71 protein-coding genes and 2 pseudogenes are annotated in these 101,585 nt (G+C 40.7%); 25 read left to right on the top strand and 48 right to left on the bottom strand.

Annotated features, from left to right (window positions below; translation table 11 throughout):
* Positions 1-747 precede the first annotated feature (747 nt).
* The 8 genes from BCU68_RS05150 to BCU68_RS05115 all read right to left on the bottom strand — a co-directional run bounded on the left by BCU68_RS05150 (position 748) and on the right by BCU68_RS05115 (position 12,670).
* Positions 748-1,551, bottom strand: coding sequence for a hypothetical protein (locus BCU68_RS05150; protein ID WP_102563721.1), 804 nt, complete (start codon positions 1,549-1,551; stop codon positions 748-750).
* Between the two features lie 129 nt (positions 1,552-1,680).
* On the bottom strand, positions 1,681-2,157 hold the full coding sequence (locus BCU68_RS05145) for a hypothetical protein (RefSeq protein WP_102563720.1): 477 nt from the start codon (positions 2,155-2,157) through the stop codon (positions 1,681-1,683).
* Between the two features lie 57 nt (positions 2,158-2,214).
* Positions 2,215-3,330, bottom strand: coding sequence for a hypothetical protein (locus BCU68_RS05140; RefSeq protein WP_102563719.1), 1,116 nt, complete (start codon positions 3,328-3,330; stop codon positions 2,215-2,217).
* Between the two features lie 143 nt (positions 3,331-3,473).
* The gene (locus BCU68_RS05135) at positions 3,474-8,165 is read right to left on the bottom strand and encodes a UvrD-helicase domain-containing protein (RefSeq protein ID WP_102563718.1); all 4,692 of its coding nucleotides are present in this window, start codon (positions 8,163-8,165) and stop codon (positions 3,474-3,476) included.
* A complete protein-coding gene (locus BCU68_RS05130) occupies positions 8,155-10,971 on the bottom strand; it encodes a PD-(D/E)XK nuclease family protein (RefSeq protein WP_102563717.1) in 2,817 nt (938 codons plus the stop codon). Before BCU68_RS05130 ends, BCU68_RS05135 begins: the two co-directional genes overlap by 11 nt.
* 286 nt (positions 10,972-11,257) lie before the next feature.
* A complete protein-coding gene (gene lepB / locus BCU68_RS05125) occupies positions 11,258-11,911 on the bottom strand; it encodes a signal peptidase I (RefSeq protein ID WP_241901275.1) in 654 nt (217 codons plus the stop codon).
* A gap of 1 nt (position 11,912) precedes the next feature.
* A complete protein-coding gene (locus BCU68_RS05120; protein ID WP_102563715.1) occupies positions 11,913-12,161 on the bottom strand; it encodes a hypothetical protein in 249 nt (82 codons plus the stop codon).
* 224 nt (positions 12,162-12,385) lie between these two features.
* Entirely contained in the window at positions 12,386-12,670 is a 285-nt protein-coding gene (locus BCU68_RS05115; protein ID WP_102563714.1) for a hypothetical protein, read from the bottom strand.
* A 294-nt stretch (positions 12,671-12,964) separates the two neighbouring features.
* Between BCU68_RS05115 and BCU68_RS05110 the strand changes: the two genes are divergently transcribed.
* Positions 12,965-14,398 carry a hypothetical protein gene (locus tag BCU68_RS05110; RefSeq protein WP_102563713.1) on the top strand — a complete coding sequence of 478 codons (1,434 nt, stop codon included), beginning with the start codon at positions 12,965-12,967 and terminating at the stop codon, positions 14,396-14,398.
* Positions 14,399-14,487: 89 nt separating this feature from the next.
* On the opposite strand, the gene BCU68_RS05105 is transcribed toward BCU68_RS05110, so the two are convergent.
* Positions 14,488-15,567 (bottom strand): WYL domain-containing protein, encoded by a 1,080-nt coding sequence (locus BCU68_RS05105; protein WP_102563712.1) that lies wholly within the window; start codon positions 15,565-15,567, stop codon positions 14,488-14,490.
* A gap of 317 nt (positions 15,568-15,884) precedes the next feature.
* Here BCU68_RS05105 and BCU68_RS05100 point away from each other — a divergent pair, with 317 nt between their 5' ends.
* Positions 15,885-16,148 (top strand): hypothetical protein, encoded by a 264-nt coding sequence (locus tag BCU68_RS05100; protein WP_102563711.1) that lies wholly within the window; start codon positions 15,885-15,887, stop codon positions 16,146-16,148.
* 377 nt (positions 16,149-16,525) lie between these two features.
* On the opposite strand, the gene BCU68_RS05095 is transcribed toward BCU68_RS05100, so the two are convergent.
* The 4 genes from BCU68_RS05095 to BCU68_RS05080 all read right to left on the bottom strand — a co-directional run bounded on the left by BCU68_RS05095 (position 16,526) and on the right by BCU68_RS05080 (position 22,298).
* On the bottom strand, positions 16,526-16,921 hold the full coding sequence (locus BCU68_RS05095; protein WP_102563710.1) for a nuclear transport factor 2 family protein: 396 nt from the start codon (positions 16,919-16,921) through the stop codon (positions 16,526-16,528).
* The gene (locus tag BCU68_RS05090) at positions 16,921-17,766 is read right to left on the bottom strand and encodes an enoyl-CoA hydratase/isomerase family protein (RefSeq protein ID WP_102563709.1); all 846 of its coding nucleotides are present in this window, start codon (positions 17,764-17,766) and stop codon (positions 16,921-16,923) included. The genes BCU68_RS05095 and BCU68_RS05090 overlap by 1 nt, the downstream gene beginning before the upstream one ends.
* A 522-nt stretch (positions 17,767-18,288) precedes the next feature.
* Positions 18,289-20,058: a solute:sodium symporter family transporter gene (locus BCU68_RS05085; protein WP_102563708.1), complete on the bottom strand. Its 1,770-nt coding sequence runs from the start codon at positions 20,056-20,058 to the stop codon at positions 18,289-18,291.
* 122 nt (positions 20,059-20,180) lie between these two features.
* A complete protein-coding gene (locus BCU68_RS05080) occupies positions 20,181-22,298 on the bottom strand; it encodes an alpha-galactosidase (RefSeq protein WP_102563707.1) in 2,118 nt (705 codons plus the stop codon).
* Between the two features lie 265 nt (positions 22,299-22,563).
* On the opposite strand from BCU68_RS05080, the gene BCU68_RS05075 reads away from it, so the two are divergent.
* A complete protein-coding gene (locus BCU68_RS05075; protein WP_102563706.1) occupies positions 22,564-23,640 on the top strand; it encodes a LacI family DNA-binding transcriptional regulator in 1,077 nt (358 codons plus the stop codon).
* Positions 23,641-23,689: 49 nt separating this feature from the next.
* On the opposite strand, the gene BCU68_RS05070 is transcribed toward BCU68_RS05075, so the two are convergent.
* From BCU68_RS05070 to BCU68_RS05060, 3 genes are all read right to left on the bottom strand, one after another.
* Positions 23,690-24,373 carry an NAD(P)H-binding protein gene (locus BCU68_RS05070; RefSeq protein ID WP_102563705.1) on the bottom strand — a complete coding sequence of 228 codons (684 nt, stop codon included), beginning with the start codon at positions 24,371-24,373 and terminating at the stop codon, positions 23,690-23,692.
* A gap of 179 nt (positions 24,374-24,552) precedes the next feature.
* On the bottom strand, positions 24,553-27,276 hold the full coding sequence (locus BCU68_RS05065; RefSeq protein WP_198591684.1) for a heavy metal translocating P-type ATPase: 2,724 nt from the start codon (positions 27,274-27,276) through the stop codon (positions 24,553-24,555).
* 1 nt (position 27,277) lies between these two features.
* The gene (locus BCU68_RS05060) at positions 27,278-27,466 is read right to left on the bottom strand and encodes a hypothetical protein (protein ID WP_198591683.1); all 189 of its coding nucleotides are present in this window, start codon (positions 27,464-27,466) and stop codon (positions 27,278-27,280) included.
* Positions 27,467-28,058: 592 nt separating this feature from the next.
* Between BCU68_RS05060 and BCU68_RS05055 the strand changes: the two are divergent.
* Positions 28,059-28,618: pseudogene (locus BCU68_RS05055) on the top strand (chromosome partitioning protein ParA).
* Positions 28,619-28,649: 31 nt separating this feature from the next.
* Positions 28,650-29,137, top strand: a pseudogene (locus BCU68_RS05050) (hypothetical protein); the annotation flags it as partial.
* Between the two features lie 245 nt (positions 29,138-29,382).
* Here BCU68_RS05050 and BCU68_RS05045 read toward each other — a convergent pair.
* Both BCU68_RS05045 and BCU68_RS05040 read right to left on the bottom strand, forming a co-directional pair.
* Positions 29,383-30,918 carry a hypothetical protein gene (locus BCU68_RS05045; protein WP_102563704.1) on the bottom strand — a complete coding sequence of 512 codons (1,536 nt, stop codon included), beginning with the start codon at positions 30,916-30,918 and terminating at the stop codon, positions 29,383-29,385.
* A 285-nt stretch (positions 30,919-31,203) separates the two neighbouring features.
* On the bottom strand, positions 31,204-32,202 hold the full coding sequence (locus tag BCU68_RS05040) for a hypothetical protein (protein WP_133126127.1): 999 nt from the start codon (positions 32,200-32,202) through the stop codon (positions 31,204-31,206).
* A 760-nt stretch (positions 32,203-32,962) separates the two neighbouring features.
* On the opposite strand from BCU68_RS05040, the gene BCU68_RS05030 reads away from it, so the two are divergent.
* Positions 32,963-33,232: a DUF1640 domain-containing protein gene (locus tag BCU68_RS05030; RefSeq protein WP_070965044.1), complete on the top strand. Its 270-nt coding sequence runs from the start codon at positions 32,963-32,965 to the stop codon at positions 33,230-33,232.
* 272 nt (positions 33,233-33,504) lie between these two features.
* On the opposite strand, the gene BCU68_RS05025 is transcribed toward BCU68_RS05030, so the two are convergent.
* The 7 genes from BCU68_RS05025 to BCU68_RS04995 form a co-directional block, all read right to left on the bottom strand.
* Entirely contained in the window at positions 33,505-34,215 is a 711-nt protein-coding gene (locus BCU68_RS05025) for a response regulator (RefSeq protein ID WP_102563701.1), read from the bottom strand.
* Positions 34,216-34,238: 23 nt separating this feature from the next.
* Positions 34,239-35,672, bottom strand: coding sequence for an ATP-binding protein (locus BCU68_RS05020; protein WP_102563726.1), 1,434 nt, complete (start codon positions 35,670-35,672; stop codon positions 34,239-34,241).
* 11 nt (positions 35,673-35,683) lie between these two features.
* On the bottom strand, positions 35,684-37,720 hold the full coding sequence (locus tag BCU68_RS05015; protein ID WP_102563700.1) for a MacB family efflux pump subunit: 2,037 nt from the start codon (positions 37,718-37,720) through the stop codon (positions 35,684-35,686).
* A gap of 2 nt (positions 37,721-37,722) precedes the next feature.
* Positions 37,723-38,964: an efflux RND transporter periplasmic adaptor subunit gene (locus BCU68_RS05010; protein WP_102563699.1), complete on the bottom strand. Its 1,242-nt coding sequence runs from the start codon at positions 38,962-38,964 to the stop codon at positions 37,723-37,725.
* Positions 38,965-39,210: 246 nt separating this feature from the next.
* The gene (gene yjeH, locus BCU68_RS05005) at positions 39,211-40,482 is read right to left on the bottom strand and encodes an L-methionine/branched-chain amino acid transporter (RefSeq protein ID WP_102563698.1); all 1,272 of its coding nucleotides are present in this window, start codon (positions 40,480-40,482) and stop codon (positions 39,211-39,213) included.
* Positions 40,483-40,794: 312 nt separating this feature from the next.
* Positions 40,795-42,357 carry a polysaccharide lyase family 7 protein gene (locus BCU68_RS05000; protein ID WP_102563697.1) on the bottom strand — a complete coding sequence of 521 codons (1,563 nt, stop codon included), beginning with the start codon at positions 42,355-42,357 and terminating at the stop codon, positions 40,795-40,797.
* A gap of 372 nt (positions 42,358-42,729) precedes the next feature.
* Positions 42,730-43,449 (bottom strand): SDR family oxidoreductase, encoded by a 720-nt coding sequence (locus BCU68_RS04995; RefSeq protein WP_102563696.1) that lies wholly within the window; start codon positions 43,447-43,449, stop codon positions 42,730-42,732.
* Positions 43,450-43,667: 218 nt separating this feature from the next.
* Here BCU68_RS04995 and BCU68_RS04990 point away from each other — a divergent pair, with 218 nt between their 5' ends.
* The 3 genes from BCU68_RS04990 to BCU68_RS04980 all read left to right on the top strand — a co-directional run bounded on the left by BCU68_RS04990 (position 43,668) and on the right by BCU68_RS04980 (position 46,074).
* The gene (locus BCU68_RS04990; RefSeq protein ID WP_102563695.1) at positions 43,668-44,564 is read left to right on the top strand and encodes a LysR family transcriptional regulator; all 897 of its coding nucleotides are present in this window, start codon (positions 43,668-43,670) and stop codon (positions 44,562-44,564) included.
* A 221-nt stretch (positions 44,565-44,785) separates the two neighbouring features.
* Positions 44,786-45,172 carry a hypothetical protein gene (locus BCU68_RS04985; RefSeq protein WP_102563694.1) on the top strand — a complete coding sequence of 129 codons (387 nt, stop codon included), beginning with the start codon at positions 44,786-44,788 and terminating at the stop codon, positions 45,170-45,172.
* 347 nt (positions 45,173-45,519) lie between these two features.
* Positions 45,520-46,074 carry a nitrogen fixation protein NifQ gene (locus tag BCU68_RS04980; RefSeq protein ID WP_102563693.1) on the top strand — a complete coding sequence of 185 codons (555 nt, stop codon included), beginning with the start codon at positions 45,520-45,522 and terminating at the stop codon, positions 46,072-46,074.
* Between the two features lie 94 nt (positions 46,075-46,168).
* Here BCU68_RS04980 and modC read toward each other — a convergent pair whose 3' ends face one another.
* The 3 genes from modC to modA are packed head-to-tail and all read right to left on the bottom strand — an operon-like array spanning position 46,169 to position 48,880.
* Positions 46,169-47,419 (bottom strand): molybdenum ABC transporter ATP-binding protein, encoded by a 1,251-nt coding sequence (gene modC / locus BCU68_RS04975; RefSeq protein WP_198591682.1) that lies wholly within the window; start codon positions 47,417-47,419, stop codon positions 46,169-46,171.
* Positions 47,416-48,093, bottom strand: a complete 678-nt coding sequence (gene modB / locus BCU68_RS04970; RefSeq protein WP_102563692.1) for a molybdate ABC transporter permease subunit — start codon at positions 48,091-48,093, stop codon at positions 47,416-47,418. Before modB ends, modC begins: the two co-directional genes overlap by 4 nt.
* A gap of 55 nt (positions 48,094-48,148) precedes the next feature.
* Positions 48,149-48,880 carry a molybdate ABC transporter substrate-binding protein gene (gene modA / locus BCU68_RS04965; protein WP_102563691.1) on the bottom strand — a complete coding sequence of 244 codons (732 nt, stop codon included), beginning with the start codon at positions 48,878-48,880 and terminating at the stop codon, positions 48,149-48,151.
* A gap of 503 nt (positions 48,881-49,383) precedes the next feature.
* On the opposite strand from modA, the gene BCU68_RS04960 reads away from it, so the two are divergent.
* On the top strand, positions 49,384-49,968 hold the full coding sequence (locus tag BCU68_RS04960) for a methylated-DNA--[protein]-cysteine S-methyltransferase (RefSeq protein WP_102563690.1): 585 nt from the start codon (positions 49,384-49,386) through the stop codon (positions 49,966-49,968).
* Between the two features lie 330 nt (positions 49,969-50,298).
* Here the strand turns inward: BCU68_RS04960 and BCU68_RS04955 are convergent, their stop codons facing one another.
* The 3 genes from BCU68_RS04955 to BCU68_RS04945 all read right to left on the bottom strand — a co-directional run bounded on the left by BCU68_RS04955 (position 50,299) and on the right by BCU68_RS04945 (position 53,336).
* Positions 50,299-50,700 (bottom strand): hypothetical protein, encoded by a 402-nt coding sequence (locus BCU68_RS04955; protein WP_102563689.1) that lies wholly within the window; start codon positions 50,698-50,700, stop codon positions 50,299-50,301.
* Between the two features lie 23 nt (positions 50,701-50,723).
* Positions 50,724-51,995: an oligosaccharide MFS transporter gene (locus BCU68_RS04950; RefSeq protein WP_102563688.1), complete on the bottom strand. Its 1,272-nt coding sequence runs from the start codon at positions 51,993-51,995 to the stop codon at positions 50,724-50,726.
* A gap of 333 nt (positions 51,996-52,328) precedes the next feature.
* Positions 52,329-53,336 carry an Ldh family oxidoreductase gene (locus BCU68_RS04945; protein ID WP_102563687.1) on the bottom strand — a complete coding sequence of 336 codons (1,008 nt, stop codon included), beginning with the start codon at positions 53,334-53,336 and terminating at the stop codon, positions 52,329-52,331.
* Positions 53,337-53,687: 351 nt separating this feature from the next.
* On the opposite strand from BCU68_RS04945, the gene BCU68_RS04940 reads away from it, so the two are divergent.
* Entirely contained in the window at positions 53,688-54,875 is a 1,188-nt protein-coding gene (locus BCU68_RS04940; RefSeq protein WP_241901274.1) for a family 43 glycosylhydrolase, read from the top strand.
* A gap of 177 nt (positions 54,876-55,052) precedes the next feature.
* Positions 55,053-57,479: a glycoside hydrolase family 2 TIM barrel-domain containing protein gene (locus tag BCU68_RS04935; RefSeq protein ID WP_102563686.1), complete on the top strand. Its 2,427-nt coding sequence runs from the start codon at positions 55,053-55,055 to the stop codon at positions 57,477-57,479.
* Positions 57,480-57,648: 169 nt separating this feature from the next.
* Here BCU68_RS04935 and BCU68_RS04930 read toward each other — a convergent pair whose 3' ends face one another.
* From BCU68_RS04930 to BCU68_RS04920, 3 genes are read right to left on the bottom strand one after another with little or no spacing between them, the layout of a single operon-like run.
* Positions 57,649-58,656 carry an Ldh family oxidoreductase gene (locus tag BCU68_RS04930; protein WP_102563685.1) on the bottom strand — a complete coding sequence of 336 codons (1,008 nt, stop codon included), beginning with the start codon at positions 58,654-58,656 and terminating at the stop codon, positions 57,649-57,651.
* A gap of 11 nt (positions 58,657-58,667) precedes the next feature.
* A complete protein-coding gene (locus BCU68_RS04925; RefSeq protein WP_102563684.1) occupies positions 58,668-59,684 on the bottom strand; it encodes a zinc-binding alcohol dehydrogenase family protein in 1,017 nt (338 codons plus the stop codon).
* 11 nt (positions 59,685-59,695) lie between these two features.
* Positions 59,696-61,162: a mannitol dehydrogenase family protein gene (locus tag BCU68_RS04920; RefSeq protein WP_102563683.1), complete on the bottom strand. Its 1,467-nt coding sequence runs from the start codon at positions 61,160-61,162 to the stop codon at positions 59,696-59,698.
* Between the two features lie 368 nt (positions 61,163-61,530).
* Here BCU68_RS04920 and BCU68_RS04915 point away from each other — a divergent pair, with 368 nt between their 5' ends.
* From BCU68_RS04915 to BCU68_RS04905, 3 genes are read left to right on the top strand one after another with little or no spacing between them, the layout of a single operon-like run.
* Positions 61,531-62,478 carry a sugar kinase gene (locus tag BCU68_RS04915; protein ID WP_198591681.1) on the top strand — a complete coding sequence of 316 codons (948 nt, stop codon included), beginning with the start codon at positions 61,531-61,533 and terminating at the stop codon, positions 62,476-62,478.
* A gap of 16 nt (positions 62,479-62,494) precedes the next feature.
* Complete coding sequence (locus tag BCU68_RS04910) at positions 62,495-63,121, top strand: bifunctional 4-hydroxy-2-oxoglutarate aldolase/2-dehydro-3-deoxy-phosphogluconate aldolase (RefSeq protein ID WP_102563682.1); 627 nt, start codon at positions 62,495-62,497, stop codon at positions 63,119-63,121.
* A gap of 25 nt (positions 63,122-63,146) precedes the next feature.
* A complete protein-coding gene (locus tag BCU68_RS04905; protein WP_102563681.1) occupies positions 63,147-64,235 on the top strand; it encodes a 3,6-anhydro-alpha-L-galactonate cycloisomerase in 1,089 nt (362 codons plus the stop codon).
* 246 nt (positions 64,236-64,481) lie between these two features.
* On the opposite strand, the gene BCU68_RS04900 is transcribed toward BCU68_RS04905, so the two are convergent.
* The 5 genes from BCU68_RS04900 to BCU68_RS04880 all read right to left on the bottom strand — a co-directional run bounded on the left by BCU68_RS04900 (position 64,482) and on the right by BCU68_RS04880 (position 72,590).
* Positions 64,482-65,960 carry a methyl-accepting chemotaxis protein gene (locus tag BCU68_RS04900; protein ID WP_102563680.1) on the bottom strand — a complete coding sequence of 493 codons (1,479 nt, stop codon included), beginning with the start codon at positions 65,958-65,960 and terminating at the stop codon, positions 64,482-64,484.
* 15 nt (positions 65,961-65,975) lie between these two features.
* Positions 65,976-66,827 carry a transporter substrate-binding domain-containing protein gene (locus BCU68_RS04895; RefSeq protein WP_102563679.1) on the bottom strand — a complete coding sequence of 284 codons (852 nt, stop codon included), beginning with the start codon at positions 66,825-66,827 and terminating at the stop codon, positions 65,976-65,978.
* A 145-nt stretch (positions 66,828-66,972) separates the two neighbouring features.
* Entirely contained in the window at positions 66,973-68,148 is a 1,176-nt protein-coding gene (locus BCU68_RS04890; protein WP_102563678.1) for a hypothetical protein, read from the bottom strand.
* Between the two features lie 62 nt (positions 68,149-68,210).
* A complete protein-coding gene (locus BCU68_RS04885; RefSeq protein ID WP_102563677.1) occupies positions 68,211-71,075 on the bottom strand; it encodes a beta-galactosidase in 2,865 nt (954 codons plus the stop codon).
* Between the two features lie 60 nt (positions 71,076-71,135).
* Positions 71,136-72,590: a carbohydrate porin gene (locus BCU68_RS04880; RefSeq protein WP_102563676.1), complete on the bottom strand. Its 1,455-nt coding sequence runs from the start codon at positions 72,588-72,590 to the stop codon at positions 71,136-71,138.
* A 966-nt stretch (positions 72,591-73,556) separates the two neighbouring features.
* On the opposite strand from BCU68_RS04880, the gene BCU68_RS04875 reads away from it, so the two are divergent.
* The gene (locus tag BCU68_RS04875; protein ID WP_102563675.1) at positions 73,557-76,826 is read left to right on the top strand and encodes an FG-GAP-like repeat-containing protein; all 3,270 of its coding nucleotides are present in this window, start codon (positions 73,557-73,559) and stop codon (positions 76,824-76,826) included.
* A 628-nt stretch (positions 76,827-77,454) separates the two neighbouring features.
* Here the strand turns inward: BCU68_RS04875 and BCU68_RS04870 are convergent.
* Positions 77,455-78,228: an FCD domain-containing protein gene (locus BCU68_RS04870; protein WP_102563674.1), complete on the bottom strand. Its 774-nt coding sequence runs from the start codon at positions 78,226-78,228 to the stop codon at positions 77,455-77,457.
* Positions 78,229-78,519: 291 nt separating this feature from the next.
* Between BCU68_RS04870 and aldA the strand changes: the two genes are divergently transcribed.
* From aldA to BCU68_RS04850, 4 genes are all read left to right on the top strand, one after another.
* The gene (gene aldA, locus BCU68_RS04865) at positions 78,520-79,968 is read left to right on the top strand and encodes an aldehyde dehydrogenase (RefSeq protein ID WP_102563673.1); all 1,449 of its coding nucleotides are present in this window, start codon (positions 78,520-78,522) and stop codon (positions 79,966-79,968) included.
* Between the two features lie 496 nt (positions 79,969-80,464).
* Positions 80,465-82,054: a sugar porter family MFS transporter gene (locus BCU68_RS04860; RefSeq protein ID WP_102563672.1), complete on the top strand. Its 1,590-nt coding sequence runs from the start codon at positions 80,465-80,467 to the stop codon at positions 82,052-82,054.
* A 194-nt stretch (positions 82,055-82,248) separates the two neighbouring features.
* Complete coding sequence (locus tag BCU68_RS04855) at positions 82,249-83,505, top strand: beta-agarase (RefSeq protein WP_102563671.1); 1,257 nt, start codon at positions 82,249-82,251, stop codon at positions 83,503-83,505.
* An 89-nt stretch (positions 83,506-83,594) separates the two neighbouring features.
* Positions 83,595-84,839: a beta-agarase gene (locus tag BCU68_RS04850; RefSeq protein ID WP_102563670.1), complete on the top strand. Its 1,245-nt coding sequence runs from the start codon at positions 83,595-83,597 to the stop codon at positions 84,837-84,839.
* Positions 84,840-84,842: 3 nt separating this feature from the next.
* Here the strand turns inward: BCU68_RS04850 and BCU68_RS04845 are convergent, their stop codons facing one another.
* The gene (locus tag BCU68_RS04845; RefSeq protein ID WP_198591680.1) at positions 84,843-85,718 is read right to left on the bottom strand and encodes an AraC family transcriptional regulator; all 876 of its coding nucleotides are present in this window, start codon (positions 85,716-85,718) and stop codon (positions 84,843-84,845) included.
* A 169-nt stretch (positions 85,719-85,887) separates the two neighbouring features.
* Between BCU68_RS04845 and BCU68_RS04840 the strand changes: the two genes are divergently transcribed.
* The 4 genes from BCU68_RS04840 (at position 85,888) to BCU68_RS04825 (ending at position 90,450) form a co-directional block, all read left to right on the top strand.
* Positions 85,888-86,793, top strand: coding sequence for a PfkB family carbohydrate kinase (locus tag BCU68_RS04840; RefSeq protein WP_102563668.1), 906 nt, complete (start codon positions 85,888-85,890; stop codon positions 86,791-86,793).
* 12 nt (positions 86,794-86,805) lie between these two features.
* The gene (locus BCU68_RS04835; protein WP_102563667.1) at positions 86,806-88,320 is read left to right on the top strand and encodes a hypothetical protein; all 1,515 of its coding nucleotides are present in this window, start codon (positions 86,806-86,808) and stop codon (positions 88,318-88,320) included.
* A 27-nt stretch (positions 88,321-88,347) separates the two neighbouring features.
* Positions 88,348-89,187 carry a class II fructose-bisphosphate aldolase gene (locus BCU68_RS04830; RefSeq protein ID WP_102563666.1) on the top strand — a complete coding sequence of 280 codons (840 nt, stop codon included), beginning with the start codon at positions 88,348-88,350 and terminating at the stop codon, positions 89,185-89,187.
* Positions 89,188-89,337: 150 nt separating this feature from the next.
* A complete protein-coding gene (locus tag BCU68_RS04825; RefSeq protein ID WP_198591679.1) occupies positions 89,338-90,450 on the top strand; it encodes a zinc-binding dehydrogenase in 1,113 nt (370 codons plus the stop codon).
* Between the two features lie 140 nt (positions 90,451-90,590).
* Here BCU68_RS04825 and BCU68_RS04820 read toward each other — a convergent pair whose 3' ends face one another.
* The 3 genes from BCU68_RS04820 to BCU68_RS04810 all read right to left on the bottom strand — a co-directional run bounded on the left by BCU68_RS04820 (position 90,591) and on the right by BCU68_RS04810 (position 96,821).
* Positions 90,591-93,695, bottom strand: a complete 3,105-nt coding sequence (locus BCU68_RS04820; RefSeq protein ID WP_157935163.1) for an FG-GAP-like repeat-containing protein — start codon at positions 93,693-93,695, stop codon at positions 90,591-90,593.
* 312 nt (positions 93,696-94,007) lie between these two features.
* A complete protein-coding gene (locus BCU68_RS04815) occupies positions 94,008-94,496 on the bottom strand; it encodes a hypothetical protein (protein ID WP_102563665.1) in 489 nt (162 codons plus the stop codon).
* Positions 94,497-94,559: 63 nt separating this feature from the next.
* Positions 94,560-96,821: a beta-galactosidase gene (locus BCU68_RS04810; RefSeq protein WP_102563664.1), complete on the bottom strand. Its 2,262-nt coding sequence runs from the start codon at positions 96,819-96,821 to the stop codon at positions 94,560-94,562.
* A gap of 358 nt (positions 96,822-97,179) precedes the next feature.
* Here BCU68_RS04810 and BCU68_RS04805 point away from each other — a divergent pair, with 358 nt between their 5' ends.
* On the top strand, positions 97,180-100,074 hold the full coding sequence (locus BCU68_RS04805; RefSeq protein ID WP_102563663.1) for a beta-galactosidase: 2,895 nt from the start codon (positions 97,180-97,182) through the stop codon (positions 100,072-100,074).
* Between the two features lie 229 nt (positions 100,075-100,303).
* Here BCU68_RS04805 and BCU68_RS17145 read toward each other — a convergent pair whose 3' ends face one another.
* The 4 genes from BCU68_RS17145 to BCU68_RS17130 all read right to left on the bottom strand — a co-directional run.
* The gene (locus tag BCU68_RS17145; protein ID WP_241901273.1) at positions 100,304-100,624 is read right to left on the bottom strand and encodes a hypothetical protein; all 321 of its coding nucleotides are present in this window, start codon (positions 100,622-100,624) and stop codon (positions 100,304-100,306) included.
* The gene (locus tag BCU68_RS17140) at positions 100,599-101,120 is read right to left on the bottom strand and encodes a metallophosphoesterase (RefSeq protein ID WP_241901272.1); all 522 of its coding nucleotides are present in this window, start codon (positions 101,118-101,120) and stop codon (positions 100,599-100,601) included. The genes BCU68_RS17145 and BCU68_RS17140 overlap by 26 nt, the downstream gene beginning before the upstream one ends.
* 4 nt (positions 101,121-101,124) lie before the next feature.
* Complete coding sequence (locus tag BCU68_RS17135) at positions 101,125-101,355, bottom strand: TOBE domain-containing protein (protein WP_241901271.1); 231 nt, start codon at positions 101,353-101,355, stop codon at positions 101,125-101,127.
* A 4-nt stretch (positions 101,356-101,359) separates the two neighbouring features.
* Positions 101,360-101,585, bottom strand: a 226-nt coding sequence (locus BCU68_RS17130; protein WP_241901270.1) for an ATP-binding cassette domain-containing protein, incomplete at its 5' end; no start/stop codon positions are given.

The following is a 101,585-nucleotide window of genomic DNA, read 5'->3' as shown; positions in this document are numbered from 1 at the left end:
TCGCAATCACCGAAATACGCAACTGAGAATATATTTCTATTATAATGGGTAATAGGACCCTAAAATGACACGTAAAATCTTCACTCATAGTTCAGGTATCATTTTAATTTTTTTTGATAATCACTGATATAATATTCATACATAGAAAATAAAATACACCCATAGATTGATATTGTTATTCCTATAGCTGGCACGTAGAAATAAAACCCAAATCCCATTCGCACTAAATGCCCTTCGCTAAAGAACCCGAGCAAGTATGTAAAAAAGTGATAGGTAAGAATCAGTGGTGAAACTAAATAAAATGATGCATACCTTAGTAGAGTATTAAGTAAACCACTTAAAATACCACATAATAGGTGGCAAACCATACAAAATGGCAAGAAATACAGAAGCAGACTCACGAATTCAGTTGAATAATAGAATATATAATAGACGTAAAGGTAAAAACCACCCAACACTGTGTTAAAGAGAAAGTTATAAAGCATGTTACTATCTCCATAATAATACAGAGATAAATAAATAATACTCAAGACTGTAATTATGGCGCTAAAAACTTTATACAACCACTCTAATATTTCTTCCATATTAAAAACCTTTCATTAATTAACACTCAGTTCTTCCTCTGCTATTCACCTGACGCTCCTTACTGTAAACCTTTAAAGAAGATATGAGGTTAATCGATTGGGTATCTCACCTTTCTCGCAAAAGCCGAATATTAAGGATGAAATCGGCTCTCACTTGAACTTGTTAAGCTAAAAACCCTTCACTCTTATACCATTTTTTATGTTCTTGAGTGATTGAGATCACTAATTCATCTAATGTATCTAATAGTGACTCATTCTCAATTGACTTAATGTCACGCAAAAAATGCTTTGGGCTAACGGAACGTAAACTCATATTATTTGCGAGAATAAATGTAACTTTAGGTAAAAAGTGACACAATTCAGAGTGATTAATGATGATAGACATTGGACCCAATAGTTCTAATTCACGCATCACATATTCATTTCGAGTTTGGTAATGTTCATGCCAAGACATATTTACTTTACGTTGCTTATTCTTAGGGAAAGATTTAGCCCACTGAGAAATAAGCAAAGTCGCTTCTCTGTCAACATAATTAATCGCACTTGTGATTTCACCGTTATGCAAGTCTCCCTGATAGAATAATTTTATTTCTTCATGATGAAATTGACTAGAATAACCTTCAGGAACATTTTCAATAAACTTTGGTTCTATATTTCTATTATCAAGCTCTTCCGCATACTTATCATAAGGGTTTTGATGTAGGTAGCTATTTACTTCCCAGTGAGGTATATCCATACTGAGTAAATCAGGCCACTGAATCCATGAGCAATTGTACTGCCGAGAAACTTCGTCCATCGTTATACAATCATCCCCCTCACCTTTAAATAGCTGTAATGCAGTTAAAAGTGGCACGATGACGGTTCTAGGTGCGCTCCACCACATTTCGTCACGAGTTTCGTCATTTTGCTCATGAAAGTAACCAGGCAAAAAGTGCTCATATACTTGTTCTTCATTGTTAAACTTCATTATTATCTCTTGTTTCGTCTTGAATCTATAAATTTAATGTATCAATTACATCAGACATTTTTTGTCTATTGATCAATAAATTACGAATAGATGCAGTTGCTTGACTGCCTGGGCTAGAACATCTCATTGTTAATAAAGCCGCTTGCGTATTTGTTTAAAATCAGACTCAACATTAACACGAGCAAAATAGGTTTCATCAAATGTCTTTTCTACCGCTCTCGGTTCTAGTTCACAGAGATCGAGTGCTATATGTAGGACTTCTAATGAATGCTTAATTCTATCGCACAATAATCTTTTCTTATTAGCTTGTATTCGACCAAGAAACATAGACAAAACCAATGCCCGTAGTTCTCGTGCCTGATCTGAATTATCATTCATTTCAAAGTTAGAGCTATTACGGCTAAAATACTCCAAATCTTCATCGCTTAAATCAGAGTTTAAAACGTATTGTTCTAGTTCATTAAATGACTCCAACGATAGTAATTTCATGGCTACTTTTATTGCTAAACCAATTAAGTCACCAATGTCATAGTCCATCCCTTCTACTTCATGAGGCGCGAACGATAAGTCGAGGTTAATTTTTTCTTTTAGAGCATGATGTGGCATGAAATGAACTCTTTAATACTATGTAAATTGTGGAAAGTTGGGTCAGGTTCGTTAGTGCTATTCATTAACAATCATATTGATCGACTCATTTAATTCTTGCTCTAATTGCACAGGATTCACATTAGCATGCTCAATTAGAATGAACAGCCAATCTGTTAATTGTTGCTCTGAGCTTTTGTGACTTGATTTAATCAAATTTTCAACGTATTGGTTAACACTGTCTGTTCGTATTGCATTTGAATCGTCTAATTGTACATAATCCCCAAACCACTCCAATTCTTTCATCGTCAATGCACAGGTGTATTTAAGAGCAATGTCCAAGAAGTTTATCAAAATTGATTTCGGCACGCTTTCCACTGTTCTTATCGATGAAATCAATTGAAACTTATGAGAGTAATAATTTTGCTTGTTTTTTTTGAACCAGTACTTATTGTTCTCTAAATATCTCACTAACTCATACATTCGATGACTATGTGTCAGCATTAAGTGCTTTAAATGATGATTAAAGTCACATTCACTTAACTTTAACATTTCATCTTTACTATCTTCGATAGAAAGAAAAGTAAATATATCCTCCAATGCATCCGAGAATAAATCGGGTTCATTGTACTCGGGAATTGGTTTTTCTAGCACTTTAGCAATCAAAGCGATTTCTTCTATTCCTGATTGTTCTGCTTCAAGTCTTTCTTCTTCAGTTTTTCTAATTGGTAAACGGTTTAATATTAAATTCCAAACCACCAAAGGGGTGAAATACTGATTCTGTGGATACCAAGGTAAACACTCTTCCATATACTGATGAAGGTCAACACTGTCCATTTGCATGCTCTTCAACAAAGCAGATATGCACAGAGCAGGTTCTTCCCTATAGTAAACAATAGGTAAAGAACTCGCATTCGATAATCTCTTATCAATAGATGCTAGCACTTGAGCTTTATACAGAGATCTCGATGTGTCAGTCTTTATCGCTGGAAGCATGGCGAGATCAACCGTATTCTTCAAACCATCAAAAGATAGTTTATCTGCTAGTCGTTGACATAATTCACGAGTCCGCTCAACAAACAGTTCATGGCTCCCGTTGGGATTGACAATCGTCGGCTCAGATGACAAACACAGAATGCGCATTAATTCATCACATAGTGTCTCTTTAGTCATTTTTTCAATAGCTGTCGTCATACTTTTCTAGCTCACAGTGTTTTGATAACTGAATAATACAATTCGGATTGGACATTTTCTGTCTAAATTCGATACTGATTACATTCAAAAAAATAGCCACCTTTACGATGAAGGTGGCTATGTAATAGAAGCAAAAATGACTTTTACATTTTTTGTTCTTGTTCGTATGGATCCTTTCCATTAATCAGAAATTTATAAACGCCATCATTGTCTTCATCTATTGCAATATAACTGATGATTTTTCCCAATTCTTTTGGAAAGTCTTCGATTTCAATATTTTCATCTGTAGCTCCGCAAGTGAAACTTTTACCCATAGGGCAATCAAATTCAACATATTTGCATTCGTAACAGTTCTCGTTGCATTCAAGGGTTGTAATATCAATATAAGGTCGAAAGTCATCATTGTTCATTTCCCACAAATCAATTTTATTCCGAGGGTTATCAACAAAAATAATCTCTTGACCTATGTACTCTTCCTCTAAGCATTCTTCTAGTCTTTTTTCTAACCAGCCGTACTCATCTCCAATTATGCACGCTAATTGGTCAAATGTGTATGTCTCAGATTTCTCGAAAAAGTCAGAGTTTTTGCCACCTATGAATATTCCCATAACGTGTCTTAATGATGTTTCGACACAATCACACCGATTATCACTACGAATTCGTTTTGATAAAATCTTGTACAGATTCGATATGGTTGATTCCATATTCTTGGCGATATTATTTTTAATCGTTTCTTGTGTTAGACTTAATGATAATTCAAGCCTAGTGTTTTGCTTTACTTCTTTCAGACGTATCGCTTCTTTTGACTGGGGTTCACCCTTTTTATTTAGAGTCTCATTACCGATATCTTCAAGATGTTTATAAGGAATTTCATCTAAACCAATACGAGAGCAAAATATAGTCAATGTGTCTTTATCATCGAGGTCTTGTTGGTCATAATTTGAAATAAACCTGGTTAAATCATTATTTAGAATCTCATCTACCCTGCGTGATGATAAGTCTAATTTTTTATTCAGTCGCAAAAATGAATTTCCTGTCAAAGACTCTATAAACTCTTCTTCTGAACTCTCTTTCATAAAAATAACGTCAGGAGTGATTGTTTCTTTAAGTTCTTTGATTACAGTCTGTATGTCACGAGCGACCACTTTTCCTTTTGCTGTTGGTGCCCAATCAATGAATATTTTTGCTAATGACATTTGGAAAAGTTCATGCGTTGTCAGCTTCTCCATACTGATATTAAATCGGGAGCTTGCGGATTTTCTAACCAGTTTTTCTTCCGCCTTGGATAATAAACCTACTTTTAGGTAAATGTTATCTAAAAAAGCATACTCCCCCCAGACTGGATGTTCAGCGTCTGGCTCTGGCTCTGGACTTATTGTAGGAAGTTGTTTGCTAATTGCTTCCATCTGCGCTTTTAGTGCATCTACTTCCTTACGAAGCGCCTCATTTTCTTGGCGAAGCTCTGTCTCAACTTTAGATGCAACGACAGGTGTTTCACTAAACATATCCAATTGCTCGCCAACTAAGGCTGCTGGCTCTTTAAGCGTACTCATTGGCACCGATTCCGTGGGCTTCAGCTCTTTTACGCTTTTTAGCTCGATACGTCCATCACGTACCCAGTTGATTCCAATCGCAATGACTGGCTTATCGTGTTGTAAGTATTTTGCATACGCGGCCAATTGCTCGCAATGGTGCTCAAATTTTTCTAGAGACATGTCCGCATCTGTTTTGTGGTCGATAATAATCAATCCATCGGGTGTTTCAATCAAGCAGTCAATAATCCCACTAAGTACCGAACCTTGCTCTGTCTTTGCCAAAAATGAAACTTCTGATTGAAAACGTACAGCGTCCATTTCAGATTCAAATTTCTGCTTAAATACGCTCACTTGCTTGACTATCTCACGACACAATTGCGTATGTTCCGCTAATTGGGGCAGTTTCTTCCATAGACGATGTTCAAAATCAGGTTTTGCCAGAAGCACCTGATAACATTGGTGAAGCCAAGTTCCCACGTGATTTGCTGCATGGGCTTGCTTGCCGACAACTAAATCAAGTTTAACCAACGCTTCTAATTCGAGTGTTGATTGATAGGTAAAATGCTCTAAGGTATCCGCAACCAATTGTGGATTACTATTGGTGATGGTTGATGGGTTGATTTCAGCCTTAATGCTCTCAGCCTGATTAACATCACTTTCAACATTTACTTTGTAAGGTTTCACCACATCCGTACTGGTATGTTGACTCTCATTCTCTGTTGGCTCATCTGCAATTACAGCTTTAGTGATTTTTGCCTCTGAATAATCAAGATCTCTAATTAACGCCATCATCGTATTGTTTTTTTCTGGCTGATCAAACCAAGGGAGAATGATTTGCTCACGGGCACGGGTCAACGCCACGTAACAAAGGTTTTTGAGATCATCTGCTTTTTCATCTGATAGTTTGTCATCAAATTTTTCAACGGTTTTAGGATGCGCAAATTGTGGGATGATTTCAATCCAGGCATCGTCAAGCATTGACTTATCTAACTGATTGTTCTCATAAGCATTATTACTATCGTATCGAATCTTAGTTTCAGGGTATCGAATCTTTTGTACTTCTTCGAGTTTCGCAACCACCACAACCGGCCATTCAAGTCCTTTTGAGCCATGCCATGTCACTAAATTCACCGCATTGAGACTATCATTATCAACACAAGGATACGCTGTGAACTCTTTTTTATTAACAGTTAACCATGACAAAAAGCTCGAAAGACTACGACCATAAAGACCTTGGGCGCTGAGCGTTTCCGTATTTAATTGTTCAAACTCTTCAGCAAGACCGACCATTTTCAACACATTAGCGTTGCGCTGCTTTTCACGCTCAGCACCTAGATTATCTGGTGCTAAGAGGGATAAATTCTCAATACATTGCGAGACTTGCTCGCTAACTGAGCATAGTGGTAACTTTTCTCGATGCCTTTCAAGCTTAGTTAAAATCTCTGATTGAAATTTATGCTTGTCTTCTTCACTCGCGACAACATCTTGCAACGCTTTTTCAAGACTAGCCTCCTTAGCGTGTATTTTAAGGCTGAGCTTTGCTTCGTTATCATTTGGGTTAGCTAAATAGCTTAAACCACTCCACAAGTAGCGAATTTCAGGCGTAGTAAACCAGTTGTCTTTATCTGTGTCTGTTTTCTCTGGGTTTTTACGCTGTACAAGCAGACCACGCTTGGTTAGCGCAGTAGAGTATTTATCTAAGTGTTTATTTGTACGCGCTAAAATCGCAATGTCATTAGGACGGATTTCCCTTTTATGCTTAGTGTGCCGGTCTGTCACTTCTACTTTACTATTTAGTAGCTTTTCAATATGTTCGGCTATCACACTAGGGGCAAGAGCATAGTAACTGTTAGCACGAGTGCCACCTTTGAATTCTGCTGTATCAAACTCAATTCGGTGAATGGCCGATAAATCAGAGGTTAAGTTAGCTCGTGGAGTCAATGATTGATAATCATCACCGTACAGGTGAGAGCCTAACTGATTGACGAACCTCATCACCTTGTCACTGCTTCGCCAGTTATTGGTTAACTCTACCGAATCATTAGGGTGTTGTTCTAAAAGTGACTGAAACAGATAGCTGTCAGAACCTTGAAAACCCATGATAGATTGCTTGATATCACCGACAACAAGCGTGTTTATCCCCGCCCTAGAAAGCTTCCATAATAAAGAGAACTGTTGCGGGTTGGTGTCTTGGAATTCATCAATGATCAAACAATCGTAGTTGGCCTTAACCTCTTTAATCCACTCTTCATCACTAAGTAAAGCATTGGGTTGACTCACCATGTCAGAATAATCAATCAAGCTGCTGTCTGATTTCAACGCTTGATATTGAGTCAGCGCTTCAACAATGCCCTGAATAAGCATTGAGGTTGTTTTAATTGCCGATTCTAGAGGGCCTTTATGGTAAACAAGTTTATCCGCTGCAGACCAAACATCCACCCCTAGTTGTCCATCGAGTTCATAGTTGGGTTCACCGGTTTCGTTGCTACAAATTTTCGGTGCTTTTATCTTTCCCAAATCTACCCACAAAGACCAATCATGAGTGACTCTTTTCTCCGTTGTTTGATACAGTGCTTCTACAAAATTTTTAGCCTCTCTATTACTCCCCCATTTCTCCAGAAGCTCCTTTTTTGTGTATTTGCTTGTGATTTTGCCTACAGCATCATACAACCCTTTATTTAGGGTCACTTCTTTAAATGACTGGGCTTCATAGATATTTTCGAGAGAACATTGAATTTTCCAGCATAAGCTATCCACACGACTTTTATCATTTAGGTTAGCCAACATCTTCAATAGTGGGACGATCTCTTTGATATGCTTTTTCAATACCTCAGCACTGTTCAGTTGCCTTTCTTCTGTGCTGCAATGGTATCCTTTGTATCCGTGAGCTTTTAACTCGCCATACATATCTTCGATTAGAGCGACATCTTTAAGGGCTAGGCTAACCAATACGTCCTGTTCTTTATCTGACAGTTGTTGAGGCTTAGCTGAAATACCCTGTTCATAACAGAAACGTTCAATTAACCCCAGACCAAAGCTATGAATGGTCGATATTTGAGATTGTTCAATACGATCAGCCTCATCAAACAAGCGTTTTGCTACCAAAGCTTGCTTGATTCGTTGTTTCATCTCTTGTGCGCCAGCCTCGGTAAATGTTACCGCTAAAATTCTGTCTGGTTGAACATGACCTTGCTCAATCCACTCAACCAGTGTTTTTTGAATGTGAAAGGTTTTACCTGCCCCTGCGCCTGCTTTAATGAGAGTCAATGGCTTGAAAGGTGTCGTTAAGTTATTTTGCATTGGTCGCCTCGTCTACTTTTGCTACAGATAAAACTTGGAATACGCGAACTAAAGGGTGGTCGTTCAACACATATTTCATGCTACCTATTCCTCTTGCATCCCACTGTTTTGTATCACCCTCTTGATTCAACATCACTTTCCCTGCACGTAACTCTGCGAGACGCTCAGCAACTACGTCTTCAGCCATTTTTGTCGGTGAATGGGTTGGATTTTTCTTTTCATTGTAATCAGGCGGAACAACCAAGACTGGACCTGGTTTACTATCAATATCTTTGTCGGAGACGATCTCAGAATTTTTCGTTGAATAATAACCACTCACATACTCAACGTTAGCCTCAACGTTAATTTGCTTTATCATTTCGGTATAAAGCTTGGTTTGCAGATCAAAGCCTAAATTGATGCGTTTTATTAGGTCTTTTGAGCTACTGGTTTTGTAATCAAGAATCAAACGCTGGTTATTCTTTTTAAACACCGCATCGACAGTGCCTTTTATTGGAATGCCAAAATACTTTCCGGTTAGCTTTTGCTCTTGCATGTCACTTGACCAACCTTCGCTATCACACCACTCCATCAAGTTATTCAATGTGATTTTAGTTTCACTTTTTAGCGCTTTTCTATCTAATCGAAAACGTGCCTGGTTCAAAAATGGCGCTTCTTGTTCAATAGCATGAGTAAAGAGCGTATCAAAATCGGCATAAGTCCCTTTAAAGTGGTGCTCAAACACACAGTGGACAACTAGCCCTTTCACTCGAGCATCTAGCGTTGCTACTTCCCACAATTGAGGGCTGATGTGCTGCTTTTTTAACAGCCAAGCAAGTGGCGATAGCATCATGTCATTTAGACTACTTGGTGATTCTGGTTTCTGATTGCCATCGTTATCGGTATGCAGAGCTAGCAGGTTCACTCCTAAATCCAACTCACTGCTTTGTTCTACCGAAGAAGACGCATCAGTACAGGCAACCCCTGGTTCATAACTAAGGAAAGGGACATTTTGTGGGCAACGCTTGATGGGTAAAACTAAATCATCAGGTTCAATGCTTCCCTCTGATTGCAGTAAAATCGCTAACTCTTGTAGGGCATGACTGGGTAACAAACGTTCACTGGTAAATGACTGCTCTGAAAGACTGATATGCACGCCGGTTTTCGTTTTATAAAATAGCCTTTTAAAGCGATTAATAAATTCGCTGTCTTTAAGTAGCGGAGATAGTGGGTCAAACATAACCGTGCCAATGTTGGCACTTTGCTGACACTCGATGAAGCTTTTTTCAATCGACTTTGCAAGCGCACGCCATTGGTCAATTTGGAATACACCAGGAATAGAAGGCGTTGCTTGATAAGATCCTTGGTTGAATCCGAGAATAAAGAGGTGTTCTACTGGCTTTAGTAATGTGTCTTGCTCTGTTAACAACAAGACGCTATCAACGAGCCAATGTTCACTAGAGTCGCTTGAAATCGTAGTTGGCTGAAGATGCTTCGCCACACTCAATAATGCTGATTCTTCACTTTCATCTGTAATGATGTCTCGAATTTCACCCAGATGTTTTGTAAATGACGTGCGACTATTTGATCCTTTCTTGCTCCTAAGTGACTTAGCGATTTGATCGAGCCATGATGTCAACGTACTGTGTTCAACCAATGGCGAGAACAACAGATTAAGCAGTGCAAGCTGTTGTTCTGTTTTATCGTCTGAAGTCTCTAAATGCTCTAGAAATTCACTCGGCTTTTTTTTGTAACGTCTAAACTTGGATTGCCCATAAGATAAAGACCAAGGCATCAAAGGATTAACAAGAACACTAGCGTATTGTAAAGGATCAACTAACTTTTCAGACTGTTTTTTGATGACATAAAGTGCGATAAGTTCTTTTAACAGTTGCAAATCCCATTGGTATTCATTTGATAGCTTATTTAGGCTAGAAAAGCGAATGCCGGCCTTTGGCAATAGATTATGCAATAACCCTAGGTGAGGACTTTGGTTAGGTAAAACAATAGCAATGTCGCCCAGTGCAACTGGAGTTGTATCTAATAGCGTTTGCAAACGACTGACCACCGTCTGGCACTCTTCCCACGCATCACGTGTGCTGATAATCGAAAGTTGGTTTTCCCAAGGCGTTGATAATGGGGTTTTATCTACACAAAACAAACCTTGAGCCAACTCGCCTAATAACAGATTGCATGGCTGTGAGTCGTAAAGTTCATCAACCATTGCTTGAAGCTCCAACAGCTCCTTATCCGAAGATGGGCACAAAGCATTAGTTTTATGCTTATTTTTGTTCCAACACTCAACAGCTTGCTGTAGCCAAACAGGCAACGACATACTTTTTGGAACAATAATTTCAAATACTTCGAGCGGTTCACAAGTATTAAGTTGCTCAAACCACTGTTTAGCAAAAGCCTGATCTGCTGGTCGCAAACCTTGCATTTCCTGACTTAATGCAACCAAATCTTGCCAATAGTTTGTTACACGTGTCGGTGCGTCTAAACAGGGAAAGTCTGCGAGATTTTTAGAAAGTGGAAGGTTTGCATAAACGTGCTTTAAGGTCGCAGATAACTCATTCAGCGTTGTCGGCTCATCGGTAACTAAGCTTTTATACCAAAATGAATCTCTCAGTTTATAAGCGGAACTTTTAAGACTGTCATCAAATTTCACTATTGCTTGGTCAGCATTGAAGTCCATTAACCAAAGTTCTGCTATTTGTTCAAACAAAGACAAGCTGGTACCGACTTTTACATTTACTTTATTTTTACTTGCCAAGAAATTACGGCACTGTCGCCCACTCAACGCATCAGGCAATAGTATAAAATACATATTTATTCCATTAAATTTTCGTTTAAATAACAATAAAAAATCAAACTGAGTAATACTCCTTAACTATCGTTAAGGAATATAATATTATTTATCTAACATCACCATTAAATAGAACAATAAACACTCAGTTATCTAGAAAATAATATAAGAGATAAATCGCAACATATCACAATAGAAAAAAACTAACAATTCAATCACTAAGAGTAAATGTAAGATATAGTAAATACTATCTTTGCTCTAATCATTCAATGTATATAACTAATTCATAGCATAGTTATTGTGTAGCCTAGCAGCGTCCTTGATATGGTAAATTATCGCCAACAGTATAAGGGGAGCAGTTAAACTGTCTGCTACCTAAGCCCTGTTTTGTGTTAATTTTAACTTTATTCATAACAGTTAATACCTTTTCAATTGGAACAAAACCCAATCTAGCGTCTCTTGAGTCATATGACTTATCTCGATTATCACCCATCACAAATATATGTCCATCAGGGACAACTCCCCATGAAAAGTCTTTATTTGACCACTTAGAATCATTTTTAAAATACTGTACGTAATATTCAATATTATCAAACTTTTCCTTGAAAAAAATATAATCCTCATTTTCAACGATAACTTGCTGTGATACAGGTAAACTATTGATATACAATTTTCCTTGTTTTAACTCAACCAAGTCACCGGGCCTTCCTATCACTCGTTTTCCAAGACTATCAAAACCAGAACTATTGGTAACATCTCGAAATGAAATCATTTCGCCATTGTTCGGTTGATACTCTACCGATTCTACTTTCGTTCTACCTATCAACGAGTTTGTTCGAACCGTAGGCGCCATACTTTCTCCTCGGGAAAAACCAACATTTTCAACATTAACTACGTAAAAAAAAGTAATAAATATCCACAGTGGGATCGAGGTTAAAACTGAAATAGATTTAAACAACATTTTACAATTCATCATAATCGACCTCTTCATATATGTATAAATCTGTAGATAAGTGATACAGAAAAAAATTAACAACCAAAAGCAACATATATATCAAAGAGATCCATCCGAATATATCTAAAATACTTTCCATTTGCCCAGAAAAAAAATTAGCATAAAGTCTATATGCACTATAAAATACTCCCAACAATGTAACAGTTATAGCAAGCACTGCCCCACCAATAATATCATCCAAATCTGATTCGATCATAACAACTACACCAATAACAAAAATAAAATAGGAAGAATAATAATTCTACTTAGAACTTTCAAAGGTCGAAACCAAACAAAAAGCACCTTTTTATTTGGACGTGTTGTCTCACGGTATAAATGAAATAGTTCTTTTGAAAAATAGTTCACTGCCTTTCCTCACTTGTTTGTTTTAATACAGTTATCTTAATGGAGTTCACAGACAAAATTTGTCTATTTGAAATTTTAATTGTTCCGAGCCTCATATTGCACACATAAAAATGTAGTGGCCAATAAAGTTGTAATCCCCCCCCCAACAATTAACATTATTGCCTTTCTCTTTCCTTCTTCGAGTAAGCGCTCAATACCTAAACTTTCCATTAATCCTCCTCCGACACTACCAAATAGTGAGCTGATTTCGATCGCTTGATTTTTTGCATCGACAACTTCGATCAATTTAACTCCTCCATAAGCACTGAGCATAACGCCAGAGAATAAAACAACAATGCAAGTTACTTTCTGTATTTTCATTTAACATACCGATTGATTAAACTCTTAAATAAAGCAAATTACCTTGCAATAAGAGCTATTGAACAACAAAAATTAATATTAACCCACAAGGTAGACATTTTTTGTCTAAATGAAAATATTTCACCTTTTTAAGCTATTGGAGCAACAAATCAACATATATACAGAGTAACAACGATTAAATATGGAGATCTTAAAAATAGACAAAAAATGTCTTCTCTCATCTATAGATTTAAGTAGCAGAAGTAATGCTATGCCGATCTTCAGGCCTCCACTTTATGTATTTAAGAGAATGACATGAAAAAAAAATCTATCATGCAACTTGTTATCCTAATCTCGACTGTCTATTTGATGTTAGAAACGAGTTTTTTTATTAGTCTTATGAATGCTATTCGTCATGATAAGGTTCACACTGTTGATGATATTGAATTCTATGGTCGAGCACTTTCTGGCTTTGGTTTGGCACTACTTATGTTTAAATCTTTAGTATTTAGCCCAATAAAGCACTCGCGGTTAAAAATATTTAGCTTTGTTATTGGCGTTTATTTTCTTACTTTCTATGGTCAGAAATTAATCGTAGACACTTATATAGACTCTCGTTCTGAATCTACACAAAATCGTCAATATCGGGCATATATGATACAGAAATCATATACTAATAACGTCAGTTCGATTCCTGGCACAAAAGATGAAAGCACAAGTCAATCTTCTGCCGATGTACAAATTGCATTCTTAGCACCTATTGCGCTCAGCCTTGCTTCCACATTAAATGATACAGCACGATTAAAAAAAGATTTTTGGCTACCTATTTATCAAAATGAATTTAAATCTAATACCAGCTATTACTACAATAAATACTTACTAGTTAATCAAGATATTAATTCAAATATGCAAAGATATAACGACTTTTCTGATTCCTTGAGACTACCGATTCGTATCCAAGGTCATGATGATTTTCGTGTTATTAAAAGACAGTATCGTCACAACTTACGCCGTTTCGGTCATGAAGGTATAACAAAGAGGATTGCAGATAAAATTTACAAAGAATCTGGAATTCGTATGTCTGAAAGTTGGCATCCCGACAAAGGGAGAAGAGAGTTTATTGACAAGTACATGGCTAGTTTTAGTGATGATATTAACAAAAAAAAGCAAAAAGTGATAAAATCCACTTATGGCATTGATATTGCTCTACAGCATATTGATAACCCTCTAGAAAACCCTTCTATTATTAAAAAGGTTAATGAACAGGTTGGTATTTTTTCACACGATAAACCGTTTAAATTACATCTAACTCAACACGGATTTTATCAAAGATATAAAGATACTGTTCCAAATAACCTCGTTAATAAATACTCAAGTAAAAGTAAAGAACCACAACAACTCAATAATATTGGCCGGATATTTTTCGTTCCATTCATTGCTTTGTTTGCATCGGCATTATGCATTTTATTAAATACGCATTCACTACTTGTAAATGTATTACTTGTCACGTATTTTAACTACATAAAAAGTGTAAAATACCATTACACGGTATACATACTATGGATTATCATGTTATTTATTCCATATATCGTTAGCCATGTTGGTTTTGGTGGCAATGGCTTTTTGTTAGACCAGATGAAAAGTAATAATTATCTTTCATCAGTGATTGAACACATGGTCAGTTACACAAGCAGTCTTGCTTATTTAATTAATTCAGTTGTTGGCAACATTGTATTTTTAATGTTTTAAATTAGTAGATTGTATGGATAATAGCTTAAATCTATTATCCATTGATTCACGCTCAATCGCTGCATTTACTCTACATGTTCATTTGTTCTTTAATCAGCGTAGTTATTTACAGCTCGCTTGAGATCACTAACGACCTTAGCGCGGATATGTGGTGGAGACAAAATTTCAACGCTATTAGCATTAGTGATAAGCCATTTTTGAAAATCTAAGCAATCACGTGCTTTTGCTTTTAAAATATAATGTGTCTCATCTTCTGACTGAACCTCCTGACACTCGCTTAGTTTGTACTCATCGACAAACTTATTAGAACCAGCACGGTTTTTCTTCATTTTCAAAACAACTTCGCACTCTAATCCGCCATTAAAATACTTACCGGCTTCTGAAGATAGGTATTCTTCTACAGAAAAATGGTCATTTTCATTTACACCCATAGCAAAGCTACGACTTTTATGGTTTTCAGAATCACTAATACGGTGAATAGCGTAAGTACGAACTTCTCCAGTCATCACCTTTTCTGTCTCACCCGACTTATAACCTTCACGACCAACTAAGTAGAACACCTTGCCATATACAAATAGCCCGTAAGGATCTACGTGACGTGTCGCATCTGAGTAACGAAAAGAGAGCGGTGAACGACTTTCAAGTGCTGCTTCAATATTTTCCAATACGAGGCGATCAACAACAGGAGCCACAACTTCATACCCTGTATCTTTCATAACATATAAACGCTTAAGTTTGCTTACTTTTTCTTCCGATACTAATGGGGAGATATTTTTTAGGCTCTCTCCCTTTGTAGGCGGGAGTTTACCTTGTACGTTATCAGCCACTAGCAACATAACTGGATACGAGTCTTTAAAACTTAAATTAAGCGGTAACTCTTTACCTGGCTTTACTTTATATACGCCTTTGTTGCGCGTTCCATGATATTCAATTAGATTGCTTAACTCTCCAGGTGCACTACCTCCCTCACCATGGTATTCATAAATTCTGTTAAAGATATTATTAACCCACTTCGTATCAGCTTTAATACCAGCCGATTCTCGATGATAGAATTGCTGTTCTTGTACTTCTTTAAAAAATTCAGCTTGATTCAAGCCATTTTTTCTTTTAGCTAATAGATTCAAACAGAATTGGTGGGCGTAGAAATTTGCAAGTGTTTTTTGAGACAAAGCCGTACCTTTATTGTTAGTTACTCAGTCATGTGCTGAATTTTATTCATTTGAGACAATATTCTGATTTATTTCAATCATATAACTTTTGATGTATATCATAATAAAGCCTAGAGGGACAGAAAATGTCTCCACCAGAACAAGAAGTGAACACTCACTTGTTGTATTTTCGATTCTTAGCGTCTATTAACACGAGTATAGAAGTTGCCTACTATAAAAAGGGTTACATGCTAACGAGGTTCATATCTCCACAGACTGGTTTGATCTGATAGACTAGATCCACCCGCACCCTCTTGCTTATATCAGGAATAGACAATTTGGATAATGTTTTACCACTAGAGAATTATACTCATCTTAGAAAGCCTAATAAAAACAAAAGACAGATAACAAGTGAGTATAGAAATGCAGTAATGGATCTTGTTGCCTTACGAGCATCAGGAATACCTAACTTCTATAACGAAGCAGAGCACATCATTAGATACATTAATGAGGAAATATTTATTGATGGTTTTGAGGTTCGAAATTTCAATTTAGAGAAGCGATTTATTCAAGAATTTAACTATTCTAATTCTTTGATCTAAAGGCTGTACCATCAAAAAAATACCCAAGCTCCATACAATGTTTGAAATAAGCATTCAAAAGGATAGCTTGGGCATTTGAGTTAAGAGTCATGTTTTACTTCTGTTACCTGATAATGTCATTGATAGCGAATCAATTAATAAAGCTTGGTCTATTGCCGAAGACTTAAGCGTCGATGATAGCCCAAAATATACCCCTCGTTTTTCCAGTTCCATTTATGATATTAGAGAATGTAAAGTGGAAAGAACCAGTTAGAGAATAAGCAAGACTTAAAAAATGGTTCATCGATGTGATTGAGAGCCATTTTGAACCAAGCGATAAAGATGAATAAAGCATAGAATGAGCCTCTATGCTTTATTTGTTGTGAACCAATCATTTGTTAGTCTATGAACACGCGTCTAACTAAGTCGGTATCAGCGTATTCTTTGATCGTTGTAATTTTACCTTTAGATAAAATAAACAAATAATGATAAAGGTTATTGTATTCTTTCTCATTATTAACAATGCCAAAAGATTCAACTTCAACGGCTACTCGGTCTCCATCGATAGTCCACGCCTTTGGGGTCATCTTGAATGTTCCACCAAATAACTCAGCGGCACCTTTGGTAAAATCAGCAATACCGCTTTTATCCATTTCACCAGATAAAGGTAACTTTCCCTGTTGTCCCATCATCTTCCAGACAACATCATCATTTAGTAATGAGAGTAAACCATCTACATCGGTTGCGACAAAACGAGTAAAAAAATCTACAACAAGCTGTTTATTAGTGCTCATTAGTTAATATCCTGAACGTTCATCACTAGCCCTTCCCAGTTACGTTGGTTTTCCATATCATGCTCTAAACCTTGGTCATCGGCAATTTGAAAACGCTTAACTGCTGCTGTCTTGCTTGTTGCCTGGTATAACCAGTACGCTTCTGCTTTAAGCGCTTCATCAATTGGCTTATCAATTGATTCATATACCATTTGCTTACAAGCATTAATAGATTCTGCGGGGAATTTAGAAATACGCTCTGCAAGCGCGTCAACATACGGTCCGATTTCATCTGGTTCGAATGCTTTGTTGATTGTGCCATAAGCTTCTGCTTCATCAGCGGTAAAGTCACGAGCACTTAATACGATTTCTAGTGCACGACCAAGACCCACTTGACGAGCCATGCGTGATGATCCGCCGCCACATGGAAGGATACCCATACCCACTTCCATCTGCATTAACTTGTATTTACCGCGAACAGCGAAACGCATATCTAGAGCTAGTGCTAGTTCATGGCCGCCCCCACGAGCGAAGCCTTCAAGTTTGGCAATCGTTGCTTGTGGTACTTTGCTGATTCGCTCACATACCGCTTGCAAGTCTAGAACCTGTGCTTCTTCACGCGAAACCGCCTCCGTAGACATATCTTTCAATAGCTCAGTGTCATAGTGACAAACCCAAATTTCAGGGTTTGCTGATTGGAAAACAACAACTTTAGTATTACGATCACGCTCTAGTCTCATTGCTAGACTATTTAAATCTGCGAGCATTTCTTGACCTTGAACATTTACAGTACCAAAATCAAAAGTAACGGTAAGGATGCCGTCTTGCTGCTGTGTTTTAAACGTCTGAAAACCTGCATATTTCATAATAAACTCTCCATTAAATATCTTTAAATGAGTTGCTTAGATTGTGTTGCTACCAATGATTATATGAGGTTCTCACCACTAGTGTTATTAACAATAATCACAATGAGTATTAACAAAAACCACATAATTATTATTGGGTAACTGTACTATGTATCATTTGGATGCATTTAATTGAAATTACCAAGCATGTGTTTCGATTACGTTTTTCCTCGCCATCGGCTTCAACAACACAACCAATAGAAGTATATAAATAACGTTAAGCCTTAGAAGAGTAATACCCAAGCTCCATACGAATGTTTGAAATACGCCTTCAAAAGGATAACTTGACACTCTTTCTCTCACGTGGAAAGTAAGTGAGTAGCTCGCATATTCAGACAATTTTAAGCGCAAATATCGGTTCAACTTTGAATTGGCATATAAAGAAGCACCGCTAATTAATAATTAACGGTGCTATGATTATAAATGACATGGTTTTCCAAAAAGTTACAAATGGGTAACGACCATGATTTTATCTATTGCTGCTTATACTTCTTGCAGTTGTGGTTGTTTAGCATTTACCTTTTTCTTTCTGATACGGGCACAAATGCCACCAATAATCACAATACCACACAGTGCATAAGTTACCATGAATGCGGTATCGCCAGCGACTAAACCAAGGTCAGAGAACGTAATGTAAGCACCAAGAACCATGTATAGAATAACGGCAGATGCCTCGAAGCGGAATTCCCAAGGTTTGATATCCATAGCTTCGTTCACTGGTAGTACATAGTCAGTATCACGTGGACGAACTTTACCAATAATGAGCATGATGCCACAGCAGATCACGAACAATACGGCTAACTGATGGAAGAAATGTAAATCTGCCAGTGGTTTAAGTGGACCTAAGTAGTCATGCATTGCTGCAGGAGTAAACTGTACGATACCGTAAGCTGCGACGAAAAAAGCTAGAGAAATTTTCGCTGCTACCGCGGGTACACGTTTAGTAATGTAACCCATCAATACGATAGTAAAGATTGGAACACTAAATAGACCCGCTAGACGTTGTAGCAGATCGAACAAACCGTTTGGTGCGAACATGATGAACGGTGCAATACTAACCGATAGAATGGCAATAAATAGACCGAATAAGCGACCCTTGTTGACGAGTTGCTCATCAGAAAGCTTGCTCTCTTTGTCGAATAGAGGCTTGTAAACGTTCAGCGTAAATAGCGTGGTTGATGAGTTTAGTACGCCGTTAAAGGTAGATAGGATTGCCCCAAACATCGCAGCTAAGAAGAACCCAACCAGTGGCTTAGGCAGTACTTCGTTCACTAGACGTGTGTACATCGTATCCGCTTCGTAGCTTTGACCAGCAGCATCAACGGAACCGAACATATGGTAAGCAATGATACCCGGGATAATAAGGAACAGAGGTGTAATTACTTTGATTGCACCAGCCAGGATAACCCCTTTTTGCCCTTCTTTTAGGTTCTTCGCACCAAGTGCACGCTGGATAATGGCTTGATCAGTACCCCAGTAGTAAAGGTTAACCAACAGTAGACCAGTAAACATGGTGGAAAATGGTACATTTGGATCATCTTCTGCACCTACTGCTTGTAATTTATCTGTCGCGTTAGTTGTGATGACTTCTACACCGTTCATGAAGCTGCCGTCGCCAAGCACAATCAGACCAAAGATAGGGATCATCAGGCCCCCTACAATCAGGCCAACACCGTTTAACGTATCGGCAATAACCACCGCTTTTAGTCCACCGTAAATAGCGTAAAACAAACCTAGGAAACCAATAATAGAAGCAATAAGTAAAATGGCTTGGAATCGGCTAATACCCAACATTGTCTCGATATCAAAGATACCACCAATCACCATCGCACCTGCGTAAAGCGTGTTGGGTAGCAGGTTAACTATGTAGCTCAGTAGAAATAGTACGGTTACAAACTGCTTAACAGAAAGGTCATAACGAGATTCCAAGAAATCAGGAATGGTTGTGATACCTTGCTTTAGATAACGTGGTACTAGAAATAAGGCGATGATGATCAGTGTAATACCTGATGCTACTTCGTACCCCATTACTGACATGTTGCCTTTAAAAGACAGTGCACTCATACCAACAAAACTGGTTGCTGAAAGGTTAGTTAAGATAAGTGAACTTGCGATTAGTCCACCGGTTAGACTTCGACCACCAAGGAAGAAACCTTCTTTAGAAGTATTTTTCTGATTCTTAACGCGAGACCAAGTATAAAATACTACGAACCCTGTAAAGAATAAGAATGACAGTAGGATTGTCATTGGCATATTTTTGTCCTTAAAATGTTGGATTTATTGATTTATATCTATTTTTAGGCAAAGGGGTGACGCAAGATGGGCATTACGCCTTCACCTTTTATTGTTTTAATTTTCTTAATTAAGAATAAAATCTAGATTTTTTTTAGGTGTATGATAAGTGCTGATTCTGGGTCAAGAATAGGCAGTGTTACGCCAATTTCTTCTAAGTTATCACCACTTAGGGTCAAGGTTTTACCTAACCACTGAGGGCGCTGCTTCATTAGTTGGAAGCTGGTCTGAGGCATTTCAACTAATTTAACTTGGTATTTTGCATTTACGTCTGCACAGCTAATACGTAGTGGTGATGGAAGCGCATGACCAGGCATAGCAAGCTGACAAACTGTGATCAGCATTTCATCATCGTTTTCAACACCATAAATATTCTGATTTTTATCTGCAGGGTCAATGCGGAAGCTGCGACCACTATGCAAGAGGTGACGATATTGCTTATGCAGAGCGATATAACGAGAGAATGCCTGTTTCTCTTCTGCCGACTCTTTTACAGGATCTAGTTCGACCCCCATATGACCACCAAGCGCTGTAACACCACGCATATTGATACCATGACGACGATTTGTTGAGTGACATTCGTAAGGACCAATGTGTGCGCCCATCACTTCTGGTGGGAAGAAGTAGCTCATGCCTTTTTGGATAGACTGACGCTCTAGCGCATCGTTACAATCTGATGCCCAAAAGCGTTGTGTACGTTTAAGAATTTCAAAATCAATACGACCACCACCTGAAGAACACGATTCGATTTCAACTTCAGGGTGTGCTTTATTCAGTTCATCGACTAAACGATAAAGCGCTTGCGTTTGACCGTGCACCGCAGGGCGACCTTCGTGACCTGGTTGTACCAATTCACGGTTCATGTCCCATTTAAGGTAAGTGATATTATAAGTTGCCAGTAGTGCACTTAGTCGCTCAAACAAGTAGTTAAAGCAGTCATCATTTTGTAGGTCTAGCACATATTGCCAACGACCTGATGGTTGATGGTAACCTTGTAGACCAAGAACCCAATCTGGGTAATTACGGTATAGGTTTGAATCTTGGCTGACCATTTCAGGCTCAACCCATAGACCGAATTCCATGCCTTTCTTATTCACATGGCTGATAACAGGCTCTAGACCATTGGGATATTTAACTTCGTCTAAGTACCAATCACCAAGTGCTGCACGCTCTCCATCACGACCAATAAACCAACCATCATCAATGATGAAACGCTCAACGCCCATCTCAGCGGCTTCGCTTGCCATCTGCATGATGTATTCCGGTTTATGATCAAAATAGATGCCTTCCCATGTATTTAGGTGCACAGGGCGTGGCTTGTCTACAGGGAAGTTAACAATCTCATTGCGAACAAACTGTTGGAAACGTTGTGCGATGCCATTAAGACCTGTTTTGCTATATGCACCATATAGCCAAGGTGTTGTGTAGCTTTCGCCATTAGACAGAATGACTTCACCAGCAATCAGCAACTCACCAGCTTGAACGAAACGACGACCATCACTACGTACGTCCGCACGCATTTGGTGATTACCACTCCAACCTAAATGAAAACCCCAAACAATACCTTGTTGTTCACTAAAACCTTGTGTACCCGCAAACATACCAGGAAAATTCTCGTGCGAGGTACGCCCACGACGGTTCTCTTGCATAAAACCACCGTGCTCAAACGCTTGACGTTGAGTTTGAAACTCATGACACCAACGACCGTGGTACGTCATTAACTCGTCAGCATGATTAGGCAGTGGTAGCGTTGAAGAAAGTTTACCTAGGAAGTAAGCCTCTTCACCTTTATTGACCACAGAAACACGCTTTTGTACTACGTCAGATAGGTAGTTAAGCTTTACTTCAACCGTGAGTTCAAGTTGCGATACTTCATCAAAAAGTACAAAGCTTACTTTTTGATCTTGATTCTCTTGTATCTCTGTATCGATTGATACTGTTTTGAATACTGGTGCCCAATCATAACCTTGACGATGACCTTCAATACCTGGAGCGTTAAAGTGACCGCTACCTAATTCAGGACACAGTGATAGTGGTACATCAACATCAAGACGGGCCTGAGAAATTGGCCTTTCTGTTGATAAAAGCAGGTCCTCATCAATTTGAGCGATCTTCGCACCCCAGTGTAGGATCTCTGGTACTCGATCTGTTTTGATGATCAAGCTGTGGTTTTTACTTTGTAGATGAACAAACTTAGTCATAGCAAACTCATTATTTATTTTTGTAATATTGTTTTCGTAAACAACGCTTAATACATAGTTTGCTTAAATAGGCTGTTCTTAATAGCTTACCTGCCATAAAGTGTGATCAAAACAAGCTTTAAAGAGTCAAAAATATGGCTTAGATCGACTGTTTTCGTGAACATTTTTTAATGTTTTCGCCAACAAATTTTTGAGGTTTAGCACGGTTATATCAGGAAGTTTTGGTTACTATACTTCCATACGGAGTTTCTTGATGGAGTGAAGCATGAGTGTAACCTTCAAAGATGTTGCAAAATTGGCAGGCGTCTCAACCCAAACCGTATCTCGTGTTACAAATGGCTCAGAGAGTGTGGCAGAGTCCACCCGCACGAAGGTCAATCAAGCAATCAAAAAACTTGGTTACATACCTAATAAAGGTGCACAAATGCTTAGTCGTGCTAAGTCGACCAATATTGGCTTAATCACACTTGATATGGCATTGCATGGGGCGGCGCTGATTGCCAATGGGGTAAGAAGAAAAGCCCATGAACTCAATTTTGGGACCGCATTTTCTATTGTGTCTGAACCTGGGCTAAATAGTATTCAAGTTTCAATGCGAGAACTGATTGCTCAGCAGGTAGACTGCGTAATCCTCAACGTACCATTAACAACTCATGATGCGGTGACATTAGTTGATCAGTTCCCAAGCTTACACCTGATCTTTATTGATGTTCCGGATGCCACTTCTGTTCATTACGTACATGGGGAGCATGCACAGGGAGCCGCAGATGTCATCAAGCACCTCATTGAAACCGATCGTGAGCAGTTTTTATTAATCACCGGACCTGAAGAATCGAGCGCTTCAAAAATTCGCTTAGCAAGTTGGCAGCAAGAAATCACGGCCGCTTGTAAGCAATCAATTTTTCAATATCAAGGGGATTGGCAAGCTAGCAGCGGCTACTTAGCAGTGCGAGAAGCGTTCGGCAAACAGTTAGAGTTTGATGCGGTCGTCGTCGCCAGTGATCAAATGGCACTTGGTGCGCTACGGGCGCTGGATGAATTGCAGATAAAAGTACCTGAACAAGTTGCGGTGGCTGGCTTTGATGATATTAACGACAGTGCCTATTTTAACCCGCCATTAACGACGATTAAACAAGATTTTACAGCTATTGGGGAACAGGCCGTGATTCAAGCCATTGAGCTAAAGAACCAAGATCCTAGCAATGAAGTGCCATTAAACCAGACTCGAATTCCAGTTGAATTGATCATCAGAAGAAGCAGTGCTCCAAAGCAAACAGGAAGTTACAGCAAGCAAGAAATCCAGCAACTATTAAGAAAAATAGAAGCACGACTTCCAGAATAGAGGTCGCACAATGTTACGATTCACCTGGTGACATGACACGTTGACGGGTTTAACCGCTTGTTTTAGCGATCTGTCGGATCTGCACACTGTTCAATCGTTCAACACAACTTATTGCTTCTTTCGACATAACTTGGTTCATTGCCACCGCGACCTCTCGATCTGAAATAGGGATGTAGTTACGTAACTTCCCACGCATCACTGGCTGAATAGCCCCGATAACTCGTTGTATTAGAATCTCATCGACTCGTGTATTTTCTCTTTCACCTACCAGTGGACCTGGGTGCATAAAGGTAATGTGCTCAAAACCGATCGCCTCTAGTTCCTCTTCCATTTTACCTTTGCAGCGCATGTAGTGGGAAAAGGATTTTGGGTTCGCACCTAAAGATGAGACAACAGCAAGCTTTCTAACGCCTGATTCTGCCATTTGTTTTGCTACCTTGACGACCAAATCTAAGTCTATTTTTTCAAGCGCCGCTTTAGAACCTGCTTGCTTACGAGTTGTACCTAAACAGATAAACCCTAATTTAGGCAACGTGTCATCTGGCTTAAATGGTGGGATATCTAAATTTGGATGCTCTAAAACGCTCAGTTTACTTGACGAAACGCCCAGAGGACGGCGGCTAAGTGCATAAATATGAGATATACCTTTATTGCTAATCAGCACCTGAGTCAGTGCTTTACCAATAAGGCCGGTGCTACCTGCAATGATTGCACTGTGCGATGATGTATTCATACTTACTCACTTACGTTGGAGGTAAAATAAGCTATAAATGAAATCTCTACCCTAAAAGATATCTTAGCCATTTGTGATTATTTGCCTGTTACTTTATAGCTATTTACTGGTTTTTCTTACCCCAAAACCACCAAGCTATAAACGCTATCGCTGTAAAACCCAAAATATTGACTAACATTTTATTGCTCCTCGTTGATTATAGGGGCTGAAACCGGTGTATATAAGCGCAGGCGATTAGCGTTTGTAACAACCGTAACAGAAGACAGTGACATCGCTGCTCCAGCAATAATAGGGCTCAATAGCCAACCAGTGAACGGAAACAGAAGCCCTGCTGCTACTGGGATACCTAAGCTGTTATAGATAAATGCCCCCCATAAATTCTGCTTAATGTTCTTCATTGTGGCACTACTTATCTCAATCACATCAGAGATTCCGTGGAGTGAGCTGCGCATCAAGGTAATATCGGCGCTTTCAATCGCGACATCCGTACCGCTTCCAATAGCAAAGCCAACGTCTGATTGTGCGAGTGCTGGTGCATCATTAATACCATCACCAACCATACCGACAATATGCCCTTCCGCTTGCAACTGTTTAATCCAGTGTAACTTATCCTCAGGCATCAACTCAGCGTGATATTGATCCACATTTACCAGCGATGCTACCGCCTTCGCTGTGTTGTGGTTATCACCCGTTAGCATCACTACATAAATACCTTGCTGATGGAAACGACTTATCGCACTGTGAGCATCATCTCTAACTGGGTCACTAATGCCGAACAGCGCCTGTACTTGGTCATCTATCGCAAAATACACAACAGTGTTCGCCTCTCGCTCCCACTTCGAAGCGTGTGCTATTACCAGTTCAATATTAATCTCAAACTGGCTCATCAGCTTGCAATTGCCGAGTAACACTCGTTGACCTGCATATTGAGCTTTGACACCTAGTCCAGTTAATGACTCAAAGTCTGAAACTTCAGGTAGGCTATCATCGTCACACGCTTCTTTTTGAGCAAATGTCATTAATGCTTTGGCAAGAGGGTGATTCGAGCCTTTCTCTAATGCACTCACAATAGGCAGAAGATCGGAGTCATTTGATAGCGAAACAAAATTTGTCACTTCCGGCCTGCCTTGAGTAATCGTTCCAGTCTTATCCAACACGACGACATCCAACTCACTAGCTCTTTGTAACGCTTCACCATTACGGATTAACCCACCAAACTCAGCGGCTTTGCCGACACCAATCATGGTTGAAATCGGCGTTGCGAGTCCTAGTGCACAAGGGCATGCGATGATCAACACCGACGTGCTCGCAACAATCATATAAACCAATGAGGGCTGAGGACCAAAGTTATACCAAGCCAACGCTGTGAGAATAGACAGAATCATCACGATCGGGACAAATACTGATGACACTCTATCTGCAAGATGGCTAATTGGTGGCTTTGAGTTTTGTGCTTTCGATACCATCGCTATAATCTGAGCAAGGACGGTATCACTACCTACTTTCTGCGCCTTGAAAACAAAACTACCTTGGTCATTAATCGTCCCCGCAGAAACAGAGCTTCCAACCTGTTTCACAACAGGAATCGGCTCCCCTGTGAGCATTGATTCATCAATCGTTGTCCCACCCTGAGTAATCACGCCATCTACCGGTACTTTATCACCCGCTCTAATCCTAATCAGGTCCCCTGCAATGACTTGTTCAATCGGCAAGGCGATCTCTTTGCCATGACGAATCACAATGGCGGTTTTAACTTTCAAATAAAGTAAACGCTTGATAGCCTGTGAGGTTTGACCTCGTGCCTTTAACTCAAGTGCCTGACCTAAGTTGATTAAACCAATGATCATAGCGGTTGCTTCAAAATAGAGGTGTCTTGCACTTTCCGGGAGCCACTGCGGTCCCAATACGACCACCAATGAGTATAACCATGCCGTGCCTGTTCCAAGCGCTATCAGCGTATCCATGTTCGCATTACGATTGAGAAAAGCCTTCCAAGCGCCGATAAAAAAGTGCTTACCCGCACGGACTAAAATGAAAAAGGTCACTAGCCCAACCACAAGCCATAGCAACTGCTCAGACTGTGTGTTCACGTTCATTGGTCCACCAAACAGACCATACATCATCAAAGGTACACCAAGTCCAAGGCCTATAATGCTTTGTTTTACCTTGAAGCGATATTCCTCAGCCTCTCGCTCTTCTTTTATATCGTTTGCCACCGCCTGATCAACAATCGCCTCGGCGTCATATCCTACCTCTTGGATGGCTTCAATCAATACACTGGCCGGCAGACCTGAAACCACCCTCGCGGTGCGATTTGCAAAGTTCACGTCAACAGAGTCAATACCTGACACTGATAACAGGGATTTTTCAATCGTATTAACACAACTTGCACAAGTGACACCGATTAATGACAGCTCAATACTGACTTCCAACGATTGTGTTTTATGCACCTTATTCAACTCGGTAACGTCATTAGTTTGTGGTTGTGTGTCATCAGCCTTAGCGCTATAACCTAGATCGACCAAAACACTTTCAATCTCATCCCCAGTCAAACTAGTAGTCACAGCCAGTGTATGCTTTTCTAGATCAACAGCCACTTCAGCAGCACCATCTAGTTTACCTATCGCTGTAGTGATTTTATCCACACAGTGTTGGCAAGTAACATTCGATACCGATGTACTATAATCTTGCAGCGTGCTAATTGAAGCTGAATAACCTAACTGTTGAATGACTGCTATCGCTTTCTCTGGCAACAATGTGGTAATCATCTCTGCTCTATTTTTCGTATCATTAATAGTGAACGAGACACCTGGATCGCTTTCACGCAGCCCATCTACAATTTTAGCGACACATCGACCACAGTTGATACCATTTAGTCTCAAGGAATACTGTTTTATGTTCATTTTAGTTTTCCTCGGGTAATTCTTGATGGTGCTTTTCAGACCAATCCTCAATTAAGCAACACAGTGCTTTTCCGTTGGGTACCATATCCGGTTTTTCACCCCACTCAGTGTAAGTCGCTTCCATGGTAGCTAAATGACTTGGATGCTCTTCGGTCTTTTGCTTTGTTTCTGCAATTTTATCGGTCAACATACCCAATTCCTCTCAAGATTCAGTGCATATAAAACTTTTTTAGTTTTGTGTCGCTACCCAAAATTAAAAACGATTAAAGGTATAATAACAAATAGCCCTATAAACAGTTTAAGCAACAATTTAGGAGCACTACTCCTATCGTTCGAGGTTTTGTTACAGCAACTAATAATCCCCTTCAATTCGTCATCAATGATGTGTTAGCCGTAGCTTAAAACCTATGTGTAGGAGGCAGGTCAAGCATATTGAGAACAATTGAAGATGATAGTTAACGATAAGCAACAAGCACTGCGAGCCAGCCTAATGCAATAATATAATGGGTATGTGCTCTATATACTGTAGTGGGTAACTTAGTTAGAGGTGATCAGATGAAACAAGTTTCTGGGCAGAAAGTGAGCCAGCAATTTTACTAAATTAGTAAATCATGGATAACGACAGGTATTGCAAAGTGAATAGAAGGGAGCTAGCGCGATAAGTAAAAATGTACTGTCTGGCTATCTAGGCACAACAAATACTGTTCTAATTGATGGTTATTATTGCATTTTATCCGAACTAATGAATAATTGATGGTGTCAAAAATTTGCCGGAAACTAAAATGAAACAAATAATCGTCAGTTTATTTATTTTACCCTTTCTGGATGCAAAACTTCCAACTCAGAGTCAGCACCATCAACGCCAACTGATACATCGAAATTAACTCAAACTCTCAAACAGCAACCTACCATTGATGACCAATTTAAAGTGCTGTATGACCGATTCGAACACACCCTTGACCGCAGCGATTCACTAACAGGGCCGGATGAAAATAACGACGGCATACGTGACGACATTGAAAATTTCATCAATCTTTTGGAAGTCACCGATCCGGTGCGCAATGCAATAAAGCAAAATGCTCGCCAATTCCAAATAAACTTGTATCATGACTGGAATGACGACAGTGATGAAAACGTGGTGAAAGCATGGCGGATGGGCGATGAATATGAAAAAGTCCTTGCCTGTAAAAAATTTGTTGGTATCGATATCGATGACAATATAAACACCTCAAAAACACTAAGGGCACTGACCTACAACACCAAAGCCCGTACTATGCATTTTTTGTCATACAATCGCTTACAAGATGGGGCGTACAGTGTATCCCTTCCAGCGGAGGCGTAATATTGTGAATAAATGATCTAGTGTATGGCTCATTGCTCTGCTGTGGGTAACGAATGCTCACGCCAATAGATGCAAAATTGAAGGTTACACTATTGTTTTTTAATGGCGTAGCAACATCACAAAGACAAGCTTTGCTTGGTCAACAGAAAATAAAGTCTACCCTTGGCATCACCCAATACATGGAAAGGCAAAAAGCTGATTTATATTGCCCACTCTCAAGGCAATTTATGGGTGAACAAATCATACGACTACGTCGCCTCTCAATCGGGGTATGATGCAAATAACATTCATGTTCTTCATATCGCACCGGCCTCACCAACCTTAAGCCCTGATAGTGATTACATTTTATCAACATCAGACCTAGTCATTAACGGCTTAAACTTTACCGGGACAGGAACAGTACCGCTACCGAACACGCCCATAGCCCCAAGTTCATCCGATTATATGGGACATGGATTAAGTGAGATATATTTAACTCACCCTAAATCCGTTGAAAAAATCAAAGCGTCCGTGAATCGTTTGGTGATCACACAACACATTTAGTATGGGCTCAGGATGATCTGCAACGTTGGTGGACAGGACCGACTAACACGGTTATTTATCGGATTACCTCAGATATTGCAAACTATGTGTTTAGCAGACATAAAGTTGTCCAACTTAACTTATTCACTACAGTGGCGCATATCATCTTATTAACGATATTCTGTTCTCATTTATTTGCCAAAAAAGGCCTGCGTCACAGGCCTTTTGTAAAGTTGTCTAAGTTAAATACCTGATGTCGGGTAAAGCGGAATCGTCCCACCAATCTCTTGACGGTCAATTGGATCTTTAGTGATCTCACCAGTCACTTGATCAAAAAATAGCTCAGCTGACTCACCAAAGAAGTTAGAGGCAATAATCTTCACGCCACTTACATACTGACGAATCTCAAAGGTATCAAAGTTTACGAGCTCTGGCCGCTCTAGAATGTTATCAGAAACATGCTCAAGGCTGTTAATATCGTAGTAAGAGAGAGTCATGTTACCCCCAGTACCACCTTCCAAGAATACATAGTTAGTTTCACCGACAATAGACTCGTACACCTTGCTATATTCACTGAAGGTAAACATTTGCTCCATCGGGATGAAGTTTGTACTTAAGTCTGCTTTTGAGACCTTGAAAAAGCCACCGTATACTGTGCCCTCTGCACCATAATTCACATCAAAATCACCTGAAAAATATATATTTTCAGCATCTTGATGTTGAATTTCGTGCCGATGAAGAACACTTAAACTACCAGCGACACCATTCAGGCTAAACTCAGTAAGAGAAAATGGCATCATATACTTAGTGTTAAGCACTACCGACCCTACATCACCTGAATTATCCAAGCCTTTCAGGTTAGTAATTACAAACTCTCCAGATTGTACAAATTTCTTATGCAGTCGATGAGAGTGATGGTATGGCACATAATAATCACGATCAATTCCAAGACCTCCACATGAAGAACCAGAGCAATTAATGTGGGCAGGGGAAACCCATGAGTTAGGACCATCAAAATGCTTTGTGAAGTAATGCTCGCTTCCATCATATGACCAAGCTGTATGAATAGGAGATGCTCCACCTTCAGTCGGTTGCTGATAGAGAGTTTCGACCTTGCCGTTATTATCCCAGTAAGCCAGTGTAGGTAAATAAATTAAAGGATTGTTATCAAGATCAGGTGTATGGTGGTACATAATCTGCAAGCCCTTACCATCTCCAGTTACATTAACACCATCAATGTACGATCCATAATCAGTTGGGGTATCATAGACAAGACACTCACCAAGGCCATTCGCCTCATCTAATGGTAAAGCAACAAGTAAACAGTGATGAATCTCCTTACCTGTAGCATCGGCTAATTGGTAAAAGTTTCCTCTTAAAATAAGGTGCTCTGACATTGGAACCACCTCATTAATAGAACAGTTATTGCTATCAGACTCAGAAAACACTTTTTCAGTGATGAATTCAGGGTTTTCTGAGTCTGGTGAATCAGGATCTTCAATCTCAACTTCAGTAACCTTCACTAAGTCATCACAAGAACCACTGACCGTTGTGAGCGAAGGCTCGCCGTTGCGGGTTGACATAGCATCGATAGAAACTTCATCAGAGTATGATGCACTATCTGTAACAAAGGCAAATGCAGTAGCGCCCTTTGTATTTGATTTTATCTGCTTGTAGTTTGAATCACCATCATCGCTACCAGAGCTACCACCACAACCGACAATAATTGATGTTACTGCAAGTGCAAAAATTGAGTGCTTAGCATATTGAATTTTCATTATTTTGCTCGTTATAGTTATTGAGCCAGCAACCATAAATTAAGCAAAGCGCGCATTTTGTGACATTACACTCATGAGCAAACCGATTGACTAATAATTACACATTGAAACTGTTATCATATATTAATCTAACACGCCAAATTTGTGGTACTTAGGTATCGATTCGGCTGGCCTTCTAAACGCATAATGAAAAAGTAGGACAAATATCTATCCTTAGAGTGTGACAGATAGGAGCCCTAACTTGATGAAAAGGGGCACTTCTGAGTTACGAAGTGCCGAAGCTCTCTATTTTGGGTTAGCAATCCCAACTCTTGTATTGGCAAATGTGACGAAAGTCATCTCTTTCATGAATTCCATAGATTTGGTCACTACCGGTTCACCATTAATTCCGTCAAAATGGTCAAACGTACTTCCAAGCTGAACTAGATCACTAAGCATGCCATCATCTAAAATGGACGCATATCGAACATTATTTTCACCAAGGAAATATAGTTTATTACCGTCTGTCCACAGAGACTTTAGCTCAATACCCTCAATATCTATAACGTGCCAAGTTGTGGCAAGATCTTCGCTGTAATAGATAACAGATTCGTCCTTGTCAAACAGTGCAATAAGGTCGCCTAGAGGATGCATCGTTGGTATGCCTGATACCTCAGTGTGCTCTTCCCAGTTATTACCTTTATCTGTAGTGATCCAAAAAGAGGTGGAGTCCTGGTTTGTTACAGTTCCTGCATAAACATCTTCTCCATTGAAAAATCGGTATTCAGCATCCAAAGTCATTGGCATTGTTAGCCAGGTTCGACCGAAGTCACGACTCTCATAGGTTGTTCCTGCAACGACATATTGCTCATCACCGAATGCGTTTGTGTGAAGTGGGTCTCTAAACCAACTTTGTCCCCCATCTACACTTGCACTATGGTACGCAATAATTATATCGCCACTCGTGTCTGCTAATTCAAATCGTTGTCTACCATCACAACTACCTTCAGACCCGTCGCAATCTTGGTTCACTGTATCTGAATTAAAACTAATAGCCCCTTCTGGAGTGTGGTAAGTTTCTTCTCTGTAGAGATGGCTACCAATGTTACGAGGTGTTCGTGAAATTACATACATGTAATCATTAACTACATCGTAAGTGAACTTGAACTCCGATGCATTATCTAAGCTAACTCCTCGAACTGTGTTCCAGTCCTTATATCTATGGTATGCGTTAGCATCATCTTCAGTGCACCCGACTAACATCATTACTACCGCTGTCGTTATTGCTAAATAACTATTTTTCACAAACTGCCTCAAAGGTATGACTACGGAACTATTGCTCCATTTAAAGGCAAAATAATAGTGTTTAATCAGATAATTAATAGTTTTAATTTGTAAAAAATCATTATTAAACAAATGCATAACGGCAATGAAAAGATAGCACCAAGACTCACTTCAAACTTATTTACCTAACAAACCCTTCGTTAACGACAATTGGACAATTTACTGTCAATTATTACAATCCAGTTGTCGCTGTGTGGTAAATATCTGATACAGCAGACACACGAGACATAAGTAAAAGTAAGGAAAAGTAATTGTAGCCTTCGTTACAGAGGCACTAGCCCAAACGGAATGGGGCAAAAGCTTGCTAAGCCAAATAAATTGAAACACCCCTGTAGGAGAGGAATAAAGTTTCATACTCGCTTTCCTCTGCGAGGCTATTGCTTGACTGCATTGAGCGAATAACACACACTGTAGTTGGATGTGAGTGATATACGCACATAGAGGAATATATGACACAAACTACAGAGAAAGAAGCCTTTTCAGCATACTGCCGGGATAGCGTAGGTCTTGACGCAAAAGAGGTTGCAGACTTGGCGAATGTACCCCGTCGAACTTTTTATGATTGGTGGCGAACCAGACGCACAGCCGTAGAGCTAATTATTGAAGGTATTAAACACCGACAAGAACAAAAAAAATGTGCAGTAATCGCACATTCACCCATTGACCAATGAGCGATATTCGCGCAAAATGAAGTCGTAGGTTAATCAATGAGGGTTACGAGATGACCGCAATTCCACTAGATACACATAAGGCAATCAAGCGTTTACAAAGCGCGGGTATGAATGAAAAGCAAGCCGAAGAAATGGTAAACCTTTTCGGTGAGATGTATGGCAATGAAGCCGCAACTAAAAGTGATCTTGAAGTTCTTCACAAGGACTTAAAAGCTGACTTAAGCGAAATCAAAACAGACTTGTCATGGATTAAAAAATTCATGTTCGGTGTTGGTGTGGCGGTACTTATCGCAGCCCTTAAATACATTTTCTTAGGCTAACCATAGTCGCCCTACGGGTCGGCTCTTAAAGAGGGAAAAGTCATGGCTAATCGGTCGAAAGAAGGAATGGGGCATTTTCGTTTTAGCGCTCTCACTAAATTAGCAATCTATGAATAACGACAAGTATTGGGAGTCGTGTACTTATCATCCCATATTGATGGTGTAGATCTCTTTTGATGTCGACCTCTCGTAGGCTTGAGTTGCAGTCAAGTGTACTTCCTCTCTGCGTTGCAAACTTATCCTAACCATACCTAACTGGCTATATACACTGATTATTTCAGTGTTTCATGCAGCAATTTGTAGCCTACCCCATAAACCGAACGGATAGGGTTTGCTGTTGGTGCCACAGCATGTATTTTTTTACGGATGTTCTTTATGTGGGTATCAATATTTCTGTCTGATACATCGGCAAGGTCGCTGTAAAGCGCATTGAGAATATCATCACGACTATACACTCGCCCCGGATGCTCCACTAGCAAGCGAAGTAACATGAATTCTTTGGGCGTTAAGTCGAGAAAGCAGCCACCAAATCGGGCCTCATATTCATCAGGCTTTAATACAAATTGTCCCAAAACTAACTCAGCGCTTGGTTGATAAGAGCGGTTAGACGATGGGTTTGGTTGAATTCGGCGCAGTACCGTTTTGATCCTCGCAATCACTTCTCTAGGGCTAAATGGCTTGCAGATATAATCATCAGCTCCGAACTCTAAACCAATTAATCGGTCAATCTCTTCACTTTTTGCAGTCACCATTATGATAGGTAATTGAGAAAACTGACGTACTTGTTTGCATATTTCCACACCATCTACATCTGGCAGCATTAAATCAAGTAACATTAAGTCAAACGTCTGCGATTTCACCGTCTCAACAACATTCGCACCCGACGCGAGGTGTGTCGCTTCAAAGCCGCTATTTTGGCAATACGCGATCAAGACTTCGGCAATGTATTCCTCGTCTTCCACAATCAAAATATGCGTCTTCATTCTCTCTTTCCTCAATCGAAATCTTATTGTGAGCCAGTATGGTGATGGATCGGTAGGGTTATCATCATTTTAACACCGCCCAGATCTGATTTTTTAGCACAAATAGTGCCTTGATGCGCCTCGATAATTTGCTGACACAATGCTAAACCAATACCAGAGCCACCATGCTCTCGGTTGCGAGATTGTTCTACTCGATAAAAGCGTTCAAATACTTGAGTGAAATCACCTTCAGGTATCGATGGCGATGTATCTTCAATAATCACCTCAACATTATTTTTATCTTTGCTAAGTGATAAAGCAATACTTCCCGGTGCGTCGGTATAACGACAGCTATTTTCCAATATGTTGATAAACAACTGCGTCAAACGATCTCTATCTGCGATAACGAAACACTCAGCATTCTCACTCAAATACAGCGCATCACAATGTAATGCCAACCCAAGCTCATCGGTTTTCACCTTAAAGCCAAGTAAGATATCTTTAAGGAGTTCAACGAGGTTAAATAATTTTTTTTTGTATGACAACCCACCAATGTCGGTAATGGACAATTGATAAATGTCATCCACCAAATGACTCATTCCATCTATTTGGTCAATCATCACCTGTAAACGCTTTTCATCTGCTTTAAAAATTCCGTCTTGAATTGCATTGAGTTGCCCTCGAACAACGGTTAAGGGTGTTTTCAGTTCGTGTGCAACATCTGACATCCATTTAGAACGTTCCGTTTTGTTCTTCTCCAACGTCTGAGCCAGAATATTTATATTGTCCGTTAGGACACCTAACTCATCGTTGCTATTGCTAACCACTCTTGTAGCAAGTTTACCCTGAATTAATTGAGTCGTACCTTGATTAACCCTAAATATGGGCGCAACCAAATGACGAGAGAAAAGCCAGGCCGTGACAAACGCGAGGACAATGACGGCGAGCGTAATAGAGACATAACTTTGATATTGCTCAGCCAAAAATACATTCGCAGGGCTATGATCGGCAAGTTGTGATGGCACATAACTTAACCAACCAATCACGCTACCCTCATACTCTATGGCTCGAGTTAACAGGCTTTGATCCATTTGAGAGCGGCCAACCACAACCGTTTTATTCACATCATATAAACTGAGCCTTCGCTGTGTTTGCAATAATTGGCTTATTCCTGTTGTATCTGTCGGTACAGATAACGACGTATGATCCTCACTCGCTCTTCTCGTGCCAACGAGGCGTCGCCATTGGTTGTCATCGCCTTTTAACGATTGCCACGTCCCATTTTCTTTATAAAACTCGCCTAATTTTTGGCTGACTTGTTCTACATAGCTCGATTCCGCTTCTTTAATGAAATCATGAAAACCTGTTGACAGATTTTGCATGATCAGTGCGAGCATAATGCACACAGCCAAAAAGCTTGTAATACAAAATGCTAGAAAGAACTTATGAATGATCTTCAGCTTAAAATTCACTTTCAACATCTATTTCCTTATCCTTTAGATAGCGCATCTACAGGGTTTAATCTTGCTGCATTTCTGGCCGGTAAGAAGCCAAACAGAACCCCAATCAGTGTTGAGCACGTAAAGGCGGCAATAATTGAGTTAGTCGAATAAATTAGACTCAAACCACTGCTCGTCGATGAGACAATCAAGCCCACAGCGTAAGCTAACCCTATACCCAAAGCGCCACCACACAAACACACTAAAACGGCTTCTATTAAAAACTGTCTTAGAATATCCGCTTGCCTTGCTCCAACTGCCATGCGAATGCCGATTTCTCGCGTTCGTTCAGTTACCGACACCAACATGATGTTCATAACACCGATGCCACCTACCACCAATGAAATAAAGGCAATAGCCGAAATAAGTAAGGTCATCGTTGATGACGTTTGTTCAATATTTTCTCTGACCGTATCCGTATTGACGGTAAAGAAGTCTTCCACACCATGGCGCATTTTAATTAAATTAATAATCGCTTGCTCTGCAGCGGTACTGGATACTTCATCGCTCACCCTGACCGTAATATCATTAACGTAATTTTGGCTATAAATACGAGAATTTACCGTGCTATAAGGTAGCCAAACATTCAGAGCATCGCTATTACCAAACGCCATTTCTCTTGCTTCAGTAACCGCGATAATACGCACTGGCAAGCGACCTAAAAAGATGACTTTGCCAAGTGCTTCGCCATCAGGGAAAAGGTCATTCAAGGTATTGTTGTCAATAACCGCCACTTGCTCTAGTGCATCGATACTCCCGTCATCAAATAGCTGCCCTTGTGCGACTTCAAAACCGCGAACGCGAAAGTAGTCAGGACCAACACCTTGCACTTCTGCTGTTACCGCCTCATTACCATAGCGCACCGCCACATTCACACGTACAGTCGGTGTCACACTATCAACAAAGGAGAGATTCGTTAAAGCGTTTGCATCACTTGCTGTCAAGGTTCTCACTCGCCCAGCACGTCGGTCGCCCAGCCCAGAACCAGGTTTGATTTCAATAGTATTAGTGCCCATTGAAGCCATTCGTGACAACACCTGAGCTTGAGAGCCATTACCAATCGCGACAACGGACACCACAGAGGCAATACCGATGATGATCCCCAGCATCGTCAGAAACGTTCTTAGTCGATGGCTTCCCATTGCAGATAGCGACATTTTGAACGCTTCAACAACGCTGAACCACTGTGCAGAAAATGGCTTTGATACAGGTTTATTGACACTTTGTTTCTCTTCGATTCTTGTCGACGAACCATCCGTGGCCGACCTAGCTACTTTCGAACTAACCACTGCCGAATGAACTGTCGCTGAATGTTCAGTTGAGGCGTTATCGTTACTGGCATCGCTCGTTATATCACTCACGATTTCTCCATCAGAGATCTCGATTACACGTTCCGCAGAGGCGGCGATCTTAGGATCATGAGTAACCAGAACAATAGTATGCCCTTGTTGATGCAACTCGCGAAGCAAGTCCATCATCTCTTTACTGCTATGACTATCCAGAGCCCCGGTGGGTTCATCGGCAAGGATCACCGTACCGCCATTGATCAAAGCGCGGGCGACACTGACTCGTTGTTGTTGCCCACCACTAAGTTGACTTGGCTTATGATCCATTCGCTCCGCTAGCCCCAACCTTTTTAACAGCTGCTTAGCTCGCGCTTGGCGGGACGCTTTATTTTCGGCCGAGTAAAGCGCAGGGATCTCAACATTACCGATAGCAGTAAGATCATCTAACAAATGATAACGTTGAAATATAAAACCAAAATAGTCACGGCGTAATTGCGCTAATTGGTCAGGGTTCATTACTGATGTATCTCGACCATTAACAAGATAAGTTCCTTCGCTAGGAGTATCTAAGCAACCTAAAATGTTCATTAACGTCGATTTACCCGAACCCGATGCACCCATTATCGCGATCATTTCACCGCGATGTATGGTTAGGTTAACGTTGTTCAATACCGTTAACTGATCATCACCTGCAGGAAAACGACGACTGAGTCCTGAAATTTCTAATAGAACGTCACTCATAACTAAGGTCTCCCGCCGTTACCTTGACCGCGACCTCCAGGACCTCCATTACCACGACCACCTTTCTCAGATCCTAATGTCGATGACATATCAAAACCTGATGACGATTTGGCGTTCGCTTGACCAATAACAACTTGATCTTCTAGCTCTAGCCCATTCAGAACTTGTGCATACACTTTATTATTGATGCCAATCTCAACATTTCGCATCTCTAATACGCCCTCAACTAAAACAGGGACACGATAACGATTCTTGCCAGGAAGCTTTTTAGTCAGGACTTGAGATGGAACCAATAGTGTGTCTTGTGCATCATCGAGTACGATCGAGACTTGCGCTGTCATACCAAAGCGCAGCAACCCTTCCGTATTATCGACATCAAATAACGCGTTATAATAAATAGCATCATTATCACCAATGTTTAGCTTACTATCGTCGCCAGTCAAAAGGGTTGGGCCAGGCTCAATTGATTTCAGTTCACCATAAAAATGGTGTTGTGGCGCGCCTAAAATCGAAAAGTACACTTTTTGCCCCGTCGCAATGTGAATAATATCGGCTTCAGATACTTGTGCCTTGATCGTCATAACATCGAGTTGAGCCACTTCCACAATGGAAGGGGTTGACTGGTTTGTATTAACGGTTTGCCCCTCTTCGACAGAGACATAAACAACAGTGCCATGAATGGGTGACTCAATCGTCGTGTAGCCTAAGTCCAACTGGGCATCATCAACATTGATCAGCGCTTTCTCTTTTTCAGCAACCAGTTGGTCTAATTCCGATTTATAAACAAGAAGTTCCGCTTCCGCAGCGTCATACAAAGACTGAGAGGTGAGATTTTTTTCAAGCATCACCTTCTGCCTTTCAAAAGAGAGTTCTGATTGATGAATTTGCGCGACTTTCGCTTGATATTGAGCGTTAATATTGGTCAATGATGCTTGAGCTTCTTTTAATGCGTTTTCTTGAGAAAGGTTGTCAATTTGCGCAATGAGAGCCCCCGTTTCAACCCTGTCGCCAACCGAAACGGCAATCGACGCTAACTTTCCGGATACTTGGGCCCCAACGTTCACCATTTTGGACGGGTATAACACACCGTTAGTTAGCACCACATCTTCAATATTCCCGATGCGAACAGGCTCCGTAGAATACGCCACGGTTGAGGCGTCGTTCTTCATATAAAAATAAGCGGCAACGGCACCGGTAGCGACAACAAGTAGAGTGATCGTCACTAAACGTTTGATATTTTTCATGCACAAGTTTTCCCAATTTTTTAACTGTCGTTAGGATAACTGAAAAATGTGAGGGAATTTTGAGACAATACATCATCATAAGTAACTGATAATAAGTTATTTTTGTTGGATTAGGTTGAATTGTGTGGTGATTGTGTGGTGATTGTGTGGTGATAAGAAAAGTAACTAGCCACAACCGTGGGAATTCTGACTTTTCGGATTACCCTTCAACTATTGAAACCAGACAACTAGCCTGCATGTAACTGGTCAAATCCTCTTATTCACTACAGTGCGGCGACGCTGAGATTTACTTATATTAAAATAAAGAAACAAAGCACATAGAATAATACTGGCGCTCAAGCCCGAGATCCCAGTATTAAAAAGGATGGCTAGACAGAAAATACTCGCTAATCCGGCGGCAATACGTGGAATACCACTTAATAACCGTAGCCCAGAAAGACTTGCTGCTAGATAGATAATCACAAACATGGCATTAGCGATGCTTAGGAGTACCTCAAAAGAGAGGTTCAAGCTATCGCATAAGATGAGAACGATGGCAATGCTTGTTGAAATAAGCAGCAGGGCAACAACGGCAGTTCCCGATGTACTCTTTTTTCGGAGTATATGTTGCTCACCATGGCGTTCAAATAAGCTATACAGCATACGTACAAAGCTCATCACGTACAGATTGACTGCGCAAAAACAGCCAAGAAATCCGAGAAGCGCGACAAGTTTTTTCCCCATTGACCCAAGACCAATTTCTGCCAAATAAGTGATTGAATTAAGATTACTTGCTTCGTTGCCATACGCATTGTGCACTATCACTGCGTAACTTACGCATATGTATAGGCAAGCGGCAGCACCAACGCCAACCGCAACGGCTTTAGGGAAGTCTCGTTTAGGGTTCTTAAACTCATTTGCGACATGGCAAATCGCTTCAATGCCAACGAAAGACCAAAACATAATCGCTATCGATGCGCCAAGCTTTGTAGCAGAAAAAGGATTATTGGCTGCGATATCAATGGTAGGACTAGTTTTGCCAAGACTCATCAGCGTCACCACAAGGATCGTAATAATGAGCCCCCAGGATATAAAGCTCTGAAAACGAGCTGATGTTTTCAAGTGTGCAAAGTTCATTCCAGTGATCAACAGTAAAATAATCAGTTCAAGTGATAATGAAGGAATACCTGGCAGATCGATGAGTTGGTTTAGATAGCTCGCACCAGTAATAAAAACAACAGGCGGGCCAATCGGTGCGATAGCAAGGTATAACCACGCAATAGCTTTTGACGCTGGCTGACCAAAAGCATGACTAACATAATGCGCTGTGCCTCCCTCGTGCGGGTATTCACGCCCAAGGCCTGTGAAGGTGATGACGATAGGGATCATGACTAGGATAATCAATACCCAGCCAAGCAATGAATAGATACCTGATTCCGTTGCTGCTAATGCGGGAATGATAAGGATACTCGAGCCCAATAACGCAGAAAGAAGTAAATTAGCGCCTTGGAATATACTGAGTTTAGCATTGTTGGTCATGGATCCATCCTAATGACTGTTTTGTGCGAGCTTAACAAACGCGTGCTTACAAATCGACCATCACCAGATAAAACAGTCACTTGTTCGGATTTACTTTACCGCCCTAGCATATAATCGGCTCACGAATGATTTTTATATCAACGGTTTTACTCACTAAGCTACCTCGAACCTACAGAGGCGTATTTCACTTGCCTACCAGGCTAGATATACAAAAAATCGGAAACCATAAATGGCTTCCGATTCTATATTTATACTCTAAACTCACCGACATGACATCGTCTTTGCTAATGTCATGTTCAGTAAGTGTTGGTATTACTTAGTGTAAGTATCGTGAGAAACGTCTAGCTGGTAGAACGTTGCTTGTGAGTAATCGTCTAAATCACCGCTGATATTTTGGTTATAAACACCAGCTTTGAAGTACATGTACTTACCGCCTGCATCATAGCCACTTTCGCTCATATCAACGACTTGTACAACGTCGTCTTTGCCTTCACGCATTAGTGTAACTGTCATCTCGTTACCAACGACTTGAATACGGTAGCTGAATTTCTCACCAAGAGCGATACCATCCTCGCCAACTTCAGCCGTCAAGTCGCCAACAAGAGGGTAGAAGTCCTCTTTTGTTGCATCTTGGCTTTCGTGTGCAAAGTAAACAGCACCTGTTGCTTGGTTAGGCAGTTTACGGTAGTACAGACGAATTGGCTCATCGTTTTGATCGTGGATCTGACCAATGATAAAGCGACCTACTTCGTTCGCGTTACCCGTCGTTGTTGCGTGGTCAATTTTCAACGTTGCTTCTAGAACGCCATCAATACCAGCAGCAGCTTCTAGGTCCGCTTCAGGAGCACTAGAGAATACCCAGTTATTTTTATTAACGCCTTTCGTTTTAATAGACTGGTCACCACGACGCATCATTTCACGAAGTTCGGTACGAGCGTATTTAGTGTTTTTAGATGTACGAACACCTTTAACATAAGACTTGAATACTAGACCGCCATCATCAGCAGTGTAGAAGATTTCTGGGTGTTGGTAACCGCTTGCAAGGTTCCACTCAGAAACGTCATCTGGCTTGCCATTTTTGTCGTGGTCAAATGGTTGAGATAGATACCAATGACTTAAGTCAAAGTTCTCACTAGGTGCATTACCAGCTTTAGGTGTCGCTGGTAGACCAGTCACTTGTGGAATCGCTTCACGGGTACTACATTTAACCGTTGTATCACAAGGATAAACAGCAGCTACGCCGAAGTTACCAGTACGTAGGTCTTTGCGTGCTTCTTTTTGTGCTTTCTCTGCAGCTTTCATTTCAGCTATCATAGTCGCTTCAGCTGCAACGACTTCTGGAGTGATGATGTGACTAGTAGGGCAAGCGTTAACGTTACAGTTAACCGCAGCTAGTTCCGTTAAACTGTTCCAACCACTCTTGGTGTTACCGTTACCAACGTACTTTACATAGCGAGCTTTAACTGCTGGCTCAAATTGGAAACGCTCTAGACCAAGTGCAAGACCTGAACTCATTTGATCCGCTAGTACTGTTGTCCAGTTTTCGCCATCAACACTAACTTGAATATCAAATTTAGATTGGCGCTCGTTGCCTTTACTGAATGCAGCTTGAACAGCGTCAAATTCTTGCACTGAACCATAGTCCAACATTGCCCACTCGCCTTCACCAGCAGAAGACCAGCGTGTGGTTAGATCCTGATCAAATAAGCGGTCTGGGCCATTACCATCGTGACTTGATGCTGTAAGAGCGACTGGAGTTAGGATTGCAACGCCTGTTTCTTTGTTGTTTGGAAATTCAGGTGCAGAGGTAGATGCACAGCCAACAGCGACAACAACAGAAGACGCTAGCAAAGTTTTGAGAAATGTTTTTTTCATTAGTTTATTCACCTAATCGTACTCAAATCTGAGCAAAAGTTTGTAATAATAAAATGTGTTTTCTAGGTTGGTATCATGTGAAAATACCACCAATGTTTTAATACATCGTTTGATGTTGGCGAGGACTATGCTCCCCATTTGTCTTGAAACATAATTACATATTTTAATACTACAAATAGGCTAAGCATCCATAAATGAGAATATGATCTTGTTATATTTGCCCTATCGTCCTAATAACATGACCTCCATCTTATTTTTACATTCGGTATCTAAAGTGGATACTAAGACTTAATCAAAACAAAAGCGCCACTACTTTTTTGAGTAGTGGCGCTTTTATTTATACTTCACAAATATATGCGTGATGATTCGCTACTATGGCTGTTGCTTAGTTGGTGCTAGGGCGATCTCACGGATACATACATTCTGTGGTTGCTGGTAAGCGAATGAGACAGCGCGAGCAATATCGTCCGCTGCCAATACACCACCCATGTCTTCTTTCCAAGAATCGTAACCGTCTTTAATCTCTTGAGATGTTGTGTGAGACAGAAGCTCAGTTTCTACAGCACCCGGTGCGATAGTCGTAACACGAACATTTGAAGCCGCCACTTCTTCACGAACATTCTCAGAAATAGCGTGAACCGCGAACTTAGTACCACAGTAAGCAGCATGGCTTGGGAATGTTTTCTTACCCGCGATAGAGCTGATGTTGATGATAGTACCAGTGTTACGTTCCATCATAGGAGCAAGAACAGACTGCATGCCGTTTAAAAGACCGATCACGTTCACATCGAACATTGTCTTCCACTCTTGCGCGTCTTGCGTATCGATTTGACCAAGAAGCATTGCACCAGCATTGTTGATAAGCGCATCGACAGGGCCAAACTTCGCTTCACCTTGTGCGATTGCCGCATCAAAAGACGCTTTGTCTGTTACATCTACTTTCACAGACAGTGAGTTTGGTAGCTTCAGCGCTTCAAGACGATCAACACGACGAGCTAAAAGTAGCAGAGGGTGACCTTCATCACTTAGACGACGAGCAATTGCTTCACCAATACCAGAGCTTGCACCTGTAATTACGATTAGTTTTTTCATTTTATTTCCTCTGTACTTTTATTGCATCGATTGGCTACGACGTATTGTTTAAGTGCATTCGAATCAAGTGCTTGTTGCCTTGCTTCGTTGCGATGGAGGTATATTAAGGAAAATTGCATTGTTGATATATAGCACTTTACTTGAAACACTGTTGTTGTGGTGCAACAATAAATACGTTCATTTTATAACTTTGTAAGTTTACAAGTAAGCTGGCGACTATGCTCAATCAAATTAATCTATCTGATATTCGTTCTTTCGTGCTTATTGCTCGTTTAGGTAACTTCACTAAAGCAGCGGAGGCGCTTAATGTTTCTCGTTCCCATGTGTCACGCCAAGTAAGTAGCCTAGAGAAACAGATGGGGGTGACGCTGTTTATTCGCACGACTCGAACCTTAAGGCTAACGCATGCAGGGCAAGACTTATATGCCAGATGTGAGCAAGCGCTAAATAATATAGACCAAGCTCTAATTGCTGCTGTAGATAATGTAGAAGAAGTGCGCGGCGACATCAAAGTAAACTGTGTCGGTGGTTACCTTGGAGAGGTGATCATTGCGGAACTGGTCAATGAATTCATGCAACTCTATCCAGATATCAGCATCTGCCTTGATTTCAGTAGTAATCGAGTCGATCTGATTGAAGGTGCATTCGATATCGCTTTTCGTATGGGGAGTTTAGAAGATGCGGGCTTTATCGCGAGAAAGTTATTGGATATTGAAATGGGAACACTGGCCAGCCCTGAGTATTTCGCCCGTAAAGGGAAGCCAAACCATCCTAAAGATCTCATCCATCATGATTGCTTGACGGGTTCGGTGCGTAAGTGGAGTTTTCAAGCACTGGACGACACCAAGAAAACAGTCGATGTGCATGTGACGGGGCGGATGCAATGTAAAAATGGTCGAGTATTAGTGCAAGGCGCTAAGTCGGGCAACGGAATTATTCGTGTTCCAACCATTTATTGCCTACAAGAACTGAATGACGGACAACTGCTGCAAGTGTTTGAAGAATGGGTGGTGCCTAAGGTCGACTTTTCAGCAATCTATCATCGAGACCGCTATCAACCAAGCCGAATTCGAACTTTCATTGACTTTGTGAAAGATCGCTTTGAGCAGATGTAAATATTTCCCTCGGTAGATAGTAAATGAGGTGTTTTTACTCGTTTTTAAATAAGCTACCACGTTATAAGCAATCTACCTCCCTGCCCCAATTATCAACGAAAAGTCATGTTTGAATAAAACCTAACCAGAAGTGTAAAACGTCCGTGAATACTTGATTTTATTGACACGATATCTGGTTTACTCCTGTAGTGTGCCCGTTTTTATAAAGCTGTGGGAATAAAATGAAAAGAATAATCACTCTTATGTTGGCTTTAGGCCTAGTTACACCGTTGGCCGCAAGTGCTGAAACGGGTGTAGGCCTCGTTGTTGGTGACCCATTTGGTGGGATCGATATTAAACACAACAGTTACCGATTTAACATCAGTCTTGAAGATAACTTTGGTATCGCTGCTAATAAAACTTATGCAGTACAAAACACACCGCTATACCTATTTATCGGCGGTCAGTATATTGATAGAAATAAACATAACATCGCAATTACGCCAGGGATAGGGGCAGAGTTTCGTGTTAAACCTGTAGGCTTTTATGTTGATTTAGCTCCAGCATTATACTTAGATGAGTTGGCCTTTGAGCTTGAAGCAAAAGCAGGCTTCCGCGTTTATTTTTAACCCCTTTTAAGTTTACCGGAGCAAGCTAACTCTGTTTACTCCGGTCATCCCTGCTCTTTTTAGCCACTATTTTAATTTAAATAAACTGACGTTAATCGACTGACCTTCTTGTTACATGGATTGTCGTAAACCGAACAATTCAAAGCAAACTTAATGTAGAAAACACAACAAACCCCTTTTATTGGCTGATTAATAGCAATAAAAATATGGAGCGTTATTTGCAATACCAAATAATAACGACGGCTGTCTAAGGTATTGTCAGTTAACTTCCAACGAGTTCTGATTGAGATATCTTAGTAGGTGCCAATCCAACTCTATTGCTACGCATACGACAAAAGGGACAAAGATTGATTAAAAACAGCTCAACACCACAACATGAAATGCTTTCAGGCTTGTGGCAAAGTATTTATAACCATTACTGGCGGTGTGAGACAGCGCTTCCTACAATGCTCGGCGTATCCAATGAGACTTTACAGAAACTCATCTATCGCTTTGAATTGGTAAAGCCACCATGCCATGAATTAGATATACACCGTCACCAAAACCAAACCGAATTAAGAGCAACACTCCAAGAGTTAAAACAAGATGAATGGCTGGCACTCAAGACGCTGTTTCTCGAGCATCTGAACTCAAACACTGAGCACGGTGAGCCGTTCTGTCAGGTACTTGCGAGTGCTAGCTTGGGTAATCAACACCTCTGGAAAGATCTGGGTATGAACAGTCGTGCAGACCTATCAACGATGATCAAGATTTATCTTCCTACCCTTCATGCATCGAACACCAATAATATGCGTTGGAAACGATTTTTCTACCTGCAGTTATGTCAGCGTGATGGTGATTACATCTGTCGTGCACCGAGTTGTGACCAATGCAGTTCTCATAGTGAATGCTTCGTCGTATAGAGACCATCCATAACGATATTAAACAAATATAAAAAGGGGGAACCAAGTAAACTCCCCCCTATCAACTCGCCTGACCTCACATGAAAACAGGGAATTACAACACTGCGACAGCCTTAATCTGCGCCCATATATTGTTTCCTACCTGCAAAGATAAGCGACGTAATGAAGCCGCTGTGATCTGTGCAAGCAATGCGTCACCATTGGTAAGCTCAAGGGTCAGTAATACTTCAGCAACTCCCCTACTCACCGTCTCCTGCTCTTGGGTTGTATCATTGCCATTGTTCACATCATTAATAGCAATAATTTGTGCCGGTAATAGGTTTATAATCGACGATTTTTTTGGTTTTTCCAGGGCAATACTGACATCAGTCGCTAAGATCCGGCATCGATACCTATCTTGTGATAAGCGATCAGCACGGCATGCTGGTTCTTGCGTTAGCCCTCTATCATCGACTAACCAAAGCGCCACAGTATTCTGAGGATCATCACCACACCATACCTTAGTCAAACCATCAGACAATTCTTGCGCTTGGCACACATTGAGTAGCACCCCTGCAGATTGACCAAAGATTGATTGATATTTAGCTGACATAATCAGTGTTGCTGGATCCCCCTGTGCCATGACGGAACCTTCATTTAATAGAACGAGGTGATCAGCCAGTCGAGTTAGCTCCTCTACACTGTGGGTGACATACACTATTGGGATTTGTAGGTACTGATGCAATCGCTCTAGATAAGGAAGGATCTCTTGCTTAATTCGGCTATCAAGCGCAGATAAAGGTTCATCCATCAGTAATACACGTGGAGAGGTAAGCAAGGCTCTAGCTATGGCGACACGCTGTTTTTCCCCTCCAGATAGCCCACTTGGGCGGCGATCCAGAAGGTGAGAAACATTGAGCAGCACAAGTAATTCATCGATATCGACCCTATGCTCGCTTTTAGCAATACGTTTCATACCAAAACGAAGATTATCTCTTACCGACAAATGTGCAAACAATGCAGGCTCTTGAAAAATATAACCAATATCTCTTTGGTGTACAGGAACAAAATCATCAGCATTTTGCCAAACCTCTTTACCAAAGGAAATATTCGCGCTATCAAATCGATTTAATCCCGCGAGTGCTCGTAAACAGGTCGTTTTACCACAACCAGACGCTCCAAATAATACGGTAACGCCACGCATAGGGATCTTGAGATCAACATCTAACTTAAAACCCTGATAAGACTGAACAACTTGAATACGTAGACAATCTGACCAACCCTGCTGGCTCGCGACTTGCGGAGTGATCGCCGTATTGGTAGGAAACTCATAAATAGGGAACACATCCGTATGTAAATTCATCATGCTCGCTCCTCTCGTAACTGCGAACCATAGCTTTGTATGGCATGAATCATTAATAATGCAAGCATCGAAATTAACACTAATCCACCGGCTAGTAGATGTGCCTGTCCATATTCCATTGCCTCTACATGGCTATAAATGGCTACAGATAGAACCCGAGTTTGACCAGGAATATTTCCTCCAACCATCAAAACAACACCAAACTCACCGAGGGTATGACAAAAACCCATGATTGCGGCACTTAATATGCCAGGCCATGCCAACGGTACTGCCACCTCAAAGAAGACATTAAGTGGTGGGCAGCGCAATGTCGCAGCTGCCTCTAAAGGACCCTTACCTATCGCTTTAAAACTATTTTCCAGAGGCTGAACTACAAAAGGAAGAGAGTGGACGGTGCAGGCGATGACTATTCCTATAAATGAAAAAGGGAGCCTTGGAATGCCCATCGAGTTAAAAACTGCATCAAGTGGTCCATTTGGCCCCATCAAAACCAGTAGATAAAAACCTAATACCGTTGGGGGTAACACCATTGGCATAGTGCATATTGTTGAAACAACTCCCTTCCACTTTGATGATGTCTGCGACAACCACCATGCTATCGGTGTTGCAATCAACAGCAACACCGCAGTTACCGTACATGCGAGTTTTAATGTTAATGAAACGACACTCCAATCCATACCTTCCTCTCTGATGCATGATGAGCAATGATCTACCTTGATTCAGCCTTAAGGTTTACTGCACACTGTAGCCATAGTCTGATATTAGTTTTCGTCCTTCATCTGAATATAAATAATCCATAAATGCCACCGCTTGACTATTATCTGCTGCCGTTTTGATTAACACAGCATCTTGCAAGATTGGTCGATAGTAATCCTCTGGCACTTTCCAAAATGAACCCTGATTTTGCTTAACCTTAGCAATCACCTGTGAATAGGCTAAAAAACCGAGTTGGGCATTACCACTATCAACATATTGATAAGTCGCGTTTAAACCCTTACCAACAACTTGCCTTGATGTCACCGCTTCTTGAACGCCCATATGATCCAGCGCCTCCATCGCTGCCGCACCATAAGGGGCTAACTTAGGGTCTGCAACAGCAATGTAGGTGTAGTCCTCACCGGCAAGCACATCCCCTTGACTATCGACTAAATCCGCTTGTGGAGACCACAGAACTAAGACGCCTTGAGCATAGGTTTTCGGTTCAAATGACAAACCTTCGTCGTGTAAAGCTTTTGGTCTTGCTTGATCCGCTGCGAGAAAAATATCAAACGGTGCACCATTTTTTATCTGCGCATAAAGTTGCCCTGTTGATCCTGTGCTAATTTCAACCTTTTCACCGGTCTTCTTTTCAAATGCCTCGACAAGCTTTTGAGATGGTAGGTAGAAGTTGTTTGCCACCGCAACTAGCACATTGGCATGTACAGGGAAAACACATAACGCACTTATTAATAATATTTTTTTCATATAAAACATTCACTCTGCACTGTTATAGGTAAAGATATTTTCACTTAAGAGCGTAACCACACAAAAAAAAAACCTTCAATTACACCTACCTTCGCTATCAATATTTAGAATAAGCTGCAAAGAGTGAGCCAACGCAAACTAGCAATTAAAAATACTTAAAATCAATAGCTTAAACTTAAATAGTTATATTTAGAGCGCAGTAAACGAGTGATTAACTGACATTTTGTCGTACAACGGACAATCACAGCGCCATCAATATGGGGGGGAGTAAACATAACGTAGGAAATTAGTGGCCTATAGACCAATATCTTGCAGATCATTGATGGATAAATTCAACTCGTACATGAATTAGTAATCAGAACGATAACTTTAAAATTGTTCAAAGTTGCGCCATATTAAAGTAGCGGATCAGTCAAGACTAAAGCGTATTCCGCAAAATCAGGTCATACCATCAACCTAAATGTGCTGAGGTTGCTCTATTAGAATTAAACTGTGAGTATATTATGTCCGAACAATCAGACAGTGAGACAGTAAGAGAGTTAGGCGTGTCTACCCACACCTATCGCTCAAGTATTAAAGATGAAGTGATCCATTATGCCACTCGTGAGTCCATATTTGGGCACATGGTAATGGCAACAACGAATAAGGGGGTATGCTCAGTACAATTTGCAGACACTCAAGATACTTTGCTTAGCCTTTTATCTGCAGAGTTTCCTTATGCAAAACTCATATTCACCGCTTCGCGAGATACTCCTGAACTCTATACTTGGATGATAGAACTTGATGAGCATATCACTCAAGGTGCAGCTAGACCCGATATACCACTGGATATTGTAGGGACAGAATTTCAGTTTAAGGTATGGCAGTTTTTGCTAACCATTAAAGAAGGGACTGTCATGAGCTATGGAGAAGTTGCTGCCCACATCAACAACCCCAAAGCAGTTCGAGCTGTTGGCACTGCCTGTGGTAAAAATCCGATTGGGGTTCTCATTCCTTGTCACCGAGTCATGAGAAGTGATGGTTCTTTAGGAGGCTATCGATGGGGACTGGAGCGTAAGAAAATATTACTCAATAAAGAACGACAATAGTCCCATATCTATTAGCTTACGTCTGCTGATGCCTGATAAAATAATTTGTTCAGATTCCACACATGAAACCCATCCCACCGCTCAACAATAGTGGGAAGCAGGAAATAACGCACAATAATGATTGAATTCATTATAACGCTTAATAAGCGTTGTGTTAAACAACCTAACTTTGAGATATATAGGTCGAAGAGCACAAGGTAATATACTTCATGTATGTAGTTAACAATAAGTATACGTTCTAATAATACTGTTTCTTTGTCATAGTCCCCTCTAAATAATGGAAGGAACTATGACTCAATCTGAAAAGAATAAATATTAAGTGATTAAATACTAGAAGCTTTGATGAAATGCAATGTTATTCTTAAGATTAATTATTTGTTTAAGAACAACATCTTCAGGTGCATCACGTTTATATTTAGTTGAATCTTTGTTATCCATAAAAAGGCTAAATACATCGTAGCCATGATTTTTAGATATTTGGTAAAAATAATCTAAGTCACTATTTTTAGAGAATGAATTAGTAACAACAATTTTATCAACATTTTCTTGCATTAAATTTAATACCGATTCCCTACAATATTCATCAGCATGACTCTTTAATTTTTCATCATATTTATTTTTACCATATCTTGCATAATAGTCCCAGCAAGAAACAACATTTTCACTAATCGTGTTGGCAAATTCTGTTTTACCAGTACCAAATGGGCCACGAACAATATATAGAATTTTCATTGTTATTACTCCAGATTGATAATTTACGCTTGGATAGGTTCTTGCACTTCTTCTCGCTCAACGACTTTTTTTGATGAACTTAGAGTGAATATCGCTAAAACAGTTGCAATAGCTGAAAATACGCCAAAATAGATATAACTCATTGGGAAGCCGTGCGCATCGTACATAGTCCCCATGACTGGAGCAGCAATTGCTGTCATTAGGTTATTGATAACTTGAAAACCAAACATGTAAGTGAAAGAGTTAACTTTTTTATCAAACTGCTCTGCAATATAAGCAAAGACGGATACGATAAGTAGTGGATTAACAATGCCAAATAATAGTTTAGCTACGATCGCAAGATAAAGATTCTTTTCACCTAACCCTGCAAAGCCAATCATTAGCAGGAATGATGTAATACCAACAGCAGTAAGAAGCAAACTACCTTTTGCACCAATTTTCTTAATAATGAAAGGCACACTGGCACTCACAATAAATAAGAAAATAGCAGTAATACCGTCCATATTTGAACTAAACGTTATGCCCTCTTCTTGCGTAGGGAAGAAGCTAATGAAGTAACGAGTAAACTGTGTCATTGACGTCCAGAAAACAACCGAGATGGTGCCAGCATAAGTCATAAATGCCCACATCTTCTTGTTTTTAAGTAACTTTATTACATCTTCTTTTTTTATTTTTTCAGCAGATAATACTTCGTTATCCACTTCATCCAAGTGACCCACACGCAAAGAGTAAGCAAAAAACAACATAAGTAGTGCGGCAACACTACACGCCACAAAAATCAAGTCTGGATTGATGTTATAAAGATAACCTGCAAGAATTGCTGATGCGCCCCACGCTGCAATACCAAAACCATTTACTAAGCCAAAATCATTATTGTGACAACGAGCAAATCGATCAGAATAAGATGCTATTACACCGCTACCCGCTTGAAACAGCATACCTAAATAAACAGATCCTAAAATAATACCTGCAATGAATGTGGAGTCATTACTCAATAAAGGACCATACACATAAATATAGAATGGACCGATTAACACACTGAGAAGTGAAATGAAATAAAGTAAGTTTTTCTTAAGACCTAACTTATCCATGATGTAACCCATAGCAGGCTTAAATAAAACTGCAATACCAGTTTGCAGTCCAAATAAAACACCTATTTGTGATCCGTCAATACCAACAGTGTCGTTCAACCACACTGCGAATAGTGAACCGGAACTCAAGGACCAAAAAAAATTATAAAAGAAGTACATAAGGCAGATTTTTCCCATCGCCACTTTATTCGAATCGGTTTTCATATTTACTCCGTTATATACCTAAATAGTCACTACTTTGACTAGCTTCAAAATATCTAGTCGTGATACTACAGAGTGACATATGAATATTCAGTGACAGGTGTAACACTTTGCGATATTGGATAACTAATAATTAGATTTGGTCAACCATAGGGGGTGGGATTAGACCTTGCGTTTAAGCTAAGATCTATCGTCTATAAAATATAGCTATAGCATTTGATCTACCACAAAACAGGTTCGTTCAATAAGACAGAATAAAATAAATATTAATATTACAAACAAAAAAAGGTGAGCTATGAAAATCAAAGCTCACCTTGTCGCAAATAATAACGGATTCTAGCTGGTGAGAAACTCGTATACCCCCCCTGCGACAGGAACTCCATGTTCTAAACAATCTAACTTGTAATCCATTTGAGGATCATTAGGAGCAAGTACTTTATCAAAACCAGGTGCAGGTGTTACGGCTCTTAATTCACCTATCATTGAAGCCATAGTATGAGAAAATAACGGATTACCAAAAAATTCCGGGTTTATTACGATGACCAGGCTTGCTAACTCTCGCATTTTGTCATAATCGCTGTACATTCCAACAATGTTATTACCGTAATTGGCCCCCATCAATATCCCAGTCAAGGCATCAATTGCCAATGCAATACCGGAACCTTTATGACCGCCAAAAGGTAATAAACTCTCCACTTTATGTGGGTCTGTAGTTTCGTTACCATCGACATCAATAGCCACCCCGAGCGGAATTTCACTACCCGTCTCTTTCGCGTGCAACAACTTTCCAAAAGCCGTCGCGCTGGTCGCCATATCGATAATCATTGGATGACTCCCTTCCACAGGAAAACCAAACGCTATTGGGTTCGTCCCCAAGAATCGTTCTCCCCCACCATGGGGGGCCATGCAAGCATCAGTTTGAGTCATACCAAGCCCAATCATCCCAGCATCTGTTGCCATATTCATAAAATAAGAAAGCGCACCACAGTGTGAGGCTTTTTTGATACTAACAAATCCAAGTCCAGTATCACTAGCCATCTCGATGGCGTGCTTAGTCGCAGCCGCGAGGGCAGGATGTCCTAAGCCATCATTGGCATCCAATATACCCACAGAAGGTGATATAGCTTCAAGCTGATGCTCAGCCGCCGCATTCAACCCACTAGCCATGACTCGCTGACAATAATGCTCAACCCGCATAACACCATGAGAGTGAACACCAGTTAGGTCAGCGTATATCAGAACATCGGTCACACACTTTGCATCCAGTGCAGAAAACCCTGCACCTACAAGCTTTTGAGTTGCCATGGCTCTCAACGCTTCTTCTTTTACCCTAACTGTTCTCATATTTGCCTCTTAAAACTGTGTATTAAGTCGTGTTATTCACTAACAGGCGGTATTTATCATCTTTCTAAAAACGTAAATCACCTCTTGGTTAACCAATAGCTATTATTTATAATGGATTGCTTGATATATTTCAGTGATCGCAATCACGTGGATCACCAAAAACGGCACATTGGAAAACCAATTGATCATTATTTGTCCTAAGCATTTTGATTATCATGCGTATTTATTTATCATCATGATACGAATTATTAGGCTGCATCCCCATAGCTACGCTTAATTCGGTTTTAAAAGCATTACCTTGCTAACGCATACTGCATATAGGCGTAGTTATACTCCGTTGTAAATAATTACGTGCGCCTTGTCACGCAACTTATCTCTCCTGCCGACTACTCATTGCACCAAATTCAAAACTGGTTTACCTTTGCCGAAGATTTAACATTATTCTTAGAGGTAGATATGGACAATTCAGGAAAAAAACTCAGCCTCGCGAGCCGTCGCGCTATCGAGTTAGGCTATGATAAAAAAGGGCCAGAGTGGATGGTCGAGTTCGATGTCATCGATCTTAAAGGCGACTTTGAGTTTGAAGATGGCGTCATTCGCAGAGACCCGACAGCGGTTATTAAAGTCAACAATACCTATCATTGTTGGTACACAAAGGGCGAAGGTGAAACAATCGGGTTTACTGGTGACATCAAGGACAAAGTGTTTCCTTGGGATCTAACGGAAGTATGGCATGCCAGTTCAAAGGACGGCACCACCTGGAAAGAGCACGGCCCAGCCATTCAAGCAGGTAAGCCTGGAGAATACGATGATCGTGCTGTATTTACTCCTGAAGTCCTCGCTCATGAAGGTAAGTACTATCTTGTTTACCAAACGGTCAAATCCCCTTACACCAACCGACAATATGAAGAAATCGCAATGGCATGGGCAGACAGTCCATTTGGACCTTGGACCAAAACCGATGCACCAATCTTAAGTCCTTCAAAAGATGGCGAATGGCAAGGTGATGAAGACAACCGATTTATTGTTAAATCAAAAGGCAGCTTTGATAGCCACAAAGTGCACGATCCATGTCTAATGTTCTTCGACAATAAATTTTACCTGTACTACAAAGGTGAAACGATGGGCGAAGAAATGAACATGGGTGGCCGTGAAATTAAGCACGGTGTAGCGATTGCTGATCATATCCTTGGCCCATACATCAAATCCGAGTACAACCCAATATCTAATAGTGGTCACGAAGTAGCTGTGTGGCACTACAATGGTGGTATCGCGTCATTGATCACGACTGATGGCCCTGAAAAAAATACTATTCAGTGGGCAAAAGATGGCATAAATTTCGAAATTATGTCTTACATTAAAGGCGCACCTGAAGCGTTGGGGATCTTCCGTTCAGAAGAATTCGATTCAACACTCGAACCAGGTTTAGAATGGGGCTTATGCCATAAATATGACCCATCCTGGAATTGGAACTTTATTTGCCGATACCGTATCAAGCGACAAGTTCTAGACATTGGTACCTTCCAGAATAGCAACTAGTTTACAGTCTACTAGAACTAACGGTGTATCATCTTTATTTAATTAGAAATGATACACCGCTCATTCCACATAGGTTCAGGCAAACTTCATCATTAGTCCTCAATGTGCAAACACATTTCAGGACGGGACAAATTGTTGATGTGATAAGAATAGCGACACGATATAAGGCTTTTTAATATGCCAAGAAATGATGATTTATTTAATGATGAGTGGCAGTTCCTACTAAAGGATATTCCACATTTTTTAGCGGACGATTGGCAAGCTGTTCAACTGCCTCACGATTGGAGTATTGCTTTTCCATTTTCGTCCGAATTAGACGGTGCTACTGGTTACCTTCCTGGAGGGATCGGTTGGTACAAAAAAACGTTTGCGAACCCAATCACTCGCCTGCACCAAAATGCATTTCTTATATTTGACGGTATCTATAACCACTCCCAAATATGGTTAAATGGAACTCACCTCCATACTCAGCATTACGGTTACTCTCCATTCATTATAGACATTACGCGACACCTCGAAGAAGAAAATGAATTACTGATCAAAGTCGACAGAACTCGATTCGTTGACAGCCGCTGGTACACGGGTTCTGGGATTTACCGAGATGTGCATCTTGTCATGACCGATCAATCTCATATCAGATTATGGCAAAACAAACTAAGTACACACAAGATAACTCCCAACTATGCAGAGATTCATCAAGATATTGAGATCGAGTTTTCTAAGCGGCATCAAGACAAAACCATGCGGTTAATTTCCAAAGTCATTGAGTCAAATGCAGCAGGAGCTCTTTCTAGCTCACGGTACGAAACTAAGATCGAGAGAGTAAGCGACAAATATCACTTAATTTTACCCATCAAAAACCCAAAACTTTGGGATACCGACACTCCTTTTTTTTATACCGTCGTATCCGAACTCTATATTGACAATGTTTTAGTTGATATTACCGAAGAGCGCTGCGGCGTCAGAAGTATCCACTTTGACGCCATGAAAGGCTTTTTCCTTAATAATCGACCAATGAAAATTCAAGGTGTCTGTTTACACCACGACGGAGGGATTGTCGGAGCCGCAGTACCGAGAGAAGTTTGGCAAAGGAGATTAGCCATTCTAAAGTGTGGGGGCGTTAACGCCATTCGAGTTGCTCACAATCCAGCCTCAAAAGTTCTTTTGGATCTTTGTGACGAGCTTGGGTTACTGGTCCAGGATGAATTTTTTGATGAATGGGATTACCCAAAAGATAAACGCAACAATATGGGAGAACAACACGCTGATTATTATTCTCGAGGTTCTTACGAGTACTTCCAAGAGGATGCAGAAAAAGATCTTACAAACACATTACTTTGCCATCATAATCACCCGTCTATATTCATGTGGAGTATTGGCAACGAAATTGAGTGGACCTACCCAAGAAATGTCCAAGCAACCGGCTTTTTTGACGCAAAATGGGATGGCAATTACTTTTGGAGCCTTCCACCAAACTCGCCGTCAGAAATTACACAACAACTCAAATCACTCCCAAAACAGCGATATGACATTGGAAGAACCGCTCAAAAACTTACTCAATGGGTGAAAGCACTCGACCCCCACCGTCCCGTGACAGCCAATTGTATCTTACCCTCCGTTAGTTACCTTTCTGGTTATTCCGATGCACTTGACGTCATTGGATACAGTTATCGACGAGTCATTTATGACTATGGACATCAACACTACCCTCACCTTCCCATTATCGGCAATGAGAACTTGCCGCAATGGCACGAATGGAAGGCGGTTATTGAACGTCCATTTATTGCAGGACTTTTTCTATGGACTGGGATTAATTACCTAGGAGAGTCACACAATCAATGGCCAACGAAGATCACTAACAGCGGATTATTAGATACCGCAGGGTTTAAAAAACCGAATTATTTCTTGTTTCAATCTTTGTGGACAGAAACTCCGATCACAAAAATCTACACTCACCTAGCTAGCAGCAGCGATCTAAACATCGATATGGTGAATTATTTAGCCTTTGAAAAAGACCCGCATGCGTGGGAACAGCGACTATGGTCATGGCATGACGTAGAGCAACATTGGAATTATGAAAACGATGATTGGATTATTGTTGAAGTCATTTCTAATTGTCCTAGCGTTGAATTATGGGTCAACGAGAAAACTTACGGTATTCGGCATTTAACAAATCAAAATGATCGCATAATGCGTTGGGCGGTACCTTTCACTGCAGGCTCCATTCAAGCACGAGGTCGAATAGATGACCGCTCTGAATGCATTGATGCCATTGCTACCACACAACAAGCGTATTCACTAAACATCACTGAAGAAGTTGTTTCAGACAACGATGAAGTGAAGCAATTTGTTATCTCAATACTTGACAAAAACAATGCCCCTATCACACACCAAGATACAAGTTTTATCCTCGATGACATGTGTAATCTCGATTGGATAGGCAGTGACAATGGTAATATCAACACCGCCACCTGCTTTAACCAGAAAAAATGTCACACCTATCAAGGTAAAACCTTATTACTGATGCGTATCAAAAACCAAAACGCGGACTATTCTTTCTCTATTTTGCATCCGCACCTTGGACGCTTTACTTACGATTTTTAACTCTTCAACGCAAAACTAATTACGCTAGAAATAAAGAATGGTTAGCAGTGGGAGTGTTCATTTTATTGCTAATTAAACACGTATGAAAAAACCGCCCTATGAGACTATCAAATCAAAGGGCGGTTTTATTTAGTCAATGATTAAAGCGGCTTAAACTTTAAATACGCACTTAACTCGTTAAATACGCATAGACGCCTTTCGCTACAGGGATGCCTTCCACTTCACATTTTGCTTTGTATGCCACTTGTGGATCGTTAGGTGCTTGAACTTTTTCCGTACCAGGTACTGGCGTAACAGAGCGTAATTCTGACACCATCGCCGCCATCGTAACAGCAAATAAAGCATTACCTAACTTTTCAGGGTTAATCACAATAACCAAACTAGCCAACTTACGCATCTTGTCATAGTCACCATACATACGAACAATATGGTTACTAAAGTTTGCGCCCATTAGCACACCCGTCAACGCATCAATTGCTAGCGCAATACCAGAACCTTTATGACCACCAAACGTCAACAGGTTCTCTACTTTATGAGGGTCAGTCGTGATGTTACCCTCGACATCAATAGCTAAACCTTCATCAATTGATTGGTTTGTTTCTTTTGCATGTAACAATTTTCCGAACGCTGTTGCGCTAGTCGCCATATCTAAGATCATAGGCGTATTCCCTTCAACAGGAAAGCCAAACGCAATAGGGTTCGTTCCTAAAAAGCGTTCTGCACCACCATAAGGAGCAACACAAGTATCCGTTTGCGTCATTGCAATTGCTATCATACCTTGACTTGTTGCTTGTTCCATAAAGTAAGAAAGCGCACCACAATGTGACGTATTTTTCACACTGACAAAACCAAGGCCTGTTTCTTTCGCTAGTTCAATACCATGATTCGTTGCTGCGATGAGACCTGAATGCCCCATACCGTCATCTGAATCTAGAATCGCCACAGATGGTGACACCTGCTCAATACTAAATTTCGCGTTACGGTTTAAACCACCTTTTTCTAGACGATGGCAATAGTGCTCGACGCGCATCACACCGTGCGAATGTACGCCTGTCATATCAGCATGGACTAAAACATCAGTCACTTCATTTGCTGTTTTCTCATCTAAACCTGCACCGAGTAATTTGTTTAGGGCAAGAGATTTGAGTTCTTCTGATTTAACATTAACCGTTGTCATATCGCTTCCCCTTAAAAATTGATCACACCTTTGACTAACTCTTTATTCTCAACAACATCTTGTTTGTAACTATTGCCGAAAGTATAAAAGTCATAATCTTTGTTTTTCATGATTTCTTGAGAAATTGCTCCCGAAGCCATTAACTCAATAACGCGCTCGAAATCGACACGTGTTGCATTACGACTGCTCAGTAACGTCGTTTCTTTCTTGTGGAATGTTGGATCATCTAGAACCAAATCACCGATATAAAGACCGATAAACACAATTTTCCCACCATGACGGATCAGATCAACACTGCGAGACATAGACCCTTTATTGCCCGTTGCGTCCATCAATACGCACGCTAATTCTCCGCCAAACGCTTTCTTCAAGTTTTGAACGTAATCGTCTTCAAAAGGGTTTAAAGATTGAACTCCTAGTTTAGCAACCACTTGTTCACGTCGACTATCATCTACATCGACCACTACTACATTAGCACCTTCAGCTTTTGCAATCGCTGCCGCAGCTAGACCAATAGGTCCAGCACCGACAACAACAACATTATTGCTAGCGCTAATTTCAGCACGACGAACGGCATGAGCACTGATTGCAAAACACTCAACAAGTGCGCCTTCAGAGTTGCTGACATTTTCTGGCAACTCTACCAAATTATCTTCATAGACGGCTAGGTACTCAGAAAAGCCACCATCTTGGTGAACACCATAAAGTGCGACGTTCTCACAACAGTTCGTTTTGTCTTCACGACATGCTGCACACATTCCACACGGTACACAAGGGATCACTGAATAGCGCTTACCAGAAGTCGTTGCTTGACAAGCTTCACCGATTTTTTCAGCGGTTCCACAAATCTCATGTCCGAGCACTCGTGGGTATGAAAAAAAAGGCTGTCTTCCTGCATAAGCATGGATATCTGTTCCACAAATACCGACTGAATTAACTTTAAGTAGTACTTGGTTATCTAAAATAGATGGGATTTCACGTTCAATATATTCAATGCTGTTTGGCTCATGACAAATGAGTGTTTTCATGGTTAGTTTCCTTAATTCTTAACAATAGAATCAATAACTGCATTGATTCCTTTAGATTCGATAGATGTAAACGCTGCAATCACTTTGTTGTGGAACTCTGGGTTATCTAACTTGTAAGTACCAAAAATTTTTTCAATTGAAAGTAATGCATTCGCCTTTTCCACAGAAGAGATATCGGCTAAAGCGATCTCTTTATAGATAGATTCAAGTGGGTCAAAAATTGTCTCGCCATTTATCGCTTGAGCTAGGGTGTAATGCATCCACCCTGCAATAGCAATTGGAAGACACACACTCTCAACACCTCGACGCTGTAGTGTCATAAAGGGGTCGATAGAACGCTGTGGTAGTTTTTGAGAACCATCCATAGCGATTTGACCCGTTTTGTGTTTAATATTGGTATTACTAAATCGTTGAATCAGAAGATCCGCGTAAGTTTCAAGATTGACCTCAATTCCTTCTTGTAACGATTTAGCTTGCTCTTGGGTCATTAAATGAAGTGTCGCTTTTTTCAACGATTCATCTTGCATACATTGGTAAATAAATTCATGCCCAGCCAAGCTTCCGTTATAGGCTAGGAATGAGTGGCTACCATTTAGCATTCGAAGTTTCATTTCTTCATAAGGCAGAACATCGCCTACAAACATGGCACCAACAAGATCCCAGTCAGGACGACCAGCAACAAAGTTGTCTTCAACAACCCACTGTCTGAAGTCCTCACAAACAATACCGCAAGGATCTCTATAACCCGTTTCCTGCTCAATAACATCAAATTGGTCTTCAGTCATCGCGGGAACAATTCGGTCAACCATCGTACTAGGGAAAGTGACACACTCTTCGATCCAATGAGCAAGCAATGGATCCAACGCTTTTGCAAACGATACAACCGCATCTTTTGTCAATAAGCCATTCTCTGGAATATTGTCACACGACAGGACACTAAATGGAGTTAAACCTAAATCACGACGCTGACGTAATGCTTCGGTAATACAACCAATTGCTGATTTAGGGAGCCGTGGATTAGCTAAATCATGCTGAATCAATTCGTTACTCAAATCTAGGCGACCAGATTGAGGGTCGGTACAGTACCCTTTCTCTGTGATTGTGAGAGAGACTATTTTGACCTGATCTTCAACCATTTTTGCAATAGCTAAATCAATACCATCAACAGGAGTATGAATCGACTCCGAAATAGTTCTAACCAATCGGGTATAAGTACCGCTTGCAGACTTCTCGACAACCGTAAACAGTTCATTTTGCTGTTTAAGTTGAGAAATCAGGTCTTCTGGACCAAATAAATTTATTTCACAAATTCCCCACAACTTGCCTGTAGCTTGATTTGTAAGGTCGTTATAAACCGCCTGATGACCTCGATGGAATGCACCAAAACCAAGATGTACAATATCCGTTTGTAGTGATGCTCTATCATAATCTGTTTGATATGAGTATTTAGCATCCAAAATTCTGTTTTTTGATTTCATATTCCAAGCCCGATTGATTGACCATTATATTAAAAATCGGCTTAATTCTGCCGGATTAAGCCGATTATAGCCACAAACACACAACCAATACAACACATTGGACAACCAATTTAACAAATATTAAGTGATCCCCATAACATAACTGAGAGTACCACCTGCACAACAACGAGAACAAAGCCTTATTAAATAACGAAAAAGATTAAGTTAACACTATTAACAAAAGTGTGAGCTTAATCTTTTAATTACCCGATCAATTGGTTGACCATGAAAACCTTCATCATTAATATATAATAAAGTTTAACCATTTTTAGTGGGTGTAGGTGTTTTACCTTCTACTTTCAATCTAAAATCAATTTGCGAGTACTAAGATGCAAGATAACAGTCCAATATATTCAGATGTATTAAGTTTTGGTGAACCAATGTTTGAGTTTAGCCAACTAAAGAACACCAATGATGGTGATGGTGATTTTTTAAGTGGCTTTGGTGGTGATGCCTCTAATTTCGCAATTGCAGCTGCCAGACAGGGCGCGAAAGTTGGCATGTTAACTCACCTTGGTGATGATGAGTTTGGTAAGCGGTTTCTAGATTTGTGGAAACAAGAGCATGTATGCTCACGCCAAGTGGTCTCAAATTCAGATACTCATACTGGTGTTTACTTTATTACCCACGATCAAGATGGGCATCATTTTTCTTTTATGAGAAAAAATTCTGCAGCATCGCTTATTACTCCTTCTCGCTTGCCAGTTGATGCAATCCGCCATGCTAAGTTGCTACATACCACTGCTATCACACAAGCGATCAGTGCGACAAGTTGTGATGCTGTCTTCAGTGCTATCGATATTGCCAATAGTAATAATACGTTAGTTTCTTTTGATACTAACTTGCGCCTTAAGCTTTGGTCGCTAAAACGAGCGAAAGCAATTATTGAAGAAACCATTTCAAGCGTCGACATCTGTTTTCCAAGTGTTGATGAGGCTCAACTACTTACCGGACTTGAGCAACCTGATGACATTATCGATCATTACCTAAAGCTTGGTGCTAAAGTGGTAGTACTTAAGCAAGGTGGCGACGGTGCCACCGTTGCAAATGAACATGCTCGCCATCACATCAAGCCGCATCAAGTCACGCCAGTAGATGCCACTGCAGCAGGCGACTCTTTTGCAGGCTCATTTTGTACCCATTATGTCAATGGATTGAGTTTAGAAGACTGTTTAGCTCATGCGAATGCGACCGCCTCTATCACCATTACAGGTTACGGCGCCGTAGCTCCACTACCAACACTTGCTCAAGTGAAATCTCGTATGGCCGGCAACTAATTATTAAGGAATTGTTATGCATCTATTAAATAAGCGGTTAGCCCATTATAAAGTCATTCCCGTTATTGCCATTGATCGTGCAGAAGATATTTTGCCATTGGGTGAACAGCTTGTCGCAAATGGGTTACCTGTTGCGGAAATCACCTTCCGTTCAGACGCTGCAGAAGAAGCGGTCAGACTGCTTCGCAAGGCTTATCCAGACATGTTGATTGGTGCCGGCACCATCTTGAACGAAAATCAAGTGATTGCAGCTAAAGAAGCAGGGGTTGATTTCATCGTCTCACCAGGCTTGAACCCCAATACGATCAATGCGTGCTTAAGACATGGCATTGATATCATTCCAGGAGTGAATAATCCATCTTTGGTCGAACAAGCAATTGAACTCGGTGTTACCACGTTGAAATTTTTCCCAGCAGAAGCCTCTGGGGGTTTGAATATGCTGAAGTCTTTGCTCGGCCCTTACCAACAAATTAAAATAATGCCGACCGGTGGAATCAATCCCGAAAATGTTCACGAGTACCTCTCATTACCAGCCGTTTTCGCTTGCGGTGGTACTTGGATGGTTGATAAAAAACTGGTTAACGATGGCAATTGGACTGAAATCGGTAGACTGGTTCGAGAAGTTGTCAAATCTGTAGCTTAAGCATGAACATAAAATAGAGAACAGTATGAATACTACAATTAAAAATATTGAAACCAAGTTATTTAAAATCCCTTTAGCAGAAGTGCTCTCTGATGCTAAGCATGGCGATCATGACCATTTTGAATTAATAACAACAACCGTGACGCTAGAAGATGGGAGTCAAGGGACAGGTTATACCTACACAGGTGGTAAAGGTGGTTTTTCTATCAAAGCCATGTTGGAACATGATATTCAACCGGCTATATTGGGTAAAGATGCTTCCAATATCGATGAAATCTACGACTTTATGGAGTGGCACATTCACTATGTTGGTCGTGGTGGTATTTCCAGTTTTGCAATGTCCTGCGTTGATATTGCCCTTTGGGATTTAAAAGGTAAGCGTGAAAATCTACCACTTTGGAAAATGGCTGGCGGTAAAAATAATACCTGCTCAGCTTACTGTGGCGGCATCGATCTTCAGTTCCCAATCGAAAAACTACTAAACAACATTAAAAGCTATCTCGAAAATGGCTATAATGCTGTCAAGATAAAAATCGGTCGGGAGAATATGCAAGAAGATATCGACCGTATCAAAGCCGTACGTGAATTTATCGGTCCTGATATCACGTTTATGATCGATGCAAACTACTCGTTGTCCGTTGAACAAGCAATCACGTTATCTAAGGCTGTTGAACAATATAATATAACATGGTTTGAAGAACCGACCATCCCTGATAACTATCTTGGTTATGCCGAAATTGCAGATAACACTTCTATTCCACTCGCTATGGGTGAAAACCTTCACACCATACACGAGTTCGGTTATGCCATGGAGCAGGCAAAACTTGGTTTTGTACAACCCGATGCGTCTAACTGTGGCGGTATCACTGGTTGGCTTCAAGCTGCTAATTTAGCTAAAAAACATGGAGTACCCGTATGTACTCATGGCATGCAAGAGCTTCATGTAAGTTTAGTTTCAGCGTTTGATACTGGATGGCTAGAAGTGCATAGCTTCCCTATTGACGAATATACCAAACGCCCACTTGTTGTCGATAACCACCGGGCTGTTGCCCCTGATACTCCAGGTATTGGCGTCGAATTTGATTGGGAAAAGTTCGCACAGTATCAAGTGTGATACCTTCTAAAAGAATGTTTTTTACTTACCTTAAAGCCTTTGCCCCTCACTCTCTCGAGGGGCTTTTACTTAACTATTTTTTTTATCTGCCCTCACTTATCAATTGACACTGAGTTTTCGACATATATAGCACTATGTCGTTCAACGATATCTCATGGGTCATTATCCCAGCTCACTTAGGTTCTACCAAAAAAAGTGGCGTAAACGCCACTTTATGAACAGAAGAAAAATAAGGTAATTAAAGAACTACATATTAAAACGTTCGATATTCGTCGTTAAACTATGATTCACTCCCTGAAGCTCTTCGACTTTGGTATTTACTTCCATTGCGTTTGCTAATAAAGACGAGGATAATTGATTAAGTTCATCGATATTAACCGCAATAGTCTTTGTAACTTCACTTTGCTGCTTAGTCGCAACCGCTACTTCGCTGTTCATGCTATTGATTGATTCAATGTTCATCGAAATTTTCTGTAAATTCGATGATAGCGTCATCGCTGCCACCGTTACTTTTTGAGATGACCCCAAACTTGCTTCCATAGAATCAGCCGCGCTCTTAGCATTAGATTGTAAGCTTGAGACGATAGTTTCAATTTCTGATGTTGAATTTTGTGTTTTTTGTGCAAGTGATCTCACTTCATCAGCAACAACCGCAAAGCCTCGTCCTTGGTCACCGGCTCTCGCGGCTTCAATAGCAGCATTCAAGGCCAATAAATTCGTTTGCTCTGCGATACTTAAAATCACCTCGACAACCGAACCAATATCAGAAGAAGATTGGATTAAATCGTCAATTCGTTGTGACGTTTCGTTGATCTGCTCTGAAAGGTTCGTGGCTAAAGCTCCGTTTTGTTCAACCAAACGCCCACCATCTTCGACACAATCGATGGCTTCTTGTGTTTTCGATAATGTCGCCTCAGCATTGCGATACACATCTTCAGCTGAGGCACTGATTTCCTCAAGTGACGAGACAGCTGTCTGCATTGATACTTGCTGTGCGTAAGCATCATCTTGTGATTGCCCACCTACCTTAATCAGTGAATTAGAAATATCGCTGATGTTAACGCTAATATTAGCCACCCCACCTATCATGTCCATTAGATTATCCATGAGGTGGTTGAAATTCTTTGTTAATCGCCCAATCTCATTGCTACTAGTTACGTCAATACGTTGCGATAGATCGGCATCTCCTGTCGACAGACGATACAGCGATGTCGTCACGTCATCGATGGGTTGGATAACCAATGAACGCATAAAGAAATATACACTAACAATCACCAACACCAACACCAACACAATGCCAAACATCATTAACTGTATTTCTTTTTTCATGTTGATGCTAATGATCGCTGGATCAAATTGAAACGTTATCGTACCTATCGTAGTGTCATCACGCACAACGGCACGTGCTGTATTAACCAAATCATTGAGAAGCGCTCCAGAACTAGCTATCGCTTTGCCTCGTTGATCCACGACCACGACAGAACGCAAAATCTCGGAATTAATCAATGCATCGGTGACCGCCTGAGCTTGCTCAAAATCGTACGCAAAAATTGCTTCAACCAATGCCGCATCAGCCAAACCGATTGTAGATTCAAGATCTTGCGTGTACGCCGTGTTCAGTCGGTCTTTAACCGTGAAATAGCTGGCGCCACCACCAATAGCAAGCCCAACAAGTCCGACTAAAATAAGGAAAATTGAGAGTGATTTACTTAAACTATTATTCATTTCATCGAACCTATTCTATCGATTAATATCAAGCCAAAGCTCTTTTCTATTAATTGGTGCATCTAGAGGTAAATATGGATTTTTAATGTTAATCACGTTTCTTTCTGCTATCTCACTTGACTTAAATGTCTCTTTAATAAGTGGTGAGTTATAGAAAACCTCATCGAAGGTACCGTCTGTTATCGCAGTTTCTAACCCGGAGTTCAATGAATGGTATAGCTGTTTATTTTCTTTGGACACATAGAAGTACATGGCTGATGGATAAACAAGAAGGATGTTTTCTTCGACCGCTAGATCCAGTTCATGCTGGTCTCGGACTACGCCATGAGATTCGTGGACACCAAGAGGCAAGTAATCAAAACGGTCGCCTTCAACCATATGAAAAAGACTTTCAGCCTTTACTGGTTTCACTACATCTATTTTTGCAGCTTCTAAAATCTTAGTATCTGACCAGAGCCGACCGAGACCTGCTTTTAGTTTCCGAAGATCATCAATATTTTTAACACCAAAGAACTTGTTTTGACTATTTTTTTCAATCACAAAAATTCGGTAGCCTGCAAGGCCTTTAAAAATTGGAATTTTAATAGCTTCAAGTTGATTTTGTAAGTCTTGAGAAGCACCAGCCCACATAACGTCGATATTACCATTTCGGACCTCTTCTACGAGTCTTGCATCAGATAAGTATTCGTCGGCATGGGTAATATCGTGAGATGCTACGCTTTTTTCAAGCGCTAAATCAATCAACTCGAGAATGAGTGTATCTCGCCCTGGAAATACCATCGGTGTTTTTATCTCTGCATGAGCCATGAATGGTGCACTGATGGCAACAAGCATTAAGAGTATTTTTTTACTTTGATATATCTTCATGTAACGCACCGCTTTTATACTTGTTGAAGAATACGGTTTTTAGACACCAATGACGTATAAGTCATGAATGCACGGAGGTATCGAGTCGATTGGTACTTTGAATAAAGTATTAAAAAAGGCAGCCGTGCGACTGCCTTGCTAGGTACTACTTTCTGCGACGCCAGAATGCTAATGCAGAAATAATGAATAAGCCTAAGCTACCAAAACTTCCGCCTTTACCGATAGTCTCTGGATATTCTGGATCTGGGTCTGGATTTGGGGGCGTTGTGCCACTATCCTGACCTGAAACAAGAATATTGTCGAAATAAACTGCTACATCAGAACTAGGGTCAATATCAAGCATAAACTGAATTCCACCAACTGCGCCTTTAGTAAAATTAGCACCCGCATCAGAGGAATCTAGGTCTACTTTGATCGTCTGAGGTTCTTCAGATGAAGAAAGAGTCTCTCCACCATATAGGTTATAGGTTTCGCCCCAATCTGTATTCTGAGCGATCAATTTCACCGTAATGGCAAGGTCTTCTCCAGAGTTGTTGATAACATCGAACTCAAAGGTATCGCGAGCACTCCAGTCCCACTCTCCCCACATACTAGTACCTTGATGGCTAGCATCGAAATCAATCTTCCACGACTTACCATCATTATCACTGGAATAGTCACTAGACACCATATTGCTTAACGATGCAGCGTCATTATCAACAACCGTACCAACATCCATATCACTGAAAGATTCAACCACCGTTATATCGCCAACTGGAGGCTCCGTAGTATCTTCTTTTACACCAACAACATCTTCAACCTGAACATTGATTGTATTTATTGTATCCCAAGGGCGAGCAAACATCGCAAAATACAAAATATCCGACGCATCAATTTTATCAGCACAAGTCGCCATATCTAACGTATCCATTCGCTCCGCTGATAGTGCTAGTTCTTCTAGGTAGAAATCACATGTAGCACCGATACTGTCTTCTAAACGCATCGCATATACTGCAGCATTAGTGCCTGTATTTTTTATACTGTATTTAATTGTATGGTAATCACTAAGGTCGAGTGCCATCGCTTCAGAGCCACCAAAAGACACTTTCTCATAGTCACTGCTATCGCTTGGATCGAATGTGATATCCCAGACCTTACCGCCATCTGCAGATGCAAAATCGCTAGTAACAAGTTCATGCACAGCCCCTTCATTTGCGTAATATACGACCGCATCTTCCGGACTCTCGATTGTTCCTTCAAAACCATTAATCAACACTTCTTCAGCCAGAGTTTGAGCTGAAAATGCACTCGCAACCAATATTGCTAATACTAATTTTTTCATTCTATAAATCCTTCTACTTTAAGTAGAACCCGCGACATGACAATATCGCGGGTCTTATTTTATTACTTCCCAAATCTCTTCGTATAGAGATCCGCATTGAATTGCTTAGCTGCATCGATAAGTTCTACATATGGCTCATCTGCAATCGTTACAAAACCAACGTTGTAGTTCTCACCATCCCAAGCACGACCTGTCGCTGGCGAATCCAAATATTGGAACCAATGTGCACCAACAAAATATGGATCTTTTACAATGCTATCCATGTATTGGGTATACATTTCAGCACGCTCTTTTTGATTAGAAACCGAAATAATACCACCATGGAACAAGCCGGTATCGGTTGCACCAAAGTGGAACTCACCAATAACACTTGGCTTATCTAGCTCCGGAAGTAGTTTCTTCCAATGCGCTTTTTTGCCATAGTTAAGGTCATTGGCGTACAAGTTGTAACTCATTACGTCGACATACTTCGCAGCGCCTCGAGCGATTTCAGGAGTGACACCCCAATCAGCAAAACGCGCACCTAAGTAAAGGTGGTTAGGTAGGACACGTTTCACTTCTCCACGTACTACTGAGAAGTACTTTTCGGACAGCATTTGCAGCAGTTCGGAATAGTCGGTTTTCATACCTGCTGTCAATGCTGAGCGATGATCAAAGGATTGGTTGAACTCATCCCACGATGCTACTTTACTGCCCCATGCTGAGTTAAGTTTCGCAATCGTTGCGTATTTGCCTTTTAAATAGTTAGCAAATACTTTTTTCGCTGGACTCTCTTTTGCATCATAAGCTAATGCATTCACGACCAAACCGTAGTGATTTGCTTCGTTCATGACATTGCCCCAACTGATTTCGTTATCAACAAAAACACCCACAAGCCATTGATCGTCATCTTTTACTCGTGAAGCGACTTCATTAGCCATGTCACGGGCACTGTTTTTAAATTCAGGATCAAATGGGTCATGAATCGGCCCCCAATAGTCATTACCAGTACTGATTCGTTTGTGATCGCCATAAATCCAACCATGCGCTTCATATGCAACACGGTCTGAACCAAAGAACATTGGATCAATCCAGTTTCCAAGCGTGGTAAAACCCCAATCGACCATTCTATCAAGCGTCACGTCTTTCCAGATTTGCATTGCTTCTGCTTGATCTGTATCGTATTTGCGCATTAGATTAGCACGGTAAAAACTGAATACTTCCCCCTTATCAAGAGCACCAGAGTGAATCCATCCTGCGTAATCATAATTGATTGCAAGAGGATCGTTTTCTTCTGGTAGCCACTCAAACATTGAATGTCTTAGCTCAGATGCTACAACACGCCCTTCTTTTGTATCCTTATCAGAAAAGTCGATTCCGGTAATGGTCACGGTATCATCCATTCGAATATTATCGAGTCCAGTCATGAAGAACATGCACCCTTCAGGGTCAACCATCGTCCATTTGCCATCCACTTTTTCAGTTCGGAAAAAGCCAGTTGCTTCTAGTCGTGGACCGTCTTTCCAACCACCAAACTTACAACGGTCTTCCATTGGTTTAACATCACCTAACTGAGCGAGCGCTTCTTTACCTGCCTCTCTAAGATCTTCATCTGAATGTACTTTTTCTTCCCACTCATCACCAGTGAACTGACCATATTGATCGACGATCCCCATATAACGCGACGTGTCTGCATCTAAATTAGGAACCAGTCGAATAGAATCAACAATAATCTTTGCATCCTTCGTCGGGTTTTGAAGATAAAGCTGAACATTATCGATATTAGAAACGTCTAAACCAGTTTCACCCCACCCATAACTGATAGCTTGCGCATCATATGATAGTTTTGGTGGCTCACTTCGCATTCCAGAAGTCATCTTGCCTTCGAGCTCTCGAAGCGACATATAGTAAGTCGTTTTTTTTCCTGGAAGGATAGTCATATAACTTGACATGCTGTCAGTGACACCATCTGCCGTGCCACCCCAGTTAGCATTTTCTGCTTGGTCAACTCGTACAAACATTTGAATAGGGTCATCGGTTGGGTTTTCAATATCAAACGCTAAATTAAAGTCCCCTTTATCAGACCAGTTCCACGGTGATTTAGGCATAAATGTCACGTTTGGATAAGCATTGCTTGAAGAGAATTTAACCTCCAAACCTTTTCCATCTGTCGTATCGACAATACGTGTTTGAGTCGAATTACTGCGCTCTGCGCTCACAAACGTCTCTTCACCACCTTCAAAGCTAGTAATCGCAGCCACTGTTGGTACCGGTCCAACTTCAACGACCTTTTCTTCTGCCGAAATAAAATCGCCCGTCGCATTCACTAATTCAAGGTTATCTAGCACAATGCTTTGAGCATCTGCAGGTCCTTGAACGAACACTTGCAGTTCGACTAGCTTTCTTAAATTGAGGTTATCACCATTCCAATAACCATCTAGCTTACGAGTACCACCGTTAAATAGCATTTCAATGGTTTGGGTTTCACCGGCCGCTATATTGACTGCATAGTTCAATTGATTCGTTTCAGCTCCCATTTGGCCAACATTATCAACCAACTTAAAAATGACATTAGCTGGTGTATCTAGCGGATTAGTTACATCAACTTTTAGACTGCCTTTTGAGTTCCAATTCCACTCACCTGATACAGGGAAAAACTTAACATTTGGCCAGTATTTATACTTATTCGCATCCGATACTGCATCAAAATCAATTTGCAGAGCTTTACTGCCTGCTGTAACGCCAGCATCATTGGAGATTTTCGTTTTCGCGTGTTCTGCTTTAACGGAATTAAAGAAATTATCAGACTCAAAGTCAGGGAAAGCTGCCGTGACTTCTTCACCATTATTATCCACATTAATATCGGTCGTTGGCGTTGACTTACAACCATATCCCGCGACTAAAACTGTCGATAGCAATACTGCTATTTTTGTTTTATTTGTATTCATCGTAAAAGATCCTAAAGAAAGATAGGTGATGACAACCTAAACAGGTTGCCAATCAAAAAATTACCACCAAGTTTCAAACATCAAACCAAAGGTTGTCGCATTCTTCTTACCCAGTTCGGTAATATATGGGTTATAACCGGCTTGCCAGTCACTACCGTACTCATTGTTATAACTCTGGAATGCAAGAGTATTCGTATCAAGCTGACCATAAGTCACAAATAAACGAATTGTTGGTCGATCCCAAAATCCACTGCCCAAATGGATATCTTGAGCAAGTGTCACTTTTGCTGACGAGTTGGTTCCATCCGAGCCTTTCATTGCACCCGTGCCATTAACTTCAAAATCCATTTGGTCATAAGCCATTTCTAGCTTGGTTGAGAACTTGTTATTCCACTTGTAAGTACCGCGAACAACCGCTTGGTTCCAGGTGGTTTTTTCATAAGGTAAATCCCAGTTAATTGCGAGATCTTTTACATCATCGCCATATGACGCTGTCTCATGAGAAAGTAAGTACTCTAAACGAATCGAATCCGTTACCTCCTGCATACCATCAAAGAAACCGCCAAATTGATAGCTAGGACGATGTAGCCAAGATTGCGTCATTGAAGAACTTGTTTTGTGACTGTATCTCACAAGCACTCGGTTGAAATCTGCCCACTCTCCTTGCTTAATTGACAAACCAACTTGGTATGAATCGGGATTGTCTTCACGTGCTGAACGAGAGTACTCTCCGCCTGAGGTATGAGACTTCATATCCGAATCAGAGCCGAAATAGCGGCCATAGTTAAAAAACACGTCACCTTTTACATTGTCAGTGATGGGTACACTGTGTAATTTTGCGTGGAATGAAACATTGCCGCCAGTATAACCTTTAACAGAATCATCCTTACATTCCCCTAGCGAACTTCTTTCACAGAATTCATGTGTTGTGCCACCAAATCCATCCTTCACAACACCAAGGTCCAACATGCCGAAACCAACATCAAAATTGTCGACACCACCGCCAATACCATCCTGGTTAACGTGTTGGAATGTGTTCAGTGAAGCTTCATAACGTCCGTAGTAACGTTTACCCATCCAAAGTGCTGCATTGGGGCTACTATCAAAAATACCAGTACCATGCACCCACCATTCATCAAGATACACGTAGTTTGATGGTGGATTGGATGGATCGTTGTAATCGCTCGCACCGGTAAACAAGTTGACATGTGTTACCCAGTTCATGTCATTCTGACTCACTCCATAATCTAAATGGAGTTCGGCTTGACTACCTTGATTACCAAGCTTTCCTGTTGGTTTATATGGGTTACCAGCGGTTTGAATAATGTTGACACCATTATGAGCACGTCCAGCTTCTTTACTAACAAGCTGATCTTGTGTTACTCCAACAGCAGCACGACCGTAGCCTGAATATTTGAAACCATCTAAATGAGTAGCATCCCCAGCGACTGCTGGCGCACATATACTACCTACTGCTGCTGCAACAAGAGTTAGTGAAAGAATTTTCCTTTTCATTTTATTTACCTGTTAAAGTCGTTAATTAATCGGTTTACTTATTAGAAATAACTAATGAAATCTAGTGCCAAGCAAATACCAAACCTGCCTAACCAATTCCACTCTAATGTTGACAAGTTTAAATATTGGTAACCCAATTTAACGTGATGAAAGTAACATTTCGCATTTAGATTTTTTTTTTTATGCTAAAATTTGACCACAAGCGCCTTTTAAGTGCTTTACAACACACATAACACACCATAAGTCACAAATAAAAATGGTATCATTAACTAAATTTAGTGATTTTTATGCTTAATTACGCCATAAATACTGAATTCTTCCGATATGGCTCCCATGAATTACAAATAATATGCTCAAAAACAGGTAAACTTATTGAAAGGAAAATATATGAATAAACAAAGAAGAAGAGAAAGAAATACAGGTTATAAGTAGGTTTTGTAAAAACAGTTAAAATCGCAGACTTTAGTAATCAATTAACAATCAAAGCTTATATAAAGTATTGATTTATTAGCAATATAGTAATTATTAGTTCCCTCCAAACATTCCATTATATCCACCGTTACACTTAGTTAATACCTAGTAAGAAACCTTGGTATTATATTCACCATAATAGCTAGACCACAGTAACTCGCAGTAGCTGATCACACCTCCAGTCTACGGTTGATAATTAGCTAAACTTGAATATTTTTGTCTCTGAATCTTAATTATAAATAAATAATTGGTTGAACATAAGATAGGTACCCTATTCATTAATTCTAAAAAAACATGCCATACTCTTAAAAAAAAGCCAATAAAACCACGATAACATCATTTAAAATATCAAAAATCACCAAATAGGTTGATCTATTTCATGTATTGGATAACTAAATGATAAATTCATGGAACCAAAAGATCGAGATCACAGACCTATTTAGAATAAAAAACTATCCTACACAATGGAATATCATTGACAAGTAAGGAAAAAAAATGTCATTAACCAAAATTGGATACAGCTTTTTAGCATTGGCTATAGCAACCGCTGTAGGATGCAAAAATAACTCCGACGACAATACAACCCCACCAGAGGGAGAAAATCCATCAGTTTCATTACCTGCCTCTATTGAAGTAGGCAAAGATATCAACATTGCTATAGACATCACATCACCCGAATCACTTCAAGCATTTGATTTAAAAGTCACAATAGATTCTGCCTACGCTTCTATTTCTGTGCTTCAAGGAACACATATTCTTTTAGATCAGATTGATATACCGAGTTCAGGCGATCACTCTTTGCGTTTGATTACTCAATTAAATGAGCTAGCAACTCAATCTGACGATGAAGTGGAATTTACAATAGCTGTCAGAACAGGAACCGTAAGAGTCAATTCAATGACTGCTAGCCCACTCGGTGACGTTACTTTACCTCAATTTACAGACGTATCAGCAGAGGTTGGACTCGATACTGAAGTCACGTACAAATATGGCGGTCCATCGATAGGGGATATTGCAGGTAATGGGTTCTACGATGCTATTCTTAACAACCACAACTACATCGCACCACAAGTGGTCACCAACTTCGCTGGGGCCACGGTTAATGTTGATCCTATCTTCCCATACGCTCAAGATTACCATGGTACTGCACTAGGGGATTTCACTAACGATGGCAATCTTGACTTAATGCTGGCAATGGGGGGAGCAAACGGTACTAGCCCTTCTTCTTATATTTTATTTAAAAATGAAGGCGGCAAGTTTGTTGAAGTTGAAAACAATGGTGGAATTAACACCCCTGCACGCGGACGCTCACCACGCTGGGTAGATCTCAACAATAATGGATTATTAGATCTCGTATTGGTTAATGCTACAACTCCAAATTACGATGGTCCTGTTCAGTTATTCTATCGTAATAACGGAGATGGGAGTTTCGAACAAGTTCGCATTCCAAGTATCGAGATGACACAATCTGAGCGAGTGCTTGTTCTTGATTTTGATAATGATGGTAAACAGGATCTATTGCTGTTCTCACCACTCACATTATGGAAAAACAATGGTGATTTCACGTTCACTAACGTTTCAAGTGAGTTTTTACCAGAAAGTGTTCAAAATGCAGGTCAAATTCAAGCTGCTGCAGAAGTTGATTTAAACAATGATGGATTATTTGATCTCTATCTATCCCGTGGCCTTCCTGAATATCAAATGTCACGCAAGTCTTATGATTTCAACCCGACAACAGCAAAATTCGATGTACGTGATGACGGCGAGACAGGGGTGACACTCATTGATATTACAACAGATGACGGTGCAGCACTGACGCTCAAAGAACTCGACCTGGTTTATCGTCAATATGATGATGGTTATCCGATTTACCTTGGTGACGCTAAAGAGAAAACATGGGTTTTCGCCACTGGTTTCCAGGAAAATCAGTTACACCCTGACATGAAAGATGCACCACATTCTCTAGAGATCAAACCTGAAGATGCCAATGGTTTCCCTGAGATCCGTGACCAAAATGGTATTTATATCGGTTACATTGGTAATGGTAAATGGAAAGCCGAATGGGTACGAACTCAAAATGTCTATTGGAACGTCTCGTTTTCACTTGAAAATGTTACTGGAATTGAAACAGAATGGCAACCAACAAACCGTAACGTTAATGATATATTGCTTATCAACCAAGGCGACAAATTTGTTGATGCCACTGAAGAATGGAATGTACCCTCTGGAGGCAACCACTGGGGAGTCACATTCGGTGACTTCAACAACAGTGGCTGGAATGATCTCTTCATTCATCGCTATGGTTTCTTAAAAGAGCGTATTTCAGATTTACTACTAATCAATAATGGTAAAGGGAAATTTGAAGCAACAACGATTCACGGCGCACATGATGTCAGCGATCCTGGTCACGGCGATATGGGACAAGCGTTTGACTTTAACCGTAATGGTCAAGTCGACTTACTTAACGGTAGTAATGAAGAAGGCAAATGGTACTTATACAAAAATACCACTACCGATGAAGGTAACTACCTCAATGTTGACGTTGGCTACAGCCCATTCGCAAATATTGACCCGCTAGGTGCACGCATCATCCTAGAAACCGCATCTGGTACAAAACCGTCTCACCGAGTCGGCTCACGTGGTGAAGCCTTCTCACAAGGCGTAATGAACCTAACGCATTTTGGTCTTGGGATTAATAATCAAGTTAATAAAGCAACCATCGTTTGGCGAAATGGCGAAACTGTCAGCTTTATCAAGCCTACCCTTAATGACACTCTTGAATCTGCTCACGGCATAGCTCCAGTACCAACCAATATCACATTAGACCGTACAGAGAAAAAGCTGCGTGTTAATGAAACTTATTCACTGGTTCCAAAATTTACACCATTAAATGCAAAACCAGAAGTAGTCTACACCAGTAATAACCCTTCAGTTGCTAGTGTTGACAGTACAGGGGTCATAACTGCTCTTGAAAATGGAGATACCACAATAACGGTATCATCTTCAGTGGCAGAAGGCATCAATGACACCATCCATATATCAGTCGGTGAATTTGATCCAATTTACGTAACCGATATCACGCTAGAGCACGATGGCAGTCAGTTGTATGTAGGTCAAAGCATTCTGCTCAGTACAACACTAACGTCAAGTGACCCAACAGAAAAACCAGATGATGAATCAATCACCTGGACTACGTCAAACTCAGGTATTGCCACTGTTTCAGATCACGGTGAAGTATCAGGAACTGGTGTTGGCAACGTGACGATTACCGCAACAGCAAACGGAAGTGAAGTTCTAGGGACGATCAAAGATACCATCACAATGGACACTGAGGATTATGTAGCGATAGCCATCAACTTGGACAATGATTGGAAATACAAAACACGCGCCAACCCGATCAATAAACCAATGGAAGTTACATTTGACTACAACGCAGGGTCAAATAGTATCACACCTGAAGGGGTAAAAATTTACCTACGCCGTCTTCAACAACCAAGCTGGTCATTACTATACGACTACGCCGGTAAAGGAACAGGTGTACAGTATGACATCGTAACTGACACTATTGGTGGTCAAAAAGGTACCGTCACTTACTCACTAGATCTACCGTCATTTCAGCTAGATGGATTAGTACCAACAAAAGATCTTCCTGACAATGATTTTTATTACTTATTTTTAGAGTTTAATAACGATCAAGGGGACAGAAAAGACTGGGGGACTCAACCTATTTGTATTACTCCTGCTGATGATGAAACTCCTTGCTAAACCACAATCAAACTAAAAAATTGTTCCTCTCAATTGAGATTATACAATTAGAATCAAAGTGATCGGTTAAACGATCCTTAAAAACTTTCAAAATCCAAGTGTATTAAATATGCTTGGATTTTTTATGCTCTTTTTCAAGGTCTAGACGTAATTAATAATAGGAAGATATGTATTTTCCACAAACATGAATGATCTGCTAAATAGAACTAAATAATCACCTTATCGCTGCACGTGTTTTGCTCATTAAAATACAAATAAAATGGTATTGGCTAAAAATGATAGAAACCCCCCCGAGCATAGCGTAAGCATATTCGATAACGGGTTCGATTATTGATAGTTTATTGCATGGATGGAAGGAGATGAGAGTTGATCGCCATTGGCTTACTCCACTTGAAGATTATGCTATGGCTTATCAATATCAATAATTGTTCGATTTGTGTTTCAAAAATCAAAAGGTATTGTTGCTCATTATGAACATCGTTGATGAACAAGAATTATGAGCATCTTTCTTACTTATAAATGAATACTATATTAAGTATTCTAGGGACAGAGCAATCCCTAGAACGAATACATTGAGATCTCTACGATATACAAAAATAAAAAGCCGCTCACTATTAATTAGGTGCCATTAGCTATTTTCGATATCCAAATCGAGAGCAAAGAAAAAGTCATCGAGCTCTTCATCGACCCCTTCTGATGAAGCAATTTTTAGTAACTCTACCTTACTATTCTCGATGTGCTGCCACACAGCTTGCTTGGCCTCTTCTGCAGAACGTTTTTGTAATGCCATTAAAATACGTTTATGATCGTTAATCCACTGAGTTTGTAATCGTTCTTCATGTAAATATTTGTGGTTTAATTCACGCCAAAGTGGGTTTTTAATTCGAACTGTATTCCACATCTCTGCAGCCTGTCGAATGAGTACGCGGTTTTGAGTCGATTCTGAAATTAAGTGGTGAAACTGTTCATCGAGTTGTTCAAACTTTTCACTGTCACCGTTAATTTGATTTTCTTGCTGATTTAGTACCTTTTTGAGCTCTCGTAATTCATTGAACTTAATTTGAGTTGCAGCAAACCCCGCAATACTACTTTCTATGATTTGTCTTGCTTGAAGAAGTTCAAATGGGCCAATATCACTTTTTGGAATAAACGCGCTGTTTGAAGCTTTTTCGGGAGAATCAATAAAATAAATTCCTGCACCTTGTCTAACTACAACTAAGCCTTTAAGCTCAAGCATAATAATCGCTTCGCGAATAGTTGCTCGGCTTGTTTCAAATCGGTCACTTAATTCACGCTCAGATGGTAAACGCTCACCAGCTTTAAAAACACCAGAATGAAGCAATTCTTCTATTTGTAATCCGATATCATAATACCGTCTTTTCGTACTCTTTGTTTCAATCATTTTATTTCCGGGTAGTCTGTTCAGTTCAATTCGGTTGACCTATTTTAAGCGATCATCAACTCTTTTACTACTTGTTGTATGTTTGTTTTGCATGTTGTTGTCACATAAGATTAAGAAAACTGAAAAATTATGCAGTATTTCTGATTTATATTTAAAAACCGCTATATTCAAGTAGAAGACGGAATATACCTACCAACATCACATATACATTCACCAATAACTCATTTGGTTGACCACTAATGCCACCTAGGTTATATTAGTTCCATATTATTTGTATTTACTGAGGGATCTATGTCTATTTTAATTAGCAACCTGTACATCGATGGTCAGTGGTTAAAGGCCTCTGGTTTAGAGACTATTGAAGTTATCAATCCTAGTAACGAAACTATTGTAGGTTATGCACCAAAAGCCACTAGAGATGATGCAAAAAAAGCTCTTTTATCTAGTGAAAAAGCTTCTAAGGCATGGGCTAAGCTTCCTGCTCAGACTCGTGCAAACTATGTATCTAAATTAGCAGACAAGCTGGAAAAAAATACTGAATCATTTGCGAAGCTACTGACCACTGAGCAAGGAAAAACACTATCTGATGCTCGTGGTGAAGTTGCTGGCTCCGTTGGCTTTCTTCGTTATGCAGCAGAGTCTGCTCGACGTATTGAGGGGGAAATATTTACCAGCGAAAATCAAGACGAACAAATCTGGATTCAGCGCGTACCATTTGGTGTGACCGTTGGGTTGCTGGCATGGAACTACCCTCTCGCTCTCGCAGCAAGAAAATTGGGAAATGCACTTGTCACCGGTAACACCATGGTTGTAATGCCACCGGCGGATACACCTCTTGCTGTATTGGAGTTTTCAAAGCTCATCGCGGAATGTGACTTCCCAAAAGGTGTTGTAAATATTATTTCGGGTGAGGGCGATGTCGTCGGCGATGAATTGGTCCGAAACCCAATAACCAAACTTGTGACATTAACGGGGAGCTCTGAAGTAGGCTCAATTTTATACCGTTCTGCATCAGAGAACATTACAGCACTTAACCTGGAACTCGGTGGTAAAGCACCATTTATCGTTCTTGACGATGTTGACATTGATCATGTTGTTGATATGGCAGTCAAATCTGGATTTGGTAACTGTGGACAAATTTGTACCTCAAACGAACGTATGTATATTCATGATGCTATTTATGATGAGTTTATGGCTAAATTCATAGCTAAAACTAAAGAGCTCATTGTTGGTGATCCCCTTGAAAGCAGTACTGATATTGGTCCTAAGGTCAATGCTAGAGAAATCAATAACCTCACACGCATGGTCAAGCGTGCTCAAGAGCAAGGTGCAGTGATTGAGTTAGGTGGTGGCAAACCCGAAGGATCTGCATTTGATAAAGGTTTCTGGTTCGCACCCACCATTATTACCAATGTGACCAATGATATGGACATAATGCAGCAAGAAACCTTTGGTCCAATCGTATCAGCTATGCCTATTAGTAGTTTCGAGCAAGCTCTAGAGTATGCGAATGATATAGATCTTGGCCTTTCGGGGTATGTTTACACTAACGATATGCGAAAAATAATGCAGGCCGTTAATGAGCTTGAGGTGGGTGAAATATATGTTAACCGACCTAACGGTGAATTGTTTAATGGTTTCCATACCGGGTTTAAACGTTCAGGAATCGGAGGCGAAGATGGCAAACATGGTCTCGAAGGGTACCTTCAGAAAAAAACTGTGTATGTCAATTATCAATAATTCAAAAGTTAACTGATATTGTAAATATAATAAAGATAGCATCGCGGTAGTGGTGCTATTTTGCGCAAAATAAAAAATACAAGCGGCAGTCATTTAAAGGCATGTCAACAACGAACACCGCAAAGTATTTGAATGAATTAGCTCAATCTACACCTTAATAAGAGATCAATCTTTAAAGCTTTTTCGACTACCCCATCTGACTTCACATTACCTCTACTGCTTACGGCTTATATTCTGGCTAAAAGTCAATAGCAATTGTGTTCCCCTTACATTTCTGTATGTGTTCTTTGAGCCTTCCAAATTAATTCAAGCATGCCTACAGGCAGTTAATCACTTCAACCTGCCACTAAACCATTTTCATTATGAAACTTTTACTCACTAATCAACGATTTGCTAAAAATACTCGCCACTTATTTACCAATTGTGATCAAATCGGCAGACTTTGGGTTACCTATGATGGACTATTGGTTCATCACCAATTGCTAGGGAATACATAATGAATCATCACACTAAAAATGCCATCCGATACGCGCTAATTGTAGCGCTGGGTGGATTCGTCTTCGGACTTGATGCCGCAATCATCTCAGGAACCATTCGTTATATTAGTATGGAGTTTGGTTTGTCAGATTTACAGATAGGTACAGTGGTAGGGGCGCCGAGCCTTGGCGCGATCATTGCCCTGTTTTTCGCCGGTAAAATAGCAGACACATGGGGAAGAAAAAACACCCTTATCCTTATTGCGGGTTTATATGTCTTTTCTGCAGTAGGCTCTGCGTTATCAACAAGCTACGAGATGCTAGTTGCCGCTCGTTTCATTGGTGGCCTTGCCTTTAGCTCTTTATCTCTAGCCTCTATGTACATTGGTGAAGTTGCCCCCTCTAGATTACGAGGTAAGTTGGTTTCATGTAACCAATTCAATATTGTCATTGGTTTATCCATGGCTTACTTTATTAACTATTACCTTGTCATCAATGTATCTGAAAGCATTTATTTACTTTCATCCGAAGGTATTTGGAGAACGATGCTCGCATCTGAACTTGTTCCCGCTACTTTATGGTTTGGATTGTTGTTTACCGTCCCAGAATCTCCTCGCTGGTTAATCACTAGAGGAAAAGTTAAGGAAGCAAAAAAAGTACTGAGTAAACTGTACGCCCCAGATACACTTATGGATACAGTGAAAGAAATCAACGCAACGATGCAAGAAGACAAACAGCCCGCTTTTGGTCATCAACTTAAAAGTCTGATTACATCCAAGTATCGCACTGCGCTTGTTATTGGTGTCACCATCGCCATCGTACAAGGCATCACTGGAATGAATGCCATCTTATTCTATGCACCCACGGTTTTTGAACAAGTCGGATTTGGTGGTAACGCCGCGTTTCAGCAAGCGATTTATATCGGTCTAACCAGTGTCATCTTTACCGTCATCGCGATTATGTTCATAGACAAATTGGGACGCCGTCCATTACTACTCATCGGTCTAACGTTTGCGGTATTTAGCCACCTTACATGTTGGTATGGATTCAACAGCGCCAAATTCGAGCTTACTCATGCCAACGTTGAGCAGCTATCTGAAACCATCAATGTGGTTCCGCTTGAGTCCCTCAAAGGAAAAGTATTTAACAATGATGTCGAATTTAAAGATGCTTTATCAGCGATCTATTCTCCGGTTGAACTAGTACAATATGAAGCAAATATTATCGAGAAAGCGATCACCGTTAACACCTATCTAGTGTTATTTGGCATTCTCGGTTTTATTGCCGCATTTCATATCTCGATTGGTCCTATTATGTGGGTTCTATTTTCTGAAATATTTCCCAATTCAGTTCGCAGTGCGGCCATACCTGTCTCTGCAATTGTCACCAGTATTGCAAGTTACTTGATTCAACAATTCTTCCCTTGGCAATTAGCGAATTTAGGTGCAGCTAATACCTTCTTAATGTACGCCATATTCAGTGGTCTCGGTTTGGCACTCATCGCCAAACTATTACCGGAAACTAAAGACAAATCCATTGAGCAAATTGAAGTGTTATTGTCATCCAATTCAAGTGGACAAAAAATACACAACAAGAGCTTAGAATATTAGTGTGTTAAGGTCGAATCCATTGATGCGACCTTAATTTAATCTACACAAATCATCGGACAGATCACAATATTGAGTAGAATCACAACCCATATTGGGCTGCCAGTTAAATACAATTGGTTGATCACAAAACCCATTGGTTGAAATGTGTAAGATTATCTGAAATAAGTGCCATAGATTAAAAGGAATTGGACATAATGAAACGTATTTTTTTGCTAACGACAATTGCGACAACGCTCGCCGGTTGCGGGGGCAGTTCAAGCGATGCACCTGTCTCCCCTGGCGATCAAAGTGGTGTAACGCCCCCGCATGCAGACCCTGATAGTTCAACATTATTAACGGATGTTTCAACTCTCGGTTATCGTTCAGTTTCTCAAGATCCTGCGGATGTCCATGTACTAAGTGTACCGGCCCACGCCGGGGTTAATCATAAATGGCAAGAACAAACTAATATGTCTGATGATTTTCAATACACATTTAATGCCACATCAGAGCGTACGGATTTCGGAGAAGGTCGTTGGTACAATTTTTATCATTCCAACTGGGATGGTCCTGGTTCGACCTATTGGCAGCACGATCACTTTACGGTAAACGATGGTCACGCTCAATTTCGTGTCTCTCGTAGCGATAGAACCGACAAACAAAATAAGCCCGGTGTAAATGCCGCGTGTATTTCTTCAAATGAGCAAGTAGAGTTTCCTGTTTTTGTCGAAGCAAGTGTTAGTATGTCTGACATTTCTTTGGCTGCGGCGGTTTGGTTATTAAGCCCTGACGATACTCAAGAGATCGATATTCTCGAAGCTTACGCTGGCAAAAGTAATGGTAATACCTACTTCTCAAAATATATCCACTTGAGCCACCATTCATTTATCCGTCAGCCATTCACCGACTATCAACCGCGTGATAAAAACAGTTGGTGGCAAGGTTCAACTGACGGCCATCATATGAATGGCAATGAGAGTTGGGGAGAATATACTTGGAATAATGGAGATCGCCAATTCATACAAATAGGTGTGAATTGGGTCAACCCCTATCATTTTGAGTACTACATTAATGGTGAGTTGGTTCGAGTACTTTATAACAATGCATTTGCGACGAAAATGTATTCTGGGAGTGCTCCAACGTGGTATTACAGTTATCCAAAACTTGATAGCAATAATGAATTAGAAAATGATAACACTGGGCACCAAGGTGTTGAAACTCATAGAGAAGATACTGGTGATTTTAATTTTGATTACCTCAAACAAGCCAGTGAGCTCTCTCCTGCGTCGGTTATTGACCCTTACAACTACCAAAAAGGTAAAGGTTTCTACAAACCAATGGATATCATTATAAACAATGAATTTCAGAGTTGGTGGGAACATGACCCTACCGATACCGAACTATCGGACACGTCAGGTAAAAACGTAATGCTCGTTGATTGGGTACGAGTATTCAAACCGGTTGCTCAGTAACACAAAAAAATTCACTTTGCCAAAGCTTGAGACTTAAAAAAAGCTTTGGCATTTTTCGTTTATGATTTGATATCACGGATGCAATCTCAATGAAAAATAACACCTTCATTATCACATCGATCGCTATTGCTTTAACCGGTTGTGCATCAACAGCAACGAAACCTGTATTGACAGGCTATGATCGCGTCATCTCTCCACAACCTAGTCCAAACAGCATAACCGAATTGACTGCCGCGTCCAAAAACGGCTACAAAGCGATTGGACTCGATCCAACGTCTGGTGACTACTTGTTACTCGATGTCCCTGCGTCAGCAGGCGAGCAGCAACAATGGCAAGCCCAAACGCATGTCTCAGATGATTTTAAATACACGTTTGAGAGAACCACGGAGCGTGCCGATTTTGGGGACGGTAAATGGTACAACTTTTACCATAATGCTTGGGATGGCCCTGGCGCCACTTATTGGAAACACGATCATATTGGTGTCCAAGATGGCAACCTAGAATTCTATCTATCACGAAACCCGAGCACAGAAAAGCAAGGAAAACCGGGAGTCAACGCTGGCTGTATCACGTCGAATACTCAGGTTGAATACCCTGTTTTTGTGGAAGCAAGTGTCAGTCTTGCCGATATTTCGCTCGCGACCGCTGTATGGCTACTCAGTCCTGATGACACACAAGAAATTGATATTCTTGAAGCGTACCCAGGAAAAGACAACAACAATGGTCATTTTTCACAGTACATTCACCTGAGCCATCATTCATTTATCCGTGATCCATTTACGGATTATCAACCTAGAGATGTCAACAGTTGGTGGCTTGGCGACCGAGAAGGTCACACGAGTTGGGGAGATTACACGTGGAACAATGGCGAGCGTCAATACATTCAAATTGGCGTTAACTGGGTGAACCCTTTCCACTTTGAATACTATATTAACGGCGAACTCGTTCGTGTTGTCTACAATAATGCTTTTGCAACGAAGATGTTTAATCGTGGTGAATGGACGTGGACTTACAGCTACCCAAAAGTAAACGGCAACAAGAAGTTGTCAGAAGATAGAAAGGGGTATCAAGCTGTTGATATCTATAAAAAAGAGCGAGGCGAATTTAACTTTTCCTATCTAAAGGAAGCAAGTGAACGCTCACCAACATCGGTTATTGACCCTTATAATTATCAAGATGGCCAGGGTTTCAGCAAACCAATGGATATTATAATTAACAATGAATTACAGAGTTGGTGGACATCAAACCCTACCGATAAGGATCTTGCTGACACCTCTGGACGAAACACCATGCTAGTTGATTGGATTCGTGTCTTTAAGCCCGTTACAAGATAATCACTACGTCCTATCTACAGGCTCTTCATCAATACCCTGTAGATAGGATGCACGAAACGCAATCGGTGTTTCCCCATCTTTTATTACCTTAAACTGCCGATGAAAAAACGACATATTTTGATACCCGCATTGATAAGCTATCTGTTCTACTGTCAGTCGAGTCGAAATTAATAAACTGCAAGCCTGACTTATGCGGTATTCATTAAGAAACTGTGTAAATGTTTTTTGAAAGGTTCGTGTAAAAAATTTACTAAATGATACTGGGGTCATGTTGGTTAAAGATGCCATATTCTCCGCCGTTATTTTTCGAGCGTACTGCTGACTCACATAATCCAAAATAGCAATAATTCGTTTGTCCGTTACCATCGTCGGTGCAATCATGCTCCCTTGCCCTAATGGCACAACTTCTGTTTGCATGCTCAGATCATGCAATAAATCAATAAAGCCTACCATCCGTCTAAATGGGCTTTTCAATTGTAGCCCTATGATCCGCTCACCAAAAGCATCTGCACGACTAAATGACAAACCTGATTGACATCCATCAAACATCGCTTTGATACTCGTAAACTCTGGTTTTTCTAGCCAGTTATCACCTAGGAAACAATTATCCCATTGAACAAATATCGACTTCACGCCACTCTTTGCCCCTACATTACTTTTCCAACAATGAGGGATGTTTGGCGCAATCAAGGCTAATTCGTTGGCAACGAAATGGCGAATAGTATTGCCCGTATAAGCCGAGCCGGTTCCCTCAATAATATAATTAAGTTCCCATTGCGGATGGTAATGCCAAGGAAACGTAAAGCTGGTCTTTTCGTAACGATTAAAATACAGAGACTGGAGTTCCGTGTTGGGTACATGTTCAAGTATAGGTCTCATTGTATCCCTCATAGAATATGATCAAGTTCTTATTTTCCAACATTACCACCCCAAAAACACAACTCTAGGTAAAATAGTACACTATTGACCTAATTGAGTATTTAACTTATCTCATGAATTTCTCGTAATCTGATTCCAACAACTTACATTCTTATGATGGAGCAATCAAATGACATTTGATGTTTTGGTCTCAGGTCTCAATGTTATTGATCTGCTTGTGACACTGCCTGAGCAATACAATCACGGTAGTAAACACAAAGTAGACAATATTATCATTCAAGGAGGAGCACCTGCTGGCAATGGGGCATGTGGTATGGCAACGCTTGGGTTAAGTACCGCATTTATAGGTTACCTAGGTAATAACGCACAAAGCAGTATTGCACGTAATGAGTTAAATCGATGGAATGTTGATACTAGTTTAATGCTCTGTGAACCTAATATGGTACCCGCGACAGCACTAGTGCAAGTCGATGATGCATCAGGTGAAAGGACCGTTTTCTATACCACTCAAGGTTATCGAGCTCTTGCAGCGGTAGATATCCAGCCTACATGGCTAGATAACACAAAACTGTTGTATGTCGATGGCTATGACGTTGAAGGTAATATCGCCTTGCTAGAAATAGCCAAAGAAAAAGGTATACCTTCTATCATTGATATGGAAGCCGGTAACCTCACCCAACTTAAAACCATGCTCAAGTTAGGTTGCCACGTTATTTTGCCACTTGAAGCTGCACAGTATATCTCTAATAAACAAGATCCCGAAGCCTGTCTCAATACACTCAGTAAGCAAAGTGATGCACAACTGGTCATTACTGACGGAGTAAATGGGAGTTGGGCACTACACGAAGGTAAAATCATCCACCAACCATGTTTTGAGGTAGCCGTCGTGGATACCACAGGCTGTGGAGATGCCTATCATGCCGCTTATGCCTACAGTCTAATTCAAGGTGACACACTGGCCGAAAGAATGGTTTTTGCGTCGGCGTTTGCCGCTATCGTTGCAACCTATTTTGGTGGCAGGACATATTTTCCATCACCTTCAGAAGTTAAATCCTTTATCCAAAATTATCAATAGCAGGTAAACCTAATGACGACTAATTTTCCGCTTCGTGCTGGATTGCTTGAACAAGAAATGAAATCCCTAATTGCACCTAAAGCTAACTACAGCAATGTACCTGTAGGATTCATTGGCATTGGTTTCGAACTGCATTTTGATTGGGCAAAAGCCAAACAGTCTTATAAACAAGCAGTGTCTGATGTCACGGGAGTGTTTTCCCAGTATAACTCTATGCTTGCCGAAGAAGAGCCGATTCAAACTAAGGAAGAGATGCTAGCGCTCCTAGAAAGTTACTACGCTCAAGGTATGAAGGCGCTTATCATCTATCAAGCTTCTTACATACAAGGCGATTTGGCTCTCGCATTAGCACTCTGGTTAGCCGACCACAATGTGCCTATATTGAGTTGGTCCCATACAGAAACCACAGGTGGAAGTTTGACTGCAAACCGCTTGTGCGGACAAAATTTTTTGCTGAATAATCTTTCATCAATGGAAGTTCAATATTCTTGGATATTTGAAGAACCTGGTGCAGACAGCCTAAACGAATCATTAGGTCGCTTTATTCGCACCACATCCGCAAAAGCACGTCTAAAACACGCCAAATTGCTGATGGTGGGTGGGATGCGTGTTCCTGGATTCTATGATTGTGAGCTCAACGAAATGTCGATTGCCAAACATTTTGGTTTAGCGGTAGAACGCATTGATATGCATACTATTTGGCTACATGGCGAAGCCAAATACAACGATGACATATTGAACCCATTAGTCGATAAACTGGTGAATTCGCCCAAAGTATATAAGTGCGATGTAAAGCACGGTGAATTGAAGAAGTCGGTTCGACTGGCTTTGGCTATAGCCGACTATGCAAACAAAGAAGGTTACATCGGCGTAGCTTTGAAAAACTGGCCAGAGCTATTTGATAACTACGGTATATCAGGCGATGGCGCAGGCTCATTAGTACAAGATCTTGGGCTCCCTGTTGCCGATGAATCGGACATGGGTGCTTTACTTACCATGACCATATTAAATGAAATTACGGTAGGCGAAGGCTTGCCGACACTCATGGATTTTTCATTCGTCAATCATAGTGAAAATAAAATTGGCATGTGGCACTGTGGCGGTACATCAACCAAGTTAATGCGTAGCGGATGTCAGCTTGAAATACGAAATCACAGCATACTGGACAATTACGATCCAGAAACTTCCTACGGCATGTTGTTCGAATTTTTACAAGAAACAGGCCCAGTTACCATCGCTAAATATCAATATCCTCATGCATCAACCGTCTTCTCATTTGAAGGAAATCTCGTTGAATCACCAATGCGCTATAGAGGTTGCTATGGCGAGGTTGTCCCAACAGAACTTAACTCTAAATCTGTCGCCAGCTCCATCATGAATCACGGAATGGATCATCACTGGGTTGTTGCTCGAGGTCACCTTCTTGAAGACCTACGTGAATTTAACTATTGGGCTGGTATCAATGAACTGCCTGCAACAGCCGCCCAAACGACGGGGCGCGGTCTACCAAAGAAACTTGACTTTTAACGTTACAAAACACTCTGGAATTGAATTATGTCTACAAACTTAACTACGTTACTAAACCAGTACCGTGCTGAACAACGCTGTCTTGCGGGCTTTAATATTAATGATATTTATGATCTTCATGCTGTTGCATTAGCAGCGAATGAGCTAGACCTACCCTTTATGGCAATGACGTACCCACCTGTTGCCGAGCTGAATGGTACGTACTTATGTCGAAAAATGGTGGATGGTTTTGAACGTATAGCCAATCAAAAAATTTACTTACACCTCGATCACAGCACTTCTGTTGATCTATGTAAGCAAGCAATCGACGATGGTTACGATTCTGTCATGATTGACGGTTCTCATTATGACCTTAAGACCAACATCAAAATGACACGAGAAGTCGTCGATTACGCACGTAGTGCTGGTGTCTCGGTAGAAGCTGAAATTGGCAAAATTATGGGACGAGATGTCATCATAAAAAGTGAAGATGATTACCTAGCATCAGTAGCAGACGTTGTGGCGTTATGCGAAGAGGCTGGTCCAGATATCGTTGCAATTGGTATCGGTACCGCTCATGGCTTTACACCAACAACACCAAAAATTCATTTTGATCGCTTACAACAGATTGCCAATGCAGTATCTAACCCTCTGGTACTGCATGGTGGAACCGGGATTGCCGATGAAGATATTCAAAGAGCAATCACCATGGGGATTGCCAAAATTAACATTGGTACAATTGTCCATACCACTTACATGCAAGAAGCTCACGCAAAAATAACCAAAGATGTCGCTTCGGCTTATCCACCAGTCATCATGAAAGAGGTTATTCCTCAAGTTCAAGCTGTCGTCTTAGACCGTCTAAAGGCGGTGAATTCAATTCGATAAACATTGTTATTCAGTCCAGTTATACCGCCCTTAGTTCTCCACTGTAACTAAGGGTCCTAATGTCTAAATTCAGCCAACTCGACACAAATTAATTAGGTGCTCGAGCGAGAAACTGTATTCTTTTTAAATTTCATAAGGAAAATAACGATTATGTATATTCCAGAAAAGGCTAAGGTTGCTGTCCTTAAGGGCATCAAAACAATTCAATTTATTGAACATCCTCTCCCAAACATCATGGACGATGAAATCTTAGTTCGTATCGAAGGATGTGGCGTTTGTGGTACCGATGTCCATGAATACCGCAATGATCCATTTGGCATTATGCCGATAGTTCTTGGTCATGAGGGTACTGGCGAAATAGTTAAATTAGGTCGTAATATTGCATCAGATACAATAGGAAACCCTGTCGCACTTGGCAGCAAAATTATTACCAGCATCATCCCATGCGGCGAGTGTGAGCCTTGTGTAAACACCCCAGGCAGAACCAATCTTTGTGAAAACATGGGTTGCTATGGCCTGATGGGCGACCAACCTGAAAACCGTTTTAATGGTTGGTTTGGTGAATACCTTGTCCTAAAACCAGGGTCAACCTTCTTTAACGTATCAAATTTTAGCCTGAAAGAACGCATTCTTATTGAACCGATTGCGGTCGCAGTTCACGCGGTAGAGCGCGCAAAAAGCACACAGTTAATCAACTTTGCTTCTACCGTTCTTATTCAGGGGGTTGGCCCTATTGGCCTATCTGTTATCGCAGTTCTTAGAACACTTGGAGTGCAGAAGATCATTGCAATAGATGGTCAGGAATCTCGCCTGCAACTGGCAAAGGAGTTAGGGGCAACAGAGACGATTAACTTTATGGACTTTGATGATACAGCTGGCATCGTTGAACAAGTTAAATCACTGACCAACGGCCGCGGTGCGAGCTTTGCGTTCCAATGTACCGGGGTGCCTGCTGCTGCCTCTACCGCACTTAAATTAGTAGCGCGTGGTGGTGGTGTATGTGAGGTTGGCTTCTTTGTTAATAATGGCGAAGCAACCATGAATCCTCATTTGGATATCTGTAATAAAGAGATCACCTTAGTAGGCTCGTGGGCATACAGTCCAGAAGATTACCCAAATGCGATAGAATGTATGAAGGGCATTAAGCGTACTGGCCTTCCCATAGAAAAACTCGTCACTCACGAGTTTCCATTAGATGAACTGACCGAGGCAATCGAAACCAATATTCGCATGGAAGGTATAAAGGTGATCACGATTAACTAAGTTAGTCTAAATAACACGTGAGATAAGAACATCAAAAGCAATCATTAAAGCCCGACCTTGATTTTCAAGGTCGGGCTTTAATATCAAACTCCGTTTTTACTACACTAATATCTCGTTACATCACTTCCAAACTCATAAATTTAGTCAGCAACAAAGTTTAGTGGATAAATTTCATGGCTGTGCATAGTGCCATCACTGGCTGTAAATGTTGCTCGAAGTGAATAAAAGTGCCCCTCTGGCAATGTATTAGTTGGAGCAACACCTTCAAGAGGGATAGTGAAACTAAAACTACCGAACTCAGTATCAATCGCCTCAGCCTTCACTAAAACAATGTCACGTTGAGGCAACCATTTACGTTGAAAATGACGTAGCCAAATTCGCAAACCACCTTCATCAGCCGAGATGACTTTGTTCTCCGTACCGGCATGATAATCGACTTTCACCGTCATCGTACCGTTCATCACGATGGGTTGCTGAGCGTACGTATCGTGACCTGAAATGCGAACAAAACCCTCGATATTAGGCTCCACTGTTAGCTTGATCGTACTTTTGATGGTGTTGTTCACCGCAGATTGAGCCGTAATCACCACCTCACCCACGCTCAAAGCACTGACAAGACCATGAGACGTAACGGTCGCAATACCGTCATCACTACTTGACCAAGTCAATGTTGCATCATCCGGTTGAGCCGGATTAACAGCAACATTAAGCGATACCGTTTCACCGACAATAAACGAGGTCTCTTTGTCGGAGAGCACAATCGATTCTATCGGGTTAGGGTACCAATCCACCAATTCGAACGCGCGTGTCGTTGCTAGATTAGTCACCTTGCTTTTGGCTGTAATCGTCGCGGATTGACCAGCTTGCCCAACGGCAGAAACCACGCCTGACTGATTGACCGTTAACACTTTATTATTACTAGTTGACCATACTACTGAGGCATCAGAGTTCAACGGATGCGAAATGAGCCCAAGCGCCACCCCTGTATTCTCTCGAATGTGTTCAAACTCCGATTCAATCGTTAACGACTCAGGATCCAGTTTATCCGTATAGAACTGTTGATTAACCGATTTATCTTTAAATTCTACCGACTCACCATTCCTCCACGTCACCATAATGGATTCGATTTCTTCAGCATCACCCAAGCCAAAATGGACAATATTCAACAAACTTTGCGAAAAAATTTCCCCCGCAGACCCCACTCGTTTGCGCCACTTTCCATCCGCCGTTTTTACAGTGACCGTCGCGCCGATCGAGTCTATATTGTCTTTCGGTGAATAACCAACTCTAACCAAAGCATAATTACCGATACCTTCTGTTTGGTTGCTGTATAGATACCACTCACCAAATTCACTGCCACTTAAAATATCGGTTCGACCATTCATATCAAAATCAAATGCTTGTCCCATATCCCCATAGCCTGGTCCGCCGACATCAGACGCTCCATGCATGGTTACCGCCTCAAAGCGACCATTATTGTTGAGCAACATAAGATCAGAAATACGATGGTTAACATTGCCCCAACGATAAACAAGAAGGTCTTGCCTACCGTTGTTATTAAAATCACCCGTTGTCACCCCTTGTGCATTACCGCCACGAGGTATCTGCCACTCTTCCGATACATCCACAAATTTGTCACCATCATTTCGAATCAAGAAATCTCTGAGATTCCGATTTTCTGGCGTAAATTCTAAGTCGTAAGATGTTACCCCGGTAAGATTAAATTTGTATGCCCAGAATATATCCCCTTTGCGCACTAACGCCGCCTTCCATTGCCCGTTCCCTATGTGTCCAAAATAGACGCCACTCTTATTGATGTCATCCGGCCAACCTTGTGCATCTTCAGCAGAAAATTCAAATTCCCCACCGGAAGGTACTGCTGTGGCGTGCTTGTCTTTGCCTAAAAATATCGGATAGTCTTTATGACGAAATCCATTTTGACCTAGGAAATAGTAGTTATCCAGTTTCAATGTACCATCAGCGGTAAACTGCCACTGATCTTTACCAAAGTACGGCCGTGGTTTAATAGAAAACTGTTTAGTTTCTGGATCAAAATCAACGGAAGGCGCTTCTCCACGACCGTGTTCAAACTCATTACCACGAGCAAAATACAAATCCGTTCTACCGTTGTTATCAATGTCTAAATCAACCACGGCTGAAATTTGTTTTACATCACGAAGCGCTTGAGGAAACTGCGATGTGATATTAGTAAAGGTAAAGTCACCATTTCCTCGCCACACAGACATCGCATCACGGTGTCCGTAAAGAATAATGTCATCAATACCATCATTATTAAGGTCGGTAATTAATGCCCGCTCTGGCGTTTCATTTTCAATCCCATCAACCGAGCGCAATTCAAACTTCCCCTCCCCCACATTTTCATAAAAATGATGTTGTGGCGTCTCTTTATACAACCCTCTTTCATTAATCATGACAAAATCAAGCTTGCCGTCTTTATTAAAGTCTCCCCATTTAGATCCTCGACCTCGAGCACCTCGCTCGATGCCAATATCGCCTGTATAGAGTACAAATTCACCATCATTATTATGGTAAAAGTTGTTCCTTGATGGGTTTCTACCATTACCACCACCTTGCGCTAAAATCAGGTCTAGATCACCATCATTATCGTAATCTGCGAATGACGTGCCATGTAAATCATGCATATACCAACGAGAAAGGTCTTTATGGTGTTTTGTTACGGTACCGTCTCCATTATTCCAATAAAGCTTACTGCTTTCCTCATTATGATTATTAACAACAAAGTCGTAATATCCATTATTATTAATATCAGCAACTGACGGTCCGCCATACTTTAGAGAACTAATTTTATCAAGCCCCGCCTTTACCGAAATATCTTCATAATGAGGGATAATTAAATCTTCTACGGATTCTAACGTTAAACTATGAATAACCAATGAAGAGGTTAGCGATTTTACTTTTAACTCTACCTGACCTAAATCAGAAAACTTCACCAATGCAGATAAGGTTTGTTTTCCTTTTGATGGCACATTCATATTATCGACAATTAACTGTTCCCCAGCATAAACACTAAGTGTCGCATACTCTCCCTGATTATCGAGCTCTAAAACAAGTCGTTTAACTGCACTATCTATTGTTTTGTTGAACACGACTGGAGATACTGGCTTGACAATGAACGGGGTATTATTTGCTGATGATGTTACTGGCAACGTACAAAAAAAACCGAATAGAGATAGGGTTAACACACTCTTCTTATATCCTTTCATCACTCTTCCCTAATGTTAATACACACTATATCTATATGTTACCTATCCTATATTAATAAACGCCATGAGCTTATATTGACATACGCCACTATAATATAACCGATGACATATCCTTAATAATTAAAATAAACACAGCTACACGCCAATATTCAATCAAATGGGGAGCACTATATCCTTGACAGTTAACAGCATAAATACAATTTAGACACCACTACCTTCAGGCCTAATTTATTAATCAAGTAGCACAATGACAATACATTCTATCTATTAATAGATAGAATGTACGCACAAGGTATTACATCAAACAATTAATTAAATATACATTTCGCTAAATATCTTATCTAATATTGATCGTTGGTCAGCAGTACCATTAATCGTCGCTAGACCTTCAGATTTGACCCACTGCCAAGTAAACCGTCCCTGCGCCAATCCCCATAATATATCCATTTCGGTTATCAGCATCGGCACTTTACGCTCAGGGTTGTATTCAAGCAATGTCGATTTACTCGTCATATTAATGGTCGACATATGCCCATCAATAGGCTGTCGAAAATCGAACACAGTAGATTCTTGAGGCATTTTATTTAATGAATTTAAAAATAAATACATTGCCATACTATCATTACTTGGTTCTTCAATTTTCCCTTGAGTACGTCCGACTTTAATGTAATAACTGACAGTATAAGACAATTCTTCGGTTAGATTGTCTGTCGCAAGATCATGAAATGCACAGGCAAACAACGACGGAGAAAACATCGTATTCAGTAATAAAAAGGTGATCACTTTTCTAGTCCATGTCATGAACGCTCTCCGAGTAAAGGGCTAATAGATGAAATCAGCCCTTTTAGTTACCTTACACGCCCTTTATTTTTGATAGCGGCGCTTATACATTTGGCTATGCAGTCTTTGCGCAGCTTCTACCATTGGCTCATACGGAACATCCGCGGTAGACACAAAACCAACATTGTAATTCTCGCCATCAAATGAACGTCCAGCAATAGGTGAGTCGATGTATTGGAACCAATGTGCCCCAACAAAGTAAGGGTTATCAATCACGCTGTGCATGTAACTCTCATACATCTCACTACGCTCTTGCTGATTTGCCGCGCATACTAACCCAGGATGATAGAAGCCTACATCTTTGGACCCAATATGGTATTCACCAATGATACTTGGCATATCAATCTCTGGTAGAAATTTCCATGGTTCAGGGTGCAACCCTTCTTTGTAATAGTTGTAGCTAATAACATCACAGTGTTTTGCCGCTGCACGAACTACATCTGGTGTCATTCCCCAATCAGCAAATCGCACGCCAAGATACAAATGATTCGGCAGTTGTGCTTTTAACTCTTCATTCACGACACGGAAATATTCCGAAGCAAAAACTTCAAGTAACATGCCATAATCTTCGAGCTGGGCTTCATTATGCTCTAACGCTTTCACGCCAGAAGCCAATATATCCCAAGATAGAATACTGGTATCCCAACGTGCATTTAATGCTTCAATTGTGCGGTATTTTGCTTTAAGTGTATCAACGAATACCTCCTTAGTTGGGCAGTCTGCGACGTCACGACCCAAGGTATGAATCGCAATACCATGGTGCCCCTCGATCGTACCCATTCGTCCCCAACTTTTTTCGTTATCAATAAAAATACCAACACACCATGGTGTCTCTTTGATCTCTTCACGTACTTGCGTTACTGTGGCGCGAGCACGCTCTCTAAAAACTGGATCGAATGGATCAGGAAGAGCCGACCAGAAGTCATCCCCACTACTGACTGTTTTAAAGTCACCAATAATCCAACCATTCGCAAAAAAAGGTATTCTCTTATTGCGGTAGAATTCAGGATTCGTCCAATTGCCCAATGACGTAAAACCCCAATTCAACATTCTGTCAACCGTGACTTCACGCCATTTTTCCAAATAGTCCTGTCCGTATTTACGTTGTAAGTTTGCCGCATAAAAACTAAATGTTTCTCCACGCTCAACAGGCCCTTCAAACAACTCACGCATGTAAGCATAATGCTCACCTAATGGTTCTTCATAACTTGGCAACCACTGAAATATATCACGACGGGCTTTATTCGCTATATAGGCACTTTCTTTGGCTGCAAACGGAACCGTAACTTTTTCTTTAGAGTCTTCAGGTGTGACGTCATCGGATGCACGAGACTCTACTTTGTTATGGTCATAATCCACGCCAGTAATGGTGTAGGCATTCGCCAAACGAATGATATCAATACCTGTCGCAAAATATGGATAACCTTCAGGGTCAACGAGCGACCATTTACCATCAATTTTCTCTGTTCTAAAAAATCCCGTCGCTTCCAAACGTTGACCATCTATAAATCCACCAAACCTACCTCGGTCTGGCATCGCCCCTTCTTTCAACTGTTGCAATTCACGAGCGGTACGGGCAAGCAAATCGTCGTCAGAGGTTACTTTCTCAGAATAAGACGCATCGCGGTTTTGACCATACTGATCGATGACACCATCAAGAAAGGCAGGATTTGGATCTGGATTTAACATCAAACGGAAGTTATCAAAGATAATATCGTGATCAATCAAAGTGCCGTGTATACTTAATTCGATTTTGACGATGCTTGTTAAATCGACATTCATCAGCCCCCACATCCATGTTGCGTACGTAAATGGAGTATCAAAAGATGCCGGATTCGAGCGCAAACCAGAGTCAAAATTCGTTTTTCCTTTAAGAAATTCACCTTTTAATTCGATTAAGTAAGTATCACTTGTTTGCGAAGGAATCGTTGCACAGCGACTATGCATTTGCCCTTTATGATCAAATAAATTAATAAAAAGCTGAGTTGAACGTTGCCCTACATTGGTTGCATCAAAAGCAAAACTAAATGCAGGCAACAAACTCCAATCCCATACTTCGCCATCATTTGGTTCAAGAAAAACTGATGTATAAAAGTTCTCTTTACTATGAGTATGTATTTTTAGCGCATGCTCACCAGTGGTAATACCATCACCACTCGATACAATCTTTGCCTCGATATTTTCAAACGAGAATTGACTTGGAATTGTTGCTTCTGAAAAATTAAATAATGAAATTGACGTATCATGTTCAGAAAACCTAACAGCGTCCTTTGCTAACATAGACATATTAATAGTTACCTCAAACTGGCAGCATCAACACAAGCATGCTGCACCTAATAAATTTATCAACCAATATAACCCAACATAACAAACCAATCGTTGACCAATATCGCAAAAGTCATTTTATTTATAAATTAGCAATAACACCAAACCCTTAAAGGGGATTACAGCTATTAAGTCTTGATTTGCAAAATGGTAAACATGACATTTTTATGGGCAACATCAAATATCCATCGCAATTTTAATGATTTTAAGCCACGGTAGTCACAGTTTTATCGATGCTACAGGTTTACCTATAGATCTTTTGGTTGAACTTTACTTCAATGTTAAATAACCAATATCATATAGGAACAAGGAGTCCCTCTTGAAACTTCAAAGATCTGCCTTATCACTTCTAATTGCCAGTACGCTTGCTGCCAGCTTAGTGTATACACATCATGTGGGTGCACAAACATCACTGGTAAATGAGTCCACCTTAAACACCGCGGCAAAACTTGACCTTACCTCCGACGAAATCATGAATAAGATGCAATCAAGCCATGTGACCATTAAAAAGAAAGAAGGCACATTAGCCATCGAGTTCGATGCTATTAGCGAAAGCGAAGCCAATTCAAAATGGCCCGGAGTGAAGATTTTTGCGCCTGATGAAAAATGGGACTGGAACACACAGGGCGGGTTCTCTATGGAGGTTGAAAACCCAACTAATGCCCCTTTGCACTTCGAAATAAAACTTGCTGACACCATTGGTATCATGGGTGCAGCGAACCATCAACTCGATCTTCCAGTCGATCTAAAACCCAATGAAAAACGAACTATTGAATTTTATTTCAGTGGTTCAGCCATGGAAATGCCCGGTTATCGTGGGGGAGAAGCGCTCAACTTACGCCAATTGTATGAGATGACCTTGTACACCGTTGGACCAGCAGATAAACAAACGTTATTAATTCATAATGTCGATTTTCTTGAAGGGACGGGGGATTTAGTCCAATCAGAGGTTCGCGAAACAAAAATGATCGATGCGCCCATTGATATCATTGCTCCCGTAATTACATTCGATGACGGCAGTCTTGACATGATTGAACGTCATACCGGTTCAGATGTTCGTATTGTAGATAATAATGGAAAGAAAACGCTCGAAGTTCACTATGGTACGGATGAAGACTACCCAACGGTTAAAATTGCTCAAGACAAGCCCTGGGACTGGAGCCAATATGAAGACATCACTTTAGGTTTTGACCTCAAATATACTGGTGAAGCACCAATCCAACTCTATGTTCGTGTTGATGATGATGTAGATGTCAACCTCGGCGGTAAGTCAGATGGCGTAAAGCATAGCCGCACTGGTTACGTGCAGCTATCACCCAATGATGAAGGTACGTATTATTTTACTCTAAAGAACTTAGACCAAACATTTGATGCAGGTATGAGGGGGCTTCCACCAAGAAAAGCGTATCAGGCACAGCAAATGGGATTTGGCTGGGGTGCCGATGAGTTGGACACCAGTAACATTGTTAGTATCCAACTATTCCAAATGAACCCTCAGAATGAAGCCACGCTGGAAATATCAGCGGTGTCTTTGCTTCCCAATCTCGCGGCAGATTCTAAACGATTTGAGAATTTAATTGACCAATATGGCCAATATAAGGAAGATAAATGGAATGAAAAAATCACTGATGATGAGCAGCTTGTCCAGCGGGCAAAAGAAGACATTAGCCTAATAAAAAATGCCTCGTTAATGCCCGACAGATCAAAATTTGGTGGCTGGAAAGAAGGTCCAAGACTTGATGCAACAGGTTATTTCCGAACAGAAAAAGTTAAAGGTAAATGGGCACTTGTTGACCCTGAAGGCTACCTTTACTTTGCGACAGGTCTCGACAACATTAGACTAGATGATACCTTTACGACTACAGGGGTTGGCTTTACCCAAATAGAAAAGCCTGACACAACTAACTATCGCCCAAGTGAAATATCGGGTGTCCCGTACCTTGAACAAAAAGGAGAAAAAACCGAACTTTCCGATTTACGTCGCAACATGTTTAGCTGGTTACCAGATTATAATGATCCTCTGGCTCAATCTTATCAATACAGCAAAATGATTCATGATGGTCCTCTTGATCACGGTGAAGTCTTCTCGTTTTATGGTGCAAACTTACAACGCAAGTTTGCACCTGATTCCTTTAATGAAGCTTTGATAACCTGGCGAGAGGTCGTACTCTCACGAATGATGGACTGGGGCTTCACTTCATTAGGTAACTGGTCCGATACAGGCTATTACAGCAATACTAAAATTCCATACACAGCGCATGGTTGGATTGTAGGCAATCACCAAAAAATAAAAACGGGTAACGATTATTGGGGGGCCATGCATGATCCGTTTGACCCAGAATTTAGAAAATCTGTAGAAATAATGGCTAAGAGTGTTGCTCAAGATGTAATTGATTCACCTTGGTGCATTGGAATATTTGTCGATAATGAACTTACATGGGGCAACATGCAACTCGATGCCAACCACTATTCTCTCGCTATCTCAACATTGCGTCTAAATGCAAAAAATAGTTTTGCGAAAACCGCATATGTTGAGGCGCTGAAAAGTAAATATGGTGAAATTACTCTACTAAATACCGCTTGGGCTGAGAGTCTAGAGTCATGGGATGATCTATCGGATGGCTATCAATTTTCTGGAGAGTATACTGATACGCTAAAATCTGACTTCTCAATGTTCTTAACATTGCACGCTAACGAGTTCTTCAAGGTTGTGAGTGAAGAAGTGAAGCAAGAATTGCCAAATCACCTATTTCTTGGTTCGCGCTTTGCTGATTGGGGCGTAACACCAGAAGCAACGAAAGCGGCAGCACCATATGTGGATGTGATGTCCTATAATCTTTATGCTTATGATCTTCAGTCAAAAGGGGACTGGAGCCAACTAGAAGAATTGGATAAACCTAGCTTTATTGGCGAGTTTGCCTTTGGTGCGATGGATAGTGGTATGTTCCATCCAGGACCAATCAGTGGCGAATCTCAACAATGGCGTGGTGATATGTTCAAGCATTACATGCAAAGTATTGTAGATAACCCATACTTTGTCGGTGCGCATTGGTTCCAATACCTAGACTCTCCAGTGACAGGACGTGCATGGGATGGTGAAAACTACAACAACGGTTTTGTGACTGTCACCGACACACCGTACCAAGAGCTCGTTGATGCTGCAAAACAGTTTCATGCATCACTTTACGAAAGTCGTTACGGTAACCTAAATTAATTTGCTGAAGATTAATCCCAGTACTTAACTACTATGAAAACTGCGCCTAGAGATAAATTTCTCTAGGCGCTATGTCAATTAATAACAATGTCACGTGTACTCTATTTTTCGAAGCTTCGTTACCGTTCATCTATCACATTAACAGCATGTATTTATGCACACTCCACTCCTCTAGCTTATCGTTGTCTTAATCACGTAGCTGATGTGGGAGGCTCGCTCATACTCGGTGCTAGTCGATTAACAAGCCTTTCTCATTAAAGAAAGGGTATGGACCGTCACTATCACTGATGTAGCTAATGTGTGACACCACCGATTTCCCTTCAAATTTTAGGAGTTGAATCGCAGTCGGCTCTAATGAAAAAGATGGCGATGCATTTGGTGCGAGATCCAGTGTGACAGAGTGGCTGTGCGACGGGCCTACCCAAACAGGTAGTCCATTCCAAGTCGCTGTAATTGGCCGGTGTAAATGCCCTGCACAAATTCCTTGAACATTATCAAACTTATTAAGTACCGAGCTGAGTTCATCAGCGTTTTGAAGGTTTTTGAACATCCATATGGTTCAACCCCACATGCATAGGTGGGTGATGGATAAACAGTAAAGCGGGTTTATCTAGGTTCTGCTGAAGTGTCGTTTCTAACCAAGATAAAGTTTCCTCAGAGAGATAACCATAAGGCTTACCTATCACAGAGCTATCAAGGCCGATCAGTAATTGACCTTGATGATTTACAACAACATTACAAAAATCTGGATGGTTACACTCGACAATATCTTTTAGACCTTCACGCAAGTTATTGCGCTCATCATGATTACCAGGCACCGCAAGTATCGGTAACTGGACGTTGAGCAGTTCTTGTTTAATAACTTGATACTCGTCAGGTGTACCAAAGTCACCAAGATCGCCTGTGATAACAAGGTAGTCTGGTCTTGGCTTCAAGTTATTAATATGGCTTACCGCCTTACGTAAGCAGTCTAAGGTATCGACACAGCGGTAGGCCTGCTTACCGCCTTTTTTGATATGTAAGTCTGTTAAATGTGCAATCAGCATGGTTCTACTTCTTTAAAGAGATAAGACGAGAAGGGTCAAATGACAGAGTCACAACTTGCCCAGCTTGATACTCAACACGTTCAAAACAGTCGACCATTACCTGCGCATCATTGGTTACACCACGAAGCATAACGCGTGTTCGATCGCCTAAAAATACGGTGCTAGCGACGGTACCAGTTAGTACATTTTCATCGTCGGTGATCTCAGTCAACTGAATATCTTCTGGTCTTAGCATCACATTAAGCGTTGCACTGCCATTGATAATACAACTCGGTAATGATAGCGCGGGCTAGTGCTACACGTTGACGCTGACCACCCGACAATTGATTCACACCTCGGTCTGCGTACTTATCTAAGTCAAACATCGCCAGCATCTCTTTTAGCTTCCTCTCACGAGCAACGGGATAAATACCTCGAACTTTGAGTCCATAGGTGATGTTTTCGCTGACCAACGCTCTGGTTTTG

The organism is Vibrio sp. 10N.286.49.B3 (genome assembly GCF_002873395.1).
GTDB lineage: Bacteria > Pseudomonadota > Gammaproteobacteria > Enterobacterales > Vibrionaceae > Vibrio.
This window is presented reverse-complemented; position numbering and strand designations above follow the sequence as displayed.

Excerpts from the sequence above, each read along its gene's own strand:
- BCU68_RS05150 (WP_102563721.1), bottom strand. The coding sequence starts at position 1,551 with ATGAAGTTTAACAATGAAGAACAAGTATATGAGCACTTTTTGCCTGGT.
- BCU68_RS05145 (WP_102563720.1), bottom strand. The coding sequence starts at position 2,157 with ATGCCACATCATGCTCTAAAAGAAAAAATTAACCTCGACTTATCGTTC.
- BCU68_RS05140 (WP_102563719.1), bottom strand. The coding sequence starts at position 3,330 with ATGACGACAGCTATTGAAAAAATGACTAAAGAGACACTATGTGATGAA.
- BCU68_RS05135 (WP_102563718.1), bottom strand. The coding sequence starts at position 8,165 with ATGCAAAATAACTTAACGACACCTTTCAAGCCATTGACTCTCATTAAA.
- BCU68_RS05130 (WP_102563717.1), bottom strand. The coding sequence starts at position 10,971 with ATGTATTTTATACTATTGCCTGATGCGTTGAGTGGGCGACAGTGCCGT.
- lepB (WP_241901275.1), bottom strand. The coding sequence starts at position 11,911 with ATGTTGTTTAAATCTATTTCAGTTTTAACCTCGATCCCACTGTGGATA.
- BCU68_RS05120 (WP_102563715.1), bottom strand. The coding sequence starts at position 12,161 with ATGATCGAATCAGATTTGGATGATATTATTGGTGGGGCAGTGCTTGCT.
- BCU68_RS05115 (WP_102563714.1), bottom strand. The coding sequence starts at position 12,670 with ATGAAAATACAGAAAGTAACTTGCATTGTTGTTTTATTCTCTGGCGTT.
- BCU68_RS05110 (WP_102563713.1), top strand. The coding sequence starts at position 12,965 with ATGAAAAAAAAATCTATCATGCAACTTGTTATCCTAATCTCGACTGTC.
- BCU68_RS05095 (WP_102563710.1), bottom strand. The coding sequence starts at position 16,921 with ATGAGCACTAATAAACAGCTTGTTGTAGATTTTTTTACTCGTTTTGTC.
- BCU68_RS05090 (WP_102563709.1), bottom strand. The coding sequence starts at position 17,766 with ATGAAATATGCAGGTTTTCAGACGTTTAAAACACAGCAGCAAGACGGC.
- BCU68_RS05085 (WP_102563708.1), bottom strand. The coding sequence starts at position 20,058 with ATGCCAATGACAATCCTACTGTCATTCTTATTCTTTACAGGGTTCGTA.
- BCU68_RS05080 (WP_102563707.1), bottom strand. The coding sequence starts at position 22,298 with ATGACTAAGTTTGTTCATCTACAAAGTAAAAACCACAGCTTGATCATC.
- BCU68_RS05075 (WP_102563706.1), top strand. The coding sequence starts at position 22,564 with ATGAGTGTAACCTTCAAAGATGTTGCAAAATTGGCAGGCGTCTCAACC.
- BCU68_RS05070 (WP_102563705.1), bottom strand. The coding sequence starts at position 24,373 with ATGAATACATCATCGCACAGTGCAATCATTGCAGGTAGCACCGGCCTT.
- BCU68_RS05065 (WP_198591684.1), bottom strand. The coding sequence starts at position 27,276 with ATGAACATAAAACAGTATTCCTTGAGACTAAATGGTATCAACTGTGGT.
- BCU68_RS05060 (WP_198591683.1), bottom strand. The coding sequence starts at position 27,466 with ATGTTGACCGATAAAATTGCAGAAACAAAGCAAAAGACCGAAGAGCAT.
- BCU68_RS05045 (WP_102563704.1), bottom strand. The coding sequence starts at position 30,918 with ATGAAAATTCAATATGCTAAGCACTCAATTTTTGCACTTGCAGTAACA.
- BCU68_RS05030 (WP_070965044.1), top strand. The coding sequence starts at position 32,963 with ATGACCGCAATTCCACTAGATACACATAAGGCAATCAAGCGTTTACAA.
- BCU68_RS05025 (WP_102563701.1), bottom strand. The coding sequence starts at position 34,215 with ATGAAGACGCATATTTTGATTGTGGAAGACGAGGAATACATTGCCGAA.
- BCU68_RS05015 (WP_102563700.1), bottom strand. The coding sequence starts at position 37,720 with ATGAGTGACGTTCTATTAGAAATTTCAGGACTCAGTCGTCGTTTTCCT.
- BCU68_RS05010 (WP_102563699.1), bottom strand. The coding sequence starts at position 38,964 with ATGAAAAATATCAAACGTTTAGTGACGATCACTCTACTTGTTGTCGCT.
- yjeH (WP_102563698.1), bottom strand. The coding sequence starts at position 40,482 with ATGACCAACAATGCTAAACTCAGTATATTCCAAGGCGCTAATTTACTT.
- BCU68_RS05000 (WP_102563697.1), bottom strand. The coding sequence starts at position 42,357 with ATGAAAAAAACATTTCTCAAAACTTTGCTAGCGTCTTCTGTTGTTGTC.
- BCU68_RS04995 (WP_102563696.1), bottom strand. The coding sequence starts at position 43,449 with ATGAAAAAACTAATCGTAATTACAGGTGCAAGCTCTGGTATTGGTGAA.
- BCU68_RS04990 (WP_102563695.1), top strand. The coding sequence starts at position 43,668 with ATGCTCAATCAAATTAATCTATCTGATATTCGTTCTTTCGTGCTTATT.
- BCU68_RS04985 (WP_102563694.1), top strand. The coding sequence starts at position 44,786 with ATGAAAAGAATAATCACTCTTATGTTGGCTTTAGGCCTAGTTACACCG.
- modC (WP_198591682.1), bottom strand. The coding sequence starts at position 47,419 with ATGATGAATTTACATACGGATGTGTTCCCTATTTATGAGTTTCCTACC.
- modB (WP_102563692.1), bottom strand. The coding sequence starts at position 48,093 with ATGGATTGGAGTGTCGTTTCATTAACATTAAAACTCGCATGTACGGTA.
- modA (WP_102563691.1), bottom strand. The coding sequence starts at position 48,880 with ATGAAAAAAATATTATTAATAAGTGCGTTATGTGTTTTCCCTGTACAT.
- BCU68_RS04960 (WP_102563690.1), top strand. The coding sequence starts at position 49,384 with ATGTCCGAACAATCAGACAGTGAGACAGTAAGAGAGTTAGGCGTGTCT.
- BCU68_RS04955 (WP_102563689.1), bottom strand. The coding sequence starts at position 50,700 with ATGAAAATTCTATATATTGTTCGTGGCCCATTTGGTACTGGTAAAACA.
- BCU68_RS04950 (WP_102563688.1), bottom strand. The coding sequence starts at position 51,995 with ATGAAAACCGATTCGAATAAAGTGGCGATGGGAAAAATCTGCCTTATG.
- BCU68_RS04945 (WP_102563687.1), bottom strand. The coding sequence starts at position 53,336 with ATGAGAACAGTTAGGGTAAAAGAAGAAGCGTTGAGAGCCATGGCAACT.
- BCU68_RS04935 (WP_102563686.1), top strand. The coding sequence starts at position 55,053 with ATGCCAAGAAATGATGATTTATTTAATGATGAGTGGCAGTTCCTACTA.
- BCU68_RS04930 (WP_102563685.1), bottom strand. The coding sequence starts at position 58,656 with ATGACAACGGTTAATGTTAAATCAGAAGAACTCAAATCTCTTGCCCTA.
- BCU68_RS04925 (WP_102563684.1), bottom strand. The coding sequence starts at position 59,684 with ATGAAAACACTCATTTGTCATGAGCCAAACAGCATTGAATATATTGAA.
- BCU68_RS04920 (WP_102563683.1), bottom strand. The coding sequence starts at position 61,162 with ATGAAATCAAAAAACAGAATTTTGGATGCTAAATACTCATATCAAACA.
- BCU68_RS04915 (WP_198591681.1), top strand. The coding sequence starts at position 61,531 with ATGCAAGATAACAGTCCAATATATTCAGATGTATTAAGTTTTGGTGAA.
- BCU68_RS04910 (WP_102563682.1), top strand. The coding sequence starts at position 62,495 with ATGCATCTATTAAATAAGCGGTTAGCCCATTATAAAGTCATTCCCGTT.
- BCU68_RS04905 (WP_102563681.1), top strand. The coding sequence starts at position 63,147 with ATGAATACTACAATTAAAAATATTGAAACCAAGTTATTTAAAATCCCT.
- BCU68_RS04900 (WP_102563680.1), bottom strand. The coding sequence starts at position 65,960 with ATGAATAATAGTTTAAGTAAATCACTCTCAATTTTCCTTATTTTAGTC.
- BCU68_RS04895 (WP_102563679.1), bottom strand. The coding sequence starts at position 66,827 with ATGAAGATATATCAAAGTAAAAAAATACTCTTAATGCTTGTTGCCATC.
- BCU68_RS04890 (WP_102563678.1), bottom strand. The coding sequence starts at position 68,148 with ATGAAAAAATTAGTATTAGCAATATTGGTTGCGAGTGCATTTTCAGCT.
- BCU68_RS04885 (WP_102563677.1), bottom strand. The coding sequence starts at position 71,075 with ATGAATACAAATAAAACAAAAATAGCAGTATTGCTATCGACAGTTTTA.
- BCU68_RS04880 (WP_102563676.1), bottom strand. The coding sequence starts at position 72,590 with ATGAAAAGGAAAATTCTTTCACTAACTCTTGTTGCAGCAGCAGTAGGT.
- BCU68_RS04875 (WP_102563675.1), top strand. The coding sequence starts at position 73,557 with ATGTCATTAACCAAAATTGGATACAGCTTTTTAGCATTGGCTATAGCA.
- BCU68_RS04870 (WP_102563674.1), bottom strand. The coding sequence starts at position 78,228 with ATGATTGAAACAAAGAGTACGAAAAGACGGTATTATGATATCGGATTA.
- aldA (WP_102563673.1), top strand. The coding sequence starts at position 78,520 with ATGTCTATTTTAATTAGCAACCTGTACATCGATGGTCAGTGGTTAAAG.
- BCU68_RS04860 (WP_102563672.1), top strand. The coding sequence starts at position 80,465 with ATGAATCATCACACTAAAAATGCCATCCGATACGCGCTAATTGTAGCG.
- BCU68_RS04855 (WP_102563671.1), top strand. The coding sequence starts at position 82,249 with ATGAAACGTATTTTTTTGCTAACGACAATTGCGACAACGCTCGCCGGT.
- BCU68_RS04850 (WP_102563670.1), top strand. The coding sequence starts at position 83,595 with ATGAAAAATAACACCTTCATTATCACATCGATCGCTATTGCTTTAACC.
- BCU68_RS04845 (WP_198591680.1), bottom strand. The coding sequence starts at position 85,718 with ATGAGACCTATACTTGAACATGTACCCAACACGGAACTCCAGTCTCTG.
- BCU68_RS04840 (WP_102563668.1), top strand. The coding sequence starts at position 85,888 with ATGACATTTGATGTTTTGGTCTCAGGTCTCAATGTTATTGATCTGCTT.
- BCU68_RS04835 (WP_102563667.1), top strand. The coding sequence starts at position 86,806 with ATGACGACTAATTTTCCGCTTCGTGCTGGATTGCTTGAACAAGAAATG.
- BCU68_RS04830 (WP_102563666.1), top strand. The coding sequence starts at position 88,348 with ATGTCTACAAACTTAACTACGTTACTAAACCAGTACCGTGCTGAACAA.
- BCU68_RS04825 (WP_198591679.1), top strand. The coding sequence starts at position 89,338 with ATGTATATTCCAGAAAAGGCTAAGGTTGCTGTCCTTAAGGGCATCAAA.
- BCU68_RS04820 (WP_157935163.1), bottom strand. The coding sequence starts at position 93,695 with ATGAAAGGATATAAGAAGAGTGTGTTAACCCTATCTCTATTCGGTTTT.
- BCU68_RS04815 (WP_102563665.1), bottom strand. The coding sequence starts at position 94,496 with ATGACATGGACTAGAAAAGTGATCACCTTTTTATTACTGAATACGATG.
- BCU68_RS04810 (WP_102563664.1), bottom strand. The coding sequence starts at position 96,821 with ATGTCTATGTTAGCAAAGGACGCTGTTAGGTTTTCTGAACATGATACG.
- BCU68_RS17145 (WP_241901273.1), bottom strand. The coding sequence starts at position 100,624 with ATGTTCAAAAACCTTCAAAACGCTGATGAACTCAGCTCGGTACTTAAT.
- BCU68_RS17140 (WP_241901272.1), bottom strand. The coding sequence starts at position 101,120 with ATGCTGATTGCACATTTAACAGACTTACATATCAAAAAAGGCGGTAAG.
- BCU68_RS17135 (WP_241901271.1), bottom strand. The coding sequence starts at position 101,355 with ATGCTAAGACCAGAAGATATTCAGTTGACTGAGATCACCGACGATGAA.